General features: G+C 52.3%; 108 protein-coding genes, 1 tRNA gene, 1 other RNA gene and 1 pseudogene (2 of these 111 only partly in view). 35 read left to right on the forward strand and 76 right to left on the reverse strand.

Translation table 11 applies throughout. The features are described 5' to 3' along the window. The 10 genes from ptrA to rppH form a co-directional block, all read right to left on the reverse strand. A protein-coding gene (gene ptrA / locus AC3G3F_RS07045; protein WP_088733723.1) for a pitrilysin crosses the window boundary here: on the reverse strand, nt 1-637 show its beginning. The gene continues 2,252 nt to the left of window position 1, outside the view; only the first 637 of its 2,889 coding nucleotides appear in the window; its start codon is at nt 635-637; its stop codon lies off the left edge, out of view. A gap of 177 nt (nt 638-814) precedes the next feature. Further along, entirely contained in the window at nt 815-4,186 is a 3,372-nt protein-coding gene (gene recC / locus AC3G3F_RS07050; RefSeq protein WP_488394710.1) for an exodeoxyribonuclease V subunit gamma, read from the reverse strand. Between the two features lie 15 nt (nt 4,187-4,201). Further along, nucleotides 4,202-4,522, reverse strand: a complete 321-nt coding sequence (locus tag AC3G3F_RS07055) for a prepilin-type N-terminal cleavage/methylation domain-containing protein (protein WP_000019288.1) — start codon at nt 4,520-4,522, stop codon at nt 4,202-4,204. Then, complete coding sequence (locus AC3G3F_RS07060; RefSeq protein ID WP_053510886.1) at nt 4,507-4,914, reverse strand: DUF2509 family protein; 408 nt, start codon at nt 4,912-4,914, stop codon at nt 4,507-4,509. The genes AC3G3F_RS07055 and AC3G3F_RS07060 overlap by 16 nt, the downstream gene beginning before the upstream one ends. After that, a complete protein-coding gene (locus tag AC3G3F_RS07065; RefSeq protein ID WP_088733721.1) occupies nt 4,911-5,474 on the reverse strand; it encodes a prepilin peptidase-dependent protein in 564 nt (187 codons plus the stop codon). The genes AC3G3F_RS07060 and AC3G3F_RS07065 overlap by 4 nt, the downstream gene beginning before the upstream one ends. Further along, nucleotides 5,465-5,935 (reverse strand): prepilin peptidase-dependent protein, encoded by a 471-nt coding sequence (locus AC3G3F_RS07070; RefSeq protein WP_023249248.1) that lies wholly within the window; start codon nt 5,933-5,935, stop codon nt 5,465-5,467. The genes AC3G3F_RS07065 and AC3G3F_RS07070 overlap by 10 nt, the downstream gene beginning before the upstream one ends. A gap of 184 nt (nt 5,936-6,119) precedes the next feature. Further along, a complete protein-coding gene (thyA, locus tag AC3G3F_RS07075) occupies nt 6,120-6,914 on the reverse strand; it encodes a thymidylate synthase (RefSeq protein ID WP_000816247.1) in 795 nt (264 codons plus the stop codon). A gap of 6 nt (nt 6,915-6,920) precedes the next feature. After that, nucleotides 6,921-7,796 carry a prolipoprotein diacylglyceryl transferase gene (gene lgt, locus AC3G3F_RS07080; protein ID WP_000204647.1) on the reverse strand — a complete coding sequence of 292 codons (876 nt, stop codon included), beginning with the start codon at nt 7,794-7,796 and terminating at the stop codon, nt 6,921-6,923. Nucleotides 7,797-8,011: 215 nt separating this feature from the next. Next, on the reverse strand, nt 8,012-10,258 hold the full coding sequence (gene ptsP, locus AC3G3F_RS07085) for a phosphoenolpyruvate--protein phosphotransferase (protein WP_023249246.1): 2,247 nt from the start codon (nt 10,256-10,258) through the stop codon (nt 8,012-8,014). A 12-nt stretch (nt 10,259-10,270) separates the two neighbouring features. Beyond that, nucleotides 10,271-10,801 carry an RNA pyrophosphohydrolase gene (gene rppH, locus AC3G3F_RS07090; protein WP_000564482.1) on the reverse strand — a complete coding sequence of 177 codons (531 nt, stop codon included), beginning with the start codon at nt 10,799-10,801 and terminating at the stop codon, nt 10,271-10,273. A gap of 682 nt (nt 10,802-11,483) precedes the next feature. On the opposite strand from rppH, the gene mutH reads away from it, so the two are divergent. From mutH to AC3G3F_RS07110, 4 genes are all read left to right on the forward strand, one after another. Then, nucleotides 11,484-12,179 carry a DNA mismatch repair endonuclease MutH gene (gene mutH, locus AC3G3F_RS07095; protein WP_088733720.1) on the forward strand — a complete coding sequence of 232 codons (696 nt, stop codon included), beginning with the start codon at nt 11,484-11,486 and terminating at the stop codon, nt 12,177-12,179. Nucleotides 12,180-12,360: 181 nt separating this feature from the next. Continuing rightward, nucleotides 12,361-13,074, forward strand: coding sequence for a TerC family protein (locus tag AC3G3F_RS07100; protein ID WP_000895633.1), 714 nt, complete (start codon nt 12,361-12,363; stop codon nt 13,072-13,074). Nucleotides 13,075-13,243: 169 nt separating this feature from the next. Next, nucleotides 13,244-13,462, forward strand: a complete 219-nt coding sequence (locus tag AC3G3F_RS07105) for a YgdI/YgdR family lipoprotein (protein ID WP_000758662.1) — start codon at nt 13,244-13,246, stop codon at nt 13,460-13,462. Nucleotides 13,463-13,652: 190 nt separating this feature from the next. Then, on the forward strand, nt 13,653-14,693 hold the full coding sequence (locus tag AC3G3F_RS07110) for an NADP(H)-dependent aldo-keto reductase (protein ID WP_023249244.1): 1,041 nt from the start codon (nt 13,653-13,655) through the stop codon (nt 14,691-14,693). Nucleotides 14,694-14,775: 82 nt separating this feature from the next. Here the strand turns inward: AC3G3F_RS07110 and lplT are convergent, their stop codons facing one another. After that, a complete protein-coding gene (lplT, locus tag AC3G3F_RS07115; RefSeq protein ID WP_053510896.1) occupies nt 14,776-15,972 on the reverse strand; it encodes a lysophospholipid transporter LplT in 1,197 nt (398 codons plus the stop codon). Beyond that, a complete protein-coding gene (gene aas / locus AC3G3F_RS07120) occupies nt 15,965-18,124 on the reverse strand; it encodes a bifunctional acyl-ACP--phospholipid O-acyltransferase/long-chain-fatty-acid--ACP ligase (protein WP_053510898.1) in 2,160 nt (719 codons plus the stop codon). The genes lplT and aas overlap by 8 nt, the downstream gene beginning before the upstream one ends. A gap of 591 nt (nt 18,125-18,715) precedes the next feature. On the opposite strand from aas, the gene galR reads away from it, so the two are divergent. Together galR and AC3G3F_RS07130 are read left to right on the forward strand one after the other, a co-directional pair. Further along, complete coding sequence (gene galR, locus AC3G3F_RS07125) at nt 18,716-19,744, forward strand: HTH-type transcriptional regulator GalR (RefSeq protein ID WP_053528691.1); 1,029 nt, start codon at nt 18,716-18,718, stop codon at nt 19,742-19,744. Between the two features lie 10 nt (nt 19,745-19,754). Further along, the gene (locus AC3G3F_RS07130) at nt 19,755-20,777 is read left to right on the forward strand and encodes a LacI family DNA-binding transcriptional regulator (protein WP_072161994.1); all 1,023 of its coding nucleotides are present in this window, start codon (nt 19,755-19,757) and stop codon (nt 20,775-20,777) included. Nucleotides 20,778-20,786: 9 nt separating this feature from the next. On the opposite strand, the gene lysA is transcribed toward AC3G3F_RS07130, so the two are convergent. Continuing rightward, a complete protein-coding gene (gene lysA / locus AC3G3F_RS07135) occupies nt 20,787-22,049 on the reverse strand; it encodes a diaminopimelate decarboxylase (RefSeq protein ID WP_088733718.1) in 1,263 nt (420 codons plus the stop codon). 117 nt (nt 22,050-22,166) lie between these two features. Here lysA and AC3G3F_RS07140 point away from each other — a divergent pair, with 117 nt between their 5' ends. Continuing rightward, the gene (locus tag AC3G3F_RS07140; RefSeq protein ID WP_053510912.1) at nt 22,167-23,102 is read left to right on the forward strand and encodes a LysR family transcriptional regulator; all 936 of its coding nucleotides are present in this window, start codon (nt 22,167-22,169) and stop codon (nt 23,100-23,102) included. Here the strand turns inward: AC3G3F_RS07140 and AC3G3F_RS07145 are convergent. From AC3G3F_RS07145 to AC3G3F_RS07170, 6 genes are all read right to left on the reverse strand, one after another. Further along, nucleotides 23,074-23,781 (reverse strand): aspartate/glutamate racemase, encoded by a 708-nt coding sequence (locus AC3G3F_RS07145; protein ID WP_023249237.1) that lies wholly within the window; start codon nt 23,779-23,781, stop codon nt 23,074-23,076. The two genes, AC3G3F_RS07140 and AC3G3F_RS07145, sit on opposite strands and share 29 nt — an antisense overlap. A gap of 111 nt (nt 23,782-23,892) precedes the next feature. After that, on the reverse strand, nt 23,893-25,311 hold the full coding sequence (araE, locus tag AC3G3F_RS07150; protein ID WP_023249236.1) for an arabinose-proton symporter AraE: 1,419 nt from the start codon (nt 25,309-25,311) through the stop codon (nt 23,893-23,895). Nucleotides 25,312-25,664: 353 nt separating this feature from the next. Further along, nucleotides 25,665-26,426, reverse strand: coding sequence for a 2-dehydro-3-deoxy-D-gluconate 5-dehydrogenase KduD (gene kduD, locus AC3G3F_RS07155; RefSeq protein ID WP_023249235.1), 762 nt, complete (start codon nt 26,424-26,426; stop codon nt 25,665-25,667). Nucleotides 26,427-26,482: 56 nt separating this feature from the next. Next, nucleotides 26,483-27,319 carry a 5-dehydro-4-deoxy-D-glucuronate isomerase gene (gene kduI, locus AC3G3F_RS07160; protein WP_023249234.1) on the reverse strand — a complete coding sequence of 279 codons (837 nt, stop codon included), beginning with the start codon at nt 27,317-27,319 and terminating at the stop codon, nt 26,483-26,485. A gap of 428 nt (nt 27,320-27,747) precedes the next feature. Beyond that, nucleotides 27,748-28,926 carry an acetyl-CoA C-acetyltransferase gene (locus AC3G3F_RS07165; RefSeq protein WP_053510914.1) on the reverse strand — a complete coding sequence of 393 codons (1,179 nt, stop codon included), beginning with the start codon at nt 28,924-28,926 and terminating at the stop codon, nt 27,748-27,750. Between the two features lie 122 nt (nt 28,927-29,048). Then, nucleotides 29,049-29,912 carry a LysR family transcriptional regulator gene (locus AC3G3F_RS07170; RefSeq protein WP_053510917.1) on the reverse strand — a complete coding sequence of 288 codons (864 nt, stop codon included), beginning with the start codon at nt 29,910-29,912 and terminating at the stop codon, nt 29,049-29,051. Nucleotides 29,913-30,015: 103 nt separating this feature from the next. Here AC3G3F_RS07170 and AC3G3F_RS07175 point away from each other — a divergent pair, with 103 nt between their 5' ends. Together AC3G3F_RS07175 and AC3G3F_RS07180 are read left to right on the forward strand one after the other, a co-directional pair. Further along, on the forward strand, nt 30,016-30,471 hold the full coding sequence (locus AC3G3F_RS07175) for a multidrug/biocide efflux PACE transporter (protein WP_023249231.1): 456 nt from the start codon (nt 30,016-30,018) through the stop codon (nt 30,469-30,471). A gap of 141 nt (nt 30,472-30,612) precedes the next feature. After that, nucleotides 30,613-31,842, forward strand: a complete 1,230-nt coding sequence (locus AC3G3F_RS07180; protein ID WP_079796096.1) for an amino acid permease — start codon at nt 30,613-30,615, stop codon at nt 31,840-31,842. Nucleotides 31,843-31,872: 30 nt separating this feature from the next. Here AC3G3F_RS07180 and rcnR read toward each other — a convergent pair whose 3' ends face one another. After that, nucleotides 31,873-32,145: a Ni(II)/Co(II)-binding transcriptional repressor RcnR gene (rcnR, locus tag AC3G3F_RS07185; RefSeq protein ID WP_000019952.1), complete on the reverse strand. Its 273-nt coding sequence runs from the start codon at nt 32,143-32,145 to the stop codon at nt 31,873-31,875. A gap of 121 nt (nt 32,146-32,266) precedes the next feature. Between rcnR and AC3G3F_RS07190 the strand changes: the two genes are divergently transcribed. The 3 genes from AC3G3F_RS07190 (at nt 32,267) to AC3G3F_RS07200 (ending at nt 37,844) form a co-directional block, all read left to right on the forward strand. Then, nucleotides 32,267-33,112: a nickel/cobalt efflux protein RcnA gene (locus tag AC3G3F_RS07190; protein ID WP_070794838.1), complete on the forward strand. Its 846-nt coding sequence runs from the start codon at nt 32,267-32,269 to the stop codon at nt 33,110-33,112. 429 nt (nt 33,113-33,541) lie between these two features. Then, complete coding sequence (locus AC3G3F_RS07195) at nt 33,542-34,402, forward strand: helix-turn-helix domain-containing protein (RefSeq protein WP_088733717.1); 861 nt, start codon at nt 33,542-33,544, stop codon at nt 34,400-34,402. 640 nt (nt 34,403-35,042) lie between these two features. Continuing rightward, nucleotides 35,043-37,844: an autotransporter outer membrane beta-barrel domain-containing protein gene (locus AC3G3F_RS07200; RefSeq protein WP_488394715.1), complete on the forward strand. Its 2,802-nt coding sequence runs from the start codon at nt 35,043-35,045 to the stop codon at nt 37,842-37,844. A gap of 216 nt (nt 37,845-38,060) precedes the next feature. Here the strand turns inward: AC3G3F_RS07200 and sodC are convergent, their stop codons facing one another. From sodC to AC3G3F_RS07245, 9 genes are all read right to left on the reverse strand, one after another. Next, nucleotides 38,061-38,591 (reverse strand): superoxide dismutase [Cu-Zn] SodC, encoded by a 531-nt coding sequence (sodC, locus tag AC3G3F_RS07205; RefSeq protein ID WP_488394717.1) that lies wholly within the window; start codon nt 38,589-38,591, stop codon nt 38,061-38,063. 131 nt (nt 38,592-38,722) lie between these two features. After that, complete coding sequence (locus AC3G3F_RS07210; protein WP_488394827.1) at nt 38,723-39,487, reverse strand: transcriptional regulator; 765 nt, start codon at nt 39,485-39,487, stop codon at nt 38,723-38,725. Beyond that, nucleotides 39,471-39,980 carry a CaiF/GrlA family transcriptional regulator gene (locus AC3G3F_RS07215; RefSeq protein WP_053510926.1) on the reverse strand — a complete coding sequence of 170 codons (510 nt, stop codon included), beginning with the start codon at nt 39,978-39,980 and terminating at the stop codon, nt 39,471-39,473. The genes AC3G3F_RS07210 and AC3G3F_RS07215 overlap by 17 nt, the downstream gene beginning before the upstream one ends. A 109-nt stretch (nt 39,981-40,089) precedes the next feature. Further along, the gene (locus tag AC3G3F_RS07220; RefSeq protein ID WP_488394719.1) at nt 40,090-41,160 is read right to left on the reverse strand and encodes a fimbrial protein; all 1,071 of its coding nucleotides are present in this window, start codon (nt 41,158-41,160) and stop codon (nt 40,090-40,092) included. Next, nucleotides 41,157-41,900 (reverse strand): fimbrial biogenesis chaperone StdC, encoded by a 744-nt coding sequence (gene stdC, locus AC3G3F_RS07225; RefSeq protein ID WP_023249221.1) that lies wholly within the window; start codon nt 41,898-41,900, stop codon nt 41,157-41,159. Before stdC ends, AC3G3F_RS07220 begins: the two co-directional genes overlap by 4 nt. Before the next feature lie 40 nt (nt 41,901-41,940). After that, nucleotides 41,941-44,430: a fimbrial outer membrane usher protein StdB gene (gene stdB, locus AC3G3F_RS07230; RefSeq protein ID WP_488394721.1), complete on the reverse strand. Its 2,490-nt coding sequence runs from the start codon at nt 44,428-44,430 to the stop codon at nt 41,941-41,943. Between the two features lie 119 nt (nt 44,431-44,549). After that, nucleotides 44,550-45,137 carry a fimbrial protein gene (locus AC3G3F_RS07235; RefSeq protein ID WP_079813677.1) on the reverse strand — a complete coding sequence of 196 codons (588 nt, stop codon included), beginning with the start codon at nt 45,135-45,137 and terminating at the stop codon, nt 44,550-44,552. Between the two features lie 893 nt (nt 45,138-46,030). Continuing rightward, nucleotides 46,031-46,663, reverse strand: coding sequence for a YfdX family protein (locus AC3G3F_RS07240; RefSeq protein WP_070804254.1), 633 nt, complete (start codon nt 46,661-46,663; stop codon nt 46,031-46,033). A 46-nt stretch (nt 46,664-46,709) separates the two neighbouring features. Next, nucleotides 46,710-47,246 carry an STM3031 family outer membrane protein gene (locus tag AC3G3F_RS07245; RefSeq protein ID WP_023249217.1) on the reverse strand — a complete coding sequence of 179 codons (537 nt, stop codon included), beginning with the start codon at nt 47,244-47,246 and terminating at the stop codon, nt 46,710-46,712. 788 nt (nt 47,247-48,034) lie between these two features. Here AC3G3F_RS07245 and AC3G3F_RS07250 point away from each other — a divergent pair. Continuing rightward, nucleotides 48,035-49,126 carry a TQO small subunit DoxD gene (locus AC3G3F_RS07250; protein ID WP_023249216.1) on the forward strand — a complete coding sequence of 364 codons (1,092 nt, stop codon included), beginning with the start codon at nt 48,035-48,037 and terminating at the stop codon, nt 49,124-49,126. A 1,066-nt stretch (nt 49,127-50,192) separates the two neighbouring features. Here AC3G3F_RS07250 and AC3G3F_RS07255 read toward each other — a convergent pair. From AC3G3F_RS07255 to actS, 9 genes and pseudogenes are all read right to left on the reverse strand, one after another. Then, nucleotides 50,193-50,693: a hypothetical protein gene (locus AC3G3F_RS07255; RefSeq protein ID WP_053528705.1), complete on the reverse strand. Its 501-nt coding sequence runs from the start codon at nt 50,691-50,693 to the stop codon at nt 50,193-50,195. Continuing rightward, on the reverse strand, nt 50,690-51,052 hold the full coding sequence (locus AC3G3F_RS07260; RefSeq protein ID WP_070804252.1) for a tlde1 domain-containing protein: 363 nt from the start codon (nt 51,050-51,052) through the stop codon (nt 50,690-50,692). Before AC3G3F_RS07260 ends, AC3G3F_RS07255 begins: the two co-directional genes overlap by 4 nt. Nucleotides 51,053-51,062: 10 nt before the next feature. After that, nucleotides 51,063-51,554, reverse strand: coding sequence for an Hcp family type VI secretion system effector (locus AC3G3F_RS07265; protein ID WP_053528707.1), 492 nt, complete (start codon nt 51,552-51,554; stop codon nt 51,063-51,065). A gap of 1,004 nt (nt 51,555-52,558) precedes the next feature. After that, nucleotides 52,559-52,912: a hypothetical protein gene (locus tag AC3G3F_RS07270; protein WP_023249215.1), complete on the reverse strand. Its 354-nt coding sequence runs from the start codon at nt 52,910-52,912 to the stop codon at nt 52,559-52,561. A 22-nt stretch (nt 52,913-52,934) separates the two neighbouring features. Beyond that, complete coding sequence (locus AC3G3F_RS07275; RefSeq protein WP_226312184.1) at nt 52,935-53,327, reverse strand: polymorphic toxin type 44 domain-containing protein; 393 nt, start codon at nt 53,325-53,327, stop codon at nt 52,935-52,937. 14 nt (nt 53,328-53,341) lie between these two features. Beyond that, entirely contained in the window at nt 53,342-53,824 is a 483-nt protein-coding gene (locus AC3G3F_RS07280; protein ID WP_079837005.1) for an Hcp family type VI secretion system effector, read from the reverse strand. Nucleotides 53,825-54,169: 345 nt separating this feature from the next. Beyond that, a pseudogene (locus AC3G3F_RS07285) lies at nt 54,170-54,425 on the reverse strand (Arm DNA-binding domain-containing protein); the annotation flags it as partial. Nucleotides 54,426-54,586: 161 nt separating this feature from the next. Beyond that, a tRNA-Gly gene (locus AC3G3F_RS07290) sits at nt 54,587-54,660 on the reverse strand. Nucleotides 54,661-54,739: 79 nt separating this feature from the next. Beyond that, a complete protein-coding gene (gene actS, locus AC3G3F_RS07295) occupies nt 54,740-55,492 on the reverse strand; it encodes an amidase activator ActS (protein WP_023249212.1) in 753 nt (250 codons plus the stop codon). Nucleotides 55,493-55,762: 270 nt separating this feature from the next. Between actS and idi the strand changes: the two genes are divergently transcribed. Further along, nucleotides 55,763-56,308: an isopentenyl-diphosphate Delta-isomerase gene (idi, locus tag AC3G3F_RS07300; protein WP_023249211.1), complete on the forward strand. Its 546-nt coding sequence runs from the start codon at nt 55,763-55,765 to the stop codon at nt 56,306-56,308. Between the two features lie 76 nt (nt 56,309-56,384). On the opposite strand, the gene lysS is transcribed toward idi, so the two are convergent. From lysS to xerD, 5 genes are all read right to left on the reverse strand, one after another. Further along, nucleotides 56,385-57,902: a lysine--tRNA ligase gene (gene lysS / locus AC3G3F_RS07305; RefSeq protein ID WP_000003339.1), complete on the reverse strand. Its 1,518-nt coding sequence runs from the start codon at nt 57,900-57,902 to the stop codon at nt 56,385-56,387. 9 nt (nt 57,903-57,911) lie between these two features. Beyond that, a protein-coding gene (prfB, locus tag AC3G3F_RS07310) for a peptide chain release factor 2 (RefSeq protein ID WP_100212306.1) occupies nt 57,912-59,010 on the reverse strand; the annotation gives its coding sequence in 2 pieces (ribosomal slippage) (nt 57,912-58,934 and nt 58,936-59,010; 1,098 coding nt in all). A 104-nt stretch (nt 59,011-59,114) separates the two neighbouring features. After that, the gene (gene recJ, locus AC3G3F_RS07315) at nt 59,115-60,851 is read right to left on the reverse strand and encodes a single-stranded-DNA-specific exonuclease RecJ (RefSeq protein ID WP_023249210.1); all 1,737 of its coding nucleotides are present in this window, start codon (nt 60,849-60,851) and stop codon (nt 59,115-59,117) included. Nucleotides 60,852-60,856: 5 nt separating this feature from the next. Further along, a complete protein-coding gene (dsbC, locus tag AC3G3F_RS07320) occupies nt 60,857-61,570 on the reverse strand; it encodes a bifunctional protein-disulfide isomerase/oxidoreductase DsbC (protein WP_023249209.1) in 714 nt (237 codons plus the stop codon). A 23-nt stretch (nt 61,571-61,593) separates the two neighbouring features. After that, nucleotides 61,594-62,490: a site-specific tyrosine recombinase XerD gene (gene xerD / locus AC3G3F_RS07325; protein ID WP_000434302.1), complete on the reverse strand. Its 897-nt coding sequence runs from the start codon at nt 62,488-62,490 to the stop codon at nt 61,594-61,596. A gap of 112 nt (nt 62,491-62,602) precedes the next feature. Between xerD and fldB the strand changes: the two genes are divergently transcribed. Continuing rightward, nucleotides 62,603-63,124 carry a flavodoxin FldB gene (gene fldB / locus AC3G3F_RS07330; RefSeq protein ID WP_001055884.1) on the forward strand — a complete coding sequence of 174 codons (522 nt, stop codon included), beginning with the start codon at nt 62,603-62,605 and terminating at the stop codon, nt 63,122-63,124. Nucleotides 63,125-63,175: 51 nt separating this feature from the next. Here the strand turns inward: fldB and AC3G3F_RS07335 are convergent, their stop codons facing one another. Together AC3G3F_RS07335 and sdhE are read right to left on the reverse strand one after the other, a co-directional pair. Continuing rightward, on the reverse strand, nt 63,176-63,589 hold the full coding sequence (locus AC3G3F_RS07335) for a protein YgfX (RefSeq protein ID WP_023249207.1): 414 nt from the start codon (nt 63,587-63,589) through the stop codon (nt 63,176-63,178). After that, nucleotides 63,570-63,836: an FAD assembly factor SdhE gene (gene sdhE, locus AC3G3F_RS07340; protein WP_000351186.1), complete on the reverse strand. Its 267-nt coding sequence runs from the start codon at nt 63,834-63,836 to the stop codon at nt 63,570-63,572. Before sdhE ends, AC3G3F_RS07335 begins: the two co-directional genes overlap by 20 nt. A gap of 252 nt (nt 63,837-64,088) precedes the next feature. Between sdhE and ygfZ the strand changes: the two genes are divergently transcribed. After that, complete coding sequence (gene ygfZ / locus AC3G3F_RS07345) at nt 64,089-65,069, forward strand: tRNA-modifying protein YgfZ (protein ID WP_023249206.1); 981 nt, start codon at nt 64,089-64,091, stop codon at nt 65,067-65,069. A 100-nt stretch (nt 65,070-65,169) separates the two neighbouring features. Here the strand turns inward: ygfZ and trhA are convergent, their stop codons facing one another. Then, nucleotides 65,170-65,829 (reverse strand): PAQR family membrane homeostasis protein TrhA, encoded by a 660-nt coding sequence (trhA, locus tag AC3G3F_RS07350; protein ID WP_023249205.1) that lies wholly within the window; start codon nt 65,827-65,829, stop codon nt 65,170-65,172. Between the two features lie 163 nt (nt 65,830-65,992). Continuing rightward, the gene (gene yqfB, locus AC3G3F_RS07355; protein ID WP_023249204.1) at nt 65,993-66,304 is read right to left on the reverse strand and encodes a N(4)-acetylcytidine aminohydrolase; all 312 of its coding nucleotides are present in this window, start codon (nt 66,302-66,304) and stop codon (nt 65,993-65,995) included. 157 nt (nt 66,305-66,461) lie between these two features. Here yqfB and bglA point away from each other — a divergent pair, with 157 nt between their 5' ends. Further along, complete coding sequence (bglA, locus tag AC3G3F_RS07360; RefSeq protein WP_080070966.1) at nt 66,462-67,895, forward strand: 6-phospho-beta-glucosidase BglA; 1,434 nt, start codon at nt 66,462-66,464, stop codon at nt 67,893-67,895. A gap of 64 nt (nt 67,896-67,959) precedes the next feature. On the opposite strand, the gene gcvP is transcribed toward bglA, so the two are convergent. The 7 genes from gcvP to AC3G3F_RS07395 all read right to left on the reverse strand — a co-directional run bounded on the left by gcvP (nt 67,960) and on the right by AC3G3F_RS07395 (nt 77,480). Beyond that, the gene (gcvP, locus tag AC3G3F_RS07365; protein WP_080070965.1) at nt 67,960-70,833 is read right to left on the reverse strand and encodes an aminomethyl-transferring glycine dehydrogenase; all 2,874 of its coding nucleotides are present in this window, start codon (nt 70,831-70,833) and stop codon (nt 67,960-67,962) included. Between the two features lie 287 nt (nt 70,834-71,120). Further along, the gene (gcvH, locus tag AC3G3F_RS07370; RefSeq protein ID WP_053508125.1) at nt 71,121-71,510 is read right to left on the reverse strand and encodes a glycine cleavage system protein GcvH; all 390 of its coding nucleotides are present in this window, start codon (nt 71,508-71,510) and stop codon (nt 71,121-71,123) included. Between the two features lie 25 nt (nt 71,511-71,535). After that, the gene (gene gcvT, locus AC3G3F_RS07375; protein ID WP_080169077.1) at nt 71,536-72,630 is read right to left on the reverse strand and encodes a glycine cleavage system aminomethyltransferase GcvT; all 1,095 of its coding nucleotides are present in this window, start codon (nt 72,628-72,630) and stop codon (nt 71,536-71,538) included. 454 nt (nt 72,631-73,084) lie between these two features. Beyond that, nucleotides 73,085-74,287, reverse strand: a complete 1,203-nt coding sequence (gene ubiI / locus AC3G3F_RS07380) for an FAD-dependent 2-octaprenylphenol hydroxylase (protein WP_058114565.1) — start codon at nt 74,285-74,287, stop codon at nt 73,085-73,087. Between the two features lie 97 nt (nt 74,288-74,384). Further along, entirely contained in the window at nt 74,385-75,563 is a 1,179-nt protein-coding gene (gene ubiH / locus AC3G3F_RS07385) for a 2-octaprenyl-6-methoxyphenyl hydroxylase (RefSeq protein ID WP_218506140.1), read from the reverse strand. Next, complete coding sequence (gene pepP, locus AC3G3F_RS07390) at nt 75,560-76,876, reverse strand: Xaa-Pro aminopeptidase (RefSeq protein ID WP_063390808.1); 1,317 nt, start codon at nt 76,874-76,876, stop codon at nt 75,560-75,562. Before pepP ends, ubiH begins: the two co-directional genes overlap by 4 nt. A 25-nt stretch (nt 76,877-76,901) precedes the next feature. After that, nucleotides 76,902-77,480, reverse strand: coding sequence for a YecA/YgfB family protein (locus AC3G3F_RS07395; protein ID WP_000027236.1), 579 nt, complete (start codon nt 77,478-77,480; stop codon nt 76,902-76,904). A gap of 166 nt (nt 77,481-77,646) precedes the next feature. Between AC3G3F_RS07395 and zapA the strand changes: the two genes are divergently transcribed. The 3 genes from zapA (at nt 77,647) to AC3G3F_RS07410 (ending at nt 78,836) form a co-directional block, all read left to right on the forward strand. After that, nucleotides 77,647-77,976: a cell division protein ZapA gene (zapA, locus tag AC3G3F_RS07400; RefSeq protein WP_001276011.1), complete on the forward strand. Its 330-nt coding sequence runs from the start codon at nt 77,647-77,649 to the stop codon at nt 77,974-77,976. Between the two features lie 41 nt (nt 77,977-78,017). Continuing rightward, nucleotides 78,018-78,201, forward strand: a non-coding RNA gene (gene ssrS / locus AC3G3F_RS07405) — 6S RNA. A gap of 20 nt (nt 78,202-78,221) precedes the next feature. Then, nucleotides 78,222-78,836 carry a 5-formyltetrahydrofolate cyclo-ligase gene (locus AC3G3F_RS07410; protein WP_053508132.1) on the forward strand — a complete coding sequence of 205 codons (615 nt, stop codon included), beginning with the start codon at nt 78,222-78,224 and terminating at the stop codon, nt 78,834-78,836. Nucleotides 78,837-79,198: 362 nt separating this feature from the next. On the opposite strand, the gene serA is transcribed toward AC3G3F_RS07410, so the two are convergent. Continuing rightward, nucleotides 79,199-80,431: a phosphoglycerate dehydrogenase gene (gene serA / locus AC3G3F_RS07415; protein ID WP_001151631.1), complete on the reverse strand. Its 1,233-nt coding sequence runs from the start codon at nt 80,429-80,431 to the stop codon at nt 79,199-79,201. Nucleotides 80,432-80,696: 265 nt separating this feature from the next. After that, nucleotides 80,697-81,356, reverse strand: coding sequence for a ribose-5-phosphate isomerase RpiA (rpiA, locus tag AC3G3F_RS07420; protein WP_000189739.1), 660 nt, complete (start codon nt 81,354-81,356; stop codon nt 80,697-80,699). Between the two features lie 153 nt (nt 81,357-81,509). On the opposite strand from rpiA, the gene argP reads away from it, so the two are divergent. The 5 genes from argP (at nt 81,510) to scpC (ending at nt 88,043) form a co-directional block, all read left to right on the forward strand. Continuing rightward, on the forward strand, nt 81,510-82,403 hold the full coding sequence (argP, locus tag AC3G3F_RS07425; RefSeq protein ID WP_000828345.1) for a DNA-binding transcriptional regulator ArgP: 894 nt from the start codon (nt 81,510-81,512) through the stop codon (nt 82,401-82,403). A 216-nt stretch (nt 82,404-82,619) separates the two neighbouring features. Beyond that, complete coding sequence (scpA, locus tag AC3G3F_RS07430; protein WP_488394730.1) at nt 82,620-84,764, forward strand: methylmalonyl-CoA mutase; 2,145 nt, start codon at nt 82,620-82,622, stop codon at nt 84,762-84,764. Beyond that, complete coding sequence (gene meaB, locus AC3G3F_RS07435) at nt 84,757-85,752, forward strand: methylmalonyl Co-A mutase-associated GTPase MeaB (RefSeq protein ID WP_023247139.1); 996 nt, start codon at nt 84,757-84,759, stop codon at nt 85,750-85,752. Before scpA ends, meaB begins: the two co-directional genes overlap by 8 nt. Before the next feature lie 10 nt (nt 85,753-85,762). Then, nucleotides 85,763-86,548: a methylmalonyl-CoA decarboxylase gene (scpB, locus tag AC3G3F_RS07440; protein WP_023247138.1), complete on the forward strand. Its 786-nt coding sequence runs from the start codon at nt 85,763-85,765 to the stop codon at nt 86,546-86,548. A 16-nt stretch (nt 86,549-86,564) separates the two neighbouring features. Beyond that, the gene (gene scpC, locus AC3G3F_RS07445) at nt 86,565-88,043 is read left to right on the forward strand and encodes a succinyl-CoA:acetate CoA-transferase ScpC (protein WP_023247137.1); all 1,479 of its coding nucleotides are present in this window, start codon (nt 86,565-86,567) and stop codon (nt 88,041-88,043) included. Here the strand turns inward: scpC and srsR are convergent. The 7 genes from srsR to epd all read right to left on the reverse strand — a co-directional run bounded on the left by srsR (nt 88,029) and on the right by epd (nt 95,239). Continuing rightward, a complete protein-coding gene (gene srsR, locus AC3G3F_RS07450) occupies nt 88,029-88,934 on the reverse strand; it encodes a LysR family transcriptional regulator SrsR (protein WP_023247136.1) in 906 nt (301 codons plus the stop codon). The genes scpC and srsR overlap by 15 nt on opposite strands. 148 nt (nt 88,935-89,082) lie before the next feature. Next, nucleotides 89,083-89,829: an oxidative stress defense protein gene (locus tag AC3G3F_RS07455; RefSeq protein ID WP_023247135.1), complete on the reverse strand. Its 747-nt coding sequence runs from the start codon at nt 89,827-89,829 to the stop codon at nt 89,083-89,085. A 93-nt stretch (nt 89,830-89,922) separates the two neighbouring features. Beyond that, on the reverse strand, nt 89,923-90,558 hold the full coding sequence (argO, locus tag AC3G3F_RS07460; RefSeq protein WP_000626876.1) for an arginine exporter ArgO: 636 nt from the start codon (nt 90,556-90,558) through the stop codon (nt 89,923-89,925). Between the two features lie 200 nt (nt 90,559-90,758). Continuing rightward, nucleotides 90,759-91,619 carry a small-conductance mechanosensitive channel MscS gene (locus AC3G3F_RS07465; RefSeq protein ID WP_023247134.1) on the reverse strand — a complete coding sequence of 287 codons (861 nt, stop codon included), beginning with the start codon at nt 91,617-91,619 and terminating at the stop codon, nt 90,759-90,761. Nucleotides 91,620-91,826: 207 nt separating this feature from the next. Then, complete coding sequence (gene fbaA / locus AC3G3F_RS07470) at nt 91,827-92,906, reverse strand: class II fructose-bisphosphate aldolase (protein WP_000034386.1); 1,080 nt, start codon at nt 92,904-92,906, stop codon at nt 91,827-91,829. Nucleotides 92,907-93,007: 101 nt separating this feature from the next. Then, nucleotides 93,008-94,171 (reverse strand): phosphoglycerate kinase, encoded by a 1,164-nt coding sequence (gene pgk, locus AC3G3F_RS07475; RefSeq protein ID WP_023247132.1) that lies wholly within the window; start codon nt 94,169-94,171, stop codon nt 93,008-93,010. 39 nt (nt 94,172-94,210) lie between these two features. After that, on the reverse strand, nt 94,211-95,239 hold the full coding sequence (epd, locus tag AC3G3F_RS07480) for an erythrose-4-phosphate dehydrogenase (protein ID WP_053508134.1): 1,029 nt from the start codon (nt 95,237-95,239) through the stop codon (nt 94,211-94,213). 373 nt (nt 95,240-95,612) lie between these two features. Here epd and AC3G3F_RS07485 point away from each other — a divergent pair, with 373 nt between their 5' ends. Genes AC3G3F_RS07485 through AC3G3F_RS07505 form a run of 5 tightly spaced genes read left to right on the forward strand, consistent with a single transcriptional unit; the run spans nt 95,613 to nt 98,698 of the window. Continuing rightward, a complete protein-coding gene (locus AC3G3F_RS07485; RefSeq protein WP_070802120.1) occupies nt 95,613-96,038 on the forward strand; it encodes a PPC domain-containing DNA-binding protein in 426 nt (141 codons plus the stop codon). 25 nt (nt 96,039-96,063) lie between these two features. Continuing rightward, the gene (locus AC3G3F_RS07490) at nt 96,064-96,642 is read left to right on the forward strand and encodes an ECF transporter S component (protein WP_023247129.1); all 579 of its coding nucleotides are present in this window, start codon (nt 96,064-96,066) and stop codon (nt 96,640-96,642) included. After that, a complete protein-coding gene (locus AC3G3F_RS07495) occupies nt 96,643-97,350 on the forward strand; it encodes an energy-coupling factor transporter transmembrane component T (protein ID WP_053508135.1) in 708 nt (235 codons plus the stop codon). Further along, entirely contained in the window at nt 97,338-98,015 is a 678-nt protein-coding gene (locus tag AC3G3F_RS07500) for an ABC transporter ATP-binding protein (protein ID WP_023247127.1), read from the forward strand. The genes AC3G3F_RS07495 and AC3G3F_RS07500 overlap by 13 nt, the downstream gene beginning before the upstream one ends. Beyond that, a complete protein-coding gene (locus AC3G3F_RS07505; protein ID WP_488394736.1) occupies nt 98,009-98,698 on the forward strand; it encodes an energy-coupling factor ABC transporter ATP-binding protein in 690 nt (229 codons plus the stop codon). Before AC3G3F_RS07500 ends, AC3G3F_RS07505 begins: the two co-directional genes overlap by 7 nt. Here AC3G3F_RS07505 and AC3G3F_RS07510 read toward each other — a convergent pair. From AC3G3F_RS07510 to tkt, 7 genes are all read right to left on the reverse strand, one after another. After that, a complete protein-coding gene (locus AC3G3F_RS07510) occupies nt 98,667-99,383 on the reverse strand; it encodes a nucleoside/nucleotide kinase family protein (RefSeq protein ID WP_053508137.1) in 717 nt (238 codons plus the stop codon). The two genes, AC3G3F_RS07505 and AC3G3F_RS07510, sit on opposite strands and share 32 nt — an antisense overlap. Then, nucleotides 99,380-99,889: an MltR family transcriptional regulator gene (locus AC3G3F_RS07515; protein ID WP_023247124.1), complete on the reverse strand. Its 510-nt coding sequence runs from the start codon at nt 99,887-99,889 to the stop codon at nt 99,380-99,382. Before AC3G3F_RS07515 ends, AC3G3F_RS07510 begins: the two co-directional genes overlap by 4 nt. 15 nt (nt 99,890-99,904) lie before the next feature. Continuing rightward, entirely contained in the window at nt 99,905-100,876 is a 972-nt protein-coding gene (glpX, locus tag AC3G3F_RS07520; RefSeq protein ID WP_023247123.1) for a class II fructose-bisphosphatase, read from the reverse strand. Then, complete coding sequence (locus AC3G3F_RS07525) at nt 100,873-102,147, reverse strand: zinc-binding dehydrogenase (protein ID WP_079796052.1); 1,275 nt, start codon at nt 102,145-102,147, stop codon at nt 100,873-100,875. Before AC3G3F_RS07525 ends, glpX begins: the two co-directional genes overlap by 4 nt. A 23-nt stretch (nt 102,148-102,170) precedes the next feature. Next, complete coding sequence (locus AC3G3F_RS07530; protein ID WP_023247121.1) at nt 102,171-103,550, reverse strand: PTS mannitol transporter subunit IIBC; 1,380 nt, start codon at nt 103,548-103,550, stop codon at nt 102,171-102,173. Between the two features lie 27 nt (nt 103,551-103,577). Beyond that, on the reverse strand, nt 103,578-104,021 hold the full coding sequence (cmtB, locus tag AC3G3F_RS07535; RefSeq protein WP_063390813.1) for a PTS mannitol transporter subunit IIA: 444 nt from the start codon (nt 104,019-104,021) through the stop codon (nt 103,578-103,580). A 315-nt stretch (nt 104,022-104,336) separates the two neighbouring features. Further along, the gene (gene tkt / locus AC3G3F_RS07540; RefSeq protein ID WP_070804055.1) at nt 104,337-106,328 is read right to left on the reverse strand and encodes a transketolase; all 1,992 of its coding nucleotides are present in this window, start codon (nt 106,326-106,328) and stop codon (nt 104,337-104,339) included. A 275-nt stretch (nt 106,329-106,603) separates the two neighbouring features. On the opposite strand from tkt, the gene loiP reads away from it, so the two are divergent. Next, complete coding sequence (loiP, locus tag AC3G3F_RS07545) at nt 106,604-107,362, forward strand: metalloprotease LoiP (protein ID WP_023247118.1); 759 nt, start codon at nt 106,604-106,606, stop codon at nt 107,360-107,362. A gap of 88 nt (nt 107,363-107,450) precedes the next feature. On the opposite strand, the gene speB is transcribed toward loiP, so the two are convergent. From speB to AC3G3F_RS07570, 5 genes are all read right to left on the reverse strand, one after another. Then, nucleotides 107,451-108,371: an agmatinase gene (gene speB / locus AC3G3F_RS07550; RefSeq protein WP_000105550.1), complete on the reverse strand. Its 921-nt coding sequence runs from the start codon at nt 108,369-108,371 to the stop codon at nt 107,451-107,453. A gap of 227 nt (nt 108,372-108,598) precedes the next feature. Continuing rightward, a complete protein-coding gene (speA, locus tag AC3G3F_RS07555) occupies nt 108,599-110,575 on the reverse strand; it encodes a biosynthetic arginine decarboxylase (protein WP_053508142.1) in 1,977 nt (658 codons plus the stop codon). Between the two features lie 8 nt (nt 110,576-110,583). Continuing rightward, nucleotides 110,584-110,715 (reverse strand): acid stress response protein YqgB, encoded by a 132-nt coding sequence (gene yqgB / locus AC3G3F_RS07560; protein ID WP_023247116.1) that lies wholly within the window; start codon nt 110,713-110,715, stop codon nt 110,584-110,586. Nucleotides 110,716-110,801: 86 nt separating this feature from the next. Further along, nucleotides 110,802-110,951, reverse strand: a complete 150-nt coding sequence (locus tag AC3G3F_RS07565; protein ID WP_001751809.1) for a hypothetical protein — start codon at nt 110,949-110,951, stop codon at nt 110,802-110,804. 59 nt (nt 110,952-111,010) lie between these two features. Further along, nucleotides 111,011-111,292 carry a hypothetical protein gene (locus AC3G3F_RS07570; protein WP_023247115.1) on the reverse strand — a complete coding sequence of 94 codons (282 nt, stop codon included), beginning with the start codon at nt 111,290-111,292 and terminating at the stop codon, nt 111,011-111,013. A 73-nt stretch (nt 111,293-111,365) separates the two neighbouring features. Here AC3G3F_RS07570 and metK point away from each other — a divergent pair, with 73 nt between their 5' ends. Then, nucleotides 111,366-112,520 (forward strand): methionine adenosyltransferase, encoded by a 1,155-nt coding sequence (gene metK, locus AC3G3F_RS07575; protein ID WP_488394741.1) that lies wholly within the window; start codon nt 111,366-111,368, stop codon nt 112,518-112,520. Nucleotides 112,521-112,547: 27 nt separating this feature from the next. On the opposite strand, the gene AC3G3F_RS07580 is transcribed toward metK, so the two are convergent. Then, nucleotides 112,548-112,715 carry a hypothetical protein gene (locus tag AC3G3F_RS07580; protein ID WP_154707535.1) on the reverse strand — a complete coding sequence of 56 codons (168 nt, stop codon included), beginning with the start codon at nt 112,713-112,715 and terminating at the stop codon, nt 112,548-112,550. A 297-nt stretch (nt 112,716-113,012) separates the two neighbouring features. Here AC3G3F_RS07580 and galP point away from each other — a divergent pair, with 297 nt between their 5' ends. From galP to endA, 3 genes are all read left to right on the forward strand, one after another. Next, on the forward strand, nt 113,013-114,407 hold the full coding sequence (galP, locus tag AC3G3F_RS07585) for a galactose/proton symporter (protein WP_023247114.1): 1,395 nt from the start codon (nt 113,013-113,015) through the stop codon (nt 114,405-114,407). A 78-nt stretch (nt 114,408-114,485) separates the two neighbouring features. Beyond that, the gene (locus AC3G3F_RS07590; protein WP_053508144.1) at nt 114,486-114,983 is read left to right on the forward strand and encodes a SprT family zinc-dependent metalloprotease; all 498 of its coding nucleotides are present in this window, start codon (nt 114,486-114,488) and stop codon (nt 114,981-114,983) included. A gap of 94 nt (nt 114,984-115,077) precedes the next feature. Next, nucleotides 115,078-115,343, forward strand: the 5' portion of a protein-coding gene (endA, locus tag AC3G3F_RS07595) for a deoxyribonuclease I (RefSeq protein ID WP_023247112.1). It continues 442 nt past the right edge of the window; only the first 266 of its 708 coding nucleotides appear in the window; its start codon is at nt 115,078-115,080; the stop codon falls past the right edge of the window.

Below are 115,343 nucleotides of genomic sequence, written 5' to 3' on the forward strand. Positions count from 1 at the left end.
GATTGCCCGGCTTATCGCTTAGCGTTTCCAGATTGCCGCCAGAAAAGTGCGAGCCTGGGTGCGCCGGGTTAATGGTTTCGGCGCTTACCTGCGCCATGCGCATACCGTCGCGGGTGCGCGCCATCGTCAGCTCGGCGTTCACCGCGTTTCGTTCGCGTTCGGCGTACTTTTTATCGAGCAATGGCGCGGCAATGGCGTCGGCCAGGCGATCTACGGCGCCTGGAAGCGCATCGTTTTCAACCTCCAGGTAGAAGGCTGTTCGATAAGGCGCGGTGCTGGCGTTGTGGCTACCGCCATGTCTTTTAAGGTATTCGGCAAGGCTATCCGCCTGCGGATATTTTTTTGACCCCATCAGACACATATGCTCAAGGTAATGAGCAAGCCCCTGATGAGTCTCAGGATCTTCAAGCGATCCAACGGGCACCACTAACGCTGAAAGAGACTTTACAGCCTGCGGATCGGATACCAGCAATACCACCATATCATTATCAAGACGTATCGCCTGATACTGCCGGGTATCTTTATCGCTTTTACGGATAGTTTCTTGCAGCGGTTGCCAACCGATAGCCGCCTGAACTACAGGCCCCCAGAGGGCGACCAACAACAATAACGCTTTGAACCAGATGCTGCGGGGCATTCACGGACCTCATCATTAACTTTCAGTCCCACTCATCTCTATGGCCACATAAACCATCAACCTGAGCAGAACGGGATATTATTGTGCTGAACCAGGCAGCATCTTTTTATCAGTAATCAGTCTGTGACGAAGAGCGCATCATAGTCGAAGCCTTTTAATTGCGCAATTTTCATACAATCAACGAGACTGATTAAAACGAAACAGCGGTAACAGGTAATGCCGGGACTGCGCAATAATAGCCTGCAACGTTTCAAATTCCAGCTGACGCCAAAGACGTTGATACCAGATATCTTCGCCTTCGCCGCTCACCATCATGTTGCCTTCATAAGCCTGTAGAAACTTTGTTCTGGCCTTCTGTAAGGTGTCATCGTCGTCTAACATGACATCATTTTCCGCGTCATAACAGGCTTTTATCCATGCGCCGCCGCTTTCCGGCAGTACCAATAGCGGAGAAGACATACCTTCCCGGTAGCCTTCAATCAGTTGCGCCAGGTAAGCCATTGCCTGCGCTTTATCAAGAGGCGGAAATTGCCACTTTCCCTCTTTGCGCAAAAACAGGCGGCTTTCGCCGCTACCGCCGCTGGCACAATAGACAAGGTGTTCCAGCCAAAGTTGCACACCTTGCGCAACGCTGATTAAAGCGGGACGCCAGCGCAATAATCCATCCTCCTGTACCTGCGGTAGCCAGCCGGTTAGCTGAACACCATTGCAAAGCAGATCCACTTCCAGGCTTTGGCTCGGCTTACGACAGGCGATGACCCGGCTTGCCAGTTGCTGCATCTCCTGGCATTGCGCATCCCAGAATATTTCACCAAACGCACCGTAAGGCAGCTCTCCCGCAGCACGGAAACGGCGGAACAAGCGTTCGGCGTCTTCTTCTTCAACCAGCGTATTGAGCAACTGTTGGTTAAGTTGATATCGCGTCAATCCCTCTAATTCAAACGGTTCCGCATCAGGAATCTCACTCTCTTCCGAGCGGAAATTAACCTGAAGCCGCATCTGAAAAAATGCGCGGACCGGATGGGCCCAAAAACGCTGCAGACTTTCCAGAGTCAGTGTTTCCGGCATCGTAAAAGGAAGCGGCTGCACAAAGTCAGAATACGCTTCTCCCGACTGACTCGCCGCGGGCAACCACTCTCTGGCATAACTTTGCTGTTCGCCCGGCTGGTAATTTTGCGCATCAAAAGGCATACGGGTATGCAGACGCGTCATATGCGCTTTAACGCGTGCTTCGCTCTCATCACAGGTCAGCGTTTCGTCGCCTGGCAAATAGTGGCTTTGCCCGATGTAATCCACCAACTCTTGCACCAGGACAGAGGGAAAGCGTTCGCTATTATCCTGGATGGAGCGGCCGATGTAGCTGATATAAAGCGTCTGCTGCGCCGAAATTAACGCTTCCAGAAATAGATAGCGGTCATCGTCGCGACGACTACGATCCCCGCGCATTGGTTTTTGGCTCATCAGGTCAAAACCCAACGGCGCAAGCTGGCGCGGGTATACGCCGTCGTTCATTCCCAGCAGGCAAACGACTCTGAACGGAATGGAACGCATCGGCATCAGCGTACAAATATTGATGGGGCCCGCCAGGAAGCGCTGGCTAATACGTTCCTGATCCAGACGCTGCGCCAGTTCATCCCGCAGTAGCGAAATCGGTACCGCGTCGCCATATTCCGCCGCGACGCCTTCGGCGATAATGGCCTGCCACTGCTGTTCAATCAATGTCATTGCCGCCTCCGTGTCCGCATCGGGCAGGAAGAAATCATTGAGCATATCGCGACAAACAGGTAACCACTCTTCCAGCGGTCGCTCCTGCGCCAGACCGCGCCGCCAGATATTAAGCTGCATCAGCAGCGAAGCCAGATGGCCGACCAGCTCAGCAATCAGGCCGCTGGATTCGTCATAAGGCAGAACAGACCGCCACTCGCCCTGGGCGCTTTCCATGGCATATCCCAGCAGCATACGCGTCAGGCCAAATTGCCATGTATGCTGCCCCGTGGCAGGAAGTTCCAGCTCGCGTACGTTGTCGTCGTCGATTCCCCAGCGAATGCCTGACTCATTGACCCACAAGCGCAAATAACGCAGCCCTTCTTCGTTGATCGTAAAGCGGGCAGCCAATACCGGTACGTCTAACAGAGCCAGAACATCTTCGGAGACAAAGCGGCTGTCCGGTAACGAAAGTAGACTGATAAACGCCTGTAACACCGGATGTGACTGACGCGCCCGCCGATCGGAAATGGCATAAGGCAGATAGCGCTCCGTCGGCGCGCTACCAAATACCGCCTGGATAAACGGGCTATAGCTGTCAATATCAGCCACCATAACGATAATGTCGCGCGGTGTTAGCGTCGGATCGGCTTCCAGCATCGCCAGCAGGCGATCGTGCAGTATTTCCACCTCGCGCTGCGGGCTGTGACAAACGTGAAAAGAGAGGCTGTTATCCTCGGGATCGAGCAGACGCTTATTGTCGCTGCGCGAATACTCCTCAAGATTTACGCCCGCCACCGCATGGCTTTCCAGTTCAAGAATATCCGCCTGAATCCGATGCAAAAGATTATCTGGCGTAATATCAACAAACGCATCCAGTTCCTGGCTGTTTTCCAGTTCAGATAGCAGGTAGATATAATCCCGCCCCAGTTTTCCCCATGAGGCCAGTAGCGGATTACCGATATCCTGCTCGCCGTCGCTGTTAAATAAGGCTTGCGGATTCTGGTTTTCACGGAACAAAGGTAAATGACGGTCTTCAAAACTGTGACGGCGCTGGCGAGCCATTAGTTTTGCCAGCCAGGCTGGGTCTTTAATGTCCCCCCAGTAATACCGACACGGATTAGTAAAAAGAAGATGGATTTCAATATGTTTACCCAACGCCTGCAATGCTCTGAGATACACTGGCGGTAACGCGGAAATGCCGCAAATAAAAACGCGGGACGGCAACCCTGGCGGGCAGGAGGTCGCGCGCTCCAGCGTCTGAATAAAGCGTTGGTAGAGATTGGCGCGATGCCAGCGCGGTTGACCCAGCGCGGCGGTATATTCCACCAATGCTTTCCACAGCGGCGCCTGCCAGTTTTGCGCCTCCCCCAGTCCTTCCACGGTTTTTCCCGCTTCCCACTGCGTAAGCCAGTCAGGCCGATAAACCAGATATTGATCGAACAGGTCGGCAGCACGCGCGGAAAGCTGAAAGAGTTTGCGTTTATCGGTGTCGTCGGTCAGATAATGGCGCAGCAGTGCAAACTCATCCTTATCCAGCAACTGCGGCAGCAAGGTCATCAGTTTCCAGCTCATGCTTTGTTTACTGAAAGCGCTTTCTTTGGGGATTTCCGGCAACACGCGGACAAACATCTCCCAGATAAAACTCGCCGGTAACGGAAAAGCGATATTCGCCGCAATACCAAACTTTTGTGAAAGGGTCATCTGCAGCCACTGCGCCATACCCGTGCTTTGCACCAGAATCATTTCTGGTTCAAAGGGATCATCCAACCGCTCGCGTTCGACGATGAACTCCATCAACGCTTCCAGCACATCCAGACGATTGGAGTGGTAGACCCTTAACATAATTACTCCTGACGATTAACGATTTGGACAATGCAAGCGCGTCATCTGCCCCTGCCTGCCAGAGGGTGAAACCATCGTGACGCTGATGCTGACACATCCCGATTGCGTTGTCTGCATCCGGTTGGCCTTCCAGCCGTCAGCAGGCGAAAATGGATACAGCGCCGTTTGCTGCCACGCCTGCCGCCAGATCTGGAGATACTGGTGTCGTAATGCAAAACTGTGCATTAATACCCGCTGATAGCCTGACAATGCGGTTACGATCATTACCATTAGAACCATCGCCACTAAAACTTCCGGGAGGCTAAACCCGCGTTGTAAATTCAGGGGATGCGACATAACGCCACCTCTTTTAACGGACAAAAATCACTCCAGCCGTGGGGAGAAAAGACAATGGTTCCCTGAATGACGTTGCCCAAACGCCATAACGTCATGCCGTCATCTTGCGCCGCCATCACCACCTCATCCCCCGATAATCTCCGCAAACAGACTCGCGCTCCCGAAGAGGAATAGCGCCGACATTCCATTTCGGCTACGCCTGACCATAGCTGCCCTCGTCCCCATTCCAGCGCCGACTGTACGAGCGCCTGGCGTTGTATCGCCAGGCTCTGCGTCGCCACGCGGGAGGCATAGCTGGCCTGCTGCTGATTTACGCCTTGCAGGAGCAGACTACCCAGAATCAGTATTAAAAGCGCCAGTATTAGCGAAGAAGCGCCACGTTCCCGATTCACAGATTAAATCCCGTTACGCTGTATTGCGCGTCAATAACCGTCTGAGGCTCGGCTTTGCTGGCGCCGCGCAGATGCAGCATGAGCATTGGCGAGAATCCCGTTATATCCTGGCGCTCAACGCTAAACGCCGTGATGAGTACCGTATTGGGATCGGTCATTTTTTCCCATCCCTTACCCTGGCAAGATGTTGCTCCGCGTAATGTTTCCAGGACGTTATCCTTCACACGGAACCCGGTCTGGTCGGCCTCTTTCGCCGGTATGGTATCCCAGACGCCGTTATTATTCCCGTCCCACTGAACGATGACGCATTGCCCCTGTTCAGCAAGATGTAACCCTTCGCCGATACAGTGGCCATGACAGTAGCCCGCACGTTGAAGATGCTTCGCTATGGTATAGGTTCGCTGCCAGATTTCATCTTCCAGCGATAACTGTCGCGTGTTGTGCCAGATCTCACGCTGTAGCGCCGGTAAAAATCGTGCAGTTCCAGGCAGTAAAATGGAACCTATCGCCATCGCCAGCACGACCTCCAGTAGCGAGAACCCCCGCGTGGTTATTGACATGTGTCGGCCTCGTTACGCTCGCATAGCCTGATTCGCCCCCATGAGGAGATGACCAGACGCCACTCTCCGGCTGCGTTTTTCAGTACGATGTGCCCTGCCCATGCCGTATTGCGCAGGCCAAAGAAAGCTAAAGACGGCGTGATATCGGCGAGGACGACATCACGCCAGTCGGGCGTAAACACAAAGGGGGAAGATGGCGTACACGATGTTTGCGCAGCAACAGAGCTGACAACGCACCATGACCCCCCTTCGCTGACCACGCGAATAATGTGATCGCGGTTATGCCAGTGAGCGTCCTCACGAAGTTGCAGCAGGTAGTCCCGCACCTGACATGCGGTTTGCCACAGGCGCTGTTGCTGCTGCCAGCGTTGCCAGCCATAAAGTCCTGTGGCGCTGAGAATGATAATGAGCGACATCGCGACCACCGTTTCAATGAGCGTATAGCCATGTTGTTTTTTCATGTCGGCAGTATGGCTGTCGGGAAAAAAATAACGAGCACCAAATGCGGATTGTTCGGCGCGTTACGGAAAAAAGTTCATGTCTTGCAGCGCGTTGCAAAATTTCAGGAATCCGCGCCGAAGATTGAGACGAAGGGTAAAAAAAACCGACGCGCAATGACGTCGGTTACGGCAGGATCGTCAGCGCTTAGATAGCGACCGGCGCTTTAATACCTGGGTGCGGATCATAGCCTTCAATTTCAAAATCGTCGAACCGGTAGTCAAAAAGCGAATCGGGTTTACGCTTAATGACCAACTTCGGGAGCGCGCGCGGTTCACGGCTTAATTGCAGGTGCGTCTGCTCCATATGGTTGCTGTACAGGTGCGTGTCGCCGCCGGTCCAGACAAAATCGCCGACGTCCAGGTCGCACTGTTGCGCCATCATATGCACCAGTAACGCGTAGCTGGCAATGTTGAACGGCAGACCGAGGAACACATCGCAGGAGCGCTGATAAAGCTGACAGGAGAGTTTTCCATCTGCGACATAAAACTGGAAAAAGGCGTGACACGGCGCCAGCGCCATCTTATCCAGCTCGCCGACGTTCCACGCAGAAACGATAATACGGCGGGAGTCCGGATCGTTTTTAAGCTGGCTTAAGACCGTGGCGATCTGATCGATATGGCGGCCATCCGGTGTTGGCCATGCACGCCACTGCTTGCCATAAACCGGGCCTAAATCGCCGTTTTCATCGGCCCATTCGTCCCAGATGGTGACATTATTTTCGTGCAGGTAAGCGATGTTGGTATCGCCCTGCAAAAACCATAACAGTTCGTGAATAATTGAACGTAAATGGCAGCGTTTCGTCGTCACCAGAGGAAAACCTTCCTGCAGGTTAAAACGCATCTGATGGCCAAAAATGGAAAGCGTGCCGGTGCCGGTACGGTCGTTTTTCTGTGTGCCTTCATCCAGCACTTTTTGCATCAGTTCTAAATACTGTTTCATGGTTCCTCAGGAAACGTGTTGCTGCGGGCGGCGGCGATATGCCCAAACCATCATGATCGCGCCAGCGATAATCATCGGGATAGAGAGAATCTGCCCCATGCTAATGTACTGTACCCATGCGCCGGTAAATTGCGCGTCCGGCTGGCGGAAGAATTCAACAATGATACGAAACGCGCCATAGCCAATCAGGAATAATCCGGAGACAGCGCCCATCGGACGCGGTTTGCGGATAAAGAGATTAAGGATGATAAACAGCACCACGCCTTCTAATGCCAGTTCATACAACTGAGAAGGATGGCGCGGCAATACGCCGTAGGTATCAAAAATAGGCTGCCATTGCGGATGTGACGGCAGCAGCGCAATATCTTCCGCGCGTGAACCCGGAAAGAGCATGGCAAACCGGAAGTTAGGATCGACGCGCCCCCACAATTCACCGTTGATAAAGTTGCCCAGACGCCCGGCGCCCAGGCCGAACGGAATTAACGGTGCAATAAAATCAGACACCTGAAAGAACGAGCGCTTCGTGCGCCTGGCGAAGATAATCATCACCAGTATCACACCGATAAGCCCGCCGTGGAAGGACATGCCACCGTCCCAGACGCGGAATAAATAGAGCGGGTTATCCAGAAACAGAGGGAAGTTATAAAACAGAACATAGCCAATACGCCCCCCCAGGAAGACCCCCAGGAAACCTGCATAGAGTAAATTTTCAACTTCGTTTTTGGTCCAACCGCTTCCCGGACGGTTAGCGCGACGCACCGCCAACCACATCGCGAAAACAAACCCCACCAGATACATCAAACCATACCAGTGAAGCGCGACGGGTCCAATTGAGAAAATGACCGGATCAAAGTCCGGAAAATGCAGATAGCTACTGGTCATCTGTCACCACAATTTCTTGTTATTTCGCTGAAGAGATAGCGATTGATAAGCGCGTCTGCGCGTTGCAGACGCTCCAAAGGTGCGAATAATAGCACAAGGGTTAAAAGCGAGATGCCGATTACCGTTAAAAGATATGTATACGCATTGTCTTTCACCTTGCAGGCGTGTTGTCTGCGCCGTGAATCCAGAGTCACTCTCTTTTCCCGCTCCGGTCGTTATAACCCTCCGCGAATCAATCCCCCCATCCCGCGGCGCTCCATAAAGGCTGCCACCTGATGACGCACCTCGGTCGCCATCTGCGCCTCAAGGCTGCGCCTGGCAAGGGTTTGCGCGTCTTCAAAATCGATATGCCGCAGAAGATATTTCACACGCGCTACCGAACGGCCATTCATCGAAAGATGGCGATATCCCAGACCGATAAGAATCGCTACGCACATCGGATCGCCCGCCATCTCGCCGCACAGGCGAAGATCGATGCCATTTTTTTCGGCTTCCTGCGCAATCATAGACAGTGCGCGCAGCATAGCGGGATGCAGGCTGTCATAAATACTGGCCACGCGGGTATTGTTGCGATCTACCGCCAGGATATATTGCGTTAAATCGTTAGTGCCGACCGAGATAAAGTCGATCCGGTTAGCCAGATGCGGCAGCATAAATACCATTGACGGTACTTCCAGCATAATACCGATACGCGGTTTCGGGATCGCATAGCCGATCATCTCCTCGACCTCGCGTCCGGCGCGTTCGATCAAGCGGCGCGCTTCATCGACTTCATCAATGCTGGTAACCATCGGCAGCAAAATGCTGAGGTTGCCAGTCGCCGCATTGGCGCGCAGCATCGCGCGGACCTGGATCAAAAAGATCTCCGGCTGATCCAGCGTAATGCGAATCCCGCGCCAGCCCAGACACGGGTTCTCCTCGCTGATCGGCATGTAGGGCAGTTGCTTATCCGCTCCCACATCCAGGGTTCGCAGCGTCACCGGTTTATCGTTAAACATTTGCAGCATCCCTTGATACTGCGCCACCTGCTCTTCTTCCGAGGGAAACCCGCTTTGCAGCATGAAGGGGATTTCAGTACGGTACAGGCCGATACCGTCGATCCGAGCGCCTAACTTTTCCTCATGCTCGGGGCTGAGCCCGGCATTCAGCATCACTTTGACGCGCTCGCCGCTTTTCAGTTGGGCGGGAAGATTGACGTCGTCCTCTGCCAGGCGACTGAGTTCGATCTCTTCACTAATGAGCCGCTGATATTCCTGAATAAGCACCGGTTCAGGATCGACCAGTAATTCACCGCGATAACCATCCACCACCAAAGTACGACGATGTAGCACCGAAGGCTGAATATCAGCGCCCATAACGGTCGGGATACCGAGCGCGCGCACCATAATCGCCGCATGAGAGTTTGCCGCGCCGTCGCGCACCACAACGCCAGCCAGCCTGTCCTGCGGCAACTCCGCCAGCGTGGTCGCCGACAGCTCGTCCGCGACCAGAATAAAACGTTCCGGCCAGGCGTTTGGCCCCTGGACTGAATCATCAAGATGAAATAACAGTCGCTGCCCCAGAGCGCGTAAGTCTCCCGCACGTTCTTTGAGGTAGTTATCGGTTAGCGCCGCAAATTGTTCGGCAAATTTTTCGATGATTTTTTTAACGGCCCACTCCGCAACAGCGCCTTTGTCAACCTCGGCGAAAAGCTCGCGACGCAATCTGGCGTCTGAAAGCAGGTGTGAGTACAGATCGAAAATGGCCGCCGTCTCTTTTTGCGCACCAGCGGCAAAGCGTTTGCTGTACCGTCGGAATTCGTTCGCCGCCTCTTCCAGCGCGCCGGTCAATCGTTCACGTTCAAGAGAGGTATCCAGCGTAGACGCTTCGTAAACCTGTTCCATCAGCGGCATGGTCGCATCTTGCCAGCCCGACGCGATAGCCACGCCCGGCGCCGCAGGAAGCGCGCGGATTCGTGTCTGCCGGTATTGCCCGAACAGCGCTGTGACCTGCGACTGTGACAAGATAGCCGCCATCTGCGTGGCGAGCGTGACGAGGAAAGACTCTTCGCTTTCATCGTACTGGCGCAATTCGCGCTGCTGTACGACCAGCACGCCCAGAAGTTGGCGACGCTGAATGATCGGCACGCCGAGAAACGCGCGAAAACGTTCCTCTTTTACCGACGGAATGTATTTAAAGCTGGGATGTTTTTGCGCATCGGCAAGGTTAATGGGTTCCGCCAGCCTACCCACCAGGCCAACGATCCCCTCATCAAACGCAAGCGCAACGGTTCGACCACGCGGTTTTTTCAATCCCCGCGTCGCCATCAGGTAATAACAGCGTCGGTCATGATCGGCCAGGTAAACCGAGCAAACCTCTGTATCCATCGCAAGACAGATATCCGTGACCAGAATATTCAGCGCCTCGTTCAGACGCGGCGCGCTGGCCACTTTTTCGACTATTTCGCGCAGGCGAGTGAGCATAATTTGCGTGGCTTAACCTCTTTTACGTCGATAAGCAGGCGCGCTTTGTAGCTTAGGCGTATTATCCTGAAGCGCCATTACAACACTTGCAAACTCTTTCATTACCCTGCGGTAGACATCGCGTTTAAACGACACCACTTGTCGAACCGGATACCAGTAACTTACCCAGCGCCAGCCGTCAAACTCCGGCGTGCTGCTGGTTTGCATATTGATTTCGGCGTCGGCGCTCATTAACTGCAAAAGAAACCATTTTTGTTTCTGGCCGATACATACCGGCTTTGTGTCCCAACGCACCAAACGTTTTGGTAACTTGTAACGCAACCAGTTGCGAGTTGAAGCAAGGATTCGCACATCTTTACGGCTTAACCCTACTTCTTCAAACAGTTCCCGGTACATCGCCTGTTCTGCCGACTCCCCTGGATTTATCCCGCCCTGCGGGAACTGCCAGGAGTGCTGACCAAATCGCCGGGCCCACATCACCTGCCCCTGACGATTACAAATTACGATACCTACATTTGGGCGGTAGCCATCGTCATCAATCACCGGACTACCTCAACATAAACCTTATATATGAACGATTGTTTCATACTCCAGTGAGGCGGTAAACCACTCTGTAATAGTGACACAGCCTAATAACAATTGAATAACTCACAGTAAATGGCCGAGTTATAAACAGATGATGACGCCCTTGCGCCATTTTATTCACCTTTTCTGTGGATATAGTTGTGAAGAAGTATGGAATTACCACGGGAAAACCCAGAACAGTCTGAATTCCTCGTGTGAGAGACAGTAAAAATAGTGCCTTATATTCATGGCGTTATAGACAAATATTACATGTCACCTTCATAAATCGTGACCAGCGTCACACCTAAGATCCTTATGCTGATGAAAGATCAACCAGCGTCGGTTTTATCCACAGATTGTGCCAATAACTTACGCACTATTTGTCTGAATTTTCGATTTTCGTCGCACGTCAAGGCTGTAAATGGAAACAGTAGTGGTGGTTTTACACAGTTATCCCAACTTTCTGTGGATAACATAGTGTAAGATCCTGTTTATTGTCAGTGACCAGAATTGGAAAACCTGCTCCTGCGTTGCGCAACACGAAGAAACAACACAAAAAAAGCAATAAAAATCAGTCTATTGAATATAGGACACAGAAAAAGATAAACTCTGTTCACACGGTATAAAATCACTGCTCATTTTTTAACCTAAGGTAATTGCAATGTCCGCTCTTTGTCCGCTACTGACTCCGCCTGCTTCGGAAGCATTGCTGTTAGCCCAGGCGCGGCAGCTTTCCGGCTATACGTTAGGCGAGCTGGCAGCGATAGCTGGTATTACCACACCTAAAGATTTGAAGCGAGACAAAGGCTGGATCGGCGTTCTGCTGGAGATCTGGCTCGGCGCCAGCGCCGGAAGCAAGCCGGAGCAGGATTTCGCCGCGTTAGGCGTAGAACTGAAAACCATCCCTGTGGATAGCCTGGGTCGTCCTCTGGAAACAACCTTTGTTTGCGTGGCGCCGTTAACCGGTAACAGCGGCGTGACCTGGGAGACAAGCCACGTACGCCATAAACTGAAGCGTGTGCTATGGGTGCCGGTCGAAGGCGAGCGCAGCATACCGTTAGCCGAACGCCGCGTAGGTTCGCCGCTACTCTGGAGTCCGAGTGAAGAAGAAGACAGACAATTACGCCTCGACTGGGAAGAGCTGATGGACATGATAGTGCTGGGGCAGGTGGAACGCATTACCGCCCGCCATGGCGAAGTCTTGCAACTGCGGCCCAAAGCCGCCAATGCCAGGGCGCTCACCGAGGCTATCGGCGCGCGCGGGGAACCGATTTTGACGCTACCGCGTGGATTTTATCTGAAAAAAAATTTTACGCAGGCGCTGCTGGCTCGCCATTTTTTATTGCAGAATCCGTAACGCCCGCTACGCGCAAACGCGCCCCCGCTATGGCTACGCATCGGGCCGACGTCCGATAAGCGTAAACGCATTGTCGCCGCTATTTTACACCCTTCGCGGTTGCGCAAATTCAGCCCGGGCTTTCGCCCGCCGCACGACAGGCCTATAATTACCGCTTCTTTTTTTGGCAGGACTTTGTTCGATGTTATTTGCATGGATAACCGATCCCAATGCCTGGCTGGCGCTCGGTACGCTGACGCTGCTGGAGATTGTACTTGGGATCGACAACATTATTTTTCTTTCTCTGGTGGTAGCAAAACTTCCTACGGCGCAACGGAACCACGCGCGGCGGCTTGGGCTGGCGGCGGCGATGATAATGCGTCTGGCGTTGCTGGCATCAATCGCCTGGGTCACTCGCCTGACTAATCCGCTGTTTGAGCTTTTCGGCGAAGCGATTTCCGCCCGCGATCTCATTCTTTTACTGGGCGGGTTATTTTTAATCTGGAAAGCCAGCAAGGAGATTCATGAGTCCATCGAAGGCGAAGAAGAGGGGTTAAAAACCCGTGTTTCTTCTTTCCTGGGCGCAATAGTGCAGATTATGCTGCTGGATATTATTTTCAGTCTTGATTCAGTTATCACAGCGGTTGGCCTCTCCGACCATCTGTTTATTATGATGGCGGCGGTCGTTATTGCCGTGGGCGTCATGATGTTTGCGGCACGGCCCATCGGCGAGTTTGTCGATCGTCATCCGTCGGTAAAAATGCTGGCGCTCTCCTTTCTGATCCTGGTTGGCTTTACCCTGATTCTGGAAAGTTTCGACGTTCACGTTCCGAAAGGGTATATCTATTTCGCCATGTTCTTCTCTATCGCAGTAGAGAGCCTGAATCTGTTGCGCAGTAAAAAGAATCCGCTGTAATCCTGTCTCGCTCCCCCGCCGGGGAGCGAATACTCACTTTATTTCCTTTCTTCTCACAGATTAAGATTTTGCTGCTTCCGACATGCAGAGCTGCGCGTTATTACTAGACTATTATCAGACATATGATTAACAGACTATTATCAGATGCAGGTTACGTGAGGACAAACGGATGAAAAAATGGGCAGTTGTAATTTCCGCAGTAGGGTTGGCTTTTGCGGTATCCGGATGCAGCAGCGATTACGTGATGGCGACAAAAGATGGTCGTATGATCCTGACCGATGGAAAACCGCAAGTTGACGACGATACCGGTCTGGTCAGCTATACCGATGCACAGGGAAACGAGATGCAAATCAACCGTGACGAAGTGTCTCAAATCATCGAACGTTAAACGATAGCCTGTGATCGGGGTCAGCATTCTGTAGACCTTCAGGCTGCGTCCAGGAACGGTGCGTGGCGACCACGCCCGGTAACAATTACGCCGCGCAGCCTGCAATTTTACTTTCCCTTTTGCCTTCCCTCTGCCATTTTTATTGTCCTTTGTCGGGAATTTCTGACTTCATAATAAAAAGGAAACGGCTATGCACTATCACCGTATACCCCACAGCTCGCTCGAAGTAAGTACGCTAGGGCTGGGCACAATGACATTTGGTGAACAAAACAGCGAAGCCGACGCTCACGCACAGCTCGACTATGCCGTCGCAAATGGCATTAACCTTATCGACGCCGCCGAGATGTATCCGGTACCGCCGCGCCCGGAAACGCAAGGGCTGACGGAATCCTATATCGGTAACTGGCTCGCCAAACGCGGCAACCGTGAAAAACTGATCATCGCCAGCAAAGTCAGCGGACCGGCACGTCATAATGATCAAGGCATCCGACCTCATCAGGCGCTGGATCGAAAAAATATTCGCGAAGCGCTACACGACAGTTTGACCCGATTGCAGACCGACTATCTGGATTTGTATCAGGTGCACTGGCCGCAGCGACCCACTAACTGCTTCGGTAAACTCGGCTATAGCTGGACAGACTCCGCACCAGTAGTAAGTCTACTGGAGACGTTAGACGCGCTAAGTGAGTTTCAGCGAGCGGGTAAGATTCGTTATATTGGTGTTTCAAATGAGACAGCGTTTGGCGTTATGCGCTATCTGCATCTGGCGGAAAAACATGACCTGCCGCGTATTGTCACTATCCAGAACCCCTATAGCCTGTTAAACCGCAGCTACGAGGTCGGGCTGGCGGAAGTCAGCCAGTATGAAGGCGTTGAATTGCTCGCCTATTCCTGTCTGGCGTTTGGCACGTTAACCGGTAAATACCTGAACGGGGCCAAACCCGCAGGCGCGCGGAATACCTTGTTCAGCCGCTTCACACGTTACAGCGGCGAACAGGCGCAAAAAGCCGTTGCCGCCTACGTCGACATCGCGAAGCGTCACAATCTTGATCCGGCGCAGATGGCGCTGGCCTTTGTTCGCCGCCAGCCGTTTGTCGCCAGTACGTTACTGGGCGCAACCACGATGGCGCAGCTCAAGACGAATGTGGAAAGTCTGCATCTGACGTTAAGCGAAGAGGTCCTGGCGGAGATTGAGGCGGCGCATCAGGTTTATACCTATCCGGCGCCGTGATGGTCAGTGCCCGGTGGCGCTACGCTTCCCGAACCTGCAAGCCGGATAAGGCGCACTCGCCACCCGGCATATTCATTCTGCATTATGCCTGCCGGCGCTGCCAGATCCACAGCGCCGCGATCGCCAGCGCGAACAGCACGCCAAAGCCGATACCTATCGCCACTGCCGGAACGCCAACCAGCACCGCCAGCGAGTACAACCCCAGCATTAATAGCATGGCGCTATTCTCGCCCAGATTTTGTACGGCAATGGCATTCCCGGCGCCAACGCTCTTCTTACCGCGCTCCTGTAGCAAGGCGTTGAGCGGCACTACAAAAAAGCCGCCCAGCATACCTATCAACAGCAACAAGGCATAAGCAGGCAACAATGCGTGCTGTAATGAGAAGATCGCGACCACAACACCAATCAAAATCCCGGCGGGCATACAGCGCGATACGGTCTCCAGCATCACCAGTTTTGCCGCCGCGCCCGCGCCGACCACAATCCCTACCGCCACCATGGCGTTCAGGTAAGTCGGCGTGGCGTTATCCATAATGCCCAGCGCCACCGGCACCCACAGTACCAGCAGAAAACGCAGCGTCACGCCTGCGCCCCAAAATAACCCGGTGCCCACCAGCGAAAAACGCGTTTCACCGTTACGCCAAAGGACAACGCAAGCGCAGAAAAAGCTACGCGTCATCGCCGCCAACCGCCAGGATTGTCCTGGACGCGCCGCCACAAGCTTCGGGATAAACAGGTTCGCCGCCACTGCGCCAGCGTAGGCCAACGCACAGGCGACCAGTGCGGCGATGACATGCCAGTCGGCCAATACGCCGCCAGCGACAGAACCGAGCAAAATCGCCGCAATAGTAGAGGCTTCCATCAGACCATTGGCTTTAACCAGCTTATCACCTGTCGTCAGTTCGCCCAGAATGCCGTATTTCGCTGGAGAATAAGCCGCCGCGCCAATCCCGACCAACGTATAACCGACAAAAGGATTCACGCCGAGGCAGATACCTGCCGCTCCCGCCAGTTTAAGGCCATTGGCGACCATCATCACCCGGCCTTTGGCAAAGCTGTCCGCGATCTGACCGACAAACGGCGCAAAAAGAATGTAAGCGCCCACAAACACCATTTGCAGAACAGGCTGGCTCCAGTCCGGATAAAACTGGGCTTTCAGCAGCGCCAGCGTCGCAAACAGCAGCGCATTATCGCCAAAAGCCGAGAGAAACTGCGCGACAATCACCGACAGCATCCCTTTCGACCAGATGGAGGTGTTAGTGCGTACTGACTCACTCATGATGTTGTTCCGGCGCATCCACCCAGCTTTTCAGCGTGACAAAATCGGGTTTTCCGCTGCCAAGTAAGGGAAGCTGTTTCAGATAACGGATATCGCGCGGGACGGCAAGTTCCGGAATACCGTGTTCACGGGCATAGTGCTGTAACTTTTCGCGGGTGAGTTCGCTGTCCGTCGTAAACAGTACCAGCGCTTCACCTTTGCTGGCATCGCTTTTAATGGCTGTAGCATGCATTTTGTCCGCCGAGACGCCAAGCGCCAGTTGCTCGACCATCTCCAGCGAGACCATTTCGCCAGCAATTTTCGCGAAGCGTTTCGCGCGCCCCTGAATCTGCACAAAACCATTTTCATCGAAGCGTACAATGTCGCCCGTATCGTACCAGCCGCGCTCGGTTTCGCCCAGGGCGTTTTCCGCCGACGGCACCTCCAGCACGCCCGGTTTTTCCACGCGCAGATAGCCATTCATGATATTCGGCCCTTTAAGCTGTAACCGACCGCCGTTTTCAATACCAGGTACCGCCAGCAGACGAGCGTCCATTCCAGGCAGAATACGGCCAACAGTGCCAGGCTTAGCCGCCATCGGCACGTTAATCGATACCACTGGCGCGCATTCCGTTACCCCGTAGCCCTCAAGAATGCGCAGGCCGAATTTATCCTGCCACAGTTGTTTGGTGCTCTCCTGAAGTTTTTCCGCACCGGCCACCACATAGCGCAGGCGATAAAAATCATATGGATTGGCAAAGCGCGCATAGTTGCCGAGGAAGGTCGATGTGCCAAACAGCACGGTACAGTTACGGTCATAGACCAGTTCCGGCACAATGCGGTAGTGCAGCGGACTTGGATAAAGAAACACTTCCGCGCCGGTCAATAGCGGTGTAAACAAACCCACCGTCAAACCGAACGAGTGAAAGAGCGGCAGCGCCGACATAAAACGGTCATTGGCGGTAAAATCCGCAATCGTTTTTATCTGCTCGACGTTCGCCAGAATGCTTTTATGACTGTGTACCACCCCTTTCGGGTGCCCTTCCGAGCCGGAGGTAAAAAGAATGATCGCTGCGTCTTCCGGCTGCTGTTTTACCTGCGCCAGTCGCGGCGCCAGAAGGTGGGCAAAAATCCACAACTTATCGGCGGGTGTGACGTCCGCTTTTAAATCTTCCAGGTAAATCCAGCGAACCTGCGTTAGCTGTTCCGGCAGATGCCACAATTTACCTTTATCGAGGAACTGGCGGGAGGTAAAAATCGTTTTAATTTCCGCAGCGGTAATCGCGCTGGTCAGCCCTTTTACCCCCGCCGTGTAGTTCATCATAGCCGGAATGCGGCGACGAGAAACCGCGCCGAAAATAACCGCCGCGCTGATGGCAGCATTCGGCAGCATTAAACCGATTTTCTCGCCCTCAACGCTGTACTTTTCCAGAATCCGGCCGACAAAAAGCGTCCTGGTCAGTAATTTACGATACGTATCCGGCGTAAAGTTAATGTCCTCAATACAGTTTTTACCCGCGCCGTAACGATATTGCGCCGCCAGCAACGATTCGTATAACGTCTCGCGCGGGCGCACCGCCATACGCGCTTCCATCATGATCTGATGCAGCATCTCACCCGCTATCTTACGCCTGTCGCGCGCGCGCGGCGCTTCCGGCATCGGTATTTGCGTCGGCGGTAAAATATGAAGCTGAATGCGGGGGAATAAGCGCCGTCTAACCAGGCCTTTCAAGCGACTGAAAGGCGTAAGCTCCGCGCCGTCAATACGGAGCGGAACGACGGTTGCGCCGGATTTTGCCGCCACAAAGCCTGCGCCGTCATAAATTTTCATCAGCGAGCCGGTTACGGAAATCCGTCCTTCCGGGAAAATCACCACTGGACGCCCCTGCTCCACCAGACGGACCAGGTGTTTAATGGACATGGGTTTGGTTGGATCGAGCGGCACAAAATCGATCAGCGGCGTTAACCAGCGCATATACCATTGCTGGCTGATGGAGGTATATACCGCAAAGACAGGCCGTACCGGCAAAAACAGCGCCAGCAGCATACCATCGATAAATGAAACGTGATTGGGGGTAATTAAGACCCGGTTCCCCTGTAGCGCCCGGACATCGCCAGTGATGCGCACGCGATAAAGCACGCGAAACAGGTTACGAAAAAATCCAAACAGCATTTCAACTCCCTTTGGCCGACAATTCGCTAAAACATGAATTGTGGCAGATTACACGAGATGCGTAACAGGAGCGATAGCAAAATAAGTGCGAAAAAAAACCTGCGCATCCGCGCAGGTTGGTGCAAAAGACAGGTACGAAGAGCGTACCGAATAATCTCACCAATCAATACCTCTGGGATCTTGATTGTGGTCTTCGCTCGTCTGTATCGCCAGTCCGAAAACGCAAAGGAATAAACGGAAATGCAACGAGTTGTGTAAATTATCCGTTACTGTTACACGTTCAGGCGAAACAAAAAAAACCTGCGCATCTCTACGCAGGTTGGTGTAATTCGTGTGATCAACAATAACGTTGATTCCACCTATCAATACCTCTGGGATCACTACTCTATCAACCTGACTCGCTGGCCTGCCAGTAGACAATCGCAACATCGCTTCGCAAACTGTAACGAAAGATTTGTATTGTCACTTTACAGACGCATTTCGCCCGTACAGGTCACATTTGCCCGACACCGCGGGGCAAGAGGCTTGAACAGACGTTCATTTTCCGTAAAACTGGCGTAATGTAAGCGTTTACCCACTATAGGTATTATCATGGCGACCATAAAAGATGTAGCCCGACTGGCCGGTGTTTCAGTCGCCACCGTTTCTCGCGTTATTAACGATTCGCCAAAAGCCAGCGAAGCATCCCGGCTGGCGGTGACCAGCGCAATGGAGTCCCTTAGTTATCACCCTAACGCCAACGCGCGCGCGCTGGCACAGCAGGCAACGGAAACCCTCGGTCTGGTGGTCGGCGACGTTTCCGATCCTTTTTTCGGCGCGATGGTGAAAGCCGTTGAACAAGTGGCGTATCACACCGGCAATTTTTTACTGATTGGCAACGGGTATCACAACGAACAAAAAGAGCATCAGGCTATTGAACAGTTGATTCGTCACCGTTGCGCAGCGTTAGTGGTTCACGCCAAAATGATCCCGGATGCGGACCTGGCCTCATTAATGAAGCAAATCCCCGGCATGGTGCTAATAAACCGCATTTTACCGGAGTTCGAACACCGCTGTGTCGCGCTGGATGACCGTTACGGGGCATGGCTGGCGACCCGACATCTGATCCAGCAAGGTCATACGCGTATTGGGTATATCTGTTCCAATCACACCATCTCCGATGCCGAAGATCGCCTGAAGGGCTATTACGATGCGTTGGCGGAAAGCCATATTCCGGCTAACGATCGGCTGGTGACGTTCGGCGAACCGGATGAAAGCGGCGGCGAGCAGGCGATGACTGAGTTATTAGGTCGCGGCAGAAATTTTACCGCGGTGGCCTGCTATAACGACTCGATGGCGGCTGGCGCGATGGGAGTATTAAATGATAATGGCGTGGGGGTGCCGGGCGAAGTATCGCTCATCGGTTTTGATGACGTTCTGGTCTCACGCTATGTGCGTCCCCGGCTGACCACAATTCGGTATCCGATCGTCACCATGGCGACACAGGCGGCGGAACTGGCGTTAGCGCTGGCAGGGAAATGTCCTACGCCGGAAGTGACTCATGTGTTTAGTCCGACACTAGTACGCCGACATTCGGTATCCACGCCAACGGATACCGGGCACCTGTCGACAACCGATTAATCAGGGTAGCATGATGGCGACAATGCTGGATGTTTCCCGCCATGCGGGCGTATCAAAAGCCACCGTCTCACGAGTGCTGAATGGGACCGGGCAGGTAAAAGAAAGTACGCGCCAGAAAGTGTTTACGGCGATGCAGGCGCTGGACTATCGCCCCAACCTGCTGGCGCGCTCGCTGGCGAATCGCACCAGCAACAGCATCGGTCTGGTCGTCTCTACGTTTGACGGCTTCTATTTTGGCAGTTTGTTGCGCCGGGCGTCGCGCCAGGCGGAGTCTCATAACAAGCAGTTGATCGTCACCGATGGTCACGATACGCCGGAACGGGAGCAGGAAGCCGTACAAATGTTGGCCGACAGACAGTGCGACGCTATTATTCTTTACACCCGCTATATGGATGAGCCGGCGATTTTGTCGTTGATTGACGCCACGGAAATGCCGCTGGTGATTATTAATCGCAACGTCATTCAGGCCCGCGACCGCGCTATTTTCTTTGAGCAGGAGGCGGCTGCATTCCAGGCGGTGGAATATCTGATTGCGCAGGGCCATCGCGATATCGCCTGTATTACGGTGCCTGTTCATACCCCCACCGGCACATCACGCGTAGCGGGTTATCGAAAGGCGCTGGAAAAATATGGCATTCCCTGGCAGTCGGCAAAAGTGAAATACGGCGATTACACGCTGACGCGCGGCTATGACGCCTGTCGGGAATTACTGGAGGAAGGCGTCACGTTTAGCGCGCTATTCGCCTGTAATGATGACACGGCGCTGGGCGCAGCAAAAGCGCTGCGCCATGCCGGATTACGCATCCCGCAGGATGTGTCGCTGTTTGGCTTTGACGATGCGCCGGGCGCAACCTGGCTTGAGCCGGGGCTTTCGACGGTCTATTTACCCATTGAGGATATGATCGCCACCGCGATCGATCAGGCCGTCCGCCTGGCGAACAGCGAGCCGGTCGCCCCGATCCCGCCCTTTACCGGCACGCTGATTCTGCGCGAGTCCGTCGCCGCCGGCCCGTTTTTTCAACGCCCGGCCTAATGAAGCTCTTCAGAGCATCTCCAGCGCTAACAGCTCTTCAATGGTCTGACGACGGCGGATCAGCCGCGCCTGACCGTTATCAAACAGCACTTCCGGCAGGAGCGGGCGGCTGTTGTAATTCGATGACATAGACGCGCCGTACGCGCCGGTATCGTGCAATACGAGGTAATCGCCGGGGATGACCGCAGGTAAGGGGCGCGTTTCGACCATTCCCCCTTCCTGCTGTGTAAAAACATCGCCTGATTCGCATAACGGCCCGGCTACCACCGTCTCGACCCACGGGCCGTTTTCAAGCGCGCGACCATCCGCCGCCAGAGCCGAAATACGGTGATAGCTACCGTACATCGCCGGGCGCATCAGATCGTTAAAACCAGCATCTACCAGGACGAAATGGCGGCTTCCCATCTGTTTTACGCTACGCACCTGCGTCAACAGCACACCCGATTGCGCCACCAGAAAACGTCCGGGTTCGATCTCAAGTTTGACCGCATGTCCCAGATGACGGGCGATTTGCTCGCGCGCCGCGTTCCACAGACCATAGTAATGGCGCGTATCAACGGACTCTTCTCCCTCGCGATAAGGTATCGAGAGGCCGCCGCCTGCCGAAATCGCGTCCAAATCCTGACCACATTCCAGCACCTGGCGTACCATCGCGCCACAAACCTGTTCCAGATGGCCATAATCGACGCCGGAACCAATGTGCATATGGATACCGACAAGTTTCAGTCGGTATTTCTGCATTACCGCCAGCGCCGCCGGAAGATCGCTATGCCAGATGCCGTGTTTGCTGTTTTCGCCCCCGGTGTTGGTTTTCTGGCTGTGGCCATGACCAAAGCCAGGGTTCACGCGTAGCCAGACGCGATGCCCCGGGGAAATCTGACCAAGCTGCGCCAGCATATCTACCGAGCCGGCATTGACCGGAATATGCAGTTCGCTCACGCGCGCCAGCGTGGCGGCGTCAATCACATCGGCGGTAAAAACGATATCATCAGGACGCGTTTGCGGATCGTAGCCCGCCGCCAGGGCACGTTCGATCTCCCCCAATGAAACAGAATCCACCTTTACGCCCTGCGCGCGCATTAAACGCAGGATATGAATGTTCGAACAGGCTTTTTGCGCAAAGCGCACGACGTCAAACTGCTGTAGGGCAGCTATCTGACGGCGAATAATGTGCGCATCATATACCCAGACCGGACAGCCGAATTCGGCAGGCAATCTGAGCAAATTTTCAGCGTTAAGGTCGGTTTCTGCGTAATAATTCGGCAATGACATAACAAACTCCGGAACAGGCTTTTTAACGATTACGCCATACCTTAAAAGGAATAAAAAATATCGTTTTATCGTCAGTCTATGCAAAAATGATATGGGATAAATTATTCGGGGAAACGTATGGCTGCCGTTAATTTACGTCACATTGAAATTTTTCACGCCGTAATGACCGCCGGAAATCTCACCGAAGCGGCGCGGCTGCTGCATACCTCACAGCCTACCGTCAGTCGCGAGCTGGCGCGTTTTGAGAAAGTGCTGGGATTAACGCTGTTTGAGCGCACGCGCGGACGCTTACATCCGACGGTACAAGGGCTACGCCTGTTCGAAGAGGTACAACGCTCCTGGTATGGATTGGATCGCATCGTCAGCGCGGCGGAAAGCCTGCGCGAATTCCGCCAGGGCGAGCTCTCTATCGCCTGCCTGCCGGTCTTTTCACAATCCTTTTTGCCGCCGCTGCTACCACCTTTTCTGGCGCGTTATCCGGATGTCAGCCTGAATATTGTGCCGCAGGAGTCGCCGTTGCTGGAAGAGTGGCTCTCCGCCCAGCGCCACGACTTAGGGCTGACGGAGACGCTTCATGCCCCGGCAGGAACAACCCGCACCGAGTTACTGACGCTGAATGAAGTATGCGTACTGCCCTGCGACCATCCGCTTGCCGCCAAAACCGTACTCATGCCGGACGATTTTCAGGGGGAAAACTTTATCAGCCTCTCCCGTCTGGACAGTTATCGACAGTTGTTGGATACGTTATTTGCCGAACATCAGGTGAAGCGCAGAATGGTGGTGGAAACGCATAGCGCGGCCTCCGTCTGCGCGATGGTGCGCGCCGGAGCGGGCATTTCGATCGTTAACCCGCTGACCGCGCTGGACTATGCCGCCAGCGGCGTCACCGTCCGCCGCTTTAGCATTGATGTGCCCTTTACCGTCAGTCTGATTCGCCCGCTACACCGCCCCGCCTCCGCGCTGGTTGACGCCTTCAGTAAGCATTTACAAACGCATCTTTCGCGCCTGGTCGAACCGCTGGAGGTTATTCTGGGGCCGATGACGAAAGCATAAAGGTCACGGCATCTGCGGCATGAATTGCCGTGGTATCGAAAACCGGTAGCGCGCTTTGCGCCTGGGGAACAAGCAGACCTATTTCAGTGCAGCCAAAAATAACGCCCTGCGCGCCTTGCGCCGCCAGTTGTTCGATAACCTGTAAATAATAGTGGCGCGACGCGTCAGTGAATTTCCCCTGACAGAGCTCGTCAAAAATCACCTGATTGATTCGCGCCCGATCGTCCGCCTCCGGCACCATGGTCTCAATCGCAAATTGCTGTTCCAGCCGCCCGCGATAAAAATCCTGCTCCATCGTATAGCGAGTCCCTAATAGCGCCACTCGACGCAACCCCTGACGGACAATGGCTCGCCCGGTAGCATCCGCGATGTGTAAGAAAGGCAGAGCACAACGAGATTCAATAATGTGCGCGATTTTATGCATGGTATTAGTACATAACACAATGCCTTCTGCCCCCGCCTGTTGTAACCCCTGCGCGGCCTGCGCCAGAATATCGCCCGCTTTATCCCATTCACCGCGGCGTTGACATATTTCAATATCGTGAAAATCTACGCTATGCAGCAGTAAGCTCGCCGAGTGCAGGCCTCCCAACTGCTGTTTAATACCTTCATTGATTAGACGGTAATAAGGAATAGTCGATTCCCAGCTCATACCACCCAACAGCCCGATCGTTTTCACTGCGCTCTCCTTTTTTAAAACATTATGGCAGTGAAGCAAACTTACACATCCGTTTCCAGTCTGTTTTTCATCATACCGGATAACAGGCGTCATCCGGCATGGGAGGGGTGATTACACGCCAATATTTTTTAGCTTCTCGCCCGCCATCAGCTTGCGTTCGATGTGCTCCAGGGTGACATTTTTGGTTTCCGGGATCAGCCAGAAAGTGATGCCGATAAAAGCGATATTCAGCGAGGTGTAGAGCCAGAACGTACCTGCCGCGCCAATGCTGTCCAACAGGGTCAGGAATGTCGCGCCGATGATCATGTTCGATACCCAGTTTGTCGTGGTTGAACAGGTAATGCCAAAGTCACGACATTTCAGCGGCTGAATTTCCGAACACAGTATCCACACTACCGGAGCGGCGCTCATCGCGTAACCGGCGATACACATCATCGTCATCCCAACGGAAAGCCAGGAGAGACCGCTTGATGCCGTACCGTTATCAAACTGCATCAGGCAGTAGCCCAACACCAATGTCCCTAACGCCATTACGCTGAAACCGATTTTTAACGCCGGTTTACGTCCGGCTTTATCTACCGTAAAGACGGCGATAAAAGTCGCGAACATAAAGGTCAGTCCAACCACCAGCGTGGCGATCATTTGCTGTTCCGTGGTGGTAAAGCCAGCCATTTTAAAAATGCGCGGCGCATAGTACATAATGATGTTCATGCCGGTGAACTGCTGCATTGCCTGTAGCAGCATACCAAGGAACACGGCGCGGCGAACATTGCGGTTAGCTTTAAATAATGCCCACCCACCCTGCTTGAGTTTGAGGCTTTCCCGAATCTCATTCAGTTCATCACGGGCTTTTTCCGAGGTATCACGCAGCATACGCAGCACCTCTTCCGCTTCGATATGGCGACCTTTTTGCGCCAGCCAGCGCGGACTATTCGGCAGGAATACCACCAGAATAATGAGCAACACCGCAGGCAGCGCCAGCACGCCCAACATCGCGCGCCAGTTGCCGCTGTAGCTGAATGCCGTATCGGATAAAAAAGCCAGCACAATGCCTAACGTCACCATCAGTTGATACATACTGATCATTTTGCCGCGAACATTTTCACTTGCCATTTCAGAGAGATAAAGCGGCGCGGTATAGGACGCAATCCCTACCGCTACGCCCAGTATCACGCGGGCGCCAATCAATACTTCTACGCTGGAAGCAAACGCCGATCCCAGCGAGCCGAGCACAAACAAAATCGCGCCGGCCATCAGGCTATACTTACGCCCAAGCCGGAATGAAAGCCAGCCGTTAAATAATGCGCCAATTGCCGCGCCAAGCATCATACTGCTGACGACCCATTCCTGCAGCCGGCTGGTCAGCACAAAATGGTCGGTAATAAAAGGCAGCGCCCCGGCGATAACGCCGATATCCAGACCAAATAACAGTCCCGCGACCGCCGCAGAAACCGAAACAAACCTATTCATACGTCGTGTGTCGCGAAGCGAACGCGGCGTTAAAGCAGAGTCATGATTAATAGAGACCATATTTTCCTGCCACAACAGAGTAAGACATAGCCTGAAATTACGGGATACTCTTCCTCAAGTGTCAGGCTGGAAACGGCATAAATATGGATTAAATGGCTACGCTATAGCGATATGTGATGGATATTACACTTTTAAAACTTAACGCCATTTTAAGATATTTTTTTAACCCACTAATATTTCAATGAATTAAAGCATTGGTCATGGCTATTATTTAACGACATATGGATTAAGTTAAATCCACAATATGGACTATGTTAATGAGATTATAAAAAACCCTGCGCGAGGACAGGGTCTTGTCAGTTTTTTTCGGTCAAAGAGTCAATTTTCCCAGAAACTCATTTGCCGTTAGCGATTTAACGCGCCAGCCAACCGCCATCTACCGCTACGGTATAGCCGTTAATATAATCAGCGGCGCTGGATGCCAGGAAAACTACAGGGCCCATTAAATCGCCCGGAAGTCCCCAACGTCCAGCCGGAATACGGTCGAGAATTTCGGCGCTACGTTGTTCATCAGCGCGTAATTGCTGGGTATTATTGGTAGCCATATAGCCCGGCGCGATAGCATTCACATTGATATTGTGTTTCGCCCACTCGTTCGCCATCAGGCGCGTTATTCCCATTACGCCGCTTTTCGACGCGGTATAAGACGGAACGCGAATACCGCCCTGGAAGGAGAGCATAGAGGCGATATTAATAATTTTGCCGCCGTTGCCCTGGGCAATAAAATGTTTTGCCGCCGCCTGAGACATAAAGAACACGCTCTTGATATTCAGGTTCATGACGTCATCCCAGTCTTTTTCCGTGAAATCAATCGCATCTTCACGACGGATCAAGCCCGCGTTATTCACCAGAATATCAATATGACCGTATTCCGCTACCGCCCGTTCCAGGAGCGCCGGAATACCATCGATTTGACGCAGATCGGCCGTCAGGCTTAAAAAACGACGTCCCAGAGCGGTAACGCGCGCAATGGTTTCCGTCGGTTCAACGATATTAATACCGACGATGTCACAGCCCGCTTCCGCCAGTCCTAAAGCCATACCCTGACCCAGCCCGGTATCGCAACCTGTAACAACCGCAACTTTACCTTCAAGAGAGAATGCATTCAAAATCATTGTTAATCCTTACTTTTGTCATGCCTGTCACGGACAGGCGTTATCACCGGTCGCGACTAGCGCAGATCTTTTACCGCAACGTGATCCATGTCATCGAAGACCTGGTTTTCCCCCACCATGCCCCAAATAAACGTATAGGCTTTGGTGCCAACGCCGGAATGTATTGACCAGCTTGGAGAAATAACCGCCTGTTCATTACGCATCACAATATGACGAGTTTCCTGAGGTTGCCCCATCATATGGAAGACGCAACTGTCTTCTTCCATGTTGAAATAGAGGTAAACCTCCATACGGCGTTCATGGGTATGACATGGCATGGTGTTCCATAGATTGCCGGGCGCCAGTTCGGTGAGTCCCATACTGAGCTGACAGGTTTCCAGTACATCCGGAACGAAGTATTTATTGATAGTGCGACGGTTACTGGTGAGGTTATCGCCTAAGGTGACAGGTGCAACGTCGGCAGGCGTCACTTTTTTCGTCGGATAAGCGGTATGCGCTGGCGCGCAGTTGTAATAAAACTTCGCCGGTCTGCTCGCCTCATTGCTGACGAAAACCAGCTCTTTCGCCCCTTTGCCAATATACAGAGCATCGCGATGACCAATGTCATGGCGCTGCCCGTCAACGATAATGACGCCCGCGCCGCCAATATTAATGACGCCCAGTTCGCGGCGGTCCAGTAATCGGGAGACGCCAAGCTGTTTACCCACTTCCCCGCCGATTTCGACGGTATGACTGACGGGCATAATGCCGCCGACAATAATGCGGTCGATATGGCTGTAGACCATCGTATATTCATCAGCGACAAAAATGTTTTCTATCAAAAACTCGCGTCGCAGCGCCTGAGTGTCCAGCGTTTTAGCGTGCTCGCTATGGATACTTTGCCTTACGTCCACCTTCCCCTCCATTAATAAATCGATCGCGACGACATAAAATCAAAACATCGTTTTGATTTATTTAACGGCATCATAGTCGCCTGGATAAAGGTTTTCAACAATAAATAAAACATCGTTTCATTTTTGCAGTTGGTTATTTTTGAAACTGCCGTAGCGATCACGATCGGCGCTAAAACTTACGCCCTTCTCTGATTTTCAGACCTGCGTGTCAGACGCTGTATGAGGTGACTCAGATAAAAATTAGCGCTTGTTTGAGAAATGGGTCTGATGTGCGAAATGAACTAAAGGTGATACGTGTCTGTAACGTCCGCGGCAAGACGTTCTGCGCTACAACGAAATAGGCGTTTCTGTAACTGGCTTTGCCCTCTTGATGGAGGGCTTTTTTATGACAGGAGTACTGAAGAAGGAAAAGGATGGCTAACGCAGGATCAGTCGCGTTCAATAGTCAAAGCGACCCCCTGACCACCGCCTATACAAAGCGTCGCCAGGCCTTTTCGCGCGTCGCGTTTAACCATTTCATGCACCAGTGAAACCAGAATTCGACAACCGGAAGCGCCAATAGGATGCCCCAGCGCAATCGCGCCTCCGTTAACGTTTACCCGTCGCTCATCCCATTCCAGCATTTTTCCTACCGACAGCGCCTGAGCGGCAAACGCTTCGTTGGCTTCGATAAGATCGACCTCCGCCAGTTGCCAGCCGGCACGCTCCAGACAGCGTCGGGTAGCATATACCGGCGCAATCCCCATTAGCGCAGGATCGACGCCGACGCTGGCAAACGCGCGGATGCGCGCCAGCACCGGCAGCCCCAGCGCCAGGGCTTTCGTCTCGCTCATCATCATCACCGCAGCGGCACCATCGTTGATTGAGGAGGCATTACCCGCCGTCACCGAACCCAGGCTATCAAACGCCGGATGCAGCAGGGCTAACCCTTCCGCGCTGGCATCGGCCCGCGGTTGTTCATCCGTATCGACAATCATAGCCTGCCCGTTACGTTGCGTGACGATGGGGACAATCTCATCTTTAAAACGTCCGGTATTAATCGCGGCCCTGGCCTTTTGCTGCGAGCTGAGCGCATAAGCATCCTGTAATTCACGGCTGATGCCATATTCCCGCGCCAGGTTTTCTGCCGTCACGCCAATGTGATAATCGTTGAAGGCATCCCATAAACCATCATGTACCAGACTATCCACCAGATTGTCGGCATCAGGCAGCGCGCCAGTACGGCTGTCATTGAGGACATGCGGCGCACGGCTCATATTCTCCTGCCCGCCCGCGATAACAATGTCCGCTTCGCCGCACTGAATAGCCTGCGTCGCCAGGTGCAACGCTTTTAAACCGGAACCACAAACGTCATTAATGGTAATAGCGGAAACGGTAGTAGGCAGTCCTCCTTTGATGGCTGACTGGCGTGCCGGATTCTGCCCGGCGCCAGCCGTCAGCACCTGACCGAGGATGACCTCATCGATAGCATTAGCGTCCACGCCGGTGCGCTCAATTAACGCTTTTACGACCATGCTCCCCAACTCGACGGCGGAATGACGGGCCAGCGTTCCCTGAAAACAGCCGATGGGTGTCCGTAAGGCCCCCACGATCACAACCTCTTTCATTACCACCTCAGCGCAAAATGACACCGCCATAGTAGAGCATTGTTAAAATTAGTTATCTTGATTGTTTAAAAAAGGTGAGTTTTATCACAAAGGAAATGACGCTAATTTGACGGTGGCGTAGCTTATTTCTGCTGCAGATGATAGCGAAGCCAGTTCCCCGCCGTTCCGGGCGGCGTCTTCTTGTTCCATAGCAAATCAATAGCAATCGCCCTCGGCCAGCCAGGAACATCCAGTTGCGTCAGCGGTTTTTCCGCCGCAAACTCCTCCACCAGCGCACAGGGCAACACACACCAGCCAAATCCCTGAGCCGCCATGCTCAACAGTAATAAATAGTTTGGCGCTGACCAGGCCGGGCCGCGCGTAATGTTGGTGTTAGATTCAAGGTAGGTATTCAGACGCAGCTCGCGCCAGGTATGCAGTTGCTCCCATTGTAGGTTCGTCTGTAATGCCAACGGATGGGTGGTCGCCACATAAACCCCCATCCAGCTTTGAACAGGCAGACGCGTCGCGCCAATGTCTGTGGGATAGTCATCACGCGCTTCAATCAGTCCTATCTGGGCGCGCCCTTTTTGCAACAGGTCGATGACATCATCATTTTCTCCGATCAAGCATTCAAAGCCGGTATGCGGGAATTGACGATCAAACTGCGCCATTAACTCTTCCAGGCTGTCTGGATGCAGGGTATCAGAGAGAACGAACGTGAGTCTCGCCTCCGTCTCGCCGGATAACGCCAGCGCCACCTCATCCAGACGGTCGCTCGCCGATAAAATAGCCTGAACATAGCTAAGTACCCGTTTTCCTTCTTCGGTCAGAACGGGCTGGCGCGATGAACGATTAAATAATGAAAATCCCAGATCCGCCTCCAGATGCGCAATGGCGGTACTAATGGTGGACTGGCTTTTACGCAAGCGGCGCGCCGCCGCAGAAAACGAACCGCAAGAGACGGTCTCAACAAATGCCATTAATGCTTCAGGGGAATAACGCATAACCTATCTACTTTATCGATGGATATTATCTTTTATGTATCATATTAAACGATAAAATAGCTGAAATTTTTTTAGTCTGGTGAAGAGTAAGGTTTTTTCGTTTATGCAACATGACGCAATACAACGTCGCTCGCTGCCGGAGCGTATTTTCCATGCTGTCTGTTTTGAAGGTATCGCGACTGCGATACTGGCGCCTGCTACCGCCTGGCTAATGCAGCGCTCGGTACTGGAGATGGGCGGCCTGACGATATTGCTGGCAACGACGGCCATGATCTGGAATATCATTTATAACGTTCTGTTTGATCGGCTGTGGCCGACGCACCGGGTGAGACGAACCGCCAAAGTCCGCGCGTTCCATGCGTTAGGGTTTGAAAGCGGGTTTATCGTCATCGGCGTGAGTATCGTCGCCTGGGTACTGAACGTCAGCCTGCTACAGGCATTCACTCTGGAAATTAGTTTCTTCTTGTTCTTTTTGCCGTACACGATGCTGTACAACTGGGCATATGATGTTTTACGCCAGCGAATAGTGACTCGCCGCCAACAACACGTTAGTGCATGATATTGCTCTTTTTTGCCGGGATCGCAACGGTTCCGGCGCCCTTACTCCGCGACATCTACCTGCTTAAAACGCCCCCAACTGACGCTATTTATGGTAAATTACGCTTCTTTTTGTGTGTTTTATAGTTGATAAATTCAAATAATGTCTAAAATTTGGTCAAAAGATGAGACTCTCTGGAGTTTTGCATTATACGGAACGGCTGTAGGCGCAGGCACCCTTTTCCTTCCCATCCAGTTGGGATCAGCAGGCGCAATCGTGCTATTTATTACCGCGCTGGTCGCCTGGCCTCTAACATACTGGCCACATAAGGCGCTGTGTCAGTTTATTCTTTCTTCAAAGACTTCTGCAAGTGAGGGAATTACTGGTGCCGTTACTCATTATTACGGCAAGAAAATCGGCAGTATTATCACCGCGCTTTATTTCATTGCGTTTTTTGTCGTGGTATTAATTTATGCTGTGGCTATTACCAACTCCCTGACAGAGCAATTAGCGAAGCATATTCAGATAGATATTCGCATCCGGATGTTAGTTAGCTTCGGCGTAGTACTTATCCTGAATATGATTTTTTTAATGGGAAGACATGTCACTATTCGCGTAATGGGCTTTTTGGTCTTTCCGCTTATCGCTTACTTCTTGTTTCTTTCGCTATACTTAACCGGAAGCTGGCAACCCTCGTTACTGACCGGGCAAATGTCTTTTGATAGTCACACGCTGCACCAGGTATGGATTTCTATTCCGGTGATGGTTTTTGCTTTTAGCCATACGCCCATTATTTCGACGTTTGCCATCGACAGACGGGAAAATTTTGGCGAGCAGGCCATGGGTAAATGCAAAAAGATCATGAAGGTCGCCTACCTGATTATCTGCCTGAGCGTGCTGTTCTTTGTCTTTAGCTGCCTGCTCTCCATTCCGCCATCATACATTGAAGACGCTCGCAACGAAGGTGTTACCATCCTTTCCGCGCTCTCGATGATGCCCAATGCGCCGGCCTGGCTCTCTATTTCCGGTATTATCGTTGCCGTCGTGGCCATGTCGAAATCTTTCCTCGGCACCTATTTCGGCGTCATTGAGGGCGCAACCGAAATGGTAAGAACCACCTTACAGCAGGTCGGCGTGAAAAAAAGCAGGGCGTTCAATCGCGCACTGTCTATCATGCTGGTTTCCGGGATTACGTTTATTATTTGCTGTATTAACCCGAACGCCATTTCAATGATTTATGCCATTAGCGGCCCGCTCATTGCGATGATCCTATTTATTATGCCCACATTGTCAACGTACCTGATACCGGCATTAAAACCCTATCGTTCAGTAGGTAATTTCATTACGTTGGTAGTCGGTTTACTTTGCGTATCGGTGATGTTTTTCGGCTAAAGGAGAAGATAGCCGGGATATGACTCCCGGCTATTTTATATAAGAATCCAGCACCTTTAATATTACGTCCAGATCTTCTTCACGTCTGGCTTCATCCCCCTGATGGACGATATGCTCGGTCAGATGCCCTTTAATCACCTCGCGCATTAACCCATTTACCGCACCGCGAATCGCAGCGATCTGCTGTAAAACAGCCGCGCATTCATGCGGTTCATCCAGCATTTTTTTTAGCGCTATCACCTGCCCCTGAATCTTGCTGGTTCTGGCTTTAAGCTTTTGTTTGTCCCGGATGGTATGTGACATTACTACACCTTATTAACATTAATAAATACAAATTATAGCATTACGATGCTACTGGGGGGTAGTATTACATACTGGGGGGGAGTAGAATAACGACCACATAAAACAACTAAGAATCATTCTCATGGGTGAATTTTCAACACTTCTTCAGCAAGGAAACGGCTGGTTCTTCATTCCCAGCGCCATTTTATTAGGCATTTTGCATGGGCTTGAACCCGGGCATTCCAAAACCATGATGGCGGCCTTTATCATTGCCATAAAAGGCACGGTTAAACAGGCAGTTATGCTCGGCCTGGCGGCAACGCTTTCTCACACAGGGATCGTCTGGTTAATCGCGCTGGGTGGGATGTATCTTAGCCGGGCCTTCACCGCTGAATCAGTGGAACCATGGCTGCAGTTGATTTCCGCGATCATTATTCTGAGCACCGCGTGCTGGATGTTCTGGCGGACATGGCGAGGCGAGCAGCAGTGGCTGGCGGGAAATCACCATGACCACGACCACGACCACGACCACGACCACGACCACGACCACGACCACGACCACGACCATCATGGTCACATACATCCGGAAGGCGCAATGTCAAAAGCGTATCAGGATGCCCATGAACGCGCCCATGCTGCCGATATTCAACGCCGTTTTCATGGTCAAAAAGTGACAAATGGACAGATCCTGCTGTTCGGCCTGACCGGAGGGCTTATCCCCTGTCCGGCTGCGATCACTGTTTTACTGATTTGTATCCAGCTTAACGCGTTTACGCTGGGCGCCACGATGGTGCTGTGCTTTAGTCTTGGCCTGGCATTAACGCTGGTGACGGTAGGCGTTGGCGCGGCGATAAGCGTTCAACAGGCAGCAAAGCGCTGGAGTGGTTTTACGACGCTCGCCCGGCGGGCCCCCTATTTTTCGAGCGTTCTGATTGGTCTGGTCGGTCTGTATATGGGGTTTCATGGCTATACCGGGATTATGCAGTAAATACGTAACGCTTCTGCTCAGGTCTTATCATTATTCTGGCGTCTTTTCGCGTCGCTCCTGCGGATTGCTGTTTACCTTCGATCTTGCCGGGTCATTTTCCCGGACATGCAGATAGCATCAGTTTACGTATTTGGGATTAACCCGTGTGTTGCATCGTCGATGTTAACGGGGGCGGGAAAAAGCGAAAGAAAGATCGATACCCATTTTTATCAACCTAAAAAGGAGCTCCCCCCGCTGGGTTTTCAGTCGCTGGGGCAGTATCGTTTCTGACCTTTCAACTTCATCATACTGCCCCTATAACCCGAGCAGTAAGAATTTGCGTGTTAATGCGTGTGTTTCTACAGTCAGAGCAACCTGTCTCCGGCTTTTTGCACAAAATGAGCATACTGTATAAGATTTTTCCGCTAATATGGCAGGCGTCAACGGGAGATGAGCTATGAAAAAAAAATAGTGCAGCATTTTGTAAGATGGATTGAGGATCACATTGAAGAGGATAAAACAATTGATGATTTAGTTAATTATACCGGATACAGTCGCAGAGCGGTCCAACTAATGTTTAAAAAGGAATTTGGTTTACCGGTCGGGACTTATATGCGGCAGAGAAAAATGTGCCGGGCGGCAACACTTCTACGCTTGACAAAACTCAGCGTTATTGAAATTGCCCACCGAGTTCATTTTGGCGGCGCACAAAACTTTGGCAGGGCATTTAAGCGTACATTTAATATGACCCCGACAGAGTACAGAAATTTACCCTCATGGGATTTATCTTTCCTCGTATCAGCTATTAATTTTGATAACTGCTGGCACGTTGATAGCTGTATAATCGAGCGTTCCGGAATATATGTTAGTGGCGACGAATGTTTCTATCAGCAAAAATTTTTGCGTACTCCAACATTAGAATCAAAAAGAAATAGACTAAAGAAAATACGGTATTATTCCGAATTATATAAAACTGACATTGTTATTGCGTCAAATTTTTTACCACCGAGAAATCGATATTCAGCTATTCGTGATGTTATTGATATTACTATGTTATCGGGTGTCGAAGTAGAGAAAAAATCTGCAAAACATGATACTTTCTACATAGAAGGCGGACGTTATATTAAATTTGTATTTAATGGCAAGTGGAGCGATTATTCAAAATTTAGCCACTATATTTATATGAATATTTTACCAAAAACAAAACTACACCGACGGAGTGGCGCAGATATAGAACTCTTTCATTATACAATCAATTTCTATGATGATGATCCAGAGTTTATATGTGATTATTTTATCCCAGTAGATTAACTAGCAGTTCAAGTCTATGTTAGAGAAAACTTTAGCTCAGGGAATATATAATTAAACCTTTTGTCATCATGTGAGTAGTCTTCATCATAAAAATGACAACTAAAAAAATAAACCTTAACAATAATAATGTAATTACATGATATGTGAGCGACCTGCTATCTGAAATGGTCGCGACCGTTTCGAAGAAACACGGTGTAAGACTACAGATGCGTTCTCTGCTGCACCCTATAACGAAACTAATGGAATAATCAATGAATACAAACGGCTTCAGTTTCGAAGGATTTACTAGCTTTACCGGTATGCTGACGGTTTGGTTTATGACCTGGTATATGACTAACGGGTTACAAAACTATTACTCATCGTATTTTTCATCATTTTTTATTTCATAGCGCTTAATGATTCAGGATAATTTTATGCAAAATAGTTTTTTCTGGTATGGTTAATACGCTTTGTAAATTTCACTCTAAAAACATAACCATATGAATTTATCAGCATAGAGGAGATGTTTTGATACACATAGTAATTTAGAGTTTACCTCCATTTCGTATTATGCCAAGTATAACCTTTTATTATTACTGATTTTCGTACATTAGTAATATTTTTTAGCAAGACATTCGTCATAAATAAGGCTTTAGAACTTGTGAAATTAAATTTTTTTGGTTTTATCTCCAGTGCTCTGTATTACCACACAGCAGTATTTGCCGCGGATTACAATCACAACATCATAGACTATCATCAAATATTGACCAACGGCGACTCTGTTACAGACACTACGGTTGTGTCATCCGGTCGGCTTACTCTCGATAATGGTGCCAGAAGTAATGGTATAAATATTGAGTCTGGTGGTATTATGGAGGTAAATAAAAACGCGACAGATGAGTCATCCATTATCCATACAGGTGGAATTCAGTATGTCGATGGTTTTACATTAAATACAACCATTTCCGGCGAGCAAAAAATATCAGGATTGGTAGAAGGCACTCTTATTAAAGGTGGATATCAGTCTGTTTATGGTTCAGGGCAGGCAATAAATACAACATTAAGTAATAGTGGAGTTCAATATGTATCCGGCATTGCTAAAAATACGATAATCGAGTCCGGACAGCAATATATTCAGTCTGGAGGCAAAGCCAGTGATACCACTATTAACAATGGAGGTATTCAGAATGTGGAGGGCGGTTCTGTCACGGACTCGATCATTAATGATGGGGGTACCCAGAATGTGACTGGCGGTTCTGTCACAAACACGATCATTAATGATGGGGGCACCCAGAATGTGACTGGCGGTTCTGTCACAAACACGATTATTAATGATGGGGGCACCCAGAATGTGACTGGCGGTTCTGTCACGGACACAACCATCAATCACTACGGGGAGCTATACGCACATGGCGGATCTGTATCGAATACCGTCATTAATGGCGGACGCCTTGATGCTGCGAACTTATCAACCGTTATTAAAAACACCGTTGTGAATAATGGTGGGCATTTCGAAGTATTAAATGGAAATATCACTGATACCACTATTAATAACGGTTCTCAGAATATACGCGGGAACACCTTAATTTCCGGTACCGTCATTAATAATGGTGGGCGCCTGACCGTATTTGATAATTCTGTAGCCACTGATACCACTGTTACTCACGGAGGAGCCGTGTATGTATATAGCGGAACGGTAAATAATGTGGACGTATCAGGTCAGGATGCCGGGCTCTACCTTGAACCTGCAAGGAACAACATGAAGCCTGTTATTACAGGAGACATCACCATTTCGGACAAAGGACGGATTGTTTTAAGTTACGGCGCGGACTCATCCGGCGCAGATATGACGGTGAGTAATGATGCCAGCCTGCAGTTAAACAATGCTGGCGCGTGTACCACAAACTGTCTGTACACTCTGAACAGCCTGGCCCTGTCAGGAGGCAGTGTTGCGCTTTATAACACCCCTCCGGGTGCCTCCACAGGCTGGAATACACTGAATTTATCCAGTCTGTCCGGTAATGGCGATTTTTATATGCACACAGAGGTGGCCAGTGGTAAAGGAGATCTTTTGAACATAACCGGAAATGCGACAGGTTCGTTTCGGTTGTTTGTTCAGGACTCCGGAGTCAGTCCGACTTCAGATGACAGCCTGTTGCTGGTCAAAACAGGAGGAGGTGATGCTGTTTTCACCCTCGGAAATAAAGGAGGGCTCGTTGAACTGGGCACATGGGAATACAGACTGAAAGAAAATAATAGCGGAAGCTGGTTACTCAGCCCGGATCTGAGACCAGCCCCACAGCCAGACCCGCTGCCACAGCCAGACCCGCTGCCGCAGCCTGACCCGGTGCCGCAGCCTGACCCGGTGCCGCAGCCAGACCCGGCGCCGCAGCCTGACCCCGCGCCGCAGCCTGACCCGGCGCCACAGCCAGACCCGGTGCCACAGCCTGACCCCGCGCCGCAGCCAGACCCCGCGCCGCAGCCTGACCCGGCGCCGCAGCCTGACCCGCTGCCGCAGCCAGAATTACCGGCTGAGAATATAAAACGGCGTATTTCGGCATCAACTGCAGCGGTTTTAAATATGGCAGCAGTACAGCCGCTGGTATTTGATGCTGAACTGGAAAGTGTACGGGAGCGTTTGCAAGCCAGAAAAATGGCCGGGCGTGACGACCCATTATGGATGACGCAGTACAATACCCGGAATAACGTCTCCACCTCTGCGGGAGCCGAGTTTAAGCAAACGCTTGGCGGTCTGATCATGGGCATTGATCGCCTTTCACAGTATGAAAAGAGTTCGGGTACGCTGGGGGCATTTTTCAGCTATTCACACTCGAATATTGGCTTTTCGCGCGGTGGCGAAGGTTACGTGGACAGCTATTCCTTCGGCGCTTACGCTGGATTACAGCACGAAAGCGGTTTTTATCTGGATAGCATCGCGAAGGCCAATCTTTTCGACAATAACGTTAAGGGGCGAATGAATAACGGAGGCGCTGCGGATGGTGATTATCGTACCTGGGGCATTGGGGCTCACCTGGAAAGCGGGATACGATTAAGCAACAATAACTGGAGTGCGACACCATATATGGCATTTACCGGTTTTACGGGCAGCGCCCGGAAATATGCCCTTTCTAATGGTATGCAGGCTGACGTGGATACTACGCGTATGCTAAGAGCAGAGGCTGGCCTGGGTATGGATTATCGCCTGATACTGAGCAATGGGGGTGAACTACAGCCATGGCTGAAAATTTCTGCACGACAGGAGTTGGCTAATAATAATCAGGTGACTATCAATAACAGGGACCGTTTTAATAATGATCTGTCCGGCATGAGAGGTGTATTTCAGACTGGGGTACATGCCAAAATTACGGATAATCTGACAGGGCATCTGAGCGCCGGTTACGGGGATGGGGCCGGAGTACAATCCCCCTGGCGGGCGACGGTAGGCATGTCATGGTCGTTCTGAGATGCTACACGGGGCGGCATGCTGCCCGCCCCGCCGCATAATACGGGCCCCCACCAGACACGTTACCTCGAATAAATATCTGGCTAACCCGGTACAGTGGGCATCTACTGTACCGGGAAGCTATCGCTTCGAGTTTCATTCCAGAAGCATTTTTACTCATCATACTGTTATGAAAGGCCATACATTCAGTGCTCCGCCTGAATGGTTTTCTGTCGTTTATTCTACTACACCACAGGCAAAACGCGCCCCTCCTCCACCAAGTTTAGCTGGGTTATCAGAGTAATTATCCCCGCCAGCATGGATCATCAGAGAATGCCCCTTCAGTTCCGACAGAGATTTCAAGCGGGGAGCCAGCAGTTCATAAGTTGCGGTTCCATCGGCATTCACCACCAGACCAGGTAAATCTCCCAGGTGTCCTTTATCATTGTAAGGCCCCATGTGCTTGCCTGTTTTTCCCGGATCGAGATGCCCGCCCGCCTGCAACGCAGGGACTTCTTTACCATTTTCAAGCCCCGGCAAACAGCTTGGGTGAGTATGCACATGGAAACCATGTATCCCGGCAACAAGACCAGACAAATGTGGCTGAAACAGTAAACCATAAGGTGTTTCTGTTACGGTAATCTCCCCGAGCGCCTTTCCGCTTCCTGAAGGCAGGGCTTCATTTATCGGAATACTCATTGTGGCAGCGGACGTGACTCCAGCCACAAAAAAACCACCTAATATCAATGCGCTGACCCTTTTTTTCATCTTATCCACTCCTGTTATATAGACCTTATAGTTAATGTTTTCAGCCTGAAAATTCCATTACATTTTTGTCATCTTCGTGCCAGATATTCGGCCTGTCGGGGCTATTGTGATGTGGTCGCCGGATGCGGGGGTTACTGCGGAGCAATAAACGGAGTTCGCTGCAGTGATTTACAAAACCGGGTACCAAACAGCAGTTCCCGTAACCGGTTCCGCATTCCCAGCTTCACCAGTAACCGGTATTTGTCCTGCCAGATTTGCTTCTCCTGCGTATTCAGCCTCCCACATAGCGCTGATAACCTTCCCCGTCCACGGTAAACTTCCTGAAGCAAACGTAACTGGGCCAGGCTCACTCCACATGCCAGTATCTCCCGGTGCATCAGATGGTCCATACAGTTCATCAGCCGCTTCGGACTGTTAAATATCGGTGGCACCTCCGGAAAACCCGTCACCGGGGTCGGTGATAACAGAAACCCCTCCAGTGCTCCCGTCACCCGCAGACGTGCCCCCCCGGACCACTGTTCACCCCGCCGCACCCGGATAAGTATCTCCTCCAGCGCCTGCTCCGGCAGCGCCGGGATACCCCCGTACACCTTCAGTACCACCCGGTCACTGAAAAGCAGCTCATCGCTGATGACCATCACCGGGTGCTCCGGCAGCACCTGCCTCAGGGCATAGAACAAAAAGAGATGTTCACGGGGACGCAAACACAGTATCAGTATGGCCTCCGGTTTCCGGCGCAGTTGCTGCAACAGCGCTGGCAGCCTATATGTGCTTTCACAGTCGCTGCCCGGCAGAAATGTCCGGACCAGATGTGCCACAGCGGTCGTCACCGGCCAGCAGTCACCGAGAATAATAACCTGCCGGGGCGTGACTGACCGGTTATACGTCGTCGCCATCATTCACTTTCCTTTTCAGGATTTTTCCCGCATTTCTGTTACTGCACAGCCGGTTCCACAGTTCATTTGCCATCGACCTGTCACCGTTACCGACCCGGCGTTTTGATACCGGCGGCGGTCCGGCCTTTTCACGGCGCGTGGACGGGGTGGGGCTGTCAAGAACCCGGAAAACATAAATTTCATAGCGCAGGGCTTTATTGGGCAGGGTCTGGTGACGGCAGACGCTGACCACCCGTGATGTTTTGCTTCGCAGGTAGGCAATCAGGTAGCTGGCCCGTCTGGCCGTGATGTGAAACGCCTCTGATATCTGGTTACGCTGCACCCAGTTCTGCTGCAACAGACACCAGTGTGCCACGATGATATACAGGGGCTCGCCGGCATACTGGCGGACACTTTCCGGAATAAAGCAGGCATCATGGTTGGTCTGTCCGGGATAATGAATATCGTTACCTGAAAAAACTATCTTTTCTTTTGTTTTTTTATCAGAAGACATGCAGACTCTCCGTTTTTTTGTGAAAAAGACCGAGAAGCAAAAAAAATAATCATAAAGATAAATCCATATCTATTTTTAATTAACTATCAGTAAATGGCATTTAATCCTGTTAATTGTAAGTAACAATAACTGTCATTGCTGCCGAAAAATCACCTGTTTTAATTTCCGCTCCTGGTATGGCTTCTACTTTTGCTTTGTAGTGCTTTATAATTCTGCCACCGGCACCGTTATCAAGATGGATAGGTCCCATATCTGCTTTCATATTAAATTTAACTGGTGTGTCATTATCCACATCAATTACCGACAGTCCGAAGCCATTGTTTTCTTGTTTATTATTCTTAAGAATCACGGTGCTGTCAGCATCTGCCAGTGTCAGACCGTTGGTCCTGAACTCTATAGCCAGTGGGGCGACGAACGGGATCTGCGTTCCGACATTCTGTTGTGCTGTAACGGTGAAAGGTACTTCCCTGGGCACCATGGTTTCCTTATATTCCGTATAAAAACGCCCCATATTGATGGTAGCAGAAGGAGAAATAATAACCGTGCCTGAGTTGTCAGGAATCATTCTGATATTAAAGGCGGAAACCGACAAAGGTGTATACGGTTTAGATGGTGGCGGTACGGTTGATGGTTTATAGGGAAGAATATCAAATGTACTTGCCGGAATGTTTATGTTCAAAAAACTATATTTAAAACTTTGTTCAACATAAATACGTACAGTAAGTTTTCCACTCAGATTATATGTTTTATTCTGTTCCAACTCTTGACCAAATATCTTTGAGCTGGCCCAGCCGGCAAAACCTGCCTGTATATCCCGCCATGAAAAATTAACAGGATCTCGACTACCCTCCTGAATAAACAGCTCAATACCAAGACCGCTCTTTTTCAGGGCATCCACCATTGGTTGCACATTCTTAAGACTGATAGTGGCATTATAAGGTTCTGAATAAGTTTTAATTGTAGTGATGCAGGTATAACTGAAGGGAATGTCTTTAATTTTCTGCAGTTCATCACCTGCGCTATATTGCCCTGCTTTAATATTAATATTCTGGATGTTAACACTCCCAGTGGCATTACAATATGACCAGTCGATATTTGCCCGTGCAGAATGACTGACAGCAAAAAACAGAAACACACCTGACAGTATCAGTGATTTCATATTGAATAATCGTTCTGTCATGATGTCGCCCCTGCGTCCTTAAACGCGCAGTTCAGGGCATCACAGGCGTAGCGGTTCATCTGCAGTCCACCGTAATCATCAATATACCCCACCCACAGCGTCCGGGTTTCTGCCGGCAGAACAGCCTTTAAAGGCAGGCTCCCCAGGGGCGGCACCATCACGCCCTCGCGGAAACCGCTGAGCCTGTGGCTGCGGTCTGCTCCCAGCCACGCCACAGTGATGTAGTACGGCGTCGGATTTTTTAATGTCAGGCGCCCCGCTTCCCGTTCAGCAGTCAGCTTTCTTTCCGGCTGGTCACTGCTGCTTCTGATAATGGCTTTCGGACGGTAAAACAGTTTCAACTGGCTCTGCATGGCCAGTTGCAGGACGTTGTCGTCTTCCGGCTTCGGGGGAACGCCCCGCACGTTAAACCAGAACAGCGTTTCCCTGTCCTGAGGGAGCTTGTCTGTCAGCCCGCGAACCTGGGTGATACGGACCTGGGATTTCTGTCCGGCATCAATACGCTGCAGCGGTGGCAGCGCCATCAGCGCATCCGTTCTCACCCCGTCAGCATCCGTCACCCAGGACTGCGCCAGGAACGGCGTGGTTTTGTCATCGTTATTCAGCGTGATGGCCACCGTTTTCTGCGGCGCATCCATGATAATACGGGTCCGGTCGACGTTGACGGCCGCCGGGCTGCACTGGCTCCATGCTGCCGCCAGTGCGAGTAAAATCACACGGCTTATTCTGCTGTTTTTCACCTGTTTTCTCCTTTAGTCCTGCTCTGTGACAGGGATATTTTTATCTGCAGGGCAGTAACAGCGGCCCCCGGCTGAGTGTCACCGTTTCCGGCAGGGTGAGCCTGCACTGCACCCGGCCATCCCAGGACACATTCAGGGTCCGGCGGTCTTCCCCGCTGAGTCCGGTCAGGTAAGCCAGACCGTCATCCCCGACCATCCCTGCGGTTCTGCCGGTTTTCCCGGACACCACCAGGGAGCCAAACGGCGGACTGGCGCCGTCCGCCAGCCGGATATGACCGAGCACCTGCTCCCCCTGGCTGGCGTCAATCTTCCGGTAGCCCACCGCGCCTTCCGTCAGCACCTGGCTGATGACGGAGCTGCTGACGTCCACGTCCTCCGGCAGGGAGGCCACATCAACCGAAATATCGCTGCGGCGGTAGCTGCTGCCGGCGCTCACCACGCCCACCCCGAAGCGGTTGGTCACCCCGCTGTTGCCGTTCACCGGCACACCGGCCACGTCTCCGGTATCTATCATCATGCGGGGCTCATTCCCGGCCATCGACTGGCTGAAAGCGGCACCGTGGGCGGTGGCAGTCACCGAGCCGTACCAGCTCAGGCCCAGGCTGCGGTACTGTCCGGGCTGCAGGGTAGCGTCCGCTGCCGCCTGGCCCCACGGCAGACGGCTCTGCACACTGCCGCTGAAGCTGCTGTTGCTGCCGGTGTCATAACGGTTATGGCCGGCGCTGATGTTCCATGTGGTGTCCGGGTTATGGAAATCGCTGTAATTCACGTTCTGCTGCAGGCCGCCCCGGTTATCCTTCTGCACGCTGTAGCTCACCTGGCGACTGTCGCCCCACGGGATACTGATGGTGGCGTAGACCTGGTTCTGGCTGCCCCCGCCGGTGTACTGGTTACGGGCAAATGACACCGAGGCCGAAAGCCCCTGAAGGTCGCCGAGACTGAACACTTTGTTGAGGCTGAGCATGTAGTTATTGTTGGACTGTGCATTCCAGTAATTGAGCCGGCTTACCGAGAGGGCCGCGCTCATGTTGAGTACCGGAACGGACTGGCTGTAAGTCACGGTGTAGCTCTGTTTTTCATGCCACGCATCGCCGCCGTCGGTGGCCCGGCGTTGCAGGTATTCCGGCATGGACAGAAAATGGCGGTCCGAGAACCGGTATCCGACGAACGCCAGGGTGCTGCCGGTTTTATCAAACGTTTTGGCATAGTTGATACGGTAGCTGTAACCGGACTGCTTCTGCCCGTGCGGCAGCCGCGCATCTGAACGGGTGACGTCCGCGGAGAGGGCACCCAGCAGCCCCATATTCTGGCCTATCCCGAGCGCAGCGGACCGGTAGTCGCCGGTGGAGGCAATGAGACCGCCGTACAGCGACGTGTTGTTAAATGCTCCCCAGGTGGCCTCCCCGAGCAGGAAGTCAGGGCTGACCGTACTGTTGTTATGCGTCCCGCCGTACAGCGGACGTCCGCCGGCCACCTTATAGCGAACCTGTCCCTGGCGTGCCATAAAGGGGACGCTGGCCGTGTTGACCTGCCAGGTCCGGACGCTGCCGTCGCTTTCGCGCACCGTCACATCCAGGTTGCCGCTGATATTCTGGCTCAGGTCGGGAAGCTCAAAAGGCCCCGGCGACACCCGGGTCTGGTACAGAATGCGGCCGTTCTGGCTGACGGTGACCTGCGCATTACTGTTCGCAATACCGCTGATTTTCGGGGCATACCCCTGCAGAGAAGGCGGCAGCATGCGCTCATCGCTGGCTAAAGTGAGCCCGGCAAAGCGGAAGGAGTCAAAAATAGCGGAACTGAGGTACGTCTGTCCCAGCGTCAGTTTTGAACGCAGTGCGGGCAGAGCACGGAACAGATACGTCTGCGGCAGATAAAAATCGGACTGCGATGCCCCATGTCCGCTGTCAAGGCGGCTGTACTGGTAATCGCTGCGCAGCCGCCACGGGCCGAGATTAAACCCGGCGGTGCCGTAGAGGCTGTAGCTGTCAGAGGTCTCCCCCTGCTGCGGCATGTAGCGGCTGGCCATCAGGCTGTAATCGAGCAGGCCGGCTGTGACGCCGTCGCTCCAGCGTGAAGGGGGGACCCAGTCCGGGTCCTGATAGCGCATCCAGGCCTGGGGGATAATGAAGGTCAGCCGCTGCTTTTCAGCGCTGTACCGTACCTGACTGTCAGCGGAGCGCAGCTCAAGGCACTGCCCGTCCGGGATACCGGTAACGGGTTTCAGGCTATGAATAATCTTATCCTTAAGACCCAGCATGGCCACCATATCGGTTGTCACGCAGATGACGGCCGCATCGCGTCCGGCAGCCGGTACAACCCTGACCGGATACTGTTCCCGTACCGTCTGGTCATTGAGCCAGATATCGAGAATATAGTTACCGGGCGCCACATACCCCTCGCGGCTGAAGGCCGTGAGGTCCACATTGGACAGGTTCCCGCTGTCCAGCAGGCTGGCATTAAACTCCGTGGCCTGCGACTTCAGGACGGAAAATGTCAGGGTAATCAGAATGGCAAGCCGGGTAATTTTCATGGCATGGCGCTTTCGTGTTGTCGTCCGTGTAACAGACAGCCCGCAGGCGTGGTCAGATATAAAAGCCGTCCGAACCCCTCCGTGGACGGCTTATCCCTGTCGTTATTTACCGCGTAAAATCACAGGTATTTCAGGGTGTAAGTGACAGAACTCTCAATAGTTCCCGGAGTTACACCTGTAGTTAGCGCTACAACGCGGGCGAAGAAAGAAAGTTCGTTATTACCATTTTGCAGTTGCTGAGCGTCGGCATCACCCATCACGGTGTTGGGTGCGATAATTGTATGGTTGTCGCTTTTCAGCAACTGGACTGCGACGTTCTGTGCGTTGCCGGTATTGACGTATCCTTTATTGGCTGAGTCCGCATTACCGGAGAAGGACACGGTGACTTTAGACATTTTGCCAATCGGGTTTTTATTGGCAGTTGCATCATCCGGATCAAATGCACAGTTCTGGAGATGAATAGTGAACGGTTTTGAGTCTGAAACATCATCAACAGCTTTCAGGTGGCGATAAGAAATTTGCCCAAGTTGCACAGCAATAGCATCGTCGCCCGGTGCGATATCGCAGGGTGAATTGGTGATGGTGCCGGTGAAAATAATTTTACCTGAGCCGAACGGGCCTGATGTAGGCGCAGTATCGGCGGCGAATACGGAAGCGCCATACATCATACCGGCAGCCGCCATGGCAAGTATTATTTTATTACGCATAGATAATATGTCCTTTGAATGAGAATTATTTTGCAAAGACTGAAAACAAGTCTGAGGGTATTAATGAAAGCGTTCAGAAAAGATTCGTATAAATAATAAACGTCTGGTGTTAAACGAAGCACCTGAACTTTTCATCGAAAAAATATTGATTTCAGCTAATGCCTGATCAGTTGTAAGAAAATTCTTATGAAAATTAAAACAATAAAAATAGATCGATACGATCGATGATTATGATCGTAATTTAAGAATAATCATCAAAGAAATACTTTTTAATGTAATTATAAGCATATGAATACCTGACAGACAGATATTCTCAGCGAGCAAGAAATATTTTGTAATATGTCATCAAAAATGTATATTTTGCTTTTCTGCCGGAATGAACATTTACAAAACATAATGCTAATCACACATAAAAAAGCAATCATTAGCAGAATAAAAACCCACACAATTCATTAACAAAAGACATTTAATGCCAAAATATTAACTTAACAAATAACTATGAACCATCATAAGTAGAAATACTAAAAAATAATAAATGAAATGATATCTTCCTGAATTTGTGATGTTAATCACAATTTCAGAACCATGACATTACTGAACTTCACGGAAGAAATTTAAAAATAATGTCACCGTAAAGAATAAATCCATAACTCTATTGAAATGCTCTCATGAGCCTAATGTATTTCTGCTTGCTGCCCAGACTGTATATCTGGTCAAGTACGGAAGAGGTCATTGACAGTATTTCTGGCTATTCAGCCGTTACATACTTTGTCTGGTAGTTTGTCGAGACATTGTCGAAATTGTTTCCTGAACAAAGAGCAGCAATAAGCAGCTACAAATAGCTGTCAGGCATAATACGGCCTACTGTAATATATACAGCAGGCCGGGGGATATTAATGTGCAGCATCATGCTGCACGGGGGGTGTCGGTGACTCCTGAATAGACTGAGAATCCACAATTACACCATCCTGAGCTGATTTAAGTATCAGACCTGCCTGATAGTATTTTCCTTCGTTCATCAAGGAAAGCGCTGTGGTCACATCCTTGCGAGTTTGCTGAAGAGGAATGAGTTCCTGATTTTCAATAACACTGACACCTGCAAGTTTCAGAGCCTCTATAGTGCCTTTTTTATCTCCTTCTTTCATTTTCTGGTTTGCTTTATTAATAGCATCATTTTTCTGCCCGGCAGGGAGATAATCTTCTGCTACCGTAATCGATGAATTTATCCGAATATAGCGGTCTCCTTCAACTGGTGCTTTTTTATCTGATTTTACATACAGATTCCAGTCAGTACTGTCATCGTTCAGGAGTTTTTCTGCTTGCGCAGTCAGTTGTTCAGCCTTTTGTGTCCGACCATTAAACAGTTCGAATCGCGACATTCCGATATCACGCATGGCCTGCCAGGCCTGTCCGGATATCTTGTCATTATTCAGGGTAACGTTATCAGACATATTTGTTGCGGCCATAATACTTCCTGAAAATAGGATCAACATCAGCGCAACTCCTGGAATAATATGGCTTTTCATAATCCATCATCTCCCCAAATTAACATTTTTTATCGGATTATCCTGCTCAAAACCGATAACCCACGCCAAGATTAAAACCATTGCTATTAAGGCTTCCGCTGTTATGGGTAGCATCAAAATCTGCACCTTCATAACCCAGAGTTACCGCAACATTACTGACTGGGGTGTAAGCCACACCTGCGGAATAACCATATCCGACCTTACTGTCAGACTCATTTATCCCATGATCACGCTGATGCAATAATACGGGGCCCACCTGACTATACAGGCTTAACTGGTTATTTATTTTCCATGAGGGACCTGCAAGCAGAGAGTAATAACGGGTTGTTACACGACCATTACTGCTTTCATCGGAATAGCGCTGACTTCCATTTAGCCAGGAAAATGAGGTTGTCAGTCCCCAGTCCGGTGACATTTCATAGTTGTTTGCCAGCCGTACCCCACGCAGCGTTCCGGCGTGATTAGTATGGGACTGGGCGTATCCGAGTGAAAATGTACTGGCATTATCGTCTGCCCATACCGGACTGGCTGCAGCAGACAGCAGAACAATACCGGTACTTCCGGCTAATAGCATTTTGTTCATCTTCTTCTCTCCGGTTATTTTTACCTGATGCCTCACAGGCATGCATTAAGTTAAAATCGTTCCGTGATAACAAAGTATGAATAAGTCTTTTAAATTATGAGATCTGTTACGCCAGTAAATATCTTTATCTCTGCCCACCCGGAGGCTTGATTCATGAAAATAAATCCAGGCCAGAAACAGTATTTAATAATACATAAACTGGAAAATAAAAACTGACAAAAATAGATGTTCACTGATATATAACGGGCAAGAAGCCATGTCAGCCAGGTGAATCAACGCCTGTGAATTAGTTGCAGGAAACGACTATGGAGAGCGGTATGCGGCAGTTATCTGGCAGTAACGGCATTGTTTAGTGAGTATTCAGGAAACAAAAAAAGAAGGGAGCGGTACTCCCTTCGCAAACATGTCAGAATACGACATTTTGGTGCTCTTTTATTTATTCTCTGGCTGTAAAAGTTATGCTGTTGGCAGACAGCTCCAGTCAACATAAAAAAATACCGCCAACTAAAAATGTGATGCAAATCACCATTAAGCAAGGGTCTGAAAATGTATGCAATACGTTTGAAAACCCACCAAACCCTTCCGGCAAGGGTTTCCACTGAGATGGTTTTCATAAGTCGTCATTAGCCTGGTGCCATTCCTGTTTAAAATGCCCAGAACGTAACGATAAATATTCTTAACAACCGTTACATAAAGCAACAATATTGTTAACCATTTGTGTGTTAATTGTTTTATTTTTACTCATATGCCTTTTTGGCATAACGATATAACGACAGGGGATAATAATTATGAGTTCAGCTACACACGTTAATCCCGCAAAACCTGTGACAGATGTTTATCTGCTGGCAGGCCTGGGATTACTGGCGGTCAGAATTATCCAGGGATTTATTTACTGGGGGGGTGGGAGCCGACGTTTTATTTATGCGCCGGATAAACTTAACCCGGATGCACCCCACTGGATGGCCTACAAGTTTCAGACGGCAATGCCCGGTGCTCTTATGGGGCTGGAGCATGTAATTTCATTTATGCTCCAGCATTTCTGGCTGCTGTATGCCGGCGTAATACTTTTCAGCGCTGCTGAACTCATCGCCGGGCTGTTTCTAATGATAGGTCTGTTCACCCGTATTTCAGCGCTGTTGTCGATGTTTTTCTCCGTATTGCTAATGCTGATGTTTGGCTGGCAAGGGGCAACCTGTATTGATGAATGGACAATGGCTGCCTGTAATCTGGCGATGGGAACCACATTGTTTCTTTGCGGGTCACACAGCTATGCCCTGGACAACGTTATCCTGAAGAGAAAGCCCCATTTGGCTGACAGTCGGATTTTCCGGTGGTGTTGTGGTTCACTTCCTGTGCCGCTAACCCCGGTCGGTTATAAAAAACTGGCGCTATGGCTGTTAGCTTTAGTGGTGGTTTTTGATGTAGGGACTTACAGTTACTATCGTGGCTCAGTGGTCACGCCATATCATCATGGCCCTGTTAGCCCTACCACACATCATGTCCGCCTGACTGAAGGAAAATTGTTCCCTGATGGCCGCGTTCAGGTTCATGCTTACCTGGATGCAGGAACGCCTGAAGCACCTGAGCATATCATGGAGGCATGGCTGAAAGATGCCGATGGCGCAACGCTTATTCACTGGGACACCGCCATGCTGTCGGCATTACCGCCTGATAGCTTCCGGAACGATTATGCCTACAACAAATTCGCTCCTGGTCACTACGGCATACAGGCTATTGTCGGATCAGCCGCCACGCTCACCCTTCCTGCTGGTGTTATAAAAAGAGGTAGCGATAGATTACCGAACGGTCCGGTAACGCTGGTACTGATAGATATGGAAGGACATACGTTCAGCACGCCTCTTGAACGGGTTTCCGACTGATTTCAGACGTAAAGCGAATAGACGTATACATACATTTATATAATACCCTGCTCTTGATATGTTCAACTCATCATCAAAGGCAGGGGGACTAAAGGGTCGATAACAGGTCGTTGAGTGGTAAATCTTATCCCGTCCTGAAGCTCGGTTACTGCCTGGATGGCCACTGATGAAAAAAGATTGTTAACCAGAATGGGGGTTACATAAGCAACAACAGACGTTCAGAAAGGCAAAATTGCTGTAAATTCGTGGGCTTAGTAGACGTCAGTAGATAGGCGAAGGGAGCCGTACAAACTCCGATAGGCCCTGTAAATACCAGGACTCTTTGAGTTAGGACTTTAATTCTATACACATTTCTATACACACGTAGCTGTCGCTTGAACTTGTTTACCCTATCAAGGGCATCCATAACTTAGGTGCAAATTACAACGCTCATGATGACCACCAGCGCAGATATCTCAATCACGCGATGGTGGTCTAATGGGGAATCAGCATCCGCATTTCACGCCAAGACCTTAGGAAATCTTAGGGAGCATCAACCGAAATTTGCGCCTTTAACCTTAACATAACCCGGTACGCAAAACCTTAGCATTTCTCAGCATCGTATTACGTGGAAACCTATATAAATCTATATATCAGCCCCACGGCACACCAGCGATTAAGCCAAGCGGTACGCGGATTTTGCGTATTATCTGCGTACCAAACTGCGTACCAGATTGCGTACTTTTTTGTGTATCGTCTGCGCAACTTTTTTCTGCGCAGTTTTCGGCTGGGGCGGATCTTTGCGGATCAGGATGCGCAGAGTTTTGCGCAATATGAAACCCAGAGCTGGCAAGACTTACAGGCCTGTTTTCTTAGTTCTGCGCAGTGATATTTTGCGCAATGATTTTCGGCTTTTTGCGCAGATGAATTTTTTAATTTCGCGTGTATAAAAATACGATGAAGTGGGCTGTCACACAGAATAGGGACTGTAGAAATTTACCCGCCCCTATGCGCCTATTCGGTCTTCGTAGATCCCACAATATCCCGCCAGTGATGAATGCTGGCAGGATATTCTCCATCAGATCAGCTATCCCACATCCGGTAATGTGTTGAGCTTCTCATCATCACCTTTACCATCCGGGCCATCCGCCCGTAGTTCATCCATTGTATCGCGCATATTGTTCAGACACTCAATTGCCGGCTTCCCGGCATTTTGGAGTACAGTTACGGCCTGTGCGTAATATTTTTCGATAGCGGCTCTGGTGTAGCCATTCATCATCGGCAGGCTGCAGATCATCATCGAATCAAAACGCTGTATCAGCTCATCCTGACTTTTGCCGATCTCTGCCGTGGCGTTGAGGACACTTACCGGGTCTTTTAGCAACGCAAAGCTGGCTGCGGTAGCCAGTTCAGTGGCGCGATCACCGTTAAGAGAATCACCGATTTTATTCACTGACTCTGGCAATGACTGAATGGTCTGCGGGTCGGCTCTCTCGACTCTTTTGATAAAATCACTCCAGTCGCTCCCTGCTGCCAGACAGGCCACGCTGGTGGTACATAGCACCAGTAAGAGAACCATTTTTTTCATCGCACCACCTCAAGCGTTCTGTCGTGAGACATAATCACCTGCGAACGACCCCCCGGCCCCATGATAATGCAACCTTCTGACGCAAACCCAGGAATGGCTGGCGGTCGCTTTTCACCATGAATTCGGAATAATGAACGCCCATAACTCTCACCAGATGTTTGTACCAGTATGACGGTCATTGGGCTGATTGAGTTGTTATGCCCTGCGATGTGATATGTCCCTCGCGGTAATGGCCCCATCCCTTTCACCTGCTGGCGATCGGGATTGTTTTTGTTGGTCAGTACGCCGGAATATCCTTTGCCTTTAAGAACGCCGTTATGCCACAGCTCACCCGTGCTTTGGTGGTAAATCCATGCCATGCTTTCCCCCTTACGCCGTCTGGCGGTCATTCCAGCTATCAGAATGGATAACGTTACCATCCAGATATTTCCATGTGACCTTCTCATAGTGAAGTTCGACGATTTCCATATGGTTATGTTTTTCGCCTTCTTCGGATTTAGTATCCGCCATTACCGGCACTACTGACGTAATTCGCACGTTCTCCATGCTGGTATTAAAATATTCTGCTTCCTGTCCGGCGTCATTGATTTTGTAAAATTTAAATTCGGCAGATTTCAATTTTTGACCCGTGGTTACAGCTTTGTAGAGATATGGGCTTGATGAGTCGATTTCTTTCTGGAAAACATACGTTGAATGCTCGCGTGTGCCTGTAGGTTTACCTGTCGCTGAGTCGGTAGGAAGCGCGACACGATGCGCCAACCCGGTGACCTCGATACTGCCTTCGCGATCTCTTACGTCAACCGAACCTTTAATATCTGCGCCGCCGTCATCTTTCAGCCATAAATAAACTGGAATAGCCATGTATATAAAATCCTTATGGTTTTACGGGGTCATTCCCTAATAACCATAATATCTACAGGGATAAAGCAAACAATTACGAGTGTGTTACTGACTGTTAATTAACCGGCTGCATTTACACCCATTACGGAAAATTATCGGATGATCACCACCGGCGATAATCACCCGATTTGCTACTAACGGCGCGGATTCCACAGAACTACTCTTTTGTGCGGAGCAACTCGGACGGATCAAACCTCGCTACAGCCGCCTTTTGTGTTTTGGTCAGTTCTATAAGGTTTACCGTTCCCTGTATTTGCGCATTTGCTGCGGAATCACTTGCCACATGTTTACCTACGCTCGTATACGTTGCTTTTCCCGAATTCTTAGGTGCAAATTACAACGTTCATGATGACCACCAGCGCAGATATCTCAATCACGCGATGGTGGTCTAATGGGGAATCTGCATCCGCATTTCACGCCAAGACCTTAGGAAATCTTAGGAAGCATCAACCGAAATTTGCGCCTTTAACCTTAACAAACCTTGACATAACCCGGTACGCAAAACCTTAGCATTTCTCAGCATCGTATTACGTGGAAACCTATATAAATCTATATATCAGCCCCACGGCACACCAGCGATTAAGCCAAGCGGTACGCGGATTTTGCGTATTATCTGCGTACCAAATTGCGTACTTTTTTTGTGTATCGTCTGCGCAACTTTTTTCTGCGCAGTTTTCGGCTGGGGCGGATCTTTGCGGATCAGGATGCGCAGAGTTTTGCGCAATATGAAATCCAGAGCTGGCAAGACTTACAGGCCAGTTTCCACCGTTCTGCGCAGTGATATTTTGCGCAATGATTTTCCGCTTTTTGCGCAGATGGATTTTTTAATTTCGCGGGCATGATAATCCGGTTATGTGAGCCAGCGAACGCCACCATTGCAGGGCTGAGTGGTTGCCGGTGCCACAACGGTACATTCGCCCGGGCGAGAACGAAAAATCCCGCCGAAACGGGATGGGGGCCATTTTTCAGTATGGCGATGTATCGAGGTGGATACTGACGTTATAGCCGACGCTCCTGAAGGCATAGACATTCCCGCGAACGCGGAAATAAATATCGCCGTCTTTTACCTCTGCGCTGGCCTTGTAGTCATCTGTTGTCATCACCGGCTCTATACTCTTAACGTGAATCAGGAAGTCATCCGCGCTCTTACCAGCATCATAAAAATAGTAGTTGTAGGTATCTTTAGAGAGCGAGCTTTTAGACACTTCGGTAACGTACAACGTCAACTTATCGTTAATTTTAACCGTGCTTTTCACCTGCTCATAAACGCTGAAAAAATCACGAAACTGATAAGCCAGAAAACCCAGAAGAAGCAACACAAATATTGCGCCTGTCTTCCTGCTAAAACCCACTGCGCCTTGCATAATCAATACCCGCCTTTATCCATGACTGATCTACGGGGTCATCGCCGTATGCGTCGACCGCATGGTACTGTGCGAACTCTACCGGATTACTTGTACCAGCCAGAATCTGCGCCGCACCAGCGCCACGTAAAAGCACACCGTCAGGAATACCCGCTGCCGCACCAATTGCGCCGTAATGGAAGTTACCGAAATTCGCATATTGTGGGTGGCTTTGCTTGTAATCCCACGGGCCATGATTCCGAACCATCTGATAAAACCATACGTAAGTCATCAGCGAAGCGCCACCGTGTAGGCGAGCAATCACCATATGGCTTACAACATCAACGCCGGGCGGTGCGAACGATGAAATATCATATGGAGTTGAGTACACCGGAAAGCGCATGATTAACGCTCTGCCCAACTGTCAGCAAACTGCAAATTGCCGTCGCAGTATTTCCAGGTGATTTTATCGTAACGCAGTTCCACCAGCTCAAGGTGGTTATGCTTCTCTTTGGTGGGGTCTTTGATGTCATGCATCAACGGGGTAACGGAGACAACTTTCACGTTTTCCAGTAGCATATTGTAATACTCAGCTTCCTGCCCGGCATCATTGATGTTGTACCATTTGAACTCCGCTGATTTGAGCGTTTGTCCGGTTGCAACGGCTTTCATGAGGTAGGGCGAGGATGAGTCTATTTCTTTCTGAAAAACCAACGGCGCATGCTGGCGAGTGCCGGTCACTTTCCCGGTAAAGACATCGGTAGGCAGGCGCAGGTTATGCGTAAATCCGTTAACCTCGATACTGCCTTCGCGATCCCTTACGTCAACCGAACCTTTAATATCTGCGCCGCCGTCATCTTTCAGCCATAAATAAACTGGAATAGCCATGTATATAAAATCCTTATGGTTTTACGGGGTCACTCCCTAATAACCATAATATCTACAGGGATAAAGCAAACAATTACGAGTGTGTTACTGACTGTTAATTAACCGGCTGCATTTACACCCATTACGGAAAATTATCGGATGATCACCGCCGGCGATAATCACCCGATTTGCTACTAACGGCGCGGATTCCACAGAACTACTCTTTTGTGCGGAGCAACTCGGACGGATCAAACCTCGCTACAGCCGCCTTTTGTGTTTTGGTCAGTTCTATAAGGTTTACCGTTCCCTGTATTTGCGCATTTGCTGCGGAATCACTTGCCACATGTTTACCTACGCTCGTATACGTTGCTTTTCCCTCTTTCTCACTTCGCCAGGGTTTATACCCGTCACAACCAGCTTTTTAGCCTCATCGCGTTTTTGCCGGGCATCAGTCAGCGAGATAGTCGGATATGTGCCCAGCGAGAGCATTTTAGGCTTACCGTCGAATCTGTACCGGAAACGCCACCCTTTCGAACCGTTAGGCTCGATGAGCAGGAATATTGAGTGTATAGGACTTCTCACGCGGCTTAGAGCGCCTTATTTCAAGGTCTGTGAGTGGCATTGTGTATAGTTCCAAAGAATGGCAAACCGTCTATACGCATTACTATACAACTGTATGTGTAGATTTCACTAGAACCATGTAGAGCTTAAAATCACCAATATAGCCTGAGAAGCTCGTGATTACTGGGTTTTGTAGGGGTTAGGAGAACTTGAAGGTTTGTCTGGAGCGGGCGAAGGGAATCGAACCCTCGTATAGAGCTTGGGAAGCTCTCGTTCTACCATTGAACTACGCCCGCTTTGAGATGCGTAAGGCATTATAAACCTTACGCTCTGGTTGGCAAGAGACTAACTGACCGACTGGCGATTAATTCGCCGTCAGCATTTCGGTTTACTCCCCTGCGGCGGCAGATAACGCAGCGGATCGATGGCCGTCGCCCGGTAGCGAATCTGGAAATGCAGCCTTACGGATGCGGCATCCGTGCTGCCCATCGTAGCGATTTTTTGCCCCGCTTTAACGCTTTGTCCATTATTAACCAGCATGGTGTCATTATGAGCGTAAGCCGTAATGTAGTCTTCATTGTGCTTAATCATAATGAGATTGCCGTAACCGCGCAGCTGGTTCCCGACATAGACAACTTTACCAGCTCCCGCCGCATAAACAGGCGTTCCGCGCGCGCCCGCAATATCGATTCCTTTATTTCCGCCTTCCGCGGTGGAATAAGGTAAAATCACTTTACCGTTAGCAGGCCATACCCAACAACGCTGCCCCACCGGCGGCCAGGAGGATTTTGGCACCGAAGATGACGGTCTGACCGCGGCAGTTTTTGTTGCTGTTTTATTGCTGGTTTTGCGTGTTGCACTGCTGCTCTTTGCGCTGCCGCGCACTTTAATTCGCTGCCCCACCTCAATAGTATAAGGCGGAGAAATGCCATTCAGTCGGGCAAGTTCTTTCACGCTGGTTCCCGTGGCGCGCGATATACGATACAACGTATCGCCGCGCTTAACGGTATAGACGGAGCCGGAATATGTTCCTGAGCCGGAATTACTGGAACACCCCGCCAGCAGCAGCCCTGTGCATAACAGCACCGCAATACCCAGGCTATTTTTGTTCAGGCGTCCTGCGCTCAAAACTTTTCCTCACTCTATTGACAGACGCCTTATGATAGCAGCCAAACGCCGTATGCCCAATCCATTGACGCCGGAAAGGAGCAGCGTGGATGATGATGCCGCTAGTATCCGATATTCCAGCATAATATCGACTAACGGCACAATGGCGCTCGTCTGCGTTCTGTCAAGACCTGTTTTGGTAATGCCTTTCTTTCTGTTATGAGCTACGCTGATCGTCTGAGTATATGGCCCGGCCATGCTGCCGGGTCATTTTAATTTTCAGGAGCTTTCATGACTGAGGAACATGTCGTTTTATTGGATGAGCAGGATAAGCCTTCCGGCACACTGGAAAAGTATGCGGCTCATACTCTTAATACGCCTTTGCATCTGGCTTTCTCCTGCTGGCTATTTAACGAAGATGGTCAGTTGCTGGTAACACGACGGTCGCTGAGCAAGAAAGCCTGGCCGGGCGTATGGACGAATTCGGTTTGCGGTCATCCGCAACAAGGCGAAACCACCGAAGAGGCGATCATCCGCCGTTGTCGGTTCGAACTCGGCGTGGAAATTACCGATCTCACCCCCGTCTATCCGCACTTCAGCTATCGGGCGACAGATCCAAACGGTATTGTGGAAAATGAAGTCTGTCCGGTATTTGCCGCGCGGGCGACCAGTGGGTTACAGGTTAACAGCGAAGAGGTGATGGACTATCAGTGGAGCGAATTTAAAAGCGTATGGAAAAGCCTTCTCGCTACGCCGTGGGCATTTAGCCCGTGGATGGTCATGCAAACGTCAGACGAACAAGCGCGTGAACTACTGCGCGATTACTGCCAGCGCTGAATGATTGCCTGATGGCGCTACGCCTGAACGAAGAGATGCCGGATGGCGGCTAATGCCCCATCCGGCAATTTACATCTTATTTCACCGGGCGCATCGCCGGGAACAGAATAACGTCGCGAATCGTGTGGCTGTTAGTAAACAGCATCACCATACGGTCGATACCAATTCCCAGACCCGCTGTCGGCGGTAAACCGTGTTCCAGCGCTGTCACGTAGTCTTCGTCGTAGAACATGGCTTCGTCGTCGCCCGCCGCTTTTGCATTAACCTGATCCAGGAAACGCTGCGCCTGGTCTTCCGCATCGTTCAACTCGCTAAAGCCATTACCGATTTCACGACCGCCGATAAAGAACTCGAAGCGGTCAGTGATTTCCGGGTTCACATCATTACGACGCGCCAGCGGAGACACTTCAGCCGGATATTCGGTGATGAAGGTCGGCTGAATCAGATGCGCTTCAGCAACTTCGTCAAAGATCTCGGTGACGATACGGCCCAGACCCCAGCTCTTCTCGACGTGAATGCCGATGCTTTCAGCAATCGCCTTCGCGGAATCGAAGTTGTCCAGATCAGCCATATCCGTTTCCGGACGATATTTCTTGATCGCTTCACGCATGGTCAGTTTTTCGAACGGCTTACCGAAATCAAACACTTCATCACCGTACGGAACCTGGGTGGTGCCCAGAACATCCTGCGCCAGCGTACGGAACAGAGACTCAGTCAGCTCGATCAGGTCTTTGTAGTCCGCATACGCCATATAGAGTTCCATCATGGTGAACTCAGGATTATGGCGCACAGAGATGCCTTCGTTGCGGAAGTTACGGTTAATTTCGAATACGCGTTCGAAGCCGCCAACCACCAGACGCTTGAGGTACAGTTCCGGCGCGATACGCAGGTACATGTCCAGATCCAGCGCGTTGTGATGGGTGATAAACGGACGGGCAGACGCGCCGCCTGGGATCACCTGCATCATCGGGGTTTCGACTTCCATAAAGCCGCGAGCCACCATGAACTGGCGAATACCGGCCAGGATCTTCGAACGGGTTTTGAACGTGTTACGGGATTCATCGTTAGAGATGAGATCCAGATAACGCTGGCGATAGCGCGCTTCCTGGTCCTGCAGGCCGTGGAATTTATCCGGCAACGGACGCAGCGCTTTAGTCAGCAGGCGCAGTTCGGTGCAGTGGATAGACAGCTCGCCAGTTTTGGTTTTGAACAGCTTACCTTTCGCGCCGAGGATATCGCCAAGATCCCACTTCTTGAACTGCTCGTTGTAAACGCCTTCCGGCAGATCATCGCGCGCCACATACAGCTGAATGCGGCCGCCTACGTCTTGCAGGGTAACAAAAGAGGCTTTACCCATAATACGGCGAGTCATCATACGGCCCGCGACGGACACTTCAATATTCAGCGCTTCCAGTTCTTCAGCTTCTTTCGCGTCAAACTCTGCGTGCAGTTGGTCTGAGGTACGGTCACGACGGAAATCGTTCGGGAACGGGATACCCTGCTCACGCAGTGCAGCCAGCTTCTCGCGACGTGCCTTCATTTCATTGTTAAGATCGACTACCTCGTCAGCGCCCTGTGCGTTTTGTTCAGACATGTTGATTCCTCATAGCCCTGCTTTCAAACTTGCTTCGATAAATTGATCCAGACTACCGTCCAGTACCGCCTGTGTATTGCGGGTTTCCACCCCAGTACGCAGGTCTTTAATGCGGGAATCGTCCAGGACATAGGAACGAATCTGGCTTCCCCAGCCGATATCGGACTTGGTGTCTTCCATCGCCTGTTTTTCAGCGTTCTTTTTCTGCATCTCCAGTTCATAAAGCTTCGCTTTCATCTGCTTCATGGCCTGGTCTTTGTTTTTGTGCTGCGAACGGTCGTTCTGGCACTGTGTCACAATCCCGGTTGGAATATGGGTGATACGCACCGCGGATTCCGTACGGTTAACGTGCTGACCGCCTGCGCCGGACGCACGATAGACGTCGATACGCAGATCCGACGGGTTAATGTCGATATCGATATCGTCGTCCACTTCCGGGTACACAAACGCGGAGCTAAACGAAGTATGACGGCGACCGCCGGAGTCGAACGGGCTTTTACGCACCAGACGATGCACGCCAGTTTCAGTACGTAGCCAGCCATAGGCATATTCGCCGGAGATTTTGATAGTCGCGGATTTAATGCCGGCGACTTCACCTTCCGACTCTTCAATGACTTCAGTTTTGAAGCCGCGCGCTTCCGCCCAGCGCAGATACATACGCAGCAGCATGCTGGCCCAGTCTTGCGCTTCAGTACCACCGGAACCGGCCTGAATATCGAGATAGCAATCGGCGCTATCGTACTCACCGGAGAACATCCGACGGAATTCCAATTGCGCCAGTTTCTCTTCCAGCGTATTCAGTTCCGCGACGGCTTCGTTAAACGTCTCTTCGTCGTCAGCTTCTACCGCCAGTTCCAGCAGCCCGGAAACGTCGTCCAGCCCCTGAGACATTTGATCAAGCGTATCGACGATCGCTTCAAGCGATGAGCGCTCTTTTCCCAGAGCCTGCGCGCGCTCGGGTTCGTTCCAGACATCCGGCTGTTCCAGCTCGGCGTTTACTTCTTCCAGACGCTCTTTCCTGGCATCATAGTCAAAGATACCCCCTAAGAACGTTGGTGCGTTCCGTGAGGTCCTGAATGCGGTTATTCACCGGGTTAATTTCAAACATGGTCTGATTTCTTTTATTTGACTTGTCAAAATGCGGTTATAAGGGCGAAATATTAGCGGATTTCGCCCCTTAATTACAGCGAAAGTGTTGTTAAATCGCCCCGATCATAGCGGCCAAATATCATCGATAATAATCTGTAAACTACGGTTGCCGCGAAACTCGTTAATGTCCAGTTTATAAGCCAGTTCTACCTCCCGCACGCCGTTATCCGGCCAGCAGGTAGTATCAATATTAAATGCGATGCCATCTAACAGCGGGCCGCCGCCGACGGGCTCCACCATCACCTTGAGGTGACGCTCGCCCACCAGGCGCTGTTGTAGCAGACGGAAACGGCCATCGAATAACGGTTCCGGGAACATTTGCCCCCACGGTCCGGCATCCCGCAACAGTTGCGCCACTTCCATAGACATCTCCGCCGCGCTTAATGGACCATCGGAGATCACCTCACCTTGCAACAGGGCAGGATCGAGCCATTCCGTCACCAGCTCGCCAAAACGTTGCTGGAACTGCTCGAATTTATGCTCTTCCAGCGACAATCCCGCCGCCATCGCATGGCCGCCAAACTTGATCATCAGATCAGGGTAAAGCGTATCCAGCCGTTCCAGCGCATCGCGCATATGCAACCCCTGAATCGATCGGCCTGAGCCTTTAAGCGTGCCGTCGCCCGCAGGCGCAAAGGCGATTACCGGGCGGTGAAAACGCTCTTTAATACGCGACGCCAGAATTCCGACCACGCCCTGATGCCATTCAGGATGATACATCGCCAGACCGCCCGGAAGCGTTTCACTACTGCGCTCAAGCTTTTCGCACAGGATAAGCGCTTCCGCCTGCATCCCCTGCTCTATTTCTTTGCGCGTCTGGTTAAGCGCATCCAGCTCGCTGGCCAGAACACGCGCTTCGCCGAGGTTGTCGCACAACAGTAACGCCACGCCAACGGACATATCATCCAGTCTGCCGGCGGCATTCAGGCGAGGCCCCAACGCGAAGCCTAAATCACTGGCGGCAAGCTGCTGCGGATCGCGATTCGATATCTCCAGCAACGCTTTAATTCCCGGACGGCATTTCCCGGCACGAATACGACTTAGCCCTTGCCAGGTCAGAATACGGTTGTTAGCGTCCAGCGGCACAACGTCTGCTACCGTTCCCAACGCCACTAAATCCAGCAGCTCCGCCAGATTCGGCGGCACGATGCCGCGCTCGTCGAACCATCCTTTGTCGCGCAAAAATGTCCGCAACGCCAGCATCAGGTAAAACGCCACGCCAACGCCCGCCAGCGACTTAGACGGGAATTCGCAGTCGCGCAGATTGGGATTAATAATCGCTTCGGCATCCGGCAACGTGTCGCCAGGTAGATGGTGATCGGTCACGATCACCGGAATCCCCAGCGTCTTTGCATGCGCTACGCCGGCGTGGGATGAGATGCCGTTGTCTACGGTGACGATAAGCTGCGCCCCGCGCGCCTTTGCCTGATCGACCACTTCCGGGCTTAAACCGTAGCCGTCTTCAAAGCGATTAGGCACCAGATAACTGATGTTGTCACACCCCAACGCACGCATTCCCAATACGCTTAGTGCAGTACTGGTCGCGCCGTCGGCGTCAAAATCGCCGACAACAATAATGCGGATACCTTCGCGAAAGGCGTTGTAGAGGATCTCCACCGCGTTATCCATGCCGCTAAGCTGCTGCCAGGGCAGCATTCCTTTCACGCTGCGCTCCAGTTCGCGGGCGCTACGAACGCCCCGGCTGGCATATAAACGTCGCAGTAATGGAGGAAGATCGGCGAGTAGTAGTTCCGCCGTCTCATCAGCCTCGCGCCGACGAAGTTGTCTCTGTTGTTTCACGCGTATTATTTACCACTGGTCTGTTTTTGATGCTCATCAAGAAACGCTTTCATCTCTTTCGGTCCCTGATAGCCAGGCACCACATAGCCGTTACTCAATACAATGGCTGGCGTACCGCTAACGCCCAACTGTACGCCCAACGCATAATGATCAGCAATATTCACGTCACAGCTTGCCGGTTTCACGCCCTTACCTGCCATGGCGTCATCAAACGCTTTGTTTTTGTCTTTGGCGCACCAGATAGATTTCATATCCTGCTCCGCCTGGCTTTCCAGCCCCTGGCGCGGGAAGGCCAGATAACGTACCGTTATCCCCAGCGCGTTATAATCTTTCATCTCTTCATGTAGCTTATGACAATAGCCGCAGGTGATATCGGTAAAAACAGTAATGACATGTTTCTCATCCGGCGCTTTATAGACGATCATCTCTTTTTCCAGCGCATTTAGCTGGCCCATCAGCAGTTTATTCGTCACGTTTACCGGATGCGCGCCGCTCACGTCATACATCGGCCCTTGAATAATATGTTTGCCGTCGTCAGTGACGTACAGTACGCCGCTGTTAGTGAGGACGGTTTTCATGCCTGCCACTGGCGAGGCTTGAATTTCCGTACTCTGAACGCCCAGCTTAGCCAGCGACTGACGGATAGCCGCATCATCCGCATGGGCCACGCCTGAAAACGCCGCCGCCAGTAAAGTGAACATCATAAAACGCTTTTTCATAAACTATCCTTTCCTGTCAGCACTCATGCCCGCGGATGGTGCTGTTGATGAAGTTGACGTAAACGCTCCGTTGCGACATGCGTATAAATTTGTGTCGTCGAAAGATCGCTATGTCCAAGTAGCATTTGTACAACGCGCAAGTCGGCGCCGTGATTCAGCAAATGCGTGGCAAAAGCGTGACGTAAAACGTGCGGCGACAGTTTTTCGCTATCAATTCCAGCCAGTACCGCATAATGTTTAATACGGTGCCAGAAGGTCTGCCGTGTCATCTGCTGCGCACGCTGGCTGGGGAACAATACGTCAATCGATACGCCATTGAGTAACCAGGGACGCCCATGCTCCAGATACGTCTCCAGCCAATACACCGCCTCTTCGCCTAACGGCACCAACCGCTCTTTATTGCCTTTACCGATAACCCGCACCACGCCCTGCCGCAGACTGATATCGCTCATTGTCAGCCCCACCAGTTCCGACACGCGCAAACCAGTGGCGTACAGCACTTCCAGCATAGCTTTATCGCGCAACTCCAAAGGTTGATCAATAAGCGGCGCCTGTAAGAGTCGTTCAACCTGCGCCTCGCTAAGGTCTTTCGGTAAACGCTGCGGAAGCTTAGGCGAGGCCAACTGCGCGCTCGGGTCATCCTCACGATACTTTTCACGGTACAGATGCTGGAAAAAGCGCCGCATAGCGCTTAACAGGCGTGCGGAGCTGGTCGCTTTGTATCCGCCCTCCACCCGTTCAGCCAGCAGCGTTTGCAAATCATCAGCCTGCGCCGTCGCAAGCGTTTTTCCGCGATGATGCAACCACGCAACGACCATCGATAAATCGCGACGATACGCGCTTAATGTATTTTCCGCCAGATTTCGTTCCAGCCACAGGGCATCCAGAAACTGCTCAATACGCGCTAAATCCTGTTCCATTCGCGCCCCCTACTTCACGCTTACTTTTGGTGCATTATGCCTCATTGTGCCGTGAATGCAGCGATTCTGTTACACTACCCGCAACGCTATAGCAGAATCGAGATGTAACGTAATGAACATGGGTCTTTTTTACGGTTCCAGCACGTGCTACACCGAGATGGCCGCAGAGAAAATTCGCGATATCCTCGGCCCGGAGCTGGTGACATTACATAACCTCAAGGATGACGCGCCCGCCTTAATGGAGCAGTACGACGTGCTCATTTTAGGCATCCCCACCTGGGATTTTGGCGAAATCCAGGAGGACTGGGAAGCCGTCTGGGAGCAGTTAGACGATCTCAATCTGGAAGGCAAAATCGTTGCGCTTTACGGTATGGGCGACCAGCTCGGCTACGGTGAGTGGTTCCTGGATGCTCTGGGTATGTTGCATGACAAACTTGCCCTCAAAGGCGTTAAATTTGTCGGCTACTGGCCCACTGAAGGCTACGAATTTACCAGCAATAAACCGGTCATTGCGGATGGGCAACTGTTTGTCGGCCTGGCGCTGGATGAAACGAACCAGTACGATCTCAGCGATGAGCGTATACAGGCCTGGTGTGAACAAATTCTCGGCGAAATGGCCGAACACTACGCCTGAAGCCTTACCCCTGCATGCGCCTCCCGACGGAACCGGTTTTGTGCCGTTCCGTCAGTGTTGGCGCGATATTGGTTGCTGTAACATTATCCGACGCAACTCACGCCATTCCGCTGCTTCCATGCTATCCGCCGCCAGCCATAAATGCTGATGGTGCCCAGACTCAGCGCGTAAACGCAACACCATCCCGCTCCTCAGTAACCAGGGCGGACGCAAAAGCGTCCAGTCCTGCCCCTGCCAGCGTAAGCGCCCATCCATTAGCAGCTTGATTTCTCCCTGGCAGGTATTAATCCTGCGCTGGCTACGTACGCAGTCAAACACGACCAGCGACAGTAGCATCATCCACAATGGGGTATAACTCAGCGGCCAGGGCATCAATAAAATCACCGCGGCAACCAGCCCATGAATAAGCAACGAGATCCACTGAGCGCGCCATGAGACGCGTAATTCAGATTGCCACAGGACCACGTTCCCGATTCCGTGTCTGAATGAGTCGGACCATCTGTTCCAGTTCAGCGTCAGCCGGTTTACCGTGATTCATCAACCAGTTAAATAAATCCGGGTCATCACTCTGCAACAAACGGACAAAAATACGCTTTTCTTCGTCGCTTAAACTATCGTACTCATGTTCAAAAAACGGCATGATGGAAATATCAAGTTCGCGCATACCGCGACGACATGCCCAGTGAATACGTGCTTTATTGTGAATGTCCATGTTCTTCTTCCTGCCTCGCGAAAATGAAGTACCGGGCTATTGTAACGTGTTTTTGACGTTGTTTTACGGGAATCTCAGTAATCTGGAACGCGATCGTGAAATAAAAAGCAGGGAATCAATATGTTCACCCGTTTTGGATACCGCCTCGCAAAACGATCAATCCGCTCTCAATGGGCTATTTAAAGCACTTGCAATGGGCTATGGCTCTTTTACCATTAACCATTATTGTTGCAGCTAACCAGGACATTAATTATGGCTTTTATCTCCTTTCCACCACGTCATCCCTCGGCGTCAGCCCGCCTGCCGCTGACGCTGATCGCGCTTGACGACTGGGCGCTGGCGACCATTACCGGCGTAGACAGTGAAAAGTATATTCAGGGCCAGGTCACCGCTGACGTAAGCCAGATGACTGAACAGCAACACCTTCTCACCGCCCACTGCGATGCTAAAGGTAAGATGTGGAGCAATCTGCGTCTGTTTCGCGAGCGCGACGGTTTCGCCTGGATTGAACGCCGTAGCGTGCGTGAAGCGCAATTAACGGAGCTGAAAAAATACGCCGTATTTTCCAAAGTGGTCATCGCGCCGGATGACGACCACGTATTGCTTGGCGTGGCGGGTTTTCAGGCTCGCGCGGCGCTGGCTAATGTCTTTAGCGTACTGCCCAATAGCGAAAATCAGGTGGTCAGAGACGGTGTGTCCACGCTGCTGTGGTTTGAACATCCTGCAGAACGATTCCTGCTTGTCACCGATGTCGCGACGGTAAACATGTTAACGGAGAAGTTGCATGGCGAAGCCGAACTGAATAACAGCCAACAGTGGTTGGCGTTGGATATTGAAGCAGGCATTCCGGTGATTGACGCAGCGAACAGCGGTCAGTTTATCCCCCAGGCGACTAACCTACAGGCGCTGGGCGGCATCAGCTTCAAGAAAGGCTGCTACACCGGGCAGGAGATGGTCGCGCGGGCAAAATTCCGCGGCGCCAATAAACGCGCGCTTTGGTCGCTGGCGGGCAAAGCCAGCCGGGTACCGGAAGCAGGAGAAGATCTGGAGCTACAGATGGGCGAGAACTGGCGTCGTACTGGCGCTATTCTGGCTGCGACGCAGTTGGACGATGGTCAGTTACTGGTTCAGGCCGTCATGAATAACGATTTAGAGGCCGAAAGCGTCTTCCGCGTTCGCGACGATGCCAACACCCTGCATATCGTCCCGCTCCCCTACTCGCTGGAAGAGTGATATCGCGTTAAAAACCGGATAGCCTGATGGCGCTGCGCTATCAGGCCCGCACGCGCTGTTGCCGTAGGCCAGATAAGGCGCTTGCGCCGGCATCACGACATTACGCCTGCCCCACATACAAATAGATGGCCAGGAAATGGCACACGCTGCCGCCCAGTACAAAACCATGCCAGATAGCGTGGTTATAAGGTATGCGTTTGCAAACATAGAAAATCACGCCCAGCGAATAAACGACACCGCCTACCGCCAGCAGCGTCACGCCGCCTATCGCCAGCTTAATCGCCAGTTGATAAACCACAATCAGCGATAGCCAGCCCATTGCCAGATACGTAACCAGTGAAAGCACTTTAAACCGGTGCGCAATTGTCAACTTGAAGAGGATACCGAGTAGCGCCAGGCTCCAGATCACAATCATCAACCCGCGCGCCAGCGGCGAATCCAGACCTACCAGCAGAAATGGCGTATAGGTTCCGGCAATGAGCAGATAGATAGCGCAGTGATCAAATTTCTTTAACCAGATTTTTGCCCGCTGATGAGGAATGGCATGATAAAGCGTTGAGGCAAGAAAAAGCAGGATCATGCTCCCGCCATATAAACTGTAGCTGGCGATAGCCGTCATACCAGCATTCGCCTCTACCGCCTGAACCAACAACAGCACCAGGCCGACAATACCAAATACCAATCCAATGCCGTGGCTAATACTGTTGGCGATTTCCTCAGCCAGCGAATAACCCTGCGCCATTAATGGTTTTTGCCCCATAACTTACTCCGGAGAAACGTTCATAATGATGAACTGCGCCTCTAGCGTAACTGAGAATAGTTCCAGTGAACACATGTTAGCTAAAATAAATCCGTAAAATTATATTTTTATTATTATTCAACGTGTTAAATTGAAAAATTCAACTAACAAGCGTTCAGCTTTATTAAAGACATTTAAAATCAATCACATAAAATTGCGTCTGGTTGGGATAGATTTCAGCAATTACACGCTTCAGCTCATCAAGAGACATATTTTCCTGTTGTGCATGTTTTTCGTTCAGCGAATCCAGCGTCACAGTCGACGTTCCTGTCACTTCGATTGTGCAAAAATAGCCATCATCTTCGAATCGCCCCACGCGTAGCACATCGCCTGCTTTAAAGTGGGACTCAGCGGCATCGCGAATAGTGATGGTTTTACGCCCTGCCAGAATGTCATTCTGGAAACGTTGAAAGAAAGTAATATCGTTTGGCTGCATGTGGTTATTCCCTGAATATGAACTCTTGAAGTGAATGTTGCGATCTGAGTGTGTTCTCGCCCCGACACGCGAGCATCCCAGAATTTTGCGTACGCTTTAAATACCATTTGGTGCAGAATGAATGATAACAGACCAGATAAATTGAGATTATACAACAATGAAAAAACTCACCTTGCCAAAAGATTTTTTATGGGGCGGCGCGGTTGCCGCACATCAGGTCGAAGGCGGCTGGAATCAAGGCGGTAAAGGCCCCAGTATCTGCGACGTGTTAACCGGCGGCGCACACGGCGTACCACGCGAAATCACCCAGGACGTCGTTCCTGGCAAATATTATCCGAACCACGAGGCGGTCGATTTTTACGGACATTACAAAGAAGACATCCGGCTTTTCGCCGAAATGGGGTTCAAATGCTTCCGTACCTCTATTGCCTGGACGCGTATCTTCCCGAATGGCGACGAATCCCAGCCAAACGAAGCCGGTCTGAAATTCTACGACGACATGTTTGATGAGTTGCTCAAATACAACATCGAACCGGTCATCACCCTTTCCCACTTTGAAATGCCGTTACATCTGGTACAGCACTACGGCGGCTGGACCAATCGTAAGGTCGTTGATTTCTTTGTCCGTTTTGCTGAAGTAGTGTTTGAACGCTACAAACATAAGGCCAAATACTGGATGACCTTCAATGAAATCAACAATCAGCGAAACTGGCGCGCGCCGCTATTTGGCTACTGCTGTTCCGGCGTGGTGTATACCGAGCATGAGAATCCAGAAGAAACCATGTATCAGGTCTTACATCATCAGTTTGTCGCCAGCGCGCTGGCGGTAAAAGCGGCACGTCGTATTAATCCGCAGATGAAAGTCGGCTGTATGCTGGCGATGGTCGCGCTGTACCCCTTCTCCTGTAAACCGGAAGATGTGATGTTTGCTCAGGAATCGATGCGCGAACGCTATGTCTTTACCGATGTCCAGCTACGCGGCTACTACCCAAGCTATGTGCTGAACGAATGGGAGCGTCGCGGTTTCAACATCAAGATGGAAGCAGGCGACGAAGCCATTTTGCGTGAAGGTACCTGCGACTATTTAGGCTTCAGCTACTACATGACCAACGCGGTCAAAGCCGAAGGCGGTAGCGGCGATGCGATTTCCGGCTTTGAAGGCAGCGTGCCTAACCCCTACGTCAAAGCCTCTGACTGGGGTTGGCAGATTGACCCGGTGGGCCTGCGTTATTCATTGTGTGAACTGTACGAACGCTATCAAAAGCCGCTATTTATCGTCGAAAACGGCTTTGGCGCATACGATAAGGTTGAAGAAGACGGCAGCATCAATGATGACTATCGCATTGACTATTTACGTGCTCATATTGAAGAGATGATGAAAGCAGTGACCTGGGATGGCGTAGATCTCATGGGTTACACGCCGTGGGGCTGTATCGACTGCGTTTCATTCACTACCGGACAGTACAGCAAGCGTTACGGCTTTATCTATGTGAACAAGCATGACGATGGTACTGGCGATATGTCACGTTCGCGTAAGAAAAGCTTCAACTGGTACAAAGAGGTGATCGCCAGCAACGGCGAGAAATTATAGTTGCGATTGCCGGGTGGCAGCTACGCCTTACCCGGCCTACAAAACTTTTTTACAGCGGTAGTAATTACTGGTATTCGCTCATCGGTACGCAGGAACAGAACAGATTCCGGTCGCCATACACGTCATCAAGGCGTTTCACGGTCGGCCAGTACTTGTTCGCCACGCCCGCCGGGAAGACGGCAACCTCACGGCTGTAACCATGATTCCACTCCGCCGCCAGCTCATTTTGCGTGTGTGGCGCATTCACCAGCGGATTATCTTCCAGCGGCCACTCACCGGCTTTCACGCGCTCGATTTCCGCGCGAATCGCCAGCATCGCATTGATAAAGCGATCCAGCTCAGCCTTACCTTCAGATTCCGTCGGCTCTACCATCAGCGTGCCCGCGACCGGGAAAGACATGGTTGGCGCATGGAAACCGTAATCGATTAAGCGCTTGGCGATATCCAGCTCGCTAATGCCGGTCTCCTCTTTCAGCGGGCGAATATCAAGAATACATTCGTGCGCCACGCGGTCATCGCGACCGGTATACAGTACCGGATACGCGTCTTTCAGACGACTGGCGATATAGTTAGCATTCAGAATCGCCACCTGGCTCGCCTGTTTTAACCCCTCCGCGCCCATCATGCGGATGTACATCCAGCTAATCGGCAGAATGGAGGCGCTGCCGAACGGCGCCGCAGACACTGCGCCCTGGCGAGTCAGCATTCCTTCAATTTGCACCACACTGTGACCCGGCACAAACGGCGCCAGATGCGCTTTCACGCCGATTGGTCCCATCCCCGGACCACCACCGCCGTGCGGAATACAGAAAGTTTTATGCAAATTGAGGTGCGAAACGTCTGCGCCAATAAAGCCCGGTGAGGTGATACCAACCTGAGCGTTCATGTTCGCGCCGTCAAGGTAAACCTGACCACCAAACTGATGAACGATGTCACACACGTCACGGATCGTTTCTTCATAGACGCCGTGCGTAGACGGATACGTCACCATGATGCAGGAGAGATTTTCGCCTGCCTGCTGCGCTTTGGCGCGCAAATCGTCAAGATCGATGTTACCGTTCTTATCGCATGCCACCACCACCACCTGCATTCCCGCCATCTGAGCGGATGCCGGGTTGGTGCCGTGGGCAGATGCCGGGATCAGGCAGATATCGCGATGCCCTTCGTTACGGCTTTCATGATAGTGACGAATCGCCAGCAGCCCCGCGTATTCCCCCTGCGCGCCGGAGTTCGGCTGCATACAGACAGCGTCGTACCCGGTGAGTTTCACCAGCCAGTCAGAAAGCTGGCTAATCATCTGATGATATCCTTCCGCCTGCTCCGGCGGGCAGAACGGATGCAATTCGGCAAATTCCGGCCAGGTAATAGGGATCATTTCAGCAGCGGCGTTCAGCTTCATGGTGCAGGAACCCAGCGGGATCATCGCCTGGTTCAGCGCCAGATCTTTACGCTCCAGCGAATGCATATAGCGCATCATTTCGGTTTCGCTGTGGTAACGGTTAAATACCGGATGCGTCAGAATCGCGTCATCGCGCAGCATACTTTGCTGAATGGAGCGGCTATCAAGCGCCACGTCTTTATCCAGCGTTTCAATGTTCAGGCCGTGGTCATCGCCCAACAGTACCGTAAACAGTTGCAGGACATGGTCGCGGGTAGTGGTTTCGTCCAGGGTGATGCCCACCGCGTTATGAATATCGCTGCGCAGATTGATCTCTGCTGCTTCAGCACGCGCCAGTACCGCAGCTTTATCGGCCACTTCCACACACAGCGTGTCGAAGTAGTGCGCGTGGCGCAGCTTCAGCCCTTTTTGTTGCAGGCCAGCCGCCAGAATATCGGTCAGGCGATGGATACGATTAGCGATGCGCTTCAGGCCGACCGGACCATGATAAACGGCATACAGACTGGCGATGTTAGCCAGCAGCACCTGCGAGGTACAAATGTTGGAGTTCGCTTTCTCACGACGGATATGCTGCTCGCGCGTCTGCATCGCCATGCGCAGCGCGGTGTTGCCCGCCGCGTCTTTTGAGACACCGATAATACGGCCTGGCATGGAGCGTTTGAATTCATCTTTGGCGGCAAAGAATGCCGCGTGCGGGCCACCGTAACCCATCGGTACGCCAAAACGTTGCGCAGAGCCGAAAACAATGTCCGCGCCCTGTTTGCCCGGAGCTGTCAGCAGTACCAACGCCATAAAATCGGCGGCGACGCTGACAATCACTTTACGGGCTTTGAGTTCGCTAATCAGCGCGCTGTAGTCATGAATTTCGCCCGTGGTGCCTACCTGTTGTAACAGCACGCCGAATACGTCCTGATGATCCAGCACTTTTGCCGCATCATCGACAATCACATCAAAGCCGAAGGTTTTGGCGCGGGTGCGGACGACATCCAACGTTTGCGGATGGACATCAGAAGCGACAAAGAAACGGTTGGCATTTTTCAGTTTGCTGACGCGCTTTGCCATCGCCATCGCTTCAGCAGCGGCGGTCGCTTCATCCAGCAGCGAGGCGGAGGCCATGTCCAGTCCGGTCAGATCCAGCGTCACCTGTTGGAAGTTGAGCAGCGCTTCCAGACGCCCCTGAGAGACTTCCGGCTGATACGGCGTGTAGGCGGTATACCAGCCTGGATTTTCCAGCATGTTGCGCAGGATAACTGGCGGTAGCTGCACGGCGGTATAGCCCATACCAATGTACGACGTGAAGCGCTTGTTACGCCCGGCGATGGCTTTTAATTCCGCCAGTGCGGCATATTCGGTCGCCGCCTCGCCTACCTGCGGCGGGGTTGCGAGCTGAATGTCTTTCGGCACGATCTGGCCTGTCAGCGCGTTTAATGACTCGGCGCCGACGGTATTCAGCATCTCTTGCTGCTGCTCGGCGTCGGGTCCAATGTGGCGTTCAATGAAAGCGCCGCTGTTTTCAAGCTGGCTTAACGTCTGTGTCATGAGCGATGGTTCCTGAAACATGCAGTGAATCGTATTTGTCAGACTACGTTGCCCGGTGACGCTAGCGCTTACCAGGCCTGAGCATATAAAACGAATACGCAAAATCATTCGCGATGCAGGACGGCGGCGACGCAGAGAGTCCCCAGTAGCTTACATAAGTAAGTGACTGGGGTGAGCGAAGACAAACCGGCTACGCCGGTTTGAACAGCGCTTGCGCTGGCCCCGAAGGGGCGAGGCCTCAGGCCGAGTAAAGCTAACGCGCCTGCAGCGTGAAGGATGAAGCGTATTTACTCGTCTTCGAGTAATGCTTCGTACGCGGTGGCATCCAGCAGAGACTCCAGCTCGCTTTCATTGCTGGCTTTGATTTTAAAGATCCAGCCGCCGGCATACGGTTCGCTGTTCACCAGCTCCGGGGAGTCGCTCAGCGCATCGTTTACCGCCACGATCTCGCCGCTTATCGGCGCATAAATGTCGGACGCCGCTTTTACGGACTCCGCCACGGCGCAGTCGTCGCCCGCGCTTACGGTCGCGCCGACTTCCGGCAGATCAACAAAAACCATATCGCCCAACAGCTCCTGAGCGTGTTCAGTAATGCCAACGGTGTAAGTGCCGTCCGCTTCTTTACGCAGCCATTCGTGTTCTTTGCTGTATTTCAGTTCTGCGGGTACGTTGCTCATCAATCAATCTCCAAAAAAGGATGAATCACGCGACGGCTTTGCCGTTACGCACAAAAACAGGTTTAGTCACTTTTACCGGCATTTCACGGTTACGAATTTGTACAATCGCCGTCTCGCCGATGCCCGCCGGAACGCGCGCCAGCGCAATGCTGTAGCCCAACGTTGGGGAGAACGTCCCGCTGGTGATAATGCCTTCTTGCTGATTGCCCTGCGCATCGATAAAACGCACCGGCAGTTCATTACGCAATACGCCTTTCTCAGTCATCACCAGACCGACAAGCTGCTCATGGCCTTTTTCACGCTGCATCTCCAGCGCCTCACGGCCAATAAAGTCGCGATCCGTCGGTTCCCAGGCGATAGTCCAGCCCATGTTGGCCGCCAGCGGAGAGATACCTTCATCCATCTCCTGACCGTACAGGTTCATGCCTGCTTCCAGACGCAGCGTGTCGCGCGCGCCAAGACCGCACGGCTTCACGCCCGTCTCCACCAGCGCACGCCAGAAATCCGCCGCTTTTTCATTCGGCATGGCGATTTCATAGCCCGCTTCGCCGGTATAACCGGTGGTGGCGATAAACAAATCACCCGCCTGTACGCCGAAGAACGGCTTCATCCCTTCTACCGCGTTACGCTGCGCCTCGCTAAACAGCGTCGCCGCTTTTTCCTGCGCATTCGGCCCCTGTACCGCAATCAGCGACAGGTCGTCACGAACGCTGATGTCGATGGCATAAGGTTCAGCGTGTTGGGTAATCCAGGAGAGGTCTTTTTCGCGGGTGGCGGAGTTAACAACGAGACGGAAGAAATCTTCAGTGAAGTAGTAGACGATAAGGTCATCAATCACGCCGCCCGATGCGTTAAGCATACCGGAGTAGAGGGCTTTACCCGTCTTCGTTAGCTTCGCGACGTCGTTTGCCAGCAGATAACGCAAGAACTCCCGGGTGCGGCTGCCATGAAGATCGACAATGGTCATATGCGATACATCAAACATCCCGGCATCAGTGCGCACAGCGTGGTGTTCATCAAGCTGGGAACCGTAATGCAGGGGCATCATCCAGCCATGAAAATCGACCATGCGGGCGCCGCATAGCGTGTGTTGTTCGTACAAAGGCGTCTGTTGGGCCATCTTTTCCTCGTTGAATTAGCGGGGGCTAACAACCATTTTCATGGGAAATCTTCGCCACGAAACCTGACATCGACGCCCTTTTCCCTGCGCCGACGCAAACGTTCTCTTACTCCTGAACTTACCACCGAACCAGACGCTAAACCATAAGGCTGAATTTACCATCACATTAGCTTATGACTAAAAAACGCCAAAACCCCATCAGCACAAAAAACCACTATCACGATAAATGACCTCCATAAACAGCAAGCTGATACGATTTACCCCGACATGAATTAATATTAAATGCGGAAAAAATGTCGAAAATCGCGTTAGCTAAAAATGGTGACATTAGAAAATATAATGAGAAATAAGCGGTGAAATTAGATTATTTCAAATGAGGATAGCCCCCCGGCACGATAGCCGGGAAAGCAAAGTGTGACGGGTTTCAAACTCTTGCCGGCGTGCAGTCAAACGCTTAACGAAGCCATTGCGGAAGGTCGTTTAACCCCATCGCCTGGCGAAGCAGTTGGGGTTTGACGCCGGGGAGCGTATCGGCCAGTTTCAGCCCGATGTCGCGCAGCAATTTTTTTGCCGGGTTTTCTCCGGCAAACAGGTCACGAAAACCCTGCATCCCGGCCAGCATCATCGCCGCGCTATGTTTACGGCTACGCTCATAACGACGAAGATAAAGATGTTGGCCAATGTCTTTGCCCTGGCGCTGAAGACGGCGCAGATCGTCCACCAGTTCGGCCGCGTCCATAAAGCCGAGGTTGACGCCTTGCCCCGCCAGCGGATGGATGGTGTGTGCAGCATCGCCGACCAACGCCAGACGATGCGCGGCAAACTGGCGAGCATAGCGGCCCGTCAGAGGAAAGACCTGTCGTTCGCTTTCCACGCGGCATAAGCCCAGCCGATTATCGAAGGCGATAGTCAACGCCTGGTTAAACGCTTCGTCGCCGCTCTGTTGCATACGCTCCGCATCCTGCGGAGAAAGCGACCAGACAATGGAACACAGATGCGGATCGCTTAACGGCAAAAACGCCAGAATACCTTCACCATGAAACACCTGGCGAGCAACCGCGCCGTGCGGCTCTTCGGTGCGGATAGTCGCTACCAGCGCATGGTGTCGGTAGTCCCAGAAGGTTAAGGGAATATCCGCTTTGTTACGCAGCCAGGAGTTAGCGCCATCCGCGGCAATCACCAGACGCGCGGTTAACATCGCGCCGTCTTTTAAAGTCAGGAAGGCATCGTTCTCTCCCCAGGCGACCTGCTGTAACTCCGCTGGCGCCATTAAGGTGATATCCGCTGCTTGCTGCGCTTTCTGCCATAGTGCGTAGTGAATGACGCTGTTTTCAACAATATGCCCCAGATGGCTATATCCCATGCTTGCGTCATCAAACGTAATACGGCCAAAGCTGTCTTTATCCCAGACTTCCATACCGTGGTAGCAACTTGCCCGCCGCGCCACAATGTTTGACCATACGCCAAGACGGGTAAGCAGTTTTTCGCTGGCGGCATTAATCGCCGACACCCGAAGCTGAGGCGGCGCATCGTTCGCCAACGGCTGGGGGACAACGTGATCCAGTACCGCAACGCGCAAACCGCTCCCCTGCAAGCCGCAGGCGACAGCCAGTCCCACCATGCCTCCGCCAACTATTGCTACATCAACACTTTGCACTATTTACTCCTGGTAAAATGACGCCTTTCGTAGATCTGATAAGCGAAACGCCATCAGGGCTTGTACAGCGCCTGCCGGATGGCGGCTTACGGTTAACTTATCGCGCGACCCAGCCAAGCGTACGCTGTGCCAGCGCATCGCGCGCAGGCGGTAATAATTCCATCGCCATTAAACCAATATTGCGCCCAATAACCAGCGGCGCCCAACGATTTGCAAACAGATGGACCAGACTGTTCGTTACGCCAATCGTCGTATCCCGGTCAACCTGACGACGCTGCTGATAGCGCGATAACACGTGCCAGGCGCCAATATCCTCGCCCGCGTCCTGTGCCGCGACCAGCGTTTCCGCCAGACTCATGACATCGCGCAGACCGAGATTAAACCCTTGTCCGGCGATAGGATGCAACGTCTGCGCCGCATTTCCGACCATGACAGCCCGGTGAGTAAACGCTTTCGCCGCCGTAGTAAGGGCAAGCGGATACGCGCTGCGATTACCCGCCTGAGTAATTCGCCCCAGACGCCAGCCGAACGCGGCCTGCAACGCATGACAGAACTGCGCGTCAGACCAGCTCAGCACCTCATCGCGCTGGTCGAGCGGGTGGCACCAAACCAGCGAACATCGGCCGTGCGACATCGGCAACATCGCCAGCGGGCCATGGGGGGTAAAACGTTCAAAGGCGCGTCCCTGATGCGGGATAGCGGTCGCGACATTCGCTATCACCGCTAACTGTTCGTAAGGCTCCTGAAGCCAGTCAACGCCGCAGGCTGACGCCAGCGCGGAGTGGGTACCGTCAGCCGCCACCAGAACGCTGCCAGCTATCACATTGCCGTTTTCCAGAGTGACGTTAACCTGCTGCTGGGTACGCGACACGCTGGCTACGCGCTCCGGGCAGTGCAGCGTAACGCCCGGCGCTTTACGCAAGAGCGCAAACAGACGCAGCCCGATATCATGCAGCTCCGCAACGTGACCCAACGCTGCCAGGCTGTAATCCTGCGCGTCGAGAGTCACAAATCCGGCATGACCGCGATCGCTGACGTGTACGGTGTTGATTGCCGTTGCGCAATCGGAAATCGCCTGCCAAACGCCAATTCGCGCCAGTTGCTGGCAAGTGCCCGCCGCCAGCGCAATCGCTCTGGCGTCAAAGCCGGGATGACCGTCGGCTTCAGGCGCTTTCGCTTCAATCAGATGTACCGGCAACGTCCCATGACTGAATTGAGAGATGGCCAGCGCCAGCGTCGCGCCTGCCATGCCGCCGCCAACGATAATGACGCTCATTGCTGCCGCGCCGCCGCCATTAACGCTTCAATGTCATCCGCCTTCTTCACAACGCCAGCGGTCAGGTTTTCATTACCGGTTTCGGTAATGACAATGTCATCTTCAATTCGAACGCCAATGCCGCGATACGCTTCCGGCACGTCGGCATCCGGCGCGATATAGAGGCCTGGCTCTACAGTCAGCACCATGCCCGGCTCCAGGATGCGGGAGCGATCCGGCCCATAAACGCCGACATCGTGAACATCCAGCCCCAACCAGTGGCTCAAGCCATGCATAAAGAAGGGACGATGCGCGTTTTCGGCAATCAGTTGATCAACCTCTCCTCGCAAAATCCCCAGCTTCACCAGCCCGGTTATCATGATGCGCACCACTTCGCCGGTTACTTCCTGAATAGAAGTACCAGGACGAAACAGTCGCAGGCTGGTCTCCAGCGATTCCAGAACGATGTCATAAATTTCACGCTGAGCTGGCGTGAATTTCCCGTTCACCGGGAAAGTACGCGTGATATCGCCCGCGTAACCTTTATATTCACAGCCTGCGTCGATAAGCACTAAATCGCCGTCGCGCATTTCACTTTCGTTTTCAGTGTAATGCAGGATGCAGCCATTTTCGCCGCTGCCGACAATGGTGTTATAAGACGGATAGCGCGCGCCGTGGCGATTAAATTCGTGGTGAATTTCACCCTCCAACTGATACTCAAACATCCCCGGACGGCATTTTTCCATCGCGCGGATATGCGCCAGCGCGCTAATTTTCCCGGCGCGGCGCATGAGTGCAATCTCTTCCGGCGATTTGAACAGGCGCATCTCATGGACGATAGGTCGCCAGTCAGTCATGGTGGCCGGCGCGGTCAGATTCTGGCGGGAGCCTTTACGTAGCTTCTCCAGCGCAGCCAGAACAATCTCGTCGGCATACGCATATTCGCCCTGCGCGTGGTACACCACATCCAGACCGTTAAGCAATTGAAAGAGTTGCTGGTTGATTTCGCTAAACGCCAGCGCCCGGTCAACGCCCAGTTTTTCCGGCGCGGCATCCTGCCCTAAACGGCGACCAAACCAGATTTCCGCCGTCAGGTCGCGAACGCGGTTGAACAAAACGCTGTGGTTGTGGGTGTCATCACTCTTAATCAGTACCAGCACGGCCTCCGGTTCGTTAAAACCGGTGAAATACCAGAAGTCGCTACTCTGGCGATACGGATATTCACTGTCTGCGCTACGCGTCGCCTCCGGCGCGGCAAAGATCAGCGCGGCGCTGCCGGGCTGCATTTGCGCCAGTAATGCCTGGCGACGACGTTGGTATTCCTGCTGAGTCATGACATGGCCTCCATTTCGTTTTTTCTTAGTGTAGCGTCGGTTTACGCACTTCCGGCGCAGTCGGCTGTTGGCGCGTGAAAGTGTCATGACATAACAGCGCCGCAACACGGACATATTCAATAATCTCTTCGAGCGACATCTCCAGCTCTTCCTGATCTTCGCTCTCATCATAACCAAGCTGCGCAATATTACGCAGGTCGTCAATCGCTTCACCCGTTTCGCCGGTGACTTTATCAAGTTTAGGCTGCGTTACGCCGAGGCCAAGCAAAAAGTGGTTAACCCACCCGGCTAACGCATCCGCGCGATCAAACACGCTGACATCGTCGCCTTCAGGCAGATAAAGCTGAAAAAGAAAGCCGTCGTCTTCCAGCGCGTCGCTGGTCGCCGCGTGCATTTTGCGCAGCGCCTGAGCAAGCTCATGCCCGAAGGCCAGACCTTCGTTCGTCAGGTCGTGAAGCAGCGGCTGCCATGAGCTGTCGTTGTTGCCGCCGCAAATCATCCCGCTGATTAAACCATGCATTTCAGCCGGGGTCAGACCGGCCCCTTGTTGATTCAAAAACCGGTTCATTTCGTTGTAACCAGGCATTTCGTTCTGTATAGACATAAGCATTCGTCATCAAAGGGAGGATATTCATGGTATGCTACCACTTTGGACCCTGGTGAACCAGAAAAGGGCTTGTATCTTCACACCAGGGTAGCTATAGTGTCGCCCCTTCGCGGACCCTGGGTCTGGAGACGAAGGCAGCGCAGTCAATCAGCAGGAAGGTGGCATGTCTGCACAACCCGTCGATATCCAAATATTTGGCCGTTCACTGCGAGTGAATTGCCCGCCTGACCAAAGGGATGCGTTGAATCAGGCTGCGGACGATCTGAATCAGCGGTTGCAAGATCTGAAAGTTCGCACTAGAGTCACAAATACTGAGCAGTTGGTTTTCATTGCCGCATTGAATATCAGCTATGAGTTAACTCAGGAAAAAGCGAAGACCCGCGACTACGCGGCGAGCATGGAACAACGTATTCGGATGCTACAACAGACCATCGAACAGGCGTTGCTTGATCAGGGTCGCATAACCGAAAAAACGGGCCAAAACTTTGAATAACACTTTTCGCTTTACTATGGTAAAGTGATTGTGAAAACAGAATTTCTCTGAGATGTTTGCAAGCGGGCCAGTCCCCTGAGCCGATATTTCATACCACAAGAATGTGGCGCTCCGCGGTTGGTGAGCATGCTCGGTTCGTCCGAGAAGCCTTAAAACTGTGACGACACATTCACCTTGAACCAAGGGTTCAAGGGTTACAGCCTGCGGCGGCATCTCGGAGATTCCCCTTCTGACTGGCGACAGCCATGATGCAACTTCCTGAACTCTCTTTATCACGACAAGAAATCCGCCGAGTGATTCGGCAACGTCGCCGTGCGCTGACGCCAGAGCAGCAACGCCGCTTTGGTCAACAGGCCGCCGCCAGAATGCTCAGTTTTCCTCCTGTCGTGATGGCGCACACTGTCGCCGTGTTTCTCTCCTTTGACGGCGAACTCGACACCCAGCCGCTGATAGAACAGCTTTGGTTATCAGGAAAACGGGTTTACTTACCGGTACTGCATCCATTCAGCGCTGGTAATTTGCTGTTTTTGCATTACCATCCGCACAGCGAACTGGTAACCAATCGTCTGAAAATTCAGGAGCCTAAGCTGGATGTGCGCGACGTTTTACCGCTCTCCCAACTGGATGTGCTGGTGACGCCGTTAGTGGCGTTTGACGACGACGGACAGCGTCTGGGGATGGGTGGCGGTTTTTATGACCGTACGCTACAAAACTGGCAGTCTTATGGTTTGACACCGGTCGGCTATACGCACGATTGCCAGCGCGTCGAAAAACTGCCGGTTGAAGAGTGGGATATCCCTCTACCTGCGGTAGTGACGCCGTCAAAGGTGTGGACCTGGCAGGCCCATTCTCCTGATTGACAGCGTCGTTTTTTTGACCTAAATTCGTCGGTAAAGGGTGAGGGAGGCGAACCTCCCTCCTGCGTTTGTGCTGTTAATATGCTGGCGTAGCGATGATTAACAGTATCAGCAGTATGATGACGTACCTCATCATTGTCCCTTTCCTTTCATAGCCCCTGCTTCGGTAGGGGCCTTTCCGTTTCAGCCCAGTGCTGACCCCTATCGTAAGTTTCTTTTTCTCACACACAATGCACGGCAAAGCCTTTAATCACCCATTGCGGCCAAGCTCGAAAACAGAATGTATACGTTACAAAAGGTTCAACCAGGCAGGGAAACAGAGGAAAAGTTCGGGCAGACCGACGACCTGCCCGTGAAGGGTAAAATCAGTACAGCAGACGGGCGCGAATGGTGCCCGGAATCGCCTTCATCGCCAGCAGCGCTTTCTCCGCCACATCGCCATCGGCTTCTATATCAATCACCACATACCCCATTCGGGCGGAGGTTTGCAGATACTGCGCGGCAATATTAACGCCCTGCTCGGCAAAGATCTGGTTAAGCGCGGTCAATACGCCCGGACGGTTTTCATGAATGTGCATCAGACGACGACCGCCGTGCAGCGGCAGCGACACTTCCGGGAAGTTCACGGCGGAAAGCGTCGAGCCGTTATCCGAATACTTAATCAGTTTTCCTGCAACTTCCAGACCGATGTTTTCTTGCGCCTCCTGCGTCGAGCCGCCGATATGCGGCGTCAGGATCACGTTATCGAATTCGCACAGCGGAGAGGTAAACGGATCGCTATTAGTGGCCGGCTCCGTCGGGAAGACGTCGATAGCCGCCCCCGCCAGATGTTTCGTCGCCAGCGCGTCGCACAAAGCCGGGATGTCCACCACCGTACCGCGCGCGGCGTTAATCAGCAGCGAACCGGGCTTCATCAGGGCAATCTCTTTTGCGCCCATCATATTTTTGGTAGAGGCGTTTTCAGGTACATGCAGACTGACCACATCACTCATATTCAGCAATTCAGACAGGTGCTGTACCTGAGTTGCATTACCGAGCGGCAGTTTATTTTCAATATCATAGAAATAGACATGCATCCCCAGCGATTCCGCCAGAATGCCCAACTGCGTCCCGATATGGCCGTAACCGATAATGCCAAGCTTTTTGCCGCGCGCTTCGAACGATCCCGCCGCCAGTTTATTCCATACGCCGCGGTGCGCTTTGGCGTTCGCTTCCGGCACGCCGCGCAGCAGCAGCAATAGCTCGCCAATCACCAGCTCCGCCACGGAACGGGTATTCGAGAATGGCGCGTTAAAGACCGGAATACCGCGTTTTGCCGCCGCATTTAAATTCACCTGGTTGGTGCCGATGCAAAAACAGCCAATCGCCACCAGCTTCTCTGCGGCATTAATCACTTCCTCTGTCAGATGAGTACGGGATCGCAGACCGATGAAGTGGGCATCGCGGATGGACGCTTTCAACTGTTCAGCGTCCAGCGCGCCCTTGTGATATTCAATGTTGGTGTAACCTGCCGCACGAAGGCTTTCCAGCGCCTTTTGATGCACCCCTTCAACCAGCAGAAATTTAATTTTATCTTTCTCCAGCGATACCTTTGCCATTTCCCCGATCCTGTCTGTTTTGCCATCTGATGTTGTGTGTGGATTTGCATCCGTCCTTCAACATATCAAAAAAAATTATCGCGGCAATATGAACGTTTGCGCCAGCGTCCTGAAGGAATCGCATACAGCGGGAAATAGCAGATGAAAATGCCAGGAATAACTTTTTCTTTGGAGAGATCGGCAGGGCAAACGATTAAACGTGATACATGTCACCAAATTTGCCCTGACCGAATTTTTTACGCGGCAGGAAATGCGCCTGGCAGGATTATTTTACGATGGTTTTCACCCCGTCCGGCGTGCCAATCAATGCAACATCGGCGCCACGGTTGGCGAACAGCCCCACGGTCACGACGCCCGGAATCGCGTTAATGGCATTTTCCAGCGCGATGGGATCAAGGATTTCCATACCATAAACATCCAGAATCACGTTGCCGTTATCCGTGACCACGCCCTGACGGTACTCCGGACGCCCGCCCAGCTTCACCAGTTGACGAGCGACCGCGCTGCGCGCCATCGGAATCACTTCGACCGGCAATGGGAATTTGCCAAGAATATCCACCTGTTTAGAGGCATCCGCAATACAGATAAATTTCTCCGCCACGGAAGCAATAATTTTCTCACGGGTTAATGCCGCGCCGCCGCCTTTGATCATCTGCATATGACCGTTGATTTCGTCCGCGCCGTCGACATAGATGCCCAGGCTATCCACTTCGTTGAGATCAAACACATGAATACCGAGGCCTTTGAGTTTTTCAGTCGAGGCGTCCGAGCTGGAGACCGCGCCTTCAATCTGGCCTTTCATTGTGCCCAGCGCATCAATAAAGTGTGCGGCCGTTGAGCCTGTACCAACGCCCACAATGGTGCCGGGCTGTACATACTGAAGTGCCGCCCATCCTACCGCTTTTTTCAGTTCATCCTGCGTCATAGATCGTTTCGCCTGTGGTGTGAAAATTCAGCCGCATTATAGAACATTGTCGGGAAAAATCTCCGTGTCCGTACACAGGCTACGGATTTCATCTGTACCGACGGCAAATTTATGTCATAGTGCGGAAAAAAATATCAGGAGCACGACACAACAATGAAACGTCCGGACTACAGAACACTACAGGCGCTGGATGCCGTTATACGTGAACGAGGATTCGAGCGCGCCGCCCAGAAACTGTGCATCACGCAATCCGCCGTCTCACAGCGCATAAAACAGCTTGAGAATATGTTCGGACAACCTTTGTTGGTGCGTACCGTTCCTCCTCGCCCCACCGAGCAAGGGCAAAAATTACTGGCTCTGCTGCGTCAGGTTGAACTGCTGGAAGAAGAGTGGCTGGGCGATGAACAAACCGGCTCTACGCCGCTGCTGCTGTCGCTGGCGGTTAACGCCGACAGTCTGGCGACCTGGCTGCTTCCGGCGCTGGCGCCGGTGCTGGCGGACTCCCCTATCCGTCTCAACTTACAGGTGGAAGATGAAACGCGCACGCAAGAACGTCTGCGTCGCGGCGAGGTGGTGGGCGCGGTGAGTATCCAGCATCAGGCGCTGCCCAGTTGCCTGGTGGACAAACTGGGCGCGCTCGACTATCTGTTTGTCGCGTCAAAACCGTTTGCCGAGCGCTATTTCCCCAACGGCGTTACCCGTTCGTCCCTGCTGAAAGCGCCTGCCGTCGCGTTCGACCATCTGGATGATATGCATCAGGCCTTTTTGCAACAGAATTTCGATCTGCCGCCCGGCAGCGTGCCGTGCCATATCGTTAATTCATCCGAAGCTTTTGTACAGCTTGCGCGGCAGGGCACGACCTGCTGCATGATCCCTCACCTGCAGATTGAGAAAGAGCTGGAAAGCGGCGAGTTGATCAACTTAACGCCCGGTTTGCTACAACGCCGGATGCTTTACTGGCACCGTTTTGCCCCGGAAAGCCGGATGATGCGCAAAGTGACCGACGCGCTGCTGGAGTACGGGCACAAGGTGCTGCGTCAGGATTAGCCTTTCTTATTAATGCCGGATGGCGGCGTGAACGCCTTATCCGGCCTGCATGACCCATTATTCCCCCATCACTTCTTTGAAATTCATCACAAAATCATTACATTCAGGCGGCAAAAAACGACGCGCCGTTGGCTATTTTTTGCAGGCGACAAGGCGATTCAAAACGCTCACCGTATTAGCAAATCTTCATTTTCATTGCGTAATACGGAGCGAAAAATGGCTAATTTACAGGCGTGGCAAACGCTCGCCAATAAGGAGCTAAGCCGACGGGAAAAAACCGTCGAATCGTTGATACGGCAAACAGCGGAGGGCATTGCCGTTAAACCGCTGTATACCGAAGCCGATCTTGATAATCTGGAGGTCACCGGTACGCTGCCCGGCCTGCCGCCTTACGTGCGTGGTCCACGCGCCACCATGTACACCGCCCAGCCATGGACCATTCGTCAGTATGCCGGATTCTCCACCGCCAAAGAGTCCAACGCCTTTTATCGTCGCAACCTCGCCGCCGGGCAAAAAGGCCTTTCTGTCGCTTTTGATCTGGCGACCCACCGTGGTTATGACTCTGATAACCCGCGCGTGGCGGGCGATGTCGGTAAAGCCGGCGTGGCGATTGATACCGTCGAAGATATGAAAGTGCTGTTCGACCAGATCCCGCTGGATAAGATGTCAGTATCGATGACGATGAACGGCGCAGTATTGCCGATAATGGCGTTTTATATCGTCGCAGCGCAGGAGCAAGGCGTCGCGCCTGAACAGCTCACCGGGACAATACAAAACGACATTTTGAAAGAGTATCTGTGCCGTAACACCTATATCTATCCGCCAAAACCGTCCATGCGTATTATCGCCGACATCATCGCCTGGTGTTCCGGGAACATGCCGCGCTTTAACACTATCAGCATCAGCGGCTATCACATGGGCGAAGCTGGCGCGAACTGCGTGCAACAAGTGGCATTTACCCTGGCGGACGGTATCGAATACATTAAAGCCGCCCTTTCCGCCGGGCTGAAAATTGATGATTTCGCTCCGCGCCTGTCGTTCTTTTTCGGTATCGGTATGGACCTGTTTATGAACGTTGCCATGCTGCGCGCCGCACGCTATCTGTGGAGCGAAGCAGTGAGCGGTTTCGGCGCGACCAATCCCAAATCGCTGGCACTACGTACCCATTGCCAGACCTCCGGCTGGAGCCTGACCGAGCAAGACCCTTATAACAACGTCATTCGCACCACCATTGAAGCGCTCGGCGCCACGCTTGGCGGCACCCAGTCTCTGCATACTAACGCCTTTGATGAAGCGCTCGGCCTGCCGACCGACTTTTCGGCGCGTATCGCCCGTAATACGCAGATCATTATTCAGGAAGAGTCGGCGATCTGCCGCACCGTCGATCCGCTGGCGGGCTCATATTACGTCGAGTCACTCACCGATCAGATCGTCAAGCAAGCCAGAGCGATTATCAAACAGATCGACAAGGCGGGCGGCATGGCGAAGGCGATCGAGGCTGGATTACCGAAGCGGATGATCGAAGAAGCCTCCGCCCGCGAACAGTCGCTCATCGACCAGGGCGAACGCGTTATCGTCGGCGTCAACAAATACAAGCTGGAAAAAGAAGACGAGACGGCAGTACTGGAAATTGATAACGTGAAGGTGCGCAACGAGCAGATCGCCGCGCTGAAACGCATCCGCGCTACTCGCGATAACCGTGCGGTGAAAGCTGCTCTGGAAGCGCTGACTCACGCGGCGCAGCATCATGAAAACCTGCTGGCCGCCGCCGTCGAGGCCGCCCGCGTTCGCGCCACGCTGGGGGAAATCTCCGATGCTCTGGAAGCGGCGTTTGATCGCTATCTGGTGCCCAGCCAGTGCGTTACCGGCGTGATTGCGCAAAGCTATCATCAGTCCGATAAGTCTGCCGGTGAGTTTGATGCCATTGTTGCGCAAACTCAGCAATTTCTCGCTGACACAGGGCGCCGTCCGCGCATCCTGATCGCCAAAATGGGCCAGGACGGCCACGATCGCGGAGCAAAAGTGATCGCCAGCGCCTATTCCGATCTCGGTTTCGATGTCGATCTCAGCCCTATGTTCTCTACCCCAGACGAGATCGCCCGCCTGGCGGTGGAAAATGACGTTCATGTCATAGGTGCCTCATCGCTGGCCGCCGATCATAAGACATTAATTCCGGAGCTGGTGGCAGCACTCAAAAAATGGGGCCGCGAGGACATCTGCGTGGTGGCGGGCGGCGTGATCCCGCCGCAGGACTACGCTTTCCTTAAAGCACATGGCGTGGCGGCAATTTATGGTCCCGGCACGCCGATGCTGGAGAGCGTACGCGATGTTCTGACCCGGATTAGTCAGCATCATGATTAACGATACCACGCTGATAGACGCCGTCACGCGCCTGCGTCAAGGCGATCGCGCCACGCTCGCGCAAGCGATGACGCTGATAGAAAGCAGCCATCCTCGTCATCAGGAACTTAGCGCGCGCCTGCTGGATGCCATTATGCCTTTTACCGGTAACGCTCTGCGGCTGGGGATCACCGGAACGCCAGGCGCCGGAAAAAGCACATTTCTGGAAGCCTTCGGCATGTTATTGATTCGCCAGAACTTACGCGTGGCAGTTATTGCCGTCGATCCCAGCAGCCCGGTAAGCGGCGGCAGTATTCTCGGCGATAAAACCCGAATGACAGCGCTTTCGCGATCGGACGCGGCGTTTATTCGTCCCGTCCCTTCCGGCGGACATCTGGGCGGTGCCTGTCTGCGCGCGCGGGAGCTGATACTGCTGTGCGAAGCGGCAGGCTATGACATCGTCATCGTCGAAACCGTAGGCGTTGGCCAGTCGGAAACGGAAGTCGCCAATATGGTGGACTGTTTTATTGCGCTACAGATCGCCGGTGGCGGCGATGATCTGCAGGGGATTAAAAAAGGCATTATGGAGGTGGCGGATCTGATCGTCATTAATAAGGATGATGGCGATAATCGCGGCAATGTGGCTATCGCCCGCCATATGTATGAAAGCGCGCTGCATATCCTGCGCCGCAAGTATGCCGAATGGCAGCCGCAGGTTCTAACCTGTAGCGCCCTGCAAAATCGCGGAGTCGACCAGGTATGGCAAACCCTCTGTGATTTCCGCTCTACCCTTGCCGCCAGCGGCCGTCTGGAGCAGGTACGCCGTCAGCAGGCGCTTCACTGGTTACAGCAACAAACGAAAGAACAGACGTTGCATATGCTGTTTGCCCGCCCCGATTTTGCGCGCTATTTCCAGCACACGTTGCAGGCTGTGAAAAGCAACGATCTTTCACCGCGCACCGGTCTGCGGCGCATTAGCGAATTTCTACAGAATCATTACTTTCAATAAAGAGATTATTATGTCTTATCAATATGTTAATGTCGTTATTATTCAAAAAGTCGCGGTCATTGAATTCAATTATGCCCGTAAACTTAACGCCCTGAGCAAAGTCTTTATTGATGATCTGATGCAAGCGCTAAGCGATCTTAATCGTCCAGAAATTCGCTGCATTATTCTGCGCGCGCCCAGCGGCGCAAAAGTCTTTTCCGCAGGCCATGATATTCATGAATTGCCCAGCGGACGGCGCGATCCGCTGTCTTATGACGATCCGCTACGTCAGATCACCCGCTTGATCCAGAAGTATCCCAAGCCGGTGATCTCAATGGTAGAGGGCAGCGTTTGGGGTGGCGCGTTTGAGATGATCATGAGCTCCGATCTGATCATCGCCGCCAGCACTTCCACTTTCTCCATGACGCCGGTGAATCTTGGCGTACCGTACAACCTGGTCGGCATTCATAACCTGATCCGCGATGCGGGATTCCATATCGTTAAGGAGCTAATTTTTACCGCGTCGCCAATTACTGCCCAGCGCGCGCTGGCGGTCGGCATTCTTAACCATGTTGTTGAAGCCGACGAACTGGAAGATTTCACGTTACAAATGGCGCACCATATTTCAGAAAAAGCGCCGTTGGCCATAGCGGTGATAAAAGAAGAACTGCGGGTGCTGGGCGAAGCGCACACCATGAATTCTGATGAGTTTGAACGCATCCAGGGAATGCGGCGCGCCGTTTATGACAGCGAGGATTATCAGGAAGGAATGAACGCTTTTCTGGAAAAACGTAAGCCCCATTTCGTGGGGCACTGAGGGTGAGGATCACGCGATGAAAGTCTCCTGGCCAACAATGAGCGCCGATGACGCGGCGGAAATCATTCAGCATAACGATATGGTGGCGTTCAGCGGCTTTACCCCCGCCGGTTCGCCCAAAGCGCTGCCTGCCGCGATCGCCAGACGCGCCAATGCGCTGCACCAAATGCGGCAGCCTTTTCAGATTCGATTATTAACGGGCGCGTCTATCAGCGCCGCCGCCGACGATGCGCTGTCGGAGGCTGATGCGGTCTCCTGGCGTGCGCCCTATCAGACCTCAACCGGCCTGCGCCAAAAAATTAATCAGGGGCAGGTAAAGTTTGTCGATCTGCATCTGAGCGAAGTCGCGCAGATGGTTAACTACGGCTTTTTTGGCGACATCGACGTGGCCGTTATCGAAGCCACAGCCATTACCAGCGATGGGCGCGTCTGGCTGTCCAGCGGTATCGGCAATGCGCCGACCTGGCTGCTGCGGGCCCAAAAAGTGATCATCGAACTGAATCACTATCATAACCCGCGCGTCGCCGAACTGGCCGATATTGTCATTCCCGGCGCACCGCCGCGGCGCAACAGCGTCGCTATTTTTCATGCGCTGGATCGGGTAGGTCATCAGTACGTACAGATCGATCCGCGCAAAATTGTCGCGGTGGTAGAAACGAATCTTCCCGATGCTGGCAACGTGCTGGATAACGCCAACCCCATCTGCCAGCAGATTGCCGATAATGTGGTTACGTTTCTGCTTAATGAGATGGCGCAAGGGCGCATCCCGGCAGAATTTTTACCGCTGCAAAGCGGCGTGGGCAACATCAACAATGCGGTGATGGCGCGACTTGGCGAAAACCCGGATATTCCGTCCTTTATGATGTATTCCGAAGTGTTGCAGGAGTCTGTGGTGCATCTGCTGGAGACAGGCAAAATCACTGGCGCCAGCGCCTCCAGCCTGACGGTTTCCGCCGACTCGCTGCAAAAGATTTACGATAATATGGATTTCTTCGCCAGTCGTATCGTGCTGCGTCCGCAAGAGATCTCCAATAATCCAGAAATTATCCGGCGGCTTGGCGTTATTGCGCTGAATGTCGGCCTGGAGTTTGACATCTATGGACATGCCAACTCCACGCATGTCGCCGGCGTGAATCTGATGAACGGTATCGGCGGCAGCGGCGATTTTGAGCGTAATGCTTACCTCTCTCTCTTTATGGCGCCGTCCGTCGCCAAAGGAGGAAAAATTTCCACCATTGTGCCGATGTGCAGCCATGTCGATCACAGCGAACACAGCGTTAAAGTGATCATTACCGAGCAAGGCATTGCCGATCTACGCGGACTCTCTCCTCTGCAACGCGCACATACCATTATTGATCGCTGCGCGCACCCGCTTTACCGCGACTATTTGCGCCGTTATCTGGAAAACGCGCCCGGTGGTCATATTCACCACGACCTCAGTCACGCTTTTGATCTTCATCGTAACCTGCTGGAAACCGGATCAATGCTCGGTTAGTTCGTCCCCGTCGCGATCTTCGGCGATATGCCGGAGCATCGTGGCGGTATGGCGATGGTTTTTCAATGAATAAAGATATTCCTGCATGTACATTGGGCTGTGCGGCGCATCAAAATATTTCAGTTTTGCCGGATTCACCAGTCGCCAGGCGAAATACGGAATGACCGTCAGGAACTGACCGCGCTCCACCGCGCTTATCTTGGCCATAAAACTGTAAGGACGGTAAATCACGGTAGGGTTGATGCCGCAGGGTCGCATGTAGGCATCCAGCATCGCTTCGAAATTGGCCCGGTTCTGGAAACGCATTTGCAGCCAGGGCAGTTCACGCAGCAGCGCCTGCGGCTGCTTGTCTTCATACCGCCGGGAAACCAGAAAGCCAAGACGTAACGGCGGCAGCTCGCTAATCGTCAAATTTTCCAGATCCTGCACACGCGCCGATACATGCTGAGGCGAAATAATAAAGTCGAGCTGCCTGTCGAACAGATTATCAATTACGCCATTTTCGCTGAATTCGATGGCCTGCGCCGTCACGCCGTCATATTTGTCGCCCAGGCTAATCAACTGATCGAAGATAATGGTTGGATACGTATTATCAATGCCTATCACGATGTTACGTGAACGGCGCCCCGCGTTATGAATCTCATTATCGATGGCCGATAAACGTTGATAGATGGGAAAGAGTGTTTGATAAAGTTCCTGCCCCGCTTTATTCAGGCTGATACTGTTATCTTTACGAGTAAACAGCGTATAGCCCATTTGATCCTCCAGCGCGGCGATGCTTTTACCGAAAGGCGAGGCCGTCATGTGAATTTTCTCCGCCGCCCTGGCAATATTATTGGTCTGCGCCAACAGAATGAAATTACGCATTTTTTTAGAAATAAAGATATCCATAGTCACCTCAGAAAATCACTATGGTCTATCCTCTTTCAACGGGAAAAAAAGACTGGATGCCAGGTCGCAGTTTTACAGTTGCTCACACAAAAACGACAAGAACATTGGGGAGAAACGCGGCCTGGAAGCACGCCCAGGCCGGGCGAGATTACTGCGCGCTGACGGCCGTTGCCGGCGTCCGCTCTGTTCCAGGTTCAAGCTGGAATACCACATCGACCTGATCGTCGAACTGAATGGTCGGCTGCTCGTAAGTTTCCTGCGCGGATACTGGCGCAGCCTCTGCGGCTTTCATCATTCGCACCACCGGACTCGGCTGATAATTAGAAACATGGTAGCGAACGCTGTAAACCGGACCCAGCTTGCTGTGGAAACCGGCTGCCAGCGCTTGCGCCTGATGAATCGCGTCATCAATGGCAGCTTTGCGGGCCTTGTCTTTATAGGCGTCCGGTTGCGCCACGCCCAGCGATACCGAACGAATCTCGTTCAGACCCGCCTTCAGCGCGCCGTCCAGCAGCGAATTAAGTTTATCTAACTGACGCAGCGTCACCTCAACGGTTCGCACCGCGCGATATCCTTTCAGAATGCTTTTACCGTTTTGGTAATCATAATCCGGCTGCGTGCGCAGATTCGCCGCGCTAATGTCTTTTTTCGCAATCTGATTTTGCTCAAGGAAGGAAAGATATTGCGCCACGCGCTCATCGGCCTGCTTCTTCGCCGTCGCCGCATCCTTCGCCGCGACATTCACTTCAATCGCTAAGGTGGCGATATCAGGCACAGCATCGACGCTTGCCGTACCGGAAGTCACGATGTGCGGGCCTTCCGGCAGTTCGCTTGCCTGCGCCGACATTGCACTTAAACCCACTAATGCCGCCAGGGCCATCACTTTGAACTTCACAGTCTCTCCTCCATATTGCAGTCATTGCCCTGATATACAAGGCGCATGCAGGCAAGCTTAGCGGATATCGGCCTGTTGTCCATCAGACAACGCTTAGTTGAAAAGCGCGTGCATATGCGCGACGCCTTCCCGCGCTAGCTGGAAGGCGATAAGCCACATCACCACCCCAACCAGAATGTTGATAATACGTTGAGCTTTCGCCGTACGCAGTCGAGGCGCAAGCCAGGCCGCCAGTAGCGCCAGTCCAAAAAACCACAGGAACGACGCGCTAATCGTGCCGAGGGCGAACCAGCGCTTTGGCTCCATAGCCAGTTGCCCGCCGAGACTGCCCAACACAACAAACGTATCCAGATAAACGTGCGGATTCAGCCACGTTACCGCCAGCATCGTAGCAATAATTTTCCAGCGCCCCTGCTTCATAACCTCGGCGCTGGCCAGCTCCAGATTACTGCTCATTGCCGTTTTTAGCGCGCCAAAACCGTACCATAACAAGAACGCGACCCCGCCCCATGTGACCAGCGCCAGCAGCCACGGCGACTGCATCAGCAACGCGCTGCCGCCAAAAATACCGGCGCTAATCAGGACTAAATCACTTAACGCGCAAAGCAGCGCTATCATGAGGTGGTACTGGCGACGAATTCCCTGATTCATCACAAACGCATTTTGCGGGCCAAGCGGAAGGATCATGGCGGCACCAAGGGCAAGCCCTTGAAAATAATAAGATATCACGTTAACTACCCTGAGCTGTTTTTCTTAAAGGCAGACTATAGCGCGGGAATATTATTAGCGGAAATTGATAATTTTAATCATTAATAAGAAAAGCTAATAAAGAGACTGAATGGCGGATGGCAGCTACACTTATCCACTCTACAACCAGAGAATACTGGAGGCGGATAAGCGCAGCGCCGGCAGGTATCGCGGGAGGAAAATTACTCCGCGGCGTTATCTTTCACGCGTTTAAAATTGACGTCCATCTGCGGGTACGGGAAGCTAATACCAGCGGCGTCGAATTCACGTTTAATACGTTCCAGCACGTCCCAGTAGACATTTTGCAGGTCGCTGCTTTTACTCCAGACACGCACCACAAAATTAATCGATGACGCGCCCAGCTCATTCAAACGCACCGTCATTTCGCGATCTTTTAAAATGCGATCATCGGACTCGATAATCGTCGTTAGCAGTTGTTTTACCTGATCGATATCAGAATCGTAGGCCACACCAATAATGAATTCGTTACGGCGAACTGGCTCACGAGAATAGTTGATGATATTTCCCGCGATAATTTTGCCATTCGGAATCACAATAATTTTGCCGTCTACCGCGCGCATTGTCGTGGAAAAGATTTGCACGTTCAGTACCGTACCGGCAACGCCGCCCAAATCGACATACTCACCGGCGCGGAACGGACGGAACATAACCAGCAATACCCCAGCGGCGAGGTTAGAGAGCGATCCCTGTAATGCCAGGCCAACGGCTAAACCGGCAGCGCCCAGTACGGCAATAACCGAGGCGGTTTGAACCCCCACGCGACCCAGAGCTGCAATCAGCGTAAAAGCGATAACCCCATAGCGCACCAACGCAGAAAGAAAGTCGGCCACTGTCGCATCAATATGACGCGCACGCATCAGACGATTTACCGTATTGGAGATCACGCGCGCTACAATCAACCCAATGATGATAATGGCAAGAGCCGCAACAATATTCACAGCATAGCTGAGCAATAACGCCTGGTTGCGTACCAGCCAGGTGCCCGCACCATTTATGCTGTCGACAACATTCAAATCTTCCATTCAATATTCCTTGGTCATAGCAAAACAAGCAATTGAGATCATTCTCACGAAAAGAACTTTTTAAAGGTAAACAAAAACAGAGGAATATGCCATTTTTCGGCATCATCCAAAAAAAGATAGGCCGGATGAAAGCACTAACGCCGCTCTCCGGGAATGGCGATAAAAAAATGGCTTCCCGAGGGAAGCCATTTCAATCAGCAGACTATATTACAGAACGTCAATCGCGTTCAGTTCTTTAAATGCTTTTTCCAGACGAGCGATCATCGAAGTCTGGCCAGCACGCAGCCATACGCGCGGGTCATAGTATTTCTTGTTCGGCTGATCTTCGCCTTTCGGGTTGCCCAACTGACCTTGCAGATACGCTTCGTTTTCTTTGTAGTAGTTCAGAACACCTTCCCAGGTTGCCCATTGGGTATCGGTATCGATGTTCATTTTCACTACGCCGTAGCTTACGGAGTCTTTGATTTCCTGAGCAGTAGAACCGGAACCGCCGTGGAAAACGAAGTTCAGGCTGTTGTGCGGCAGGTTGTGTTTCTTAGAAACATAGTCCTGAGAATCACGCAGAATGGTCGGGGTCAGAACCACGTTACCCGGCTTGTAAACGCCGTGTACGTTACCGAAGGAAGCGGCAATGGTGAAACGCGGGCTGATTTTGCTCAGCTCAGTGTACGCGTAATCAACATCTTCCGGCTGGGTGTACAGGGCAGAAGCGTCCATGTGGCTGTTGTCCACGCCGTCTTCTTCACCACCGGTGCAACCCAGTTCGATTTCCAGAGTCATGCCAATTTTGGACATGCGCGCCAGGTATTTGGAGCAGATTTCGATGTTTTCGTGCAGAGACTCTTCAGACAGGTCAATCATGTGAGAAGAGAACAGCGGTTTACCAGTAGCCGCAAAGTGTTTTTCACCCGCGTCCAGCAGACCGTCGATCCACGGCAGCAGTTTCTTCGCGCAGTGGTCAGTGTGCAGGATAACCGGAACGCCATAATGTTCAGCCATCTGGTGAACGTGATGCGCGCCAGAGATAGCGCCCAGGATTGCCGCGCCCTGAGGTACGTCAGTTTTCACGCCTTTACCCGCGATGAAGGAAGCGCCGCCGTTGGAGAACTGAACGATGACCGGCGCTTTAACTTTTGCAGCGGTTTCCAGAACAGCGTTGATGGAATCAGTGCCCACGCAGTTAACTGCCGGCAGAGCAAAATTGTTTTCTTTTGCTACCTGGAACACTTTCTGTACGTCATCACCAGTGATCACGCCTGGTTTTACGAAATCAAAAATTTTAGACATGTTTCGTTGTCCTGTATCGTCGGGCTTTGGGAAAAAACACGGGCCGCCCTGAATGTCAGATCGGCGATAAATCAACGGGCAGGAATCCCTGCCCGTAACGATTACTTCTTAGCGCGCTCTTCGAGCATCGCTACGGCTGGCAGAACTTTACCTTCCACGAATTCGAGGAATGCGCCGCCGCCAGTAGAAATGTAGGAAATTTTGTCAGCAATGCCGAACAGGTCGATTGCCGCCAGGGTATCGCCGCCGCCAGCGATAGAGAAGGCTTCGCTGTCTGCAATCGCATTCGCCACGATTTCAGTCCCTTTACGGAAGTTCGGGAACTCAAACACGCCAACCGGGCCGTTCCACAGAATGGTTTTGGCATTCTTGAGGATTTCAGCCAGTTGCTGAGCGGAAGCATCGCCGATATCCAGGATCTGCTCGTCTTCTTTCACGTCGTTAACGGATTTCAGGGTCGCCGGTGCGGTTTCGGAGAACTCGGTGGCAACGCGAACATCGGTCGGAACCGGGATATCGCAAGTAGTCAGCAGACGTTTTGCTTCGTCAACCAGGTCTGCTTCGTACAGGGATTTACCAACGCTGTGGCCCTGAGCGGCAACGAAGGTGTTGGCGATACCGCCGCCAACAATCAGCTGGTCAGCGATTTTAGACAGGGAATCCAGAACGGTCAGTTTGGTAGACACTTTAGAACCACCAACGATAGCCACCATCGGACGAGCCGGTTCTTTCAGCGCTTTACCCAGCGCATCCAGTTCAGCGGCCAGCAGCGGGCCTGCGCATGCGACGTCAGCGAATTTGCCGATACCGTGGGTAGAAGCCTGCGCGCGGTGCGCAGTACCAAAGGCGTCCATCACGAATACGTCACACAGGGCAGCATATTTTTTAGACAGCGCTTCGTCGTCTTTCTTCTCGCCTTTGTTAAAGCGAACGTTTTCCAGAACCACCAGCTCACCTTCGGCCACGTCAACGCCGTCGAGGTAATCTTTGACCAGGCGAACCGGGTTAGACAGTTTTTCTTTCAGGTAGTTAACAACCGGCAGCAGAGAGAATTCTTCGTTGTACTCGCCTTCGGTAGGACGACCCAGGTGGGAAGTTACCATCACTTTCGCACCCTGTTTCAGAGCCAGTTCGATGGTTGGCAGAGAAGCGCGGATACGCGCATCGCTGGTCACTTTACCTTCTTTAACAGGTACGTTCAGATCCGCACGGATAAAAACGCGTTTCCCGGCCAGATCCAGATCGGTCATCTTAATTACAGACATGGTGAATCCTCTCAATGATTCTTAAAGTTTTGTCGGCGCTTACGCGTCGAGCCTGAAACCAACTGCGGCCATCGCTAACGTGGTGTCGAGCATCCGATTAGCAAAGCCCCATTCATTATCGCACCAGACCAGGGTCTTGATCAGGTGGGCGCCACTGACCCGGGTTTGCGTGCCATCAACAATGGCGCTGTGCGGGTCGTGGTTAAAATCTATCGAGACCAACGGTAATTCCGTATAGTCAACTATACCATGAAATGCACCTTGTGCTGCTTTTTGCAGCAACTGGTTGACTTCACTGGCTTTTACCGGTTTTTTCACCGTCACGCTTAAATCGATCGCCGTCACATTAATGGTGGGAACGCGCACGGCAATCGCCTCAAAACGATCGTTAAACTGCGGGAATATACGCGTAATGCCTGCCGCCAGTTTTGTATCTACCGGGATAATCGACTGGCTGGCCGCGCGCGTGCGCCGCAGATCGGAATGATACGCGTCGATCACCTGCTGATCGTTCATCGCGGAGTGGATCGTCGTGACGGTACCAGACTCGATGCCGTAAGCATCATCCAACAATTTAATGACGGGAATTATGCAATTCGTGGTACAGGATGCGTTTGAGACAATACGATGTTCCGCAAGCAGTTGGTTCTGGTTCACGCCAAAAACGACGGTGGCGTCAAGATCGTTGCTGCCCGGATGAGAAAAGAGCACTTTCTTCGCGCCAGCGGCAATATGCGCCTCGCCATGCTCCCGGTTGCCATATACGCCCGTACAATCCAACACGACATCCACGCCCAGTTCGCGCCACGGCAGATCCGCCAACGTTCGTTCATGCAGAATACGAATGACATCGTCGCCGACAAAAAGCTGCTCGCGCTCGTGGCGAACCTCCCATGCAAAACGCCCGTGGCTGGTATCATATTTCAACAAATGCGCCATGCCTGCGGCATCCGCCAGCTCGTTGATGGCCACCACGGTAATTTCCGCCCGACGTCCGGATTCATACAAAGCACGAACCACGTTACGCCCGATGCGACCAAAGCCATTAATCGCTATGCGTACGGTCATAGGTCTCCTGCAAGGCTATCCCGATTCAGATGAGGCTGACAGAGTAATGCAGCTCATCGTCGAGTAAAACCTCACCTGTCGCAAACTGCGACTGATTGGTTAATTGTCGAACATTTAATTAACTGAAACGCTTCAGCTAGAATAAGCGAAACGGGGAATAAAAGGAATGTTTGTCCAGTCGAAGAAGACAGTAATCTGACCTGCATCACATTTCATGGCCGCTTACGCTGCAATTTATTCCGTATTTACGAATCACCAGTACGCCCGCCAGATCTTTTCATCGTCGCGTCACAAATACTGATTTATATCAGAAAGCACTGTCGCCAGCGTCTATATTATCAGCGCCACGTCCGAGTCTCGGAGTCCTGTAACGATGACTGCATCTCACCACAACGCCTCTACAGCGCGCTTTTACGCGCTTCGTCTGCTTCCCGGCCAGGAAGTGTTTTCCCAATTACACGCCTTTGTGCAACAGAACCAATTACACGCCGCCTGGATAGCTGGGTGTACCGGCAGTCTGACCGACGTTGCGCTGCGTTATGCCGGGCAAGAGGCGACCACGTCGCTCACCGGCACGTTTGAAGTTATCTCGCTAAACGGCACGCTTGAACTGACCGGCGAGCATCTGCATCTCGCGGTATCAGATCCCTACGGGGCCATGCTCGGCGGTCATATGATGCCGGGGTGTACCGTGCGTACCACGCTGGAACTGATTATCGGCGAGTTGCCAGCGCTGACGTTCAGCCGTCAACCGTGCGCCATTTCCGGTTATGACGAACTGCATATTTCTTCCCGTTAATTGACGACTCTTTAAGAGGTACTTTATGGCGCGTCGCCCGTTTTCCAGCCAGTCTCTGGTTTTGATTGTCATCGCTATTGCCATCAATATGATTGGCGGACAGCTTATTAGCATGTTGAAGCTGCCTATTTTTCTCGACTCGATCGGCACCTTAATTAGCGCGGTGCTGTTAGGGCCGGTAATCGGCATGTTGACTGGGCTTCTGACCAACTTGCTGTGGGGGCTGCTTACCGACCCTATCGCTGCCGCGTTTGCCCCGGTAGCGATGGTTATCGGCCTGGTCGCCGGGTGGCTGGCGCGCGCAGGCTGGTTTCGTACCCTGCCAAAAGTGGTCGCCAGCGGCGTCGTCATTACGTTAGCGGTGACGCTGGTCGCAGTCCCACTTCGTACCGCGCTTTTTGGCGGCGTTACCGGTAGTGGCGCCGATTTATTCGTCGCCTGGATGCATTCAATGGGCCAAAACCTGGTAGAGTCTGTCGCGATTACCGTCATAGGTGCCAATCTGGTCGATAAAATTCTGACCGCGATTATCGTTTGGGGGCTGCTGCGTCAGCTACCGTTACGTACTACACGGCATTTTCCTGCGATGTCAGCCGTACGCTAAATGCATCCGTTTACCTCGTTAACCTTATGGGCGCTGGCGGCCTGCACCACGCTGCTACTCCCTGCGCAGACCGTGCTCCCGGTTTATAGCGCGGCAACCTTCCTCTGTCTGTTAGCGTCGAAATCAACGCGGCAGCGGGCGAAGTATGTCGCCTGGCTGATGCTGTCTTTAGGGGTTGGGCTATGGCTGGTACATGGCGGTTGGCTAACGGAATGGATAAGCGGGCAGCCTCGCGCTCCGCAACGCTGGATATATGCCGTTACGCTATGGCTACGCCTGCTGGCGATCGTGTCAACGTCGCAGCTATGGATGCAATATGTGCCGGTTCAGCGGTTTATTCGCGCCCTGTTTGCTTCACGTCTGCCGCCCGGCATCGCTTATCTGTTCGCTGGCCCGTTGCTGGTCGTCGAACAGCTCAAACGACAACTGGCGATCGTTCATGAAGCCCAACGCGCGCGCGGCGTGCCGCTGGATGAAGGCTGGTATCAGCGGCTACGGGCGATACCTGCGCTGATCGTGCCGCTTACGCAAAATGCGCTTAACGATCTGGCGATACGCGGCGCGGCGTTGGATATGCGAGGATTTCGGCTGCATCGTACCCGAACCACGCTGTGGGCACCGAAAGATAGCGTGTTACAACGGGTTGCGCGGTATGGAATGGTACTGCTGATACTGGCGGAAGCGGGAGTGTGGATATGGTTACGTTAGAGCAGTTTCGTTATCTTCCGTCCGATGCGACACGCCCGCCGGCATGTTTTGATTTCCACTATTCAACGCCCGGAATGGTGGCGATAGTCGGCGATAACGGCAGCGGAAAAAGTACGCTGGCGCAACTGATGGCAGGCTGGTATCCGGATTATCTTCCCGGCGATATTGACGGCACAGGCTTACTGCTTGGCGTCCCTATCGGGCAGCTCTCGCTGGTAGAACAGTCGCCCACCATCCAGTTGGTGCAGCAGTCGCCTTATTTACAGCTTTCCGGCTGTACCTTTAGCGTAGAGGAAGAGGTGGCGTTTGGCCCGGAGAACCTCGGCCTCCATGAAGCGGAAATTCTACGGCGCATTGACGAGGCGCTGACCCTGACAAACTGCCAGTCGTTACGCCATCGCCATCCCGGCACGCTCTCCGGCGGCGAAACGCAGCGGGTAGTGATTGCCAGCGCGCTTGCCATGCAGCCCAGACTATTAGTTCTTGATGAAGCCTTCAGTCGGCTGACATCAGTCGCTACCGGGACGCTGCTGGAACGGCTACAACAGTGGGCGCTGGAACGTCATTCTCTCATTGTGCTTTTTGAACGTAATCATTTTCCTTTTCTGACGCGATGCCAGCGGGTATGGCAATTGCGCGACGGAGCGCTAACCCCATTATGTTGACGTTAAATCAGGTCGCTTATCGCTGGCCGGATGCCGCAGCCGACTGTTTGCACTCTATCTCGCTTGAACTTCATGACGGCGAGTGGCTGGCGTTGACCGGCGATAACGGCGCGGGAAAATCGACGCTGTTACGGATTATGGCCGGCCTGCTTTCCCCCACTTCCGGCTCGGTAACGCTGAATGGAGAACCGATTGCGCAGCTTAAAAATCGTCAACGCGCCGCCGCTATCGGCGTACTCTTTCAGGAAGCGGAAAACCAGATTTTCCACAGCAATGTCGCACAAGAGGTCGCTTTTGGGCTGAAACTACAACGCTTATCGGCAGAGGAAATTTCACGGCGCACCCAGGCCGCGCTGCGGTTATGCCAGCTAATGGACGTCGCCGAGGCGCATCCGCTTGATCTGCACGCCGCGCAGCGCAGGATGGTGGCGGTAGCCAGTCTGGAGGCGATGGCGCCGCCTGTGTTATTGCTGGATGAACCCAGCCGGGATTTTGACGCCCACTGGCTAACCGTATTTGAGCACTGGCTGGCGACATGCCGGGCGCGGGGAACCTGCGTCGCGGCGATTAGCCATGACGCTGCGTTTACCCAGCGTCATTTTTCACGGGTGGTACGATTGCATAATGGCGCGATAACGCCGCGTAACATCATTAAGGACGCGCCATCCGATATTCGCCCGTAGGGGTCATTTCCAGCATGAGATCGGCTGGCAGACTACTTTCCAGTACCCGGCGCACATTCGGGCCGTCGGTGCGTTCATAAAAGGTTTCCGCCTCCGCCTGTGATAATCCTCCCGCCAGTTTGCGTCCAATCAACCGGGCGCGTAAGGTTTCCGCCGGGGCGCGAATAAATAATGAGAAATCGCAAAACTCCGCTAACGCGCGCCATCTGTCGTCATCCCGCAGGAGCCAGTTTCCTTCCACAATCACGATCGGCGCCGTGATGACAACAGCATGTTCCACCGGGTCGTGCCGCTGTCGGTCGTACTGCGGCCAGGTCGCCTCGCCAGCCCGCACCAGACGCAGATTTTCCGCCAGCTTATCGACGTCAAAGGTTTCCGGCGCGCCTTTACAGGCACGTAAATGATGCGCCTCCAGCCAGCGGTTATAGTAGTGAAAGCCATCCATGGGAAGCGTTTGAATTTCCGGCAGGTCAGCATCCTGACGAGAGAGGTATTCCCAGAAGGTGGTCAGCGTGGATTTGCCTGTGCCGGGCGGCGCGCTAAGAAAAACGATGGTACGGCGCTCAGGTTTAGCGGCATGTATTTTAGCCAGTTGTTGCAATAAGGGCTTGTGAACCTTTTCTATTTCATCATCATGATAATGTGCTTCAACGTGCAGCCCATTAACCGTCAATGCGATTTTCACGGCGTTAATTCCTTTAAAATTGTCGTTACCGCCAGCGCCATCGCCGTCTTGACCATACCGGTAAAACGCACCTCAGACCACGCGGCGAAGTCGGCAAACTTCATCGACTCCAGCGCGCTATATAAGGGCGCATTACGGGTAATACAGTTAACGTTACTGATGAAGTCCCAGGTAATGTCGTCGGCAAAACCGGGAATCGCGTCTTGTTCATGCAGGTACTGATAAAACTGAGAAAAATGGGTGATGTCAGCGTAGAGCCATTTATCCATTTTCCCCAGCGCATAAATCAGACGTAATGCAACGTCGATATCGTCAAGCGGCCCGCTTTGGGCGAGTAGCGGCTTCACGGCATATTCCACAATCTCTTCATCATTATCGACAAACAACGACGGCAGAAAGCGCTTAATGCCCTGGAGCAAAATGGTATGTGCCGTCGTCATAAACGAAAGTAAATTATTTTGAGCGTCCAGTTGCTCAAGCACATCGTCTTCTGTCAGCGTCGTCATTCGTTTCTCGATAGGTCACCATGAATGCAGAGAGTCTATAATATTACACGTTCGATCTGCGCTACCGATCAGTAAAGTTTGCGTGCGCACACCGTTCGCAACCCGTTGGATCCCATTAACCAGATCGCCCCCCGTAACGCCCGTCGCGCTAAAGAGAATGTCGTTACCGGCCGCCAGTTCGTCAAGGGAGTAGACGCGGTTAACCGCAACGCCCATCTCTTCGCAGCGTTGACGCTCCTGTTGCGCCACCAGACGGTTGTCAGCGTTATCCCCTTTCGCTTCACAGAAGTCGAGCAGCTCCGCCTGCATATCACCTCCCAACGCTTTTACCGCACAGGCGGAAATGACGCCTTCAGGCGCGCCGCCAATGGTATACATCAGATCATAAGGATTGTCCTGCAAACAGGTCAGGACACTGGCCGCCACATCGCCATCGGGCAGGGCGAAAACTTTCACGCCCAGTTGGGTCGCCTCGGCAATGGCAGGCTGCAACCGTGGTTTATCCAGCGTCACCATACGCAACTCCTCCAGCGGCTTGTTAAGCGCCCTGGCGACGTTTCGCAGGTTGACCGTTAACGGCAACGCCAGATTAATCGCCCCTTTCGCCTGGCGGCTTACGACCAGCTTCTTCATATACATATCAGGCGCATGTAACAAGCTGCCCCGGGGCGAAAACGCCATGACGGCCAGCGCATTGCTTTGTCCCATGGCGACCATTCGGGTGCCTTCTATAGGATCGACGGCGATATCCACCTCCGGCCCCTCACCGTTACCAACCTCTTCGCCAATCCACAACATGGGCGCATGATCGATTTCCCCCTCGCCGATGACGATCCGCCCACGGATGGCGATATCATTTAATGCCTGTCGCATTGCGGTAACAGCCAGCCCATCAATTTTGTTCTTATCGCCGCATCCGGTTTGCGGCCAGGCAGCTAACGCCGCCTGTTCCGTAATGCGAAATAGCGGCCATGCCAGAGACATCATGCCGCCTCCCCGATATCCACGCCAAATTGCGCCAGCAGGTATCTTTCCGCTTTTTCGTTCCAGATGCCGTGCGTCTCTTCAACCAGACGCGCCAGCTCCCTGAACAACGGCTCCGTTTTCCCTTTTTCAGCGAAATCAGTAATCGCCGTCAGCGGCATGGTGACGCCGTTATAGATAAGCTTTTTACCGCCGGGAATATCCGGCAGGTTGAGCACGGTGTCCGGCACTGCATCCAGCCCGCCAATATGCGTCACCATGAATGAAGGCTGAAGCTGTCCTGTTGCGCTTAACGCAATAGCCTCTTTCATATCATCCGTGGAGCCACCGGATGTCCCTACGACATGGGTACTGTTGTAATGCACATTGTAAAAATTAAACGGTACCTTGAACTGGCTATCTGTCGGCCCGGCAAAGAAATTCAGGCAACCGTCTTCTGCGAGAAGATCGTCAGCCATTTCAACGACGGACGGAACAGCTGCATAAACAAACACATCATCAAATCCTGCGCCATCGGTTAATGCCCGAAGTTGCGCAGCAGGATCAGCCATGCCCGCGGTATTCACATAGATAAGCTCAATGCCCTTCTCGGCGGCCTGTTTGACCGGCAGCAGTTTTTTTGCCTGCGCCAGGCGGGCCTCATCGATATCTACCACCACCACTCGCGACGGCTGAAGCCCACCGTTAATGGCATAATCAATCGCGCCAATGCCCATCGGACCGGCACAAGCCAGGAGCGCGATATTACCGCCGGGTTTGACTCCCATCCGATGTTCATAAACATAAGGCGTTGTATGATAATTCGCATTATAGGCGCCAATAATGCAGCTCATGGGTTCCGCCAGCGATGCTGCGGCAAAATAAGAACCGTGATACGGTAAAACACAGCCCAGATTAATCGCTACTTCCGGGATTATCATGTACGTGGCGTTACCGCCAAAATATTCGTAGCTGTAGCCGGCAGAATAACCGCTCGGCAAGCCCATCGCCGGTTGTAAAACAAAACGCTGTCCTTTTTTATATTTACCAGTCAGGTTTTTTCCTACTTTGACGATAATTCCGGCACATTCATGACCCGTAATGACTGGATGATTTTCCAGGTCATCAGGCACTCGCTTATGTTCACTGCCTAATAAGGCGGCTTTCCAGGTAGAGAGACATACGCTGTCGGAAATTACGCTTACGAGCAGTTCATTTTCAGTAATGTCGGGTAATTCAAACTCACGGATACGGACATCCCGCTTGCCATATATAGCAGCTACTTTCGTTTTCATATTTACTCCAGAAATCTGAAATATTAATTCGATGTCAAATGGTTAAATAAATCATCAAGGCGCGGATCGCCAATATAGTTCTTAATAAGTATTAAGGGCTTATTGCTGACTCGCTTAACACGTCCTTCAAGGCTGGCATGGGTAACAATAATATCGGCATCATCCGGTACATTTTCGATAGCGTAATGTTTAACGTCGATAGTCAGGCCCGCCTTTTCCAGACGTCGGCGGAACGTTGTCGCGCCCATTGCGCTGGAGCCCATCCCCGCATCGCAGACAAAGGCGATGCGTTTCACGTCGCGATATGAAAATTTGCCTTCCTGCTTCATGACTTTCACCGCCTTAGCGGAATCGCTAAAAGTATCTTCGCTGTCGGCTTCGCTACTTTTTTCCATTTTCAAAATGAAAGCGGTGATAATAAAGGTCACTGCCGTTCCCGCCGTTACGCCAGCAATCGTAGCGAGGAAAGAACCTTTCGGCGTCAGCGCCAGATAGGCGAAAATTGAACCCGGGCTTGGCCCTGCCACCAGGCCGCCATCCAGCAGGTTAAACACCCATGTTCCGCTCATCCCGCCGGCAATCATGGCGATGAGTGTTAATGGCTTCATCAGCACGTAGGGAAAATAGAGCTCATGAATCCCGCCGAGGAAATGGATAATCATGGCGCCAGGCGCAGATTTCTTTGCCATTCCTTTGCCGAATAGCGTAAAGGCAAGCAGCAAACCTAAGCCAGGCCCCGGATTAGAGGCCACCATAAAGAAAATAGATTTTCCGGTTTCCGACGCCTGTTGCATTCCCAGCGGATAATAAACGCCCTGATCAATAGCATTGTTCAAAAAGAGGATTTTTGCCGGTTCATTGATTAAGGACAACAGCGGCAGATAGCCCGCATGTACCAACGATTCAATACACTCCTTCACAAAGTTATTGGCAATGAGTACCGCCGGACCAATCACTTCAAAACCCAGCAGACACAAAATCATCCCGGCGATACCCAGTGAGAAGTTATTAATCACCATCTCAAAACCGGCAGGAATCCGCTTCTCCAGCAACCTATCAATATGTTTAATGACCAGACCGCCGAGAGGCCCCATAATCATTGAGCCAAGAAACATAGGGATATCAGCGCCGATAATAACGCCAATGGTGCCAATTCCTCCCATCACGGCGCCACGTTTTCCACCTACCAGATGTCCACCGGTAGAACCAATCATTACCGGCAGTAAATAGGTAATCATCGGACCGACAATTTTGGCGAAATGCTCATTTGGCATCCACCCGGTCGGAATAAATAATGCAGTAATAAAACCCCAGGCAATAAAAGCGCCGATATTGGGAATGACCATCGCGGTCAAAAAGCCCCCAAAAGCCTGGACCTTTGCACGAGCAGACTTGTGTTCCATAATAATATCCTGTAAAGGAGAGAATAATTATTCGCGAGCTATAATATCCGCCAGCTCTTTTTCTGATTTCGCAGCTAATAACGCCGCTAAAATATCCTCTTCACATAATAGTTCGCTTAACGCCTGAATAGCACCAATATGTGAATCTGAATCTGCTGCTGACAGGCCGATTAATAATTTTATGCCGTCATCCTCGTCGGTAAACTGTACATCCTGCCTGAGCAATGTTAATGACATCCCGGTTTTTAACGCGCCGCATTCGGGGCGAGCATGAGGCATCGCGACACCGGGCGCCAGAATATAGTAAGGACCATTACTGATTGTTGAATCTTTGATAGCCTGAATATAATTTGAATTTATATAACGATTAGCCAAAAGCGATGACATGGAAAAATCAACAGCTTCCTGCCAATTTTGTGCCGATGGTCTTATTGTAATAGATGCTTCAGGAAAATAATCTATTAACCGCATAAGCTCTCCTTATTTTATTTTTAGGGTACAACCTGTCGTTAAAAATAAAATACGCGGGCGGCAAAATGAAATCAATCCAGGCGAAAAAGCGAGCACTTAAAGTGATAAGATTATAATCCACCTACAAAACAATTAGTTAAAACAATAAAAATAAAAAGCAATCTTCATTTTGTGATATTCATTACAAATACAATAAATAACACAATATAAAAATTGCGATAAACATCACAAATAAAACCTTGTTAACAGCAAAATAAATGTATCTTCCAATAAAAACGGGTCGCCGAAGCGACCCGTTTTATGCCGTATTAAGGATTACAGCAGTGCTTTCGCTTTGGCGATCACGTTGTCCACAGTGAAGCCAAACTCTTCAAACAACAGCTCTGCCGGGGCGGATTCACCGAAGGTGGTCATACCGACAATAGCGCCGTTCAGGCCGACGTATTTGAACCAGTAGTCAGCGATACCCGCTTCAATAGCCACACGCGCAGAGACCGCCTTCGGCAGCACGGATTCACGGTAAGCCGCATCCTGCTTGTCAAATGCGTCGGTGGACGGCATAGAAACCACGCGCGCCTTCACGCCTTCGGCAGTCAGTTTTTCGTAAGCGGCAACCGCCAGTTCAACTTCTGAACCGGTCGCAATGAAGATAATCTGCGGTTGGCCCGCACAATCTTTCAGTACGTAGCCGCCGCGGGCGATATTCGCCAACTGTTCTTCAGTACGTTCCTGCTGCGCCAGGTTCTGACGGGAGAGGATCAGCGCGGTTGGACCGTCCTGACGCTCTACGCCATATTTCCACGCCACCGCAGATTCCACCTGGTCGCACGGGCGCCATGTGGACATGTTCGGCGTTACGCGCAGGCTTGCCACCTGCTCGACCGGCTGGTGCGTCGGGCCATCTTCGCCCAGACCGATGGAGTCGTGGGTGTAAACCATCACCTGACGTTGTTTCATCAGCGCCGCCATACGCACCGCGTTACGGGCATATTCGACGAACATCAGGAAGGTCGAGGTGTACGGCAGGAAACCGCCGTGCAGGGCGATACCGTTAGCGATAGCGGTCATACCGAATTCGCGCACGCCGTAGTGAATGTAGTTACCCGCCGCGTCTTCATTGATAGCCTTAGAACCGGACCACAGGGTCAGGTTAGAGGGCGCCAGGTCTGCGGAGCCGCCGAGGAATTCCGGCAACAGCGGACCAAAGGCTTCGATGGCATTCTGGGACGCTTTACGGCTGGCGATTTTCGCCGGGTTAGCCTGCAGTTTAGTGATGAACTCGTTCGCTTTCGCATCGAAGTTAGCCGGCATGTCGCCTTTCATACGACGGGTGAATTCAGCAGCTTCCTGCGGGAAGGCTTTCGCATAAGCAGCGAATTTCTCATTCCAGGCCGACTCTTTCGCCTGGCCGGCTTCTTTCGCATCCCACTGGGCGTAGATTTCAGACGGGATTTCGAACGGCGCGTATTTCCAGCCCAACTGTTCACGGGTCAGTGCGATTTCCGCGTCGCCCAGCGGCGCACCGTGGGAATCGTGGGTACCCTGTTTGTTCGGCGAACCGAAACCGATAATGGTTTTACACATCAGCAAGGACGGTTTGTCAGTCACGGCGCGAGCTTCTTCCGTGGCGCGTTTAATGGCGTCTGCATCATGACCGTCAACGCCACGGATAACGTGCCAGCCATAGGCTTCAAAACGTTTCGCGGTGTCATCGGTGAACCAGCCTTCAACGTGACCATCGATGGAGATACCGTTGTCATCATAGAACGCAATCAGTTTGCCCAGCTTCAGAGTACCGGCCAGTGAGCACACTTCGTGAGAAATGCCTTCCATCATGCAGCCGTCGCCCATAAAGACGTAGGTGAAGTGGTCAACGATGTCGTGGCCAGGACGGTTAAACTGCGCCGCCAAAGTTTTCTCGGCAATCGCCATCCCGACGGCGTTGGCAATACCCTGACCCAGCGGACCAGTGGTGGTTTCAACACCCGCGGTGTAGCCCACTTCCGGGTGACCCGGCGTTTTGGAATGTAGCTGACGGAAATTCTGCAGCTCGGACATCGGCAGATCATAGCCGGTGAGGTGCAGCAGGCTGTAAATCAGCATGGAGCCGTGGCCGTTGGACAGCACGAAGCGGTCGCGGTCGGCCCAGGACGGGTTGGTCGGGTTGTGGTTCAGGAAATCACGCCACAGGACTTCGGCAATGTCAGCCATACCCATCGGGGCACCGGGGTGACCGGACTTGGCTTTCTGTACTGCGTCCATGCTCAGCGCACGAATAGCATTGGCAAGCTCTTTACGTGAGGACATTTTGACTCCAGATCGGATGTTGAAAGGCCATGCCCGTAACGACTTGACGACAGCGCGTTTTGGGCTACGCCAGAAAATTTGCCAACAATTTACCCCAAGCCGCGCGTCATGTACATGGAACATCCTTTTACCGCTTCAGAAATCTCCGGATCGTGCTCGCATGTTACCCAATTAGCTAACTTGCCTGCCGCGCTTTTCTTTATACTTAACCCAGGCGCTAATTCATCTGCAACCGGCGCATTTCAAAACAATATTGATTCGTATGGAAGAGAAAAATGAAAATTCGCGCTTCACTGTTTGCTTTGGGCATGGCGACGGCACTGACTGGCTGCCAGAATATGGACTCCAATGGACTGCTTTCCTCGGGCGCTGAAGCTTTTCAGGCCTATACGTTAAGCGATGCGCAGGTAAAAGCGCTGAGCGATCAATCCTGTAAAGAACTCGACAGCAAAGCGAAAATCGCGCCAGCGAGCAGCGAATACGCCAAACGACTGGCAAAAATCGCCGCCGCTCTGGGGGATAACATTAACGGCCAGCCGGTGAACTACAAGGTTTACGAGACGAAAGACGTCAACGCATTTGCCATGGCGAACGGCTGTATCCGCGTCTACAGCGGGCTAATGGATATGATGACCGACAACGAAGTTGAAGCAGTGATCGGCCATGAGATGGGCCATGTCGCGCTGGGTCATGTAAAGAAAGGGATGCAGGTCGCGCTGGGTACTAACGCGGTGCGCGTCGCGGCGGCATCGGCAGGAGGGGTTGTCGGCAGCCTGTCGCAATCACAGCTTGGCGATCTTGGCGAAAAACTGGTGAACTCGCAGTTCTCCCAGCGTCAGGAGTCCGAAGCGGATGATTATTCTTACGATCTGTTGCGCAAACGCGGTATCAGTCCGGCAGGACTCGCCACCAGCTTTGAGAAACTGGCAAAACTGGAAGCGGGCCGTCAAAGCTCGATGTTCGACGATCATCCGGCATCCGCCGCGCGTGCGCAGCATGTGCGCGATCGCATGAGCGCGGACGGGATCAAATAATCCCTGAACAGTGCCGGATGGCGGCGTGAACGCCTTATCCGGCCAACACGCAGGCCCGGTAAGCGTCGCACCGCCGGGCAATGCGCGATTACTCGCCCTTCTTCGCCGCCTGGATATAGAGCATTTCTAATGCCAGCGTCGCGGCCGCCAGAGCGGTGATCTCCGACTGATCGTAAGCCGGCGCGACTTCTACCACATCCATACCGACAATGTTCAGATCTTTCAGACCGCGTACCAGTTTAATGGCACGATCGGAGGTCAAACCGCCGATCACTGGCGTACCGGTACCAGGCGCAAACGCCGGGTCCAGACAGTCGATATCAAAGGTCAGATAGACCGGCATATCGCCGACGATCTGTTTCACCTGAGCGAGGATATCATCCACGCCGCGATCGTTGACCTGACAAGCATCCAGTACGGTAAAGCCATTGTCTTTGTCAAACTCGGTGCGAATACCGATCTGCACCGAATGATGCGGATCGATCAGGCCTTCTTTCGGCGCGGTGTAGAACATCGTGCCGTGATCGAATTCGCAGCCGTTAGCGTAGGTATCGGTATGCGCGTCAAAATGTACCAGCGCCATTTTGCCAAAATGTTTGGCGTGGGCGCGCAGCAGCGGCAGCGTGACAAAGTGGTCGCCGCCGAAAGAGAGCATACGCTTACCCGCAGACAGCAGTTTTTCGGCGTGCGCCTGTAATTTTTCACTCATTTCACGGGCATCGCCAAACGCATACACCAGATCGCCGCAGTCCACGACATTCAGGCGCTCACGCATGTCAAAATTCCACGGGAAACGGTGATGTTCCCAGGCGAGATTGGTCGATACCTGACGGATCGCCGCCGGGCCATGACGACCGCCAGCGCGACCGGACGTTGCCATATCAAACGGTACGCCGGTGATCACCCAGTCGGCATCGCTGTCATACGGCTGAAAGTTCATTGGCAGACGTAAAAAACCAAACGCATTAGAAACCAGTGAGTTATCGTACTGATGACCTAAAGTGCTCATGTCCTGACCTCTTTTAGAGTCGTTGCATTAAAACAGATGAAAAAAATCCCCTCCGCGTCGTTAAACCCGACGAGGAAGGGATTGATTTGTAAATCGCTATTGCGGCGAATTATCGCCGTTAATTCATACGGGTTCAAGTGAGTATAGCATTCTGGCGGGTGGCAGCTTTACCTTATCCAGCCTGCACTCGTAGGCCCGGTAAGCGCAGCGCCACCGGGCATCAACGGCTACTCGTCTTCCAGGTAAGTGTACCCGTACAGTCCCGCTTCAAATTCTTCGAGGAACTGTTGCTGCAACGCATCGTCCAGATCCGTCTGTTTTACCTGGTCGCGGAAATGCGTTAACAGAGTTTTCGGGTCCAGTTGCACATATTGCAGCATATCCGCAACGGTATCGCCTTCGTCAGACAGCTCAACCTCGACGTTACCGTCCGGGAAGACAAACACGTCAACCGCTTCAGTATCGCCAAACAGGTTGTGCATGTTACCGAGGATCTCCTGATAGGCGCCAACCATAAAGAAGCCGAGCATCGGCGGATTCTCTGGATCGTATTCCGGCATCGGCATCGTCGTGGCGATACCGTCGCCATCGATATAGTGGTCGATAGCGCCATCGGAATCACAGGTAATATCCAGCAACACAGCACGACGTTCCGGTACCTGATCTAATCCTTCCAGCGGCAGCACCGGGAAGAGTTGATCGATCCCCCACGCGTCCGGCATTGACTGGAACAGCGAGAAGTTGACGTACATTTTGTCCGCCATTCGCTCTTGCAGTTCGTCGATAATCGGACGATGCGCACGGTTTTGCGGGTCCAGTTGCTTCTGCACCTCATGGCACATACTGAGGTAAAGTTGTTCCGCCCAGGCGCGCTCCTGCAAACTAAACGCGCCGGAAGAGTAGCCAATATGAATATCGTGCAAATCCATTTGGCTGTCATGCAGCCACTCACGCAGCGAGCGGCGGGTGCCAGGCTTATGCATCTCCTGCCAGGTTTCCCACAGATTTTGTAGCGCGCGCGGCGCATCTTCAGCAGGGGCAGTCGGTTCCGTGTATTCGTTACGCTCCACGCCGATAATGTTAGACACCAGTACAGTATGGTGCGCGGTGACGGCGCGGCCAGACTCGGTAATCACCGTCGGATGCGGTAAACCATGCTCTTCGCAGGCATCGCCAATCGCCCAGATGATGTTATTGGCATATTCGTTCAGGCCATAGTTCACCGAACAGTCGGACTGCGAGCGGGTACCTTCATAATCCACACCCAGACCGCCGCCCACGTCGAAGCACTGGATATTAACGCCCAGCTTATGCAGCTCAACATAGAAACGGGCGGACTCGCGCACGCCGGTCGCGATATCGCGAATGTTCGCCATTTGCGACCCAAGGTGGAAGTGCAACAGTTGCAGACTGTCCAGACGCCCGGCGTCGCGCAGGGTTTCTACCAGTTGCAGCACCTGCGTCGCCGCCAGGCCGAATTTTGATTTTTCGCCGCCGGAGGATTGCCACTTACCGGACCCCTGAGAGGCCAGACGCGCACGCACGCCCAGACGAGGAACCACGCTCAGCCGCTCGGCTTCTTCCAGCACAATAGCGATTTCAGACATCTTTTCGATGACCAGATAAACCTTATGGCCCATCTTCTCGCCAATCAGCGCCAGCCGAATGTATTCACGGTCTTTATAACCATTACAGACGATCACGCTACGGGTCATGCCAGCATGCGCCAGCACCGCCATCAATTCAGCTTTCGACCCCGCCTCCAGCCCCAACGGTTCACCGGAATGGATAAGGGATTCAATCACGCGGCGATGCTGATTGACCTTAATCGGGTAAACGAGGAAGTAGTCGCCATTATAACCGTACGATTCACGCGCACGCTTAAACGCCGCGTTAATCGAACGCAAACGGTGTTGCAGGATCTGCGGGAAGCAGAACAGTGCCGGCAGACGCTGACCTTGCGCTTCGCGCGCTTTCACCAGTTTGGCAAGATCGACACGCGCTTCCGGTACGTCGGGATCAGGGCACACGCTGATGTGGCCCAGCTCGTTGACGTCGTAGTAGTTATTGCCCCACCAGGCAATATTGTAAGTGCGCAGCATCTTGCTGGCTTCCTGGGAGCTCATTGCAACCTCCTGCATGGAGCGTAGTACACCCTGTTCGCCTGCTGACGAAGGCGAACCCATAGAAATGTCGTCAGACATAGCGAACCTCAAATTTTATTAGCAAGTGTAAAACAGTTGACTACTATCGCAATCCGAAGACGCGATAACAACCCATAAACAAGCGGATTTTCCAGCAGATAGTGCTGATGCTCCGCCTGCGCGACCGGTTTCTTTTTCATATCATTGTAAAACACGTAACCGAACTCACAGATAACGGTTCGGCGAAACCACGAGAAAACTCTTGCGTTAACAAGAGAGCCCTTGTTCAGTCTTCAGCGCCATTGCCGGCTCTGGAGTCCTGAGAAGCGCCGAGATGGGTATAACATCGGCAGGTATGCAAAGCAGAGATGCAGATTGCGGGGGACATGCGCGCACCAGAACGATGCGACAGATTCAGCAGAATACAACGGTTCATTATCTCGTATCACCTCCACGGCCGCCTCGTAAGACGAACCCACAAGCCAAAGCAACGTTTTAACCCGGCTGGAAGTGGCGACACGAAGAAAACGTCGTGTGCTTTTGTATGAGCCGCGCGTCGCGTTTTATACCCAGAACGCAGAAAAAAAGCAAAGCATAAATGCGCATAATGTCAGCATCGTCAGAAACGTTTACCGCCTGATTTTGACCGACGATGCGACGGCCTTCAAAAAAAGCTGGAAATTGGGCGAAGAAGTGACCTAAAATAGCCGTCCAGATGTTAATCCATCCATACTGATTAACACTCAGACTGCCAGTGTCAGTGACCTTCAGACTCATGGTAGAAGCTTCTACCCTGACTATTCCGCACAACAGTTTGAGCTAACTAAATTCTCCTTAGGTGAAATTAAATATGGCAAAACACCTTTTTACGTCTGAGTCCGTATCAGAAGGGCATCCTGACAAAATCGCTGACCAAATCTCTGATGCCGTGTTAGACGCCATCCTGCAACAGGATCCGAAAGCACGCGTCGCCTGTGAAACCTACGTCAAAACCGGCATGGTTTTAGTTGGTGGAGAGATCACCACCAGCGCCTGGGTCGATATCGAAGAGATCACCCGTAATACGGTGCGCGAAATTGGCTATGTGCATTCCGACATGGGCTTTGACGCCAACTCTTGCGCGGTACTGAGCGCAATTGGCAAACAGTCTCCAGATATCAACCAGGGCGTTGACCGCGCAGACCCATTGGAACAAGGCGCGGGCGACCAGGGCCTGATGTTTGGCTACGCGACGAATGAAACCGACGTACTGATGCCTGCGCCAATCACCTACGCGCACCGTCTGGTACAGCGTCAGGCTGAAGTGCGTAAAAATGGCACTCTGCCATGGCTACGTCCGGATGCAAAAAGCCAGGTCACTTTCCAGTATGACGATGGCAAAATCGTCGGTATCGACGCCGTGGTTCTCTCTACGCAGCACGCAGAAGATATCGACCAGAAATCGCTGCAAGAAGCGGTGATGGAAGAGATCATCAAACCCATTCTGCCGTCTGAATGGTTAAATACGTCTACTAAGTTCTTTATCAACCCAACCGGTCGTTTTGTTATCGGCGGCCCAATGGGCGACTGCGGCCTGACCGGTCGTAAGATCATCGTTGATACCTACGGCGGTATGGCGCGTCACGGCGGCGGCGCCTTCTCCGGTAAAGATCCGTCGAAAGTTGACCGTTCTGCAGCTTACTCTGCGCGTTATGTCGCGAAAAACATCGTGGCGGCAGGTCTGGCGGATCGCTGTGAAATTCAGGTCTCCTACGCTATCGGCGTAGCGGAGCCGACGTCCATCATGGTGGAAACGTTCGGAACCGAAAAAGTGCCTGCTGAACAGTTGATTCTGCTGGTGCGCGAATTCTTCGATCTGCGCCCGTACGGTTTGATTCAGATGCTGGATCTGCTGCACCCGATCTACAAAGAAACCGCGGCTTACGGCCACTTCGGTCGCGAAAACTTCCCGTGGGAGAAAACCGACAAAGCGCAACTGCTGCGCGATGCTGCCGGTCTGAAATAATCGCCCGCACCTGACGGTGTTTTTCAGTCAGGTAAACCATGCCGTGCTTATAAAGGCCAGCGCCATGCTGGCCTTTATCATTGCTGATAAACGCAGCGCTATCAGATGCTCCAGAGTGTATTTACACTGACCTTTTTGTGATGCACAGCACAATCCGCTCTCCCCTTTCGTTTCTTCGACTACACTTTTCATCATTCCGTTTCAGCAACAATGAAAGCGATTACATTCATTTTCATTAAGAACTGACAATGCCACTATCGTTGTGCTTATCCTGAGATGAAAATGTTACATTGTTTTTCAGCCTTGTCTGAATACCAGGCGATTGATATGGTTATAAGATTATTAAAACTATTATTTTTCAGATAATTAAATAATCACAGTGATAAATAGTAGTGTAAACGATTACACCATTGTGATTGCCCTCACATATTTTTACGGCGTACTCACCTACTCTTAACATCGATAAAATTGCTAACCCAATCGGAGGGCATAATGCCTGACAATAAAAAACAAGGGCGTTCCAACAAGGCCATGACATTTTTTGTCTGCTTTCTTGCAGCCCTGGCAGGATTACTTTTTGGCCTGGATATCGGCGTTATCGCCGGTGCTTTACCCTTCATTACCGACGAGTTCCAGATTACCGCACACACTCAGGAATGGGTGGTCAGCTCCATGATGTTTGGCGCGGCCGTCGGCGCTGTCGGCAGCGGCTGGCTCTCCTTTAGGCTGGGTCGTAAAAAAAGCCTGATGATCGGCGCTATCCTGTTCGTTGCCGGTTCACTGTTCTCCGCTGCGGCACCTAACGTTGAAGTCCTGATTATTTCTCGCGTGCTGCTGGGTCTGGCCGTTGGCGTCGCTTCCTACACTGCGCCGTTGTACCTGTCTGAGATCGCGCCGGAGAAAATTCGCGGCAGTATGATCTCAATGTACCAACTCATGATCACCATCGGGATTCTGGGCGCTTATCTGTCCGATACCGCATTCAGCTACAGCGGCGCATGGCGCTGGATGCTCGGCGTGATCATCATCCCGGCCATTCTGCTGTTGATCGGCGTCTTCTTCCTGCCGGACAGCCCGCGCTGGTTTGCGGCGAAACGCCGCTTCCATGATGCTGAACGCGTCCTGTTGCGCCTGCGTGATACCAGTGCGGAAGCAAAACGTGAGCTCGATGAAATTCGCGAAAGTTTGCAGGTTAAACAGAGCGGTTGGGCGCTGTTCAAAGAAAACAGTAACTTCCGCCGCGCCGTATTTCTTGGTGTTCTGTTGCAGGTAATGCAGCAGTTTACCGGGATGAACGTCATCATGTATTACGCGCCAAAAATCTTCGAACTGGCGGGATACACCAACACAACGGAGCAGATGTGGGGCACCGTTATCGTTGGTCTGACTAACGTCCTGGCAACCTTTATCGCTATCGGTCTGGTTGACCGCTGGGGTCGCAAGCCTACTCTGACGCTGGGCTTCCTGGTCATGGCGATTGGTATGGGGATTCTGGGTACGATGATGCACATCGGCATCCATTCGCCGTCTGCGCAATACTTCGCTATCGCTATGCTGCTGATGTTCATCATTGGATTTGCGATGAGCGCCGGTCCGCTGATTTGGGTACTGTGCTCCGAAATCCAGCCGCTGAAAGGCCGTGATTTCGGCATCACCTGCTCCACCGCGACCAACTGGATCGCCAATATGATCGTCGGCGCAACTTTCCTGACCATGCTGAACAATCTGGGTAACGCCAACACCTTCTGGGTCTACGCAGGCCTGAACGTACTGTTTATCCTGCTGACCCTGTGGCTGGTGCCGGAAACCAAACACGTTTCGCTGGAACACATTGAACGTAACCTGATGAAAGGTCGTAAACTGCGCGAAATCGGCGCCCACGACTAACTTCCACACACTTCCTCCCGCCACGGGAGGAAGTGTTTTTCTTGCAGTCCCTCTCTCCTCGAACTATTCTCTGCCGCTATGAAAACCCCTCGTCTCCCTATCGCTATTCAGCAGGCTGTGATGCGTCGTCTGCGGGAAAATCTCGCCCAGGCTAACCTCAAGCTCGATAGACATTATCCGGAGCCGAAACTGGTGTATACGCAACGCGGCACCTCGGCGGGTACCGCCTGGCTCGAGAGCTACGAAATCCGCCTCAATCCGGTGTTGCTGATAGAAAACGCTGACACCTTTATCGCAGAGGTCGTGCCGCATGAACTGGCGCATCTGCTGGTGTGGAAGCACTTCGGACGCAAGGCCCCGCATGGCAAGGAGTGGAAGTGGATGATGGAAAGCGTGCTGGGCGTTCCGGCCAGACGCACTCATCAATTTGAACTGCAATCCGTACGGCGCACTACCTTTCCTTACCATTGCCAATGCCAGCAACATCAACTTACCGTCCGCCGCCATAACCGCGTGGTACGCGGCGAAGCGGTTTATCGTTGCATTCGCTGCGGCGAACCGCTGGTCGCCGGGTAGTTTCCGAAACGTTTGGGAACTTTCCCGAGCGAACTGATTGCATACAGGTACAACTTTCGTTACGTTGCGGGCTCGTTTTGCTATGGAGTGTGCGATGTACCGTAATTTTTCTTTTGCCGCTGTGTTGCTGGCAGCGGCGTTTTCAGGCCATGCACTGGCCGACGGCATTACCAGTTTCTCTCAGGCCAAAGCGGCGAGCGTCAAAGTTAATGCCGACGCGCCCGGCAGCTTTTACTGCGGGTGCCAAATCCGCTGGCAGGGTAAAAAAGGCGTCGTAGACCTGGCGTCCTGCGGCTATAAGGTGCGTAAAAACGAGAATCGCGCCAGACGAATTGAGTGGGAGCACGTTGTCCCCGCCTG

This window comes from Salmonella sp. FC25216 (genome assembly GCF_057751355.1).

What these genes read in the sequence shown, in the direction of transcription:
- recC (WP_488394710.1), bottom strand. Translation starts at nt 4,186, where the DNA reads ATGTTAAGGGTCTACCACTCCAATCGTCTGGATGTGCTGGAAGCGTTG.
- AC3G3F_RS07055 (WP_000019288.1), bottom strand. Translation starts at nt 4,522, where the DNA reads ATGTCGCATCCCCTGAATTTACAACGCGGGTTTAGCCTCCCGGAAGTT.
- AC3G3F_RS07065 (WP_088733721.1), bottom strand. Translation starts at nt 5,474, where the DNA reads ATGTCAATAACCACGCGGGGGTTCTCGCTACTGGAGGTCGTGCTGGCG.
- AC3G3F_RS07070 (WP_023249248.1), bottom strand. Translation starts at nt 5,935, where the DNA reads ATGAAAAAACAACATGGCTATACGCTCATTGAAACGGTGGTCGCGATG.
- thyA (WP_000816247.1), bottom strand. Translation starts at nt 6,914, where the DNA reads ATGAAACAGTATTTAGAACTGATGCAAAAAGTGCTGGATGAAGGCACA.
- lgt (WP_000204647.1), bottom strand. Translation starts at nt 7,796, where the DNA reads ATGACCAGTAGCTATCTGCATTTTCCGGACTTTGATCCGGTCATTTTC.
- ptsP (WP_023249246.1), bottom strand. Translation starts at nt 10,258, where the DNA reads ATGCTCACTCGCCTGCGCGAAATAGTCGAAAAAGTGGCCAGCGCGCCG.
- mutH (WP_088733720.1), top strand. Translation starts at nt 11,484, where the DNA reads ATGTCCGCTCTTTGTCCGCTACTGACTCCGCCTGCTTCGGAAGCATTG.
- AC3G3F_RS07100 (WP_000895633.1), top strand. Translation starts at nt 12,361, where the DNA reads ATGTTATTTGCATGGATAACCGATCCCAATGCCTGGCTGGCGCTCGGT.
- AC3G3F_RS07105 (WP_000758662.1), top strand. Translation starts at nt 13,244, where the DNA reads ATGAAAAAATGGGCAGTTGTAATTTCCGCAGTAGGGTTGGCTTTTGCG.
- AC3G3F_RS07110 (WP_023249244.1), top strand. Translation starts at nt 13,653, where the DNA reads ATGCACTATCACCGTATACCCCACAGCTCGCTCGAAGTAAGTACGCTA.
- lplT (WP_053510896.1), bottom strand. Translation starts at nt 15,972, where the DNA reads ATGAGTGAGTCAGTACGCACTAACACCTCCATCTGGTCGAAAGGGATG.
- aas (WP_053510898.1), bottom strand. Translation starts at nt 18,124, where the DNA reads ATGCTGTTTGGATTTTTTCGTAACCTGTTTCGCGTGCTTTATCGCGTG.
- galR (WP_053528691.1), top strand. Translation starts at nt 18,716, where the DNA reads ATGGCGACCATAAAAGATGTAGCCCGACTGGCCGGTGTTTCAGTCGCC.
- AC3G3F_RS07130 (WP_072161994.1), top strand. Translation starts at nt 19,755, where the DNA reads ATGATGGCGACAATGCTGGATGTTTCCCGCCATGCGGGCGTATCAAAA.
- lysA (WP_088733718.1), bottom strand. Translation starts at nt 22,049, where the DNA reads ATGTCATTGCCGAATTATTACGCAGAAACCGACCTTAACGCTGAAAAT.
- AC3G3F_RS07140 (WP_053510912.1), top strand. Translation starts at nt 22,167, where the DNA reads ATGGCTGCCGTTAATTTACGTCACATTGAAATTTTTCACGCCGTAATG.
- araE (WP_023249236.1), bottom strand. Translation starts at nt 25,311, where the DNA reads ATGGTCTCTATTAATCATGACTCTGCTTTAACGCCGCGTTCGCTTCGC.
- kduD (WP_023249235.1), bottom strand. Translation starts at nt 26,426, where the DNA reads ATGATTTTGAATGCATTCTCTCTTGAAGGTAAAGTTGCGGTTGTTACA.
- AC3G3F_RS07165 (WP_053510914.1), bottom strand. Translation starts at nt 28,926, where the DNA reads ATGAAAGAGGTTGTGATCGTGGGGGCCTTACGGACACCCATCGGCTGT.
- AC3G3F_RS07170 (WP_053510917.1), bottom strand. Translation starts at nt 29,912, where the DNA reads ATGCGTTATTCCCCTGAAGCATTAATGGCATTTGTTGAGACCGTCTCT.
- AC3G3F_RS07175 (WP_023249231.1), top strand. Translation starts at nt 30,016, where the DNA reads ATGCAACATGACGCAATACAACGTCGCTCGCTGCCGGAGCGTATTTTC.
- AC3G3F_RS07180 (WP_079796096.1), top strand. Translation starts at nt 30,613, where the DNA reads ATGTCTAAAATTTGGTCAAAAGATGAGACTCTCTGGAGTTTTGCATTA.
- rcnR (WP_000019952.1), bottom strand. Translation starts at nt 32,145, where the DNA reads ATGTCACATACCATCCGGGACAAACAAAAGCTTAAAGCCAGAACCAGC.
- AC3G3F_RS07190 (WP_070794838.1), top strand. Translation starts at nt 32,267, where the DNA reads ATGGGTGAATTTTCAACACTTCTTCAGCAAGGAAACGGCTGGTTCTTC.
- AC3G3F_RS07195 (WP_088733717.1), top strand. Translation starts at nt 33,542, where the DNA reads ATGAGCTATGAAAAAAAAATAGTGCAGCATTTTGTAAGATGGATTGAG.
- sodC (WP_488394717.1), bottom strand. Translation starts at nt 38,591, where the DNA reads ATGAAAAAAAGGGTCAGCGCATTGATATTAGGTGGTTTTTTTGTGGCT.
- AC3G3F_RS07210 (WP_488394827.1), bottom strand. Translation starts at nt 39,487, where the DNA reads ATGGCGACGACGTATAACCGGTCAGTCACGCCCCGGCAGGTTATTATT.
- AC3G3F_RS07215 (WP_053510926.1), bottom strand. Translation starts at nt 39,980, where the DNA reads ATGTCTTCTGATAAAAAAACAAAAGAAAAGATAGTTTTTTCAGGTAAC.
- AC3G3F_RS07220 (WP_488394719.1), bottom strand. Translation starts at nt 41,160, where the DNA reads ATGACAGAACGATTATTCAATATGAAATCACTGATACTGTCAGGTGTG.
- stdB (WP_488394721.1), bottom strand. Translation starts at nt 44,430, where the DNA reads ATGAAAATTACCCGGCTTGCCATTCTGATTACCCTGACATTTTCCGTC.
- AC3G3F_RS07235 (WP_079813677.1), bottom strand. Translation starts at nt 45,137, where the DNA reads ATGCGTAATAAAATAATACTTGCCATGGCGGCTGCCGGTATGATGTAT.
- AC3G3F_RS07240 (WP_070804254.1), bottom strand. Translation starts at nt 46,663, where the DNA reads ATGAAAAGCCATATTATTCCAGGAGTTGCGCTGATGTTGATCCTATTT.
- AC3G3F_RS07245 (WP_023249217.1), bottom strand. Translation starts at nt 47,246, where the DNA reads ATGAACAAAATGCTATTAGCCGGAAGTACCGGTATTGTTCTGCTGTCT.
- AC3G3F_RS07250 (WP_023249216.1), top strand. Translation starts at nt 48,035, where the DNA reads ATGAGTTCAGCTACACACGTTAATCCCGCAAAACCTGTGACAGATGTT.
- AC3G3F_RS07255 (WP_053528705.1), bottom strand. Translation starts at nt 50,693, where the DNA reads ATGAAAAAAATGGTTCTCTTACTGGTGCTATGTACCACCAGCGTGGCC.
- AC3G3F_RS07260 (WP_070804252.1), bottom strand. Translation starts at nt 51,052, where the DNA reads ATGGCATGGATTTACCACCAAAGCACGGGTGAGCTGTGGCATAACGGC.
- AC3G3F_RS07265 (WP_053528707.1), bottom strand. Translation starts at nt 51,554, where the DNA reads ATGGCTATTCCAGTTTATTTATGGCTGAAAGATGACGGCGGCGCAGAT.
- AC3G3F_RS07280 (WP_079837005.1), bottom strand. Translation starts at nt 53,824, where the DNA reads ATGGCTATTCCAGTTTATTTATGGCTGAAAGATGACGGCGGCGCAGAT.
- idi (WP_023249211.1), top strand. Translation starts at nt 55,763, where the DNA reads ATGACTGAGGAACATGTCGTTTTATTGGATGAGCAGGATAAGCCTTCC.
- lysS (WP_000003339.1), bottom strand. Translation starts at nt 57,902, where the DNA reads ATGTCTGAACAAAACGCACAGGGCGCTGACGAGGTAGTCGATCTTAAC.
- dsbC (WP_023249209.1), bottom strand. Translation starts at nt 61,570, where the DNA reads ATGAAAAAGCGTTTTATGATGTTCACTTTACTGGCGGCGGCGTTTTCA.
- xerD (WP_000434302.1), bottom strand. Translation starts at nt 62,490, where the DNA reads ATGGAACAGGATTTAGCGCGTATTGAGCAGTTTCTGGATGCCCTGTGG.
- fldB (WP_001055884.1), top strand. Translation starts at nt 62,603, where the DNA reads ATGAACATGGGTCTTTTTTACGGTTCCAGCACGTGCTACACCGAGATG.
- sdhE (WP_000351186.1), bottom strand. Translation starts at nt 63,836, where the DNA reads ATGGACATTCACAATAAAGCACGTATTCACTGGGCATGTCGTCGCGGT.
- ygfZ (WP_023249206.1), top strand. Translation starts at nt 64,089, where the DNA reads ATGGCTTTTATCTCCTTTCCACCACGTCATCCCTCGGCGTCAGCCCGC.
- trhA (WP_023249205.1), bottom strand. Translation starts at nt 65,829, where the DNA reads ATGGGGCAAAAACCATTAATGGCGCAGGGTTATTCGCTGGCTGAGGAA.
- yqfB (WP_023249204.1), bottom strand. Translation starts at nt 66,304, where the DNA reads ATGCAGCCAAACGATATTACTTTCTTTCAACGTTTCCAGAATGACATT.
- bglA (WP_080070966.1), top strand. Translation starts at nt 66,462, where the DNA reads ATGAAAAAACTCACCTTGCCAAAAGATTTTTTATGGGGCGGCGCGGTT.
- gcvP (WP_080070965.1), bottom strand. Translation starts at nt 70,833, where the DNA reads ATGACACAGACGTTAAGCCAGCTTGAAAACAGCGGCGCTTTCATTGAA.
- gcvH (WP_053508125.1), bottom strand. Translation starts at nt 71,510, where the DNA reads ATGAGCAACGTACCCGCAGAACTGAAATACAGCAAAGAACACGAATGG.
- gcvT (WP_080169077.1), bottom strand. Translation starts at nt 72,630, where the DNA reads ATGGCCCAACAGACGCCTTTGTACGAACAACACACGCTATGCGGCGCC.
- ubiH (WP_218506140.1), bottom strand. Translation starts at nt 75,563, where the DNA reads ATGAGCGTCATTATCGTTGGCGGCGGCATGGCAGGCGCGACGCTGGCG.
- pepP (WP_063390808.1), bottom strand. Translation starts at nt 76,876, where the DNA reads ATGACTCAGCAGGAATACCAACGTCGTCGCCAGGCATTACTGGCGCAA.
- AC3G3F_RS07395 (WP_000027236.1), bottom strand. Translation starts at nt 77,480, where the DNA reads ATGTCTATACAGAACGAAATGCCTGGTTACAACGAAATGAACCGGTTT.
- zapA (WP_001276011.1), top strand. Translation starts at nt 77,647, where the DNA reads ATGTCTGCACAACCCGTCGATATCCAAATATTTGGCCGTTCACTGCGA.
- AC3G3F_RS07410 (WP_053508132.1), top strand. Translation starts at nt 78,222, where the DNA reads ATGATGCAACTTCCTGAACTCTCTTTATCACGACAAGAAATCCGCCGA.
- serA (WP_001151631.1), bottom strand. Translation starts at nt 80,431, where the DNA reads ATGGCAAAGGTATCGCTGGAGAAAGATAAAATTAAATTTCTGCTGGTT.
- rpiA (WP_000189739.1), bottom strand. Translation starts at nt 81,356, where the DNA reads ATGACGCAGGATGAACTGAAAAAAGCGGTAGGATGGGCGGCACTTCAG.
- argP (WP_000828345.1), top strand. Translation starts at nt 81,510, where the DNA reads ATGAAACGTCCGGACTACAGAACACTACAGGCGCTGGATGCCGTTATA.
- scpA (WP_488394730.1), top strand. Translation starts at nt 82,620, where the DNA reads ATGGCTAATTTACAGGCGTGGCAAACGCTCGCCAATAAGGAGCTAAGC.
- meaB (WP_023247139.1), top strand. Translation starts at nt 84,757, where the DNA reads ATGATTAACGATACCACGCTGATAGACGCCGTCACGCGCCTGCGTCAA.
- scpB (WP_023247138.1), top strand. Translation starts at nt 85,763, where the DNA reads ATGTCTTATCAATATGTTAATGTCGTTATTATTCAAAAAGTCGCGGTC.
- scpC (WP_023247137.1), top strand. Translation starts at nt 86,565, where the DNA reads ATGAAAGTCTCCTGGCCAACAATGAGCGCCGATGACGCGGCGGAAATC.
- srsR (WP_023247136.1), bottom strand. Translation starts at nt 88,934, where the DNA reads ATGGATATCTTTATTTCTAAAAAAATGCGTAATTTCATTCTGTTGGCG.
- AC3G3F_RS07465 (WP_023247134.1), bottom strand. Translation starts at nt 91,619, where the DNA reads ATGGAAGATTTGAATGTTGTCGACAGCATAAATGGTGCGGGCACCTGG.
- fbaA (WP_000034386.1), bottom strand. Translation starts at nt 92,906, where the DNA reads ATGTCTAAAATTTTTGATTTCGTAAAACCAGGCGTGATCACTGGTGAT.
- pgk (WP_023247132.1), bottom strand. Translation starts at nt 94,171, where the DNA reads ATGTCTGTAATTAAGATGACCGATCTGGATCTGGCCGGGAAACGCGTT.
- epd (WP_053508134.1), bottom strand. Translation starts at nt 95,239, where the DNA reads ATGACCGTACGCATAGCGATTAATGGCTTTGGTCGCATCGGGCGTAAC.
- AC3G3F_RS07485 (WP_070802120.1), top strand. Translation starts at nt 95,613, where the DNA reads ATGACTGCATCTCACCACAACGCCTCTACAGCGCGCTTTTACGCGCTT.
- AC3G3F_RS07490 (WP_023247129.1), top strand. Translation starts at nt 96,064, where the DNA reads ATGGCGCGTCGCCCGTTTTCCAGCCAGTCTCTGGTTTTGATTGTCATC.
- AC3G3F_RS07495 (WP_053508135.1), top strand. Translation starts at nt 96,643, where the DNA reads ATGCATCCGTTTACCTCGTTAACCTTATGGGCGCTGGCGGCCTGCACC.
- AC3G3F_RS07500 (WP_023247127.1), top strand. Translation starts at nt 97,338, where the DNA reads ATGGTTACGTTAGAGCAGTTTCGTTATCTTCCGTCCGATGCGACACGC.
- AC3G3F_RS07505 (WP_488394736.1), top strand. Translation starts at nt 98,009, where the DNA reads ATGTTGACGTTAAATCAGGTCGCTTATCGCTGGCCGGATGCCGCAGCC.
- AC3G3F_RS07515 (WP_023247124.1), bottom strand. Translation starts at nt 99,889, where the DNA reads ATGACGACGCTGACAGAAGACGATGTGCTTGAGCAACTGGACGCTCAA.
- glpX (WP_023247123.1), bottom strand. Translation starts at nt 100,876, where the DNA reads ATGATGTCTCTGGCATGGCCGCTATTTCGCATTACGGAACAGGCGGCG.
- AC3G3F_RS07525 (WP_079796052.1), bottom strand. Translation starts at nt 102,147, where the DNA reads ATGAAAACGAAAGTAGCTGCTATATATGGCAAGCGGGATGTCCGTATC.
- AC3G3F_RS07530 (WP_023247121.1), bottom strand. Translation starts at nt 103,550, where the DNA reads ATGGAACACAAGTCTGCTCGTGCAAAGGTCCAGGCTTTTGGGGGCTTT.
- cmtB (WP_063390813.1), bottom strand. Translation starts at nt 104,021, where the DNA reads ATGCGGTTAATAGATTATTTTCCTGAAGCATCTATTACAATAAGACCA.
- tkt (WP_070804055.1), bottom strand. Translation starts at nt 106,328, where the DNA reads ATGTCCTCACGTAAAGAGCTTGCCAATGCTATTCGTGCGCTGAGCATG.
- loiP (WP_023247118.1), top strand. Translation starts at nt 106,604, where the DNA reads ATGAAAATTCGCGCTTCACTGTTTGCTTTGGGCATGGCGACGGCACTG.
- speB (WP_000105550.1), bottom strand. Translation starts at nt 108,371, where the DNA reads ATGAGCACTTTAGGTCATCAGTACGATAACTCACTGGTTTCTAATGCG.
- speA (WP_053508142.1), bottom strand. Translation starts at nt 110,575, where the DNA reads ATGTCTGACGACATTTCTATGGGTTCGCCTTCGTCAGCAGGCGAACAG.
- yqgB (WP_023247116.1), bottom strand. Translation starts at nt 110,715, where the DNA reads ATGAAAAAGAAACCGGTCGCGCAGGCGGAGCATCAGCACTATCTGCTG.
- AC3G3F_RS07565 (WP_001751809.1), bottom strand. Translation starts at nt 110,951, where the DNA reads ATGAACCGTTGTATTCTGCTGAATCTGTCGCATCGTTCTGGTGCGCGC.
- AC3G3F_RS07570 (WP_023247115.1), bottom strand. Translation starts at nt 111,292, where the DNA reads ATGAGTCTGAAGGTCACTGACACTGGCAGTCTGAGTGTTAATCAGTAT.
- metK (WP_488394741.1), top strand. Translation starts at nt 111,366, where the DNA reads ATGGCAAAACACCTTTTTACGTCTGAGTCCGTATCAGAAGGGCATCCT.
- AC3G3F_RS07580 (WP_154707535.1), bottom strand. Translation starts at nt 112,715, where the DNA reads ATGATGAAAAGTGTAGTCGAAGAAACGAAAGGGGAGAGCGGATTGTGC.
- galP (WP_023247114.1), top strand. Translation starts at nt 113,013, where the DNA reads ATGCCTGACAATAAAAAACAAGGGCGTTCCAACAAGGCCATGACATTT.
- AC3G3F_RS07590 (WP_053508144.1), top strand. Translation starts at nt 114,486, where the DNA reads ATGAAAACCCCTCGTCTCCCTATCGCTATTCAGCAGGCTGTGATGCGT.